Origin of the sequence: Azospirillum sp. 11R-A (assembly GCF_049472615.1) — a bacterium.
Classification (GTDB): Bacteria; Pseudomonadota; Alphaproteobacteria; order Azospirillales; family Azospirillaceae; genus Azospirillum; species Azospirillum palustre.
Genome location: NZ_JBCEBL010000020.1, coordinates 1 through 110,907 on the forward strand (window position 1 = coordinate 1; position 110,907 = coordinate 110,907).

Annotated in this window: 106 protein-coding genes, 2 tRNA genes, 1 pseudogene and 1 riboswitch (1 of these 110 only partly in view); of the genes and pseudogenes, 59 read left to right on the forward strand and 50 right to left on the reverse strand. The window is 67.9% G+C overall.

All coding sequences use genetic code 11. The features are described 5' to 3' along the window. On the forward strand, positions 1-644 hold a 644-nt coding region (locus tag VH569_RS23460), incomplete at its 5' end, for an NAD(P)(+) transhydrogenase (Re/Si-specific) subunit beta (protein ID WP_423318380.1). A 69-nt stretch (positions 645-713) separates the two neighbouring features. On the opposite strand, the gene uraD is transcribed toward VH569_RS23460, so the two are convergent. Together uraD and puuE are read right to left on the reverse strand one after the other, a co-directional pair. After that, entirely contained in the window at positions 714-1,226 is a 513-nt protein-coding gene (uraD, locus tag VH569_RS23465; protein ID WP_423318382.1) for a 2-oxo-4-hydroxy-4-carboxy-5-ureidoimidazoline decarboxylase, read from the reverse strand. A gap of 8 nt (positions 1,227-1,234) precedes the next feature. Then, positions 1,235-2,152: an allantoinase PuuE gene (gene puuE / locus VH569_RS23470; RefSeq protein ID WP_423318383.1), complete on the reverse strand. Its 918-nt coding sequence runs from the start codon at positions 2,150-2,152 to the stop codon at positions 1,235-1,237. A 188-nt stretch (positions 2,153-2,340) separates the two neighbouring features. Between puuE and uraH the strand changes: the two genes are divergently transcribed. From uraH to VH569_RS23490, 4 genes are all read left to right on the forward strand, one after another. Next, positions 2,341-2,691, forward strand: coding sequence for a hydroxyisourate hydrolase (uraH, locus tag VH569_RS23475; RefSeq protein WP_423318384.1), 351 nt, complete (start codon positions 2,341-2,343; stop codon positions 2,689-2,691). Positions 2,692-2,814: 123 nt separating this feature from the next. Continuing rightward, on the forward strand, positions 2,815-4,584 hold the full coding sequence (gene gcl / locus VH569_RS23480; RefSeq protein ID WP_109048359.1) for a glyoxylate carboligase: 1,770 nt from the start codon (positions 2,815-2,817) through the stop codon (positions 4,582-4,584). A 191-nt stretch (positions 4,585-4,775) separates the two neighbouring features. Further along, entirely contained in the window at positions 4,776-5,696 is a 921-nt protein-coding gene (locus VH569_RS23485) for a LysR family transcriptional regulator (RefSeq protein ID WP_423318386.1), read from the forward strand. Between the two features lie 215 nt (positions 5,697-5,911). Next, on the forward strand, positions 5,912-7,627 hold the full coding sequence (locus VH569_RS23490; protein ID WP_423318388.1) for a methyl-accepting chemotaxis protein: 1,716 nt from the start codon (positions 5,912-5,914) through the stop codon (positions 7,625-7,627). A gap of 40 nt (positions 7,628-7,667) precedes the next feature. Here the strand turns inward: VH569_RS23490 and VH569_RS23495 are convergent, their stop codons facing one another. Continuing rightward, positions 7,668-8,501 carry an IclR family transcriptional regulator gene (locus VH569_RS23495; protein WP_376960873.1) on the reverse strand — a complete coding sequence of 278 codons (834 nt, stop codon included), beginning with the start codon at positions 8,499-8,501 and terminating at the stop codon, positions 7,668-7,670. A gap of 293 nt (positions 8,502-8,794) precedes the next feature. Between VH569_RS23495 and VH569_RS23500 the strand changes: the two genes are divergently transcribed. The 7 genes and pseudogenes from VH569_RS23500 (at position 8,795) to VH569_RS23530 (ending at position 17,448) form a co-directional block, all read left to right on the forward strand. Beyond that, positions 8,795-9,484, forward strand: a complete 690-nt coding sequence (locus tag VH569_RS23500; protein ID WP_423318390.1) for a GntR family transcriptional regulator — start codon at positions 8,795-8,797, stop codon at positions 9,482-9,484. Between the two features lie 43 nt (positions 9,485-9,527). Next, positions 9,528-11,291 carry an oxalyl-CoA decarboxylase gene (oxc, locus tag VH569_RS23505; protein ID WP_391346873.1) on the forward strand — a complete coding sequence of 588 codons (1,764 nt, stop codon included), beginning with the start codon at positions 9,528-9,530 and terminating at the stop codon, positions 11,289-11,291. A gap of 63 nt (positions 11,292-11,354) precedes the next feature. Then, positions 11,355-12,629 carry a formyl-CoA transferase gene (frc, locus tag VH569_RS23510; RefSeq protein ID WP_109048363.1) on the forward strand — a complete coding sequence of 425 codons (1,275 nt, stop codon included), beginning with the start codon at positions 11,355-11,357 and terminating at the stop codon, positions 12,627-12,629. A gap of 260 nt (positions 12,630-12,889) precedes the next feature. Continuing rightward, positions 12,890-14,089 (forward strand): annotated as a pseudogene (gene sucC, locus VH569_RS23515) (ADP-forming succinate--CoA ligase subunit beta). Position 14,090: 1 nt separating this feature from the next. Then, positions 14,091-14,966 carry a succinate--CoA ligase subunit alpha gene (gene sucD / locus VH569_RS23520; RefSeq protein WP_423318392.1) on the forward strand — a complete coding sequence of 292 codons (876 nt, stop codon included), beginning with the start codon at positions 14,091-14,093 and terminating at the stop codon, positions 14,964-14,966. Positions 14,967-15,107: 141 nt separating this feature from the next. Beyond that, the gene (locus VH569_RS23525; RefSeq protein ID WP_109050104.1) at positions 15,108-16,025 is read left to right on the forward strand and encodes an IclR family transcriptional regulator; all 918 of its coding nucleotides are present in this window, start codon (positions 15,108-15,110) and stop codon (positions 16,023-16,025) included. A 424-nt stretch (positions 16,026-16,449) separates the two neighbouring features. Next, positions 16,450-17,448, forward strand: coding sequence for an NAD(P)H-quinone oxidoreductase (locus VH569_RS23530; protein ID WP_423318394.1), 999 nt, complete (start codon positions 16,450-16,452; stop codon positions 17,446-17,448). An 18-nt stretch (positions 17,449-17,466) separates the two neighbouring features. On the opposite strand, the gene VH569_RS23535 is transcribed toward VH569_RS23530, so the two are convergent. The 3 genes from VH569_RS23535 to VH569_RS23545 all read right to left on the reverse strand — a co-directional run bounded on the left by VH569_RS23535 (position 17,467) and on the right by VH569_RS23545 (position 20,628). Then, positions 17,467-18,945 (reverse strand): hypothetical protein, encoded by a 1,479-nt coding sequence (locus VH569_RS23535; RefSeq protein ID WP_423318396.1) that lies wholly within the window; start codon positions 18,943-18,945, stop codon positions 17,467-17,469. 12 nt (positions 18,946-18,957) lie between these two features. Next, positions 18,958-19,563 carry a BON domain-containing protein gene (locus VH569_RS23540; protein WP_423318398.1) on the reverse strand — a complete coding sequence of 202 codons (606 nt, stop codon included), beginning with the start codon at positions 19,561-19,563 and terminating at the stop codon, positions 18,958-18,960. 222 nt (positions 19,564-19,785) lie between these two features. Then, the gene (locus VH569_RS23545; RefSeq protein ID WP_423318400.1) at positions 19,786-20,628 is read right to left on the reverse strand and encodes an N-acetylmuramoyl-L-alanine amidase family protein; all 843 of its coding nucleotides are present in this window, start codon (positions 20,626-20,628) and stop codon (positions 19,786-19,788) included. A gap of 257 nt (positions 20,629-20,885) precedes the next feature. On the opposite strand from VH569_RS23545, the gene VH569_RS23550 reads away from it, so the two are divergent. Continuing rightward, on the forward strand, positions 20,886-21,053 hold the full coding sequence (locus VH569_RS23550) for a hypothetical protein (RefSeq protein WP_199235334.1): 168 nt from the start codon (positions 20,886-20,888) through the stop codon (positions 21,051-21,053). A 197-nt stretch (positions 21,054-21,250) separates the two neighbouring features. Here VH569_RS23550 and VH569_RS23555 read toward each other — a convergent pair whose 3' ends face one another. Both VH569_RS23555 and VH569_RS23560 read right to left on the reverse strand, forming a co-directional pair. Next, positions 21,251-22,081, reverse strand: a complete 831-nt coding sequence (locus VH569_RS23555) for a class I SAM-dependent methyltransferase (RefSeq protein ID WP_423318402.1) — start codon at positions 22,079-22,081, stop codon at positions 21,251-21,253. 168 nt (positions 22,082-22,249) lie between these two features. Beyond that, on the reverse strand, positions 22,250-22,636 hold the full coding sequence (locus VH569_RS23560; protein WP_109449699.1) for a hypothetical protein: 387 nt from the start codon (positions 22,634-22,636) through the stop codon (positions 22,250-22,252). Positions 22,637-22,859: 223 nt separating this feature from the next. On the opposite strand from VH569_RS23560, the gene purU reads away from it, so the two are divergent. Beyond that, positions 22,860-23,726 (forward strand): formyltetrahydrofolate deformylase, encoded by an 867-nt coding sequence (gene purU, locus VH569_RS23565; protein WP_423318404.1) that lies wholly within the window; start codon positions 22,860-22,862, stop codon positions 23,724-23,726. Positions 23,727-23,754: 28 nt separating this feature from the next. Here purU and VH569_RS23570 read toward each other — a convergent pair whose 3' ends face one another. Then, positions 23,755-24,558 carry a response regulator gene (locus VH569_RS23570; protein WP_109050112.1) on the reverse strand — a complete coding sequence of 268 codons (804 nt, stop codon included), beginning with the start codon at positions 24,556-24,558 and terminating at the stop codon, positions 23,755-23,757. Between the two features lie 947 nt (positions 24,559-25,505). On the opposite strand from VH569_RS23570, the gene VH569_RS23575 reads away from it, so the two are divergent. Next, positions 25,506-26,009, forward strand: coding sequence for a hypothetical protein (locus VH569_RS23575; protein ID WP_423318548.1), 504 nt, complete (start codon positions 25,506-25,508; stop codon positions 26,007-26,009). Between the two features lie 355 nt (positions 26,010-26,364). Further along, positions 26,365-27,999 carry an AMP-binding protein gene (locus tag VH569_RS23580; RefSeq protein WP_109490956.1) on the forward strand — a complete coding sequence of 545 codons (1,635 nt, stop codon included), beginning with the start codon at positions 26,365-26,367 and terminating at the stop codon, positions 27,997-27,999. A gap of 7 nt (positions 28,000-28,006) precedes the next feature. Here the strand turns inward: VH569_RS23580 and VH569_RS23585 are convergent, their stop codons facing one another. Both VH569_RS23585 and VH569_RS23590 read right to left on the reverse strand, forming a co-directional pair. Beyond that, positions 28,007-28,882 carry a ChbG/HpnK family deacetylase gene (locus tag VH569_RS23585; protein ID WP_423318407.1) on the reverse strand — a complete coding sequence of 292 codons (876 nt, stop codon included), beginning with the start codon at positions 28,880-28,882 and terminating at the stop codon, positions 28,007-28,009. Positions 28,883-28,966: 84 nt separating this feature from the next. Continuing rightward, positions 28,967-29,917, reverse strand: coding sequence for a DMT family transporter (locus VH569_RS23590; RefSeq protein WP_423318408.1), 951 nt, complete (start codon positions 29,915-29,917; stop codon positions 28,967-28,969). Positions 29,918-30,316: 399 nt separating this feature from the next. Here VH569_RS23590 and VH569_RS23595 point away from each other — a divergent pair, with 399 nt between their 5' ends. The 8 genes from VH569_RS23595 to VH569_RS23630 all read left to right on the forward strand — a co-directional run bounded on the left by VH569_RS23595 (position 30,317) and on the right by VH569_RS23630 (position 38,186). After that, positions 30,317-31,915: an ABC transporter substrate-binding protein gene (locus tag VH569_RS23595; protein ID WP_423318410.1), complete on the forward strand. Its 1,599-nt coding sequence runs from the start codon at positions 30,317-30,319 to the stop codon at positions 31,913-31,915. Between the two features lie 239 nt (positions 31,916-32,154). Next, entirely contained in the window at positions 32,155-33,165 is a 1,011-nt protein-coding gene (locus VH569_RS23600) for an ABC transporter permease subunit (RefSeq protein WP_423318411.1), read from the forward strand. A 9-nt stretch (positions 33,166-33,174) separates the two neighbouring features. Beyond that, positions 33,175-34,098 carry an ABC transporter permease subunit gene (locus VH569_RS23605; protein ID WP_423318413.1) on the forward strand — a complete coding sequence of 308 codons (924 nt, stop codon included), beginning with the start codon at positions 33,175-33,177 and terminating at the stop codon, positions 34,096-34,098. 4 nt (positions 34,099-34,102) lie between these two features. Further along, positions 34,103-35,092, forward strand: coding sequence for an ABC transporter ATP-binding protein (locus VH569_RS23610; protein ID WP_377810947.1), 990 nt, complete (start codon positions 34,103-34,105; stop codon positions 35,090-35,092). Continuing rightward, entirely contained in the window at positions 35,092-36,117 is a 1,026-nt protein-coding gene (locus VH569_RS23615) for a peptide ABC transporter ATP-binding protein (RefSeq protein WP_423318415.1), read from the forward strand. Before VH569_RS23610 ends, VH569_RS23615 begins: the two co-directional genes overlap by 1 nt. A 129-nt stretch (positions 36,118-36,246) precedes the next feature. Then, entirely contained in the window at positions 36,247-36,969 is a 723-nt protein-coding gene (locus VH569_RS23620; protein WP_423318416.1) for a hypothetical protein, read from the forward strand. Positions 36,970-37,095: 126 nt separating this feature from the next. Beyond that, positions 37,096-37,584 (forward strand): YajQ family cyclic di-GMP-binding protein, encoded by a 489-nt coding sequence (locus VH569_RS23625; RefSeq protein ID WP_098737515.1) that lies wholly within the window; start codon positions 37,096-37,098, stop codon positions 37,582-37,584. Between the two features lie 194 nt (positions 37,585-37,778). Beyond that, a complete protein-coding gene (locus tag VH569_RS23630; protein ID WP_423318418.1) occupies positions 37,779-38,186 on the forward strand; it encodes a hypothetical protein in 408 nt (135 codons plus the stop codon). A gap of 38 nt (positions 38,187-38,224) precedes the next feature. Here VH569_RS23630 and VH569_RS23635 read toward each other — a convergent pair whose 3' ends face one another. Then, complete coding sequence (locus VH569_RS23635) at positions 38,225-38,440, reverse strand: hypothetical protein (RefSeq protein WP_423318419.1); 216 nt, start codon at positions 38,438-38,440, stop codon at positions 38,225-38,227. A 385-nt stretch (positions 38,441-38,825) separates the two neighbouring features. Between VH569_RS23635 and oxlT the strand changes: the two genes are divergently transcribed. Further along, the gene (gene oxlT / locus VH569_RS23640) at positions 38,826-40,121 is read left to right on the forward strand and encodes an oxalate/formate MFS antiporter (RefSeq protein WP_109050123.1); all 1,296 of its coding nucleotides are present in this window, start codon (positions 38,826-38,828) and stop codon (positions 40,119-40,121) included. Positions 40,122-40,134: 13 nt separating this feature from the next. Here the strand turns inward: oxlT and VH569_RS23645 are convergent, their stop codons facing one another. From VH569_RS23645 to VH569_RS23655, 3 genes are read right to left on the reverse strand one after another with little or no spacing between them, the layout of a single operon-like run. After that, positions 40,135-41,025, reverse strand: a complete 891-nt coding sequence (locus VH569_RS23645; protein WP_423318422.1) for a S49 family peptidase — start codon at positions 41,023-41,025, stop codon at positions 40,135-40,137. Between the two features lie 60 nt (positions 41,026-41,085). Then, entirely contained in the window at positions 41,086-41,856 is a 771-nt protein-coding gene (locus VH569_RS23650; protein WP_423318424.1) for a tRNA1(Val) (adenine(37)-N6)-methyltransferase, read from the reverse strand. Next, on the reverse strand, positions 41,853-42,059 hold the full coding sequence (locus VH569_RS23655; protein ID WP_109449728.1) for a DUF2007 domain-containing protein: 207 nt from the start codon (positions 42,057-42,059) through the stop codon (positions 41,853-41,855). Before VH569_RS23655 ends, VH569_RS23650 begins: the two co-directional genes overlap by 4 nt. A gap of 117 nt (positions 42,060-42,176) precedes the next feature. Here VH569_RS23655 and VH569_RS23660 point away from each other — a divergent pair, with 117 nt between their 5' ends. The 3 genes from VH569_RS23660 to VH569_RS23670 all read left to right on the forward strand — a co-directional run bounded on the left by VH569_RS23660 (position 42,177) and on the right by VH569_RS23670 (position 43,714). Beyond that, positions 42,177-43,193, forward strand: a complete 1,017-nt coding sequence (locus VH569_RS23660) for a polyprenyl synthetase family protein (RefSeq protein WP_423318426.1) — start codon at positions 42,177-42,179, stop codon at positions 43,191-43,193. A 146-nt stretch (positions 43,194-43,339) separates the two neighbouring features. After that, positions 43,340-43,416 (forward strand) — tRNA-Pro (locus VH569_RS23665). Positions 43,417-43,637: 221 nt separating this feature from the next. Next, a tRNA-Pro gene (locus VH569_RS23670) sits at positions 43,638-43,714 on the forward strand. 73 nt (positions 43,715-43,787) lie between these two features. On the opposite strand, the gene VH569_RS23675 is transcribed toward VH569_RS23670, so the two are convergent. The 3 genes from VH569_RS23675 to VH569_RS23685 form a co-directional block, all read right to left on the reverse strand. Then, positions 43,788-44,192: a carboxymuconolactone decarboxylase family protein gene (locus VH569_RS23675; RefSeq protein ID WP_423318428.1), complete on the reverse strand. Its 405-nt coding sequence runs from the start codon at positions 44,190-44,192 to the stop codon at positions 43,788-43,790. 172 nt (positions 44,193-44,364) lie between these two features. Continuing rightward, positions 44,365-45,153, reverse strand: coding sequence for a metallophosphoesterase family protein (locus VH569_RS23680; protein WP_423318430.1), 789 nt, complete (start codon positions 45,151-45,153; stop codon positions 44,365-44,367). A 98-nt stretch (positions 45,154-45,251) separates the two neighbouring features. Then, positions 45,252-46,706, reverse strand: coding sequence for a tetratricopeptide repeat protein (locus VH569_RS23685; RefSeq protein ID WP_423318431.1), 1,455 nt, complete (start codon positions 46,704-46,706; stop codon positions 45,252-45,254). A gap of 171 nt (positions 46,707-46,877) precedes the next feature. Between VH569_RS23685 and VH569_RS23690 the strand changes: the two genes are divergently transcribed. Continuing rightward, a complete protein-coding gene (locus VH569_RS23690) occupies positions 46,878-48,140 on the forward strand; it encodes an ABC transporter substrate-binding protein (RefSeq protein WP_423318433.1) in 1,263 nt (420 codons plus the stop codon). A gap of 92 nt (positions 48,141-48,232) precedes the next feature. On the opposite strand, the gene VH569_RS23695 is transcribed toward VH569_RS23690, so the two are convergent. Together VH569_RS23695 and VH569_RS23700 are read right to left on the reverse strand one after the other, a co-directional pair. Then, a complete protein-coding gene (locus tag VH569_RS23695) occupies positions 48,233-48,877 on the reverse strand; it encodes a trimeric intracellular cation channel family protein (protein ID WP_423318435.1) in 645 nt (214 codons plus the stop codon). A 101-nt stretch (positions 48,878-48,978) separates the two neighbouring features. Then, positions 48,979-49,539: a hypothetical protein gene (locus VH569_RS23700; protein WP_423318437.1), complete on the reverse strand. Its 561-nt coding sequence runs from the start codon at positions 49,537-49,539 to the stop codon at positions 48,979-48,981. A gap of 178 nt (positions 49,540-49,717) precedes the next feature. On the opposite strand from VH569_RS23700, the gene VH569_RS23705 reads away from it, so the two are divergent. From VH569_RS23705 to VH569_RS23715, 3 genes are all read left to right on the forward strand, one after another. Beyond that, complete coding sequence (locus VH569_RS23705) at positions 49,718-52,171, forward strand: heavy metal translocating P-type ATPase (protein ID WP_423318439.1); 2,454 nt, start codon at positions 49,718-49,720, stop codon at positions 52,169-52,171. An 8-nt stretch (positions 52,172-52,179) separates the two neighbouring features. Continuing rightward, on the forward strand, positions 52,180-52,566 hold the full coding sequence (gene cueR / locus VH569_RS23710; RefSeq protein WP_098737890.1) for a Cu(I)-responsive transcriptional regulator: 387 nt from the start codon (positions 52,180-52,182) through the stop codon (positions 52,564-52,566). A gap of 136 nt (positions 52,567-52,702) precedes the next feature. After that, positions 52,703-54,118 carry an MFS transporter gene (locus VH569_RS23715; protein ID WP_423318441.1) on the forward strand — a complete coding sequence of 472 codons (1,416 nt, stop codon included), beginning with the start codon at positions 52,703-52,705 and terminating at the stop codon, positions 54,116-54,118. 4 nt (positions 54,119-54,122) lie between these two features. On the opposite strand, the gene VH569_RS23720 is transcribed toward VH569_RS23715, so the two are convergent. The 4 genes from VH569_RS23720 to metX form a co-directional block, all read right to left on the reverse strand. Continuing rightward, a complete protein-coding gene (locus VH569_RS23720) occupies positions 54,123-54,695 on the reverse strand; it encodes a PRC-barrel domain-containing protein (protein ID WP_423318442.1) in 573 nt (190 codons plus the stop codon). Between the two features lie 265 nt (positions 54,696-54,960). Further along, entirely contained in the window at positions 54,961-55,230 is a 270-nt protein-coding gene (locus VH569_RS23725) for a DUF3072 domain-containing protein (RefSeq protein ID WP_423318444.1), read from the reverse strand. Between the two features lie 75 nt (positions 55,231-55,305). Beyond that, positions 55,306-55,914 carry a methionine biosynthesis protein MetW gene (metW, locus tag VH569_RS23730; protein WP_423318446.1) on the reverse strand — a complete coding sequence of 203 codons (609 nt, stop codon included), beginning with the start codon at positions 55,912-55,914 and terminating at the stop codon, positions 55,306-55,308. Positions 55,915-55,946: 32 nt separating this feature from the next. Then, the gene (gene metX / locus VH569_RS23735; protein WP_423318447.1) at positions 55,947-57,164 is read right to left on the reverse strand and encodes a homoserine O-acetyltransferase MetX; all 1,218 of its coding nucleotides are present in this window, start codon (positions 57,162-57,164) and stop codon (positions 55,947-55,949) included. A gap of 222 nt (positions 57,165-57,386) precedes the next feature. Between metX and pheA the strand changes: the two genes are divergently transcribed. After that, on the forward strand, positions 57,387-58,283 hold the full coding sequence (gene pheA, locus VH569_RS23740; RefSeq protein ID WP_098737531.1) for a chorismate mutase: 897 nt from the start codon (positions 57,387-57,389) through the stop codon (positions 58,281-58,283). A gap of 151 nt (positions 58,284-58,434) precedes the next feature. Continuing rightward, positions 58,435-59,526 carry a histidinol-phosphate transaminase gene (hisC, locus tag VH569_RS23745; protein ID WP_423318449.1) on the forward strand — a complete coding sequence of 364 codons (1,092 nt, stop codon included), beginning with the start codon at positions 58,435-58,437 and terminating at the stop codon, positions 59,524-59,526. 62 nt (positions 59,527-59,588) lie between these two features. On the opposite strand, the gene VH569_RS23750 is transcribed toward hisC, so the two are convergent. From VH569_RS23750 to VH569_RS23790, 9 genes are all read right to left on the reverse strand, one after another. Next, positions 59,589-59,780, reverse strand: a complete 192-nt coding sequence (locus tag VH569_RS23750; RefSeq protein ID WP_423318451.1) for a DUF2283 domain-containing protein — start codon at positions 59,778-59,780, stop codon at positions 59,589-59,591. Beyond that, positions 59,777-60,022: a DUF4258 domain-containing protein gene (locus tag VH569_RS23755; protein ID WP_423318452.1), complete on the reverse strand. Its 246-nt coding sequence runs from the start codon at positions 60,020-60,022 to the stop codon at positions 59,777-59,779. The genes VH569_RS23750 and VH569_RS23755 overlap by 4 nt, the downstream gene beginning before the upstream one ends. Positions 60,023-60,038: 16 nt before the next feature. Further along, positions 60,039-61,319 carry an amidohydrolase family protein gene (locus tag VH569_RS23760; protein WP_423318454.1) on the reverse strand — a complete coding sequence of 427 codons (1,281 nt, stop codon included), beginning with the start codon at positions 61,317-61,319 and terminating at the stop codon, positions 60,039-60,041. After that, positions 61,319-62,242: an ABC transporter permease gene (locus VH569_RS23765; RefSeq protein ID WP_109449759.1), complete on the reverse strand. Its 924-nt coding sequence runs from the start codon at positions 62,240-62,242 to the stop codon at positions 61,319-61,321. Before VH569_RS23765 ends, VH569_RS23760 begins: the two co-directional genes overlap by 1 nt. 6 nt (positions 62,243-62,248) lie before the next feature. Next, positions 62,249-63,298, reverse strand: a complete 1,050-nt coding sequence (locus VH569_RS23770; RefSeq protein ID WP_395454557.1) for an ABC transporter permease — start codon at positions 63,296-63,298, stop codon at positions 62,249-62,251. Beyond that, positions 63,288-64,856 (reverse strand): ABC transporter ATP-binding protein, encoded by a 1,569-nt coding sequence (locus VH569_RS23775; protein ID WP_423318455.1) that lies wholly within the window; start codon positions 64,854-64,856, stop codon positions 63,288-63,290. Before VH569_RS23775 ends, VH569_RS23770 begins: the two co-directional genes overlap by 11 nt. Positions 64,857-64,873: 17 nt before the next feature. Then, complete coding sequence (locus VH569_RS23780) at positions 64,874-65,869, reverse strand: BMP family protein (RefSeq protein WP_423318456.1); 996 nt, start codon at positions 65,867-65,869, stop codon at positions 64,874-64,876. A 323-nt stretch (positions 65,870-66,192) separates the two neighbouring features. Further along, positions 66,193-66,366 (reverse strand): DUF2256 domain-containing protein, encoded by a 174-nt coding sequence (locus tag VH569_RS23785; RefSeq protein ID WP_423318458.1) that lies wholly within the window; start codon positions 66,364-66,366, stop codon positions 66,193-66,195. Beyond that, on the reverse strand, positions 66,363-67,235 hold the full coding sequence (locus tag VH569_RS23790; RefSeq protein ID WP_376960961.1) for an IclR family transcriptional regulator: 873 nt from the start codon (positions 67,233-67,235) through the stop codon (positions 66,363-66,365). Before VH569_RS23790 ends, VH569_RS23785 begins: the two co-directional genes overlap by 4 nt. 189 nt (positions 67,236-67,424) lie before the next feature. On the opposite strand from VH569_RS23790, the gene VH569_RS23795 reads away from it, so the two are divergent. From VH569_RS23795 to VH569_RS23825, 7 genes are read left to right on the forward strand one after another with little or no spacing between them, the layout of a single operon-like run. Next, positions 67,425-68,519: an ABC transporter ATP-binding protein gene (locus VH569_RS23795; protein ID WP_423318459.1), complete on the forward strand. Its 1,095-nt coding sequence runs from the start codon at positions 67,425-67,427 to the stop codon at positions 68,517-68,519. Continuing rightward, on the forward strand, positions 68,516-69,421 hold the full coding sequence (locus VH569_RS23800) for an ABC transporter permease (protein ID WP_423318461.1): 906 nt from the start codon (positions 68,516-68,518) through the stop codon (positions 69,419-69,421). The genes VH569_RS23795 and VH569_RS23800 overlap by 4 nt, the downstream gene beginning before the upstream one ends. 7 nt (positions 69,422-69,428) lie before the next feature. After that, complete coding sequence (locus VH569_RS23805) at positions 69,429-70,223, forward strand: ABC transporter permease (protein WP_098737541.1); 795 nt, start codon at positions 69,429-69,431, stop codon at positions 70,221-70,223. 40 nt (positions 70,224-70,263) lie between these two features. Then, a complete protein-coding gene (locus tag VH569_RS23810; protein WP_423318463.1) occupies positions 70,264-70,554 on the forward strand; it encodes a (2Fe-2S)-binding protein in 291 nt (96 codons plus the stop codon). After that, on the forward strand, positions 70,551-71,936 hold the full coding sequence (locus tag VH569_RS23815; protein ID WP_423318465.1) for an FAD-dependent oxidoreductase: 1,386 nt from the start codon (positions 70,551-70,553) through the stop codon (positions 71,934-71,936). The genes VH569_RS23810 and VH569_RS23815 overlap by 4 nt, the downstream gene beginning before the upstream one ends. Beyond that, positions 71,936-73,054: an NAD(P)/FAD-dependent oxidoreductase gene (locus VH569_RS23820; RefSeq protein WP_423318467.1), complete on the forward strand. Its 1,119-nt coding sequence runs from the start codon at positions 71,936-71,938 to the stop codon at positions 73,052-73,054. Before VH569_RS23815 ends, VH569_RS23820 begins: the two co-directional genes overlap by 1 nt. A 44-nt stretch (positions 73,055-73,098) precedes the next feature. Next, positions 73,099-74,160 carry an ABC transporter substrate-binding protein gene (locus VH569_RS23825; protein ID WP_377810915.1) on the forward strand — a complete coding sequence of 354 codons (1,062 nt, stop codon included), beginning with the start codon at positions 73,099-73,101 and terminating at the stop codon, positions 74,158-74,160. Between the two features lie 78 nt (positions 74,161-74,238). On the opposite strand, the gene VH569_RS23830 is transcribed toward VH569_RS23825, so the two are convergent. Continuing rightward, entirely contained in the window at positions 74,239-75,630 is a 1,392-nt protein-coding gene (locus VH569_RS23830; protein ID WP_377810914.1) for a class II 3-deoxy-7-phosphoheptulonate synthase, read from the reverse strand. Between the two features lie 319 nt (positions 75,631-75,949). Here VH569_RS23830 and VH569_RS23835 point away from each other — a divergent pair, with 319 nt between their 5' ends. Beyond that, on the forward strand, positions 75,950-77,314 hold the full coding sequence (locus VH569_RS23835) for an AmpG family muropeptide MFS transporter (RefSeq protein ID WP_423318469.1): 1,365 nt from the start codon (positions 75,950-75,952) through the stop codon (positions 77,312-77,314). A gap of 30 nt (positions 77,315-77,344) precedes the next feature. On the opposite strand, the gene VH569_RS23840 is transcribed toward VH569_RS23835, so the two are convergent. From VH569_RS23840 to VH569_RS23855, 4 genes are all read right to left on the reverse strand, one after another. Beyond that, positions 77,345-78,247, reverse strand: a complete 903-nt coding sequence (locus tag VH569_RS23840; protein ID WP_423318471.1) for a manganese catalase family protein — start codon at positions 78,245-78,247, stop codon at positions 77,345-77,347. Between the two features lie 278 nt (positions 78,248-78,525). Continuing rightward, positions 78,526-79,008 (reverse strand): hypothetical protein, encoded by a 483-nt coding sequence (locus VH569_RS23845; RefSeq protein ID WP_376960981.1) that lies wholly within the window; start codon positions 79,006-79,008, stop codon positions 78,526-78,528. Positions 79,009-79,181: 173 nt separating this feature from the next. Beyond that, positions 79,182-80,549, reverse strand: coding sequence for a glutathione-disulfide reductase (gene gor / locus VH569_RS23850; protein WP_423318474.1), 1,368 nt, complete (start codon positions 80,547-80,549; stop codon positions 79,182-79,184). A gap of 134 nt (positions 80,550-80,683) precedes the next feature. Beyond that, complete coding sequence (locus VH569_RS23855; protein ID WP_423318475.1) at positions 80,684-81,178, reverse strand: flagellar basal body-associated FliL family protein; 495 nt, start codon at positions 81,176-81,178, stop codon at positions 80,684-80,686. Positions 81,179-81,611: 433 nt separating this feature from the next. Between VH569_RS23855 and VH569_RS23860 the strand changes: the two genes are divergently transcribed. After that, positions 81,612-82,805 (forward strand): nicotinate phosphoribosyltransferase, encoded by a 1,194-nt coding sequence (locus VH569_RS23860; RefSeq protein WP_423318477.1) that lies wholly within the window; start codon positions 81,612-81,614, stop codon positions 82,803-82,805. Between the two features lie 51 nt (positions 82,806-82,856). Here VH569_RS23860 and deoA read toward each other — a convergent pair whose 3' ends face one another. From deoA to VH569_RS23890, 6 genes are read right to left on the reverse strand one after another with little or no spacing between them, the layout of a single operon-like run. Beyond that, a complete protein-coding gene (gene deoA / locus VH569_RS23865) occupies positions 82,857-84,176 on the reverse strand; it encodes a thymidine phosphorylase (RefSeq protein ID WP_423318479.1) in 1,320 nt (439 codons plus the stop codon). Positions 84,177-84,179: 3 nt separating this feature from the next. Further along, on the reverse strand, positions 84,180-85,019 hold the full coding sequence (gene deoC, locus VH569_RS23870; RefSeq protein WP_423318481.1) for a deoxyribose-phosphate aldolase: 840 nt from the start codon (positions 85,017-85,019) through the stop codon (positions 84,180-84,182). Further along, a complete protein-coding gene (locus VH569_RS23875) occupies positions 85,016-85,849 on the reverse strand; it encodes a purine-nucleoside phosphorylase (RefSeq protein WP_423318483.1) in 834 nt (277 codons plus the stop codon). Before VH569_RS23875 ends, deoC begins: the two co-directional genes overlap by 4 nt. Positions 85,850-85,864: 15 nt before the next feature. Continuing rightward, positions 85,865-86,284 (reverse strand): cytidine deaminase, encoded by a 420-nt coding sequence (gene cdd / locus VH569_RS23880; RefSeq protein WP_174471799.1) that lies wholly within the window; start codon positions 86,282-86,284, stop codon positions 85,865-85,867. Between the two features lie 4 nt (positions 86,285-86,288). Beyond that, on the reverse strand, positions 86,289-87,263 hold the full coding sequence (locus VH569_RS23885) for an ABC transporter permease (protein ID WP_423318485.1): 975 nt from the start codon (positions 87,261-87,263) through the stop codon (positions 86,289-86,291). A gap of 3 nt (positions 87,264-87,266) precedes the next feature. Next, positions 87,267-88,418 carry an ABC transporter permease gene (locus VH569_RS23890; RefSeq protein ID WP_423318487.1) on the reverse strand — a complete coding sequence of 384 codons (1,152 nt, stop codon included), beginning with the start codon at positions 88,416-88,418 and terminating at the stop codon, positions 87,267-87,269. A 186-nt stretch (positions 88,419-88,604) separates the two neighbouring features. Between VH569_RS23890 and VH569_RS23895 the strand changes: the two genes are divergently transcribed. The 8 genes from VH569_RS23895 (at position 88,605) to VH569_RS23930 (ending at position 98,068) form a co-directional block, all read left to right on the forward strand. Further along, positions 88,605-88,937: a (2Fe-2S) ferredoxin domain-containing protein gene (locus VH569_RS23895; protein WP_423318489.1), complete on the forward strand. Its 333-nt coding sequence runs from the start codon at positions 88,605-88,607 to the stop codon at positions 88,935-88,937. A gap of 133 nt (positions 88,938-89,070) precedes the next feature. Beyond that, positions 89,071-89,985, forward strand: coding sequence for a DMT family transporter (locus VH569_RS23900; RefSeq protein ID WP_423318490.1), 915 nt, complete (start codon positions 89,071-89,073; stop codon positions 89,983-89,985). Positions 89,986-90,018: 33 nt separating this feature from the next. Further along, a riboswitch (TPP riboswitch) is annotated at positions 90,019-90,133 on the forward strand. A gap of 82 nt (positions 90,134-90,215) precedes the next feature. Beyond that, positions 90,216-91,367 (forward strand): ABC transporter substrate-binding protein, encoded by a 1,152-nt coding sequence (locus VH569_RS23905; protein ID WP_423318491.1) that lies wholly within the window; start codon positions 90,216-90,218, stop codon positions 91,365-91,367. 4 nt (positions 91,368-91,371) lie between these two features. Then, entirely contained in the window at positions 91,372-92,244 is an 873-nt protein-coding gene (locus VH569_RS23910; RefSeq protein ID WP_109449802.1) for a branched-chain amino acid ABC transporter permease, read from the forward strand. Beyond that, a complete protein-coding gene (locus VH569_RS23915; RefSeq protein WP_423318493.1) occupies positions 92,237-93,952 on the forward strand; it encodes an ABC transporter permease subunit in 1,716 nt (571 codons plus the stop codon). The genes VH569_RS23910 and VH569_RS23915 overlap by 8 nt, the downstream gene beginning before the upstream one ends. Beyond that, a complete protein-coding gene (locus tag VH569_RS23920; RefSeq protein ID WP_423318495.1) occupies positions 93,949-94,650 on the forward strand; it encodes an ABC transporter ATP-binding protein in 702 nt (233 codons plus the stop codon). Before VH569_RS23915 ends, VH569_RS23920 begins: the two co-directional genes overlap by 4 nt. 126 nt (positions 94,651-94,776) lie before the next feature. Continuing rightward, positions 94,777-96,165: a hypothetical protein gene (locus VH569_RS23925; RefSeq protein WP_423318497.1), complete on the forward strand. Its 1,389-nt coding sequence runs from the start codon at positions 94,777-94,779 to the stop codon at positions 96,163-96,165. A gap of 61 nt (positions 96,166-96,226) precedes the next feature. Continuing rightward, positions 96,227-98,068, forward strand: a complete 1,842-nt coding sequence (locus VH569_RS23930; protein ID WP_423318499.1) for a chloride channel protein — start codon at positions 96,227-96,229, stop codon at positions 98,066-98,068. 113 nt (positions 98,069-98,181) lie between these two features. Here the strand turns inward: VH569_RS23930 and VH569_RS23935 are convergent, their stop codons facing one another. Next, positions 98,182-98,835 (reverse strand): peptidoglycan-binding domain-containing protein, encoded by a 654-nt coding sequence (locus VH569_RS23935; protein ID WP_423318501.1) that lies wholly within the window; start codon positions 98,833-98,835, stop codon positions 98,182-98,184. A gap of 579 nt (positions 98,836-99,414) precedes the next feature. Between VH569_RS23935 and VH569_RS23940 the strand changes: the two genes are divergently transcribed. Continuing rightward, positions 99,415-100,593 carry an OpgC family protein gene (locus VH569_RS23940; RefSeq protein ID WP_423318502.1) on the forward strand — a complete coding sequence of 393 codons (1,179 nt, stop codon included), beginning with the start codon at positions 99,415-99,417 and terminating at the stop codon, positions 100,591-100,593. A 64-nt stretch (positions 100,594-100,657) separates the two neighbouring features. Beyond that, complete coding sequence (locus tag VH569_RS23945) at positions 100,658-100,954, forward strand: hypothetical protein (RefSeq protein ID WP_423318503.1); 297 nt, start codon at positions 100,658-100,660, stop codon at positions 100,952-100,954. A gap of 91 nt (positions 100,955-101,045) precedes the next feature. Here VH569_RS23945 and VH569_RS23950 read toward each other — a convergent pair whose 3' ends face one another. Further along, entirely contained in the window at positions 101,046-101,483 is a 438-nt protein-coding gene (locus VH569_RS23950) for a PRC-barrel domain-containing protein (RefSeq protein ID WP_423318504.1), read from the reverse strand. Between the two features lie 137 nt (positions 101,484-101,620). After that, positions 101,621-102,247: an ATP-dependent Clp protease proteolytic subunit gene (locus tag VH569_RS23955; RefSeq protein ID WP_423318506.1), complete on the reverse strand. Its 627-nt coding sequence runs from the start codon at positions 102,245-102,247 to the stop codon at positions 101,621-101,623. Positions 102,248-102,645: 398 nt separating this feature from the next. On the opposite strand from VH569_RS23955, the gene VH569_RS23960 reads away from it, so the two are divergent. The 5 genes from VH569_RS23960 (at position 102,646) to VH569_RS23980 (ending at position 108,744) form a co-directional block, all read left to right on the forward strand. Then, positions 102,646-103,509, forward strand: coding sequence for a glycosyltransferase (locus VH569_RS23960; protein WP_423318508.1), 864 nt, complete (start codon positions 102,646-102,648; stop codon positions 103,507-103,509). A 96-nt stretch (positions 103,510-103,605) separates the two neighbouring features. Then, the gene (locus VH569_RS23965; RefSeq protein ID WP_423318509.1) at positions 103,606-103,908 is read left to right on the forward strand and encodes a hypothetical protein; all 303 of its coding nucleotides are present in this window, start codon (positions 103,606-103,608) and stop codon (positions 103,906-103,908) included. A 154-nt stretch (positions 103,909-104,062) separates the two neighbouring features. Beyond that, positions 104,063-105,217: an efflux RND transporter periplasmic adaptor subunit gene (locus VH569_RS23970; RefSeq protein WP_423318511.1), complete on the forward strand. Its 1,155-nt coding sequence runs from the start codon at positions 104,063-104,065 to the stop codon at positions 105,215-105,217. Positions 105,218-105,221: 4 nt separating this feature from the next. Continuing rightward, the gene (locus VH569_RS23975; protein ID WP_423318513.1) at positions 105,222-108,350 is read left to right on the forward strand and encodes an efflux RND transporter permease subunit; all 3,129 of its coding nucleotides are present in this window, start codon (positions 105,222-105,224) and stop codon (positions 108,348-108,350) included. A 13-nt stretch (positions 108,351-108,363) separates the two neighbouring features. Next, a complete protein-coding gene (locus VH569_RS23980) occupies positions 108,364-108,744 on the forward strand; it encodes a response regulator (RefSeq protein WP_423318515.1) in 381 nt (126 codons plus the stop codon). Between the two features lie 171 nt (positions 108,745-108,915). Here VH569_RS23980 and VH569_RS23985 read toward each other — a convergent pair whose 3' ends face one another. The 3 genes from VH569_RS23985 to folK form a co-directional block, all read right to left on the reverse strand. Beyond that, positions 108,916-109,074 (reverse strand): hypothetical protein, encoded by a 159-nt coding sequence (locus tag VH569_RS23985; protein ID WP_167421726.1) that lies wholly within the window; start codon positions 109,072-109,074, stop codon positions 108,916-108,918. Positions 109,075-109,368: 294 nt separating this feature from the next. Next, a complete protein-coding gene (locus VH569_RS23990; RefSeq protein ID WP_423318517.1) occupies positions 109,369-109,776 on the reverse strand; it encodes a hypothetical protein in 408 nt (135 codons plus the stop codon). Between the two features lie 98 nt (positions 109,777-109,874). After that, positions 109,875-110,408 carry a 2-amino-4-hydroxy-6-hydroxymethyldihydropteridine diphosphokinase gene (gene folK / locus VH569_RS23995; protein WP_423318519.1) on the reverse strand — a complete coding sequence of 178 codons (534 nt, stop codon included), beginning with the start codon at positions 110,406-110,408 and terminating at the stop codon, positions 109,875-109,877. 218 nt (positions 110,409-110,626) lie between these two features. On the opposite strand from folK, the gene VH569_RS24000 reads away from it, so the two are divergent. Continuing rightward, positions 110,627-110,907, forward strand: partial view of a hypothetical protein gene (locus VH569_RS24000; RefSeq protein WP_395454622.1) — the 5' portion only. It continues 175 nt past the right edge of the window; only the first 281 of its 456 coding nucleotides appear in the window; it begins with the start codon at positions 110,627-110,629; its stop codon lies beyond the right edge, outside the window.

Genomic DNA, 110,907 nt, shown 5'->3' on the forward strand with positions numbered 1-110,907 from the left:
CCATCCTGTCCTACATCATGTGCAAGGGCATGAACCGCTCGATCTTCAACGTCATCCTCGGCGGCTTCGGCGGCGAGAGTGCCGCGGCCGGCGGTCCCGCCAAGGGTCCGCAGGGCTCGGTCAAGGCCGGCTCGGCGGAGGATGCCGCCTACATCATGAAGAACGCCCAGTCGGTGATCGTGGTGCCGGGCTACGGCATGGCGGTGGCCCAGGCCCAGCATGCGCTGCGTGAGATGGCCGACAGCCTGAAGCACGAGGGCGTGGACGTGAAGTACGCCATCCACCCGGTGGCGGGCCGCATGCCCGGTCACATGAACGTGCTGCTGGCCGAGGCCAACGTGCCCTACGACGAGGTGTTCGAGCTGGAGGACATCAACCGTGACTTCGGCACGGCGGATGTCGCCTTCGTCATCGGCGCCAACGACGTGACCAACCCGGCGGCCAAGACCGACCCGACGAGCGCCATCTACGGCATGCCGATCCTCGACGTGGAGAAGGCCAAGACGGTGTTCTTCATCAAGCGCGGCATGGCCGCCGGTTACGCCGGCGTCGAGAACGAGCTGTTCTTCCGCCCCAACACCATGATGCTGTTCGGCGACGCCAAGAAGGTCACCGAAGAGGTCGTCAAGGCGATGGAAGCGTAACGACTGCTGTTAAAAGAAAGCGCGCCGCTCCGGCTGGGGCGGCGCGCTTTTTCGTTTATGGATCTGGCGTTATCCCGTCACCAGATCGTCCAGCCGGAAACCGGCGATCTTGTAGATCTCCTCCAGCGCCCGGCCGAACTCCACCTCCGGCTCGTTCGCCACGCGCTCGCGCATCGCCGCCAGGATCTCCTGCTTGCTGCTGAAGCGCACCGCCATGATGAAGGGGAAGCCGAAGCGCTCGCGGTAGGCGCGGTTCAGCTCGCGCTGCTCCTGGGCCTCTGCCTCGGTCAGTTCGTTCAGGCCGGCCCTTGCCTGTTCGGTCTGGGAGAAGGCGGTCAGGTTGGCCGGGCGGCTGGCGCGGTCGGCAAGGTCGGGGTGGGACAGGATCAGCGCGCGCTGCCGCTCCGTCCCCGCCGCCCGCACGATGCCGGTCATCGCCGCGCGCAAGGCCGCGGCATCGGCGAACGGGCGCTTGTCCCAGGCGGCGTCGGCCACCCAGGGGCTGTCCTCGAACACGGCACCCAGCGCCGCGACGAATTCGGCGCGGTCCATCCGGTTCAAATCGTCCATGCTGTAGGGCATCTGCGCTCTCACTTCGCGGTGTAGGGGTGTTCGGCGATCCAGTGGCGGGCGATGTCGAGCCGCGTCGCCACCCACGCCTTGTCATGGCTGCGCACATAGTCGAGGAAACGCGCTAGCGCCGCTGCGCGGCCGGGACGCCCGACCAGACGGCAGTGCAGGCCGATGGACATCATCTTCGGCGCCGTCTCGCCTTCCGCATAAAGCGTGTCGAAGCTGTCCTTCAGGTAGGCGAAGAACTGGTCGCCGCTGTTGAAGCCCTGGTTCGTCGCGAAGCGCATGTCGTTGGCGTCGAGCGTGTAGGGCACGATCAGCTGCGGCCGGCCATGGCTGTCGTCCCAATAGGGCAGGTCGTCGGCGTAGGAATCGGCGTTGTAGAGGAAGCCGCCCTCCTCGGCGACCAACCGCCAAGTGTTGGGGCTGCACCGCCCGAGATACCAGCCGAGCGGCCGCTCGCCGGTCACGCGGGTGTGGACCTCGATGGCGCGCAGCATATGCTCGCGCTCCACCTCCGCCGGCAGATGCTGGTAGTCGATCCAGCGCCAGCCATGGGTGGCGATCTCCCACCCCGCGGCCTTCATGGCGGCGACGACTTCGGGGTTGCGCTCCAGCGCCATGGCGACGCCATAGACGGTGACCGGCAGGTTGCGCTCGGTGAACAGGCGGTGCAGCCGCCAGAAGCCGGCGCGGGAGCCGTATTCGTAGATCGACTCCATGTTCATGTGGCGGGCGCCGGGGATCGGCTGGGCGCCGACGATCTCCGACAGGAAGGCCTCCGACGCGGCGTCGCCATGGAGGACGCAGTTCTCGCCGCCCTCCTCGTAATTGATGACGAACTGCACCGCCACCCGGGCGCCGCCCGGCCAGTTGGCCTGCGGCGGGGTGGCGCCATAGCCGATCATGTCGCGGGGATAAGCGGTGCCGGTCATCGTCGTCTCGCCCTTTTCGCGCTGCGGTCGAAGCGGAACCTACGCTAAGCCATTGGCGGCAGGGGGTTCAACCGGCCGATTGCCTTCCGGCGGCCGAAGACAGTTTCCGGATCTGGACGGGTGGGCAGGGCAGGGCGGATGCGCTTAAGCTGTGGGTCCGAACTCGCACCGTCGCGGAGACCGCACCCATGGGCCGCCTGACCACCCACGTCCTCGACATCGCCGCCGGCCGTCCGGCGCCGGGCATGCGCATCCGCCTGACCTCGCTCGACAGCGGCGCCGTTCTCGGCGAGTTCACAACGAATGCCGACGGCCGGCTCGACGCTCCGGCGCTCCAGGGCGAGGACTTCAAGACCGGCCGCTACGAACTGCTGTTCATGGCCGGCGAGTATTTCCGCCGCATCGGCGTGATCTTGGGGGATGGCCCGGACTTCATCGACGAGGTGCCGCTGCGCTTCGGCATCAAGGACGCGTCCCAGCATTACCATGTGCCGCTGCTGGTTTCGCCTTGGGCCTATTCGACGTATCGCGGCAGCTGAGGCTCTTCCCCATTCGGCACCGCTTTCCAGCCTGTGGAAAAGGCAACCCGTTGATTTGCCGTACCCACCATCCGCGCGCTTAGCTGTCTTCAGCAACAATCGCGTTTGGTGAGGAGTCGAGCGATGGCGAGAATGACGGCGGCGGAAGCGGCGGTGCGGGTGCTGGAGCGGGAGGGCATCGACGTCTGCTTCGGCGTCCCGGGCGCCGCGATCAACCCCTTCTATGCGGCGATGCAGCGGCGCGGCACGATGCGCCATGTGCTGGCCCGCCATGTCGAGGGCGCCTCGCACATGGCCGAAGGCTACACGCGGGCCAATGCCGGCAACATCGGCGTGTGCATCGGCACCTCCGGCCCGGCCGGCACCGATATGATCACCGGCCTCTATTCGGCGATTGCGGACTCGATCCCGATCCTATGCATCACCGGCCAGGCGCCGCGCGCCCGCCTGCACAAGGAGGATTTCCAGGCGATCAACATCGCCGACATCGCCAAGCCCGTCGCCAAATGGGCAGTGACCGTGCTGGAGCCGGCGCAGGTGCCCTACGTCTTCCAGCAGGCCTTCCACCTGATGCGCAGCGGCCGTCCCGGCCCGGTGCTGATCGACCTGCCCATCGACGTCCAGATGGCCGAGATCGAGTTCGACGACGAGACCTACGAGCCGCTGGCGGTCTACAAGCCTGCGGCCACCCGTGCCCAGGTCGAGAAGGCGCTGGCGATGTTCGCGGCAGCGGAACGTCCGCTCGTCGTGGCCGGCGGCGGCATCGTCAACGCCGATGCCTCCGACAAGCTGGTGGAGTTCGCCGAGCTGCTCGGCGTGCCGGTGATCCCGACGCTGATGGGCTGGGGCACCATTGCCGACGACCATCCGCTGATGGCCGGCATGGTGGGCTTGCAGACCGCCCACCGCTACGGCAACGCGACGATGCTGAAGTCCGACTTCGTGCTGGGCATCGGCAACCGCTGGGCCAACCGCCACACCGGCTCGGTCGAGGTCTACACCAAGGGCCGCAAGTTCGTGCATGTCGACATCGAGCCGACCCAGATCGGCCGCGTCTTCATGCCCGACCTCGGCATCGTGTCGGACGCCGGGGCGGCGCTCGACCTGTTCATCGAGGTCGCCAAGGAGTGGAAGGCCGAGGGGCGCTTCAAGGATCTCGGCGGCTGGGTCAAGGACTGCCAGGGCCGCAAGCGGTCGATGCACCGCCGCAGCGACTTCGATCAGGTGCCGATGAAGCCGCAGCGCGTCTATCAGGAGATGAACAGCGCCTTCGGCCAGGACACCACCTACGTCACCACCATCGGCCTGTCGCAGATCGCCGGCGCGCAGTTCCTGCACGTCTACAAGCCGCGCCACTGGATCAACTGCGGCCAGGCCGGCCCGCTGGGCTGGACCCTGCCGGCGGCGCTCGGCGTCCGGGTGGCCGATCCGAAGCGTCGCATCGTGGCATTGTCCGGTGACTACGACTTCCAGTTCATGATCGAGGAGCTGGCGGTCGGCGCCCAACACAAGCTGCCCTACATTCATGTGCTGGTGAACAACGCCTATCTCGGCCTGATCCGGCAGGCGCAGCGCGCCTTCCAGATGGACTTCCAGGTGCAGTTGTCCTTCGAGAACATCAACGCGCCGGAGATCGGCGTCTATGGCGTCGATCACGTCGCGGTGGCCGAGGGGCTGGGCTGCAAGGCGATCCGCGTCACCGAGCCCGACCGCATCCAGGAGGCGTTCACCCAGGCCCAGGCCTGGATGGACCAGTATCAGGTGCCGGTCGTCGTCGAGCTGGTGCTGGAGCGGGTGACCAACATCTCCATGGGCGCCGACATCGACAGCGTCACCGAGTTCGAGGAGACGCTGGACCTGCCGGTGGACGAGAGCGAGACCGTTCTGGTCTGACGACCCGTTTCTGCCGGTTCCATCCCGTCCGATCAGAAACCGCCGGGGCGCCGTCGCGCTCCGGCGGTTTTCGTTTGGGCGGGCTTGCTGCGTCGCGGAAATTCCCTCTCCGCGACACCCGTGCTAGCGTCCGTGCCGATCCGTAAACCCATCGGTCCGGCCCAATCGTCCGGCAGGGAGCCCGCGCGAGCATGGCGTTGCTTGAGAACATGCGCATCTTCGTCCGCGTCGTCGAACTGGGCAGCCTGTCGGCCGCCGGGCGGAACCTGCGCATGTCGCCGGCCATGGTCAGCCACCGCATCCAGCAGCTGGAAACCCATCTCGGCGTCCGGCTGCTGAACCGCACGACGCGGCAGTTGCAGGCGACCGAGACCGGCATGGATTTCTACCAGAGCTGCCTTGAGGTGCTGGAAGCGGTGGAGCGGGCGCACAGCAGCATCGCCGCCGGCTCCGGCGTGCCGTCGGGCAGCGTGCGGGTGACGGCGCCGCTGGGCTTCGGCCGCCGCATCCTGGCGCCGCTGGTGCCGGACTTCTGCGCCGCCCACCCGCTGGTGGAGGTGCGGCTGCGCCTGTCCGACCATCTGCTCGACCTGCTGCGCGAGGCGGTCGACGTGGCGGTGCGGATGGCGGCGCTGAAGGATTCCAGCTTCGTCGTGCGCAAGATTGCCGACGTGCGCCGCGTGCTGGTGGCCGCCCCCTCCTACCTGTCGGAGCGCGGACGGCCGGAAAGGCCGGCGGACCTGTCCGGCCACAATTGCCTGCTTCTGCGCTTTCCCGGCACCCAGCAATATCAATGGAGCGTGCTAGAGGGCGGCGAGCCGGTGAAGCTGCCGGTGTCGGGCCGCTTCGATGCCGATGACGGCGACGTGCTGACCGGCTGGGCGCTTGACGGGCGCGGCATCGCCATGAAGCCGTTGTGGGAGGTGGCGGAGCATCTGGCCAGCGGCGCCCTGGTGCCGGTGCTGCCCGATTTTCCGCCGGAGCCGGTGACGCTGGCCGTGCTCTATCCCCATCGCGCGCTGGTTCCGGCAAAGGTGAGAGCCTTTGCCGATTGCATGGTTCCAAAGATTAAATCCGCCCTGATATCCATATCGGCAGACACCATTGTGTAATGTTTGGTGGTGGTCATTAGGGGTGGTCCCGACTGGTCGAATGTGGGTCTCCATCCTTTAAAATGAGGACTGCCGTATGTTGGTGTCGTATCGTTGGGTATCTTAGCTTCATTTCTCAGTTGTTTTTCTGCTGTGCACGAGAAATGAACTTATGAACCAGCGTTCCGTGAATCTCACACACCCGTCCGGCCCGACAAAAGGATGGGGAAATAGCTATGTTTCTGTTCACCAAGAGCACCAGCTACGATCGGGCCAAGCTGGATGCACTCGACAAATCTCAGGCCATCGTTGAATTCACGATGGACGGCGTGGTGGTCGACGCGAACAGGATCTTTCTGGACGCGATGGGCTATAGCCTTGAGGAGGTGAGAGGCCAGCATCACCGGAAGTTCGTGGATCCGGTCGAGGCCGGAGGTGCGGACTACCGGCGTTTTTGGGACGAGTTGCGGGCCGGCCGCTTCCAATCTGCGGAATACCGGCGCATCACCCGGTTTGGCGAAGAGATTTGGCTGCGCGCCACCTACAACCCGGTTCTGGGAGCCAGTGGGCGGGTGACCGGTGTCGTCAAGTTCGCCACCGTCGTTACCGACGAAAAGCTGAGGGCAGCCGATTCGAACGGCAAGCTCGCCGCCATCGACCGGTCGCAGGCGGTGATTGAGTTCGCGCTGGACGGTACCATCCAGACGGCCAACCAGCGTTTTCTCGATCTGACGGGGTATCGGTTGGAGGAACTGCAAGGGCGACATCACAGGATGTTTCTCGACAAGGCGGATGCCGCCGAACCGGCTTATGCAGCCTTCTGGGACAAGCTCGGCCGGGGCGAGCATCAGAGCGGCGAGTTCCGGCGCCTGACCAAGAGCGGCGCGCAGGTCTGGATTCAGGCGACCTATACGCCGATCCTCGACCCGACCGGAAAACCGTGGAAGATCGTGAAGTTCGCGACCGACGTGACCGAGCAGCGGCTTCGCAACGCCGACTTCCGCGCCCAGATCGAAGCGATCAACCGGTCGCAGGCGGTGATCCATTTCAAGCCGGACGGCACGATCCTCGACGCCAACGACAACTTCCTCAAGGCGATGGGATACCGGCTGGACGAGGTGGTCGGGCAGAACCATCGCCTGTTCGTATCGCCGGAACAGCAGGCCAGCGCCGAATACAGCCAGTTCTGGGAGATCCTGCGCAGCGGGAAATTCCACACCTCTCTCTACCGCCGCCGGGCCAGGAACGGGTCCGACGTCTGGATCAACGCCAGTTACAATCCGGTGCTGTCCGAGACCGGAGAGGTGCTGAAGGTGGTGAAGTTCGCCACCGATGTGACCGGCATGATCAAGTCACGTCTGGAAGCCATCGAGTTTTCCAAGCGGACGGTTCAGAAGGTGATTGAAGTCGGCGATTCGGTCGAACGGATGTGCGGCTCCGCGACTCAGATCTCCACCGACATCCTGGCATCGCGCAAGGTGGTGGACGAGATCGACCGCCGGACCTCCGCGGCGGACAGTGCCACCGGCCGGCTGAACGAGGCCGCGGCGGCGATGGACGGTGTGGCGAAGTTCATCGACGCCATCGCCTCGCAGATCAAGCTGCTGTCGCTGAACGCCACCATCGAGGCGGCGCGGGCGGGCGAGGCCGGCCGCGGCTTCGCAGTCGTGGCGACCGAGGTGAAATCGCTGGCCGAACAGACCTCCGGCGCCACCGAGCGGATCGGCGTCGAGATCGTCGCCATGCAGGAGGTCGTCCGTCAGGTGGTGGAGGCGCTGGGCGGCATCGCCCGGTCAGTCGACAGCGTGAAATCGACCGTCCATGGGGTTGCCGCCGGTGCCGAGGAACAGATGTCGCTCAGCGACGGCGTCGCGGCGAACATGCGGGAAGCCCGGAACGGCGTTGAGGCGATCAACCGCAATCTGCAGGAGATGCTGATCAAAGCACAGTGACGGGGCGCAGCGGCGGGCGGGCCGGTCGGGAAGGCTGGCCTCACACCCCGCGCGAGCGCACCAGAAGCACGCGCGCCTCCTCCGACGCGCGGTGCAGGTGGGGCAGGAACTGCACCTCCATCTCCGGGCAGGTGACGCGGGCGGCCTGGGCGCTGATGTTCATCGCCGCCACCACCCCGCCGGCGGCGGTGCTGATCGGCACGGCGATGGAGCGCAGCCCCAGCTCCAGCTCCTGGTCGACCAGCGAGAAGCCGCGGTCGCGCACCCGTTCCAGCTCGCGCTTCAGCGCGTCGGGCGCGGTGATCGTCCGTTCGGTGAAGGGCTTCAGCGGCACCCGCGCCAGATAGGCGTTCAGCTCCGCCTCCGGCAGCGCCGCCAGCAGGACCCGCCCCATCGAGGTGCAGTAGGCCGGCAGGCGGCTGCCGACATTCAGCCCGACCGACATGATCCGCTTGGTCGCCGCACGGGCGATATAGACCACGTCGTCCTCGTCCAGCACGGCGGCGGAGCAGGATTCCTGCACTGCCCCGCTGACCTGCTCGATCAGCGGGTCGAGGATCGTCGCCAGCGGGGCTGACGACAGGAAGGAATAGCCGAGCGCCAGGATCTTCGGCTTGAGATGGAAGGTCCGTCCGTCCGACCCGGCATAGCCCAGCTGCATCAACGTCAGCAGGCAGCGCCGCGCCGCCGCCCGCGGCAGGCCGGTGATCTTGGCGATGTCGGCGATGGTCAGGTTCGGTTCGCGCTCGGTGAAGGCGCGAATCACCGACAATCCACGCGCCAGCGAGGTCATGAAGTTCGGATCCGACGCCTCTTCCGCCGCGCCGGAGGGTGTCTTGTCTGCGGCCCCGGCCAGTTGCTGGGTTTCGGCCATGCGCGGGTTCCTTCGCTATGAGCGATCCTGAGCGGCCAAATTAGGGCGATTACCGCGCAATAGCCAGAAAAATCGAACAGAATCAGACGTAACTCCGTCGGCAGCAGAAATAGTTCGAGGTGCCCGCAATTGGCCTTGCGGGTGTCTGGCATCTGGTATACCGTATCGATAATTCAAAAACGACGCGCCACTCAGTACCAAGGGCCAGGGCGATCGTCCGAACGCTCGCACGAACAACGCTCACGACAACAAGCGGCGCCGATGGCGTCGGCGCGCAAAGGGTCGGAAACGTGATGAACCGGGAAAGATTCAGTGTCGAACCCCTCGAACAGGGGATGAGCTTCAAGGCCAAGGCCTACCAATCGCTGCGACAGGCCATCACGCAGATGAACATCTACGGCCAGAGCAACGAGATCAGGTTGGACGAACGCCGTCTGTGCGAGGCGTTGGGTGTCAGCCGCACCCCGGTGCGCGAGGCGATGGCGCTGCTGGAACAGGAGGGGTTCATCCGCTCCCAACCACGGCGCGGGATCTTCGTGGTGCGCAAGACGAAGGCCGAACTGGTGGAGATGATCACGGTGTGTGCCGCCCTGGAAGGCATGGCGGCACGCCTGTTCGTCGAAAACGCCACCACGGAGAAGCTGGAACTCCTGCACGCCGCGTTCGACAAATATACGAAGGCCGAACTGGCGGAGCATGTCGCCGAGTATTCGGACGCCAACATCGTCTTCCATCAAAGCATCGTCCAGGCTTCGGGCTCCACCCTGATCTCGGACCTGACCGACCGCTTCTTCATCCATATGCGTGCGATCCGCCGCGCGACGATGGGCCTCGGCGACCGTGCCGACCAGTCCATCCACGAGCATCGGGACATCATCGAGGCGCTTGCCGCCCGCGATGCCGATCTCGCGGAACGCCGCGTCCGGGAACACACGCTCGGTCTCGCACAGTACGTGGAACGGCATTGCGCCTTCCTCGACTAACCAACTTTGAACCTTTTTGGAGCCTCGGGGAGGAGTCACCCATATGTCTACTGCGGCTGCAACGATCACTAAGAACCAGGCCACGGAAGCATCTGTTGTCGAAGACGCGCCGGCGCTGACCGACGGCTTCCAGCTCGTCATCGACGCGCTCAAGCTCAACGACATCAACAACCTGTATGTCGTCCCCGGTATTCCGATCTCCGACCTGCTGCGCATGGCGCAGGCCGAGGGCATGCGGGTCGTCTCGTTCCGCCACGAACAGAATGCCGGCAACGCCGCCGCCATCGCCGGTTTCATGACGAAGAAGCCGGGCGTCTGCATGACGGTGTCGGCGCCGGGCTTCCTGAACGGCCTGACCGCGCTGGCGAACGCCACCACCAACTGCTTCCCGATGATCCTGATCAGCGGCTCGTCGGAGCGTGAGGTCGTCGATCTCCAGCAGGGCGACTACGAGGAGATGGACCAGCTGGCCATCGCCAAGCCGCTGTGCAAGGCCGCCTTCCGCATCCTGCACGCCCAGGACATCGGCATCGGCGTGGCGCGCGCCATCCGCGCCGCCGTGTCGGGCCGTCCGGGCGGCGTCTATCTCGACCTGCCGGCCAAGCTGTTCTCGCAGGTGATGGACGCCGCGGAAGGCGCCAAGTCGCTGGTCAAGGTGGTCGATCCGACCCCGGCGCAGTATCCGTCGGCCGAGGCGGTCAACCGCGCGCTCGACCTGCTGAAGGGCGCCAAGCGTCCGCTGGTGATCTTCGGCAAGGGCGCCGCCTATGCCCAGGCCGACGAGACGATCCGCTCCTTCGTCGAGAAGAGCGGCATCCCCTTCCTGCAGATGAGCATGGCCAAGGGCCTGCTGCCCGACACCCATCCGCAGTCGGCCGGTGCCGCCCGCTCGCTGGTGCTTCAGGAAGCCGACGTTGTCATGCTGGTCGGCGCGCGGCTGAACTGGCTGCTGTCGCACGGCAAGGGCAAGACCTGGGGCAAGCCCGGCTCCAAGAAGTTCATCCAGGTCGACATCGAGCCGCGGGAGATGGACAGCAACGTCGAAATCCATGCCCCGCTGGTCGGCGACATCGCGTCGGTCATGGAAGTGATGCTGAAGGGCATCGACGGCGGCCTGACCCCGCCGACCGACTGGATGGCCACCGTCGCCGCCAAGCGTGAGCAGAACGTCGCCAAGATGGCGCCGAAGCTGATGAGCAACGCGTCGCCGATGAACTTCCACGGTGCGCTGGGCGCTCTGCGCCGCATCATCAAGGAGCGTCCGGACGCCCTGCTGGTCAACGAGGGCGCCAACACCCTCGATCTGGCCCGCGGCATCATCGACATGTACGAGCCGCGCAAGCGCCTCGACGTCGGCACCTGGGGCGTGATGGGCGTCGGCATGGGCTACGCCGTCGCCGCGGCGGTGGAGAGCGGCAAGCCGGTTCTGGCCGTCGAGGGCGACAGCGCCTTCGGCTTCTCCGGCATGGAGGTGGAGACGATCTGCCGCTACAACCTGCCGGTCTGCATCGTCATCTTCAACAACAACGGCATCTATCGCGGGACCGACGTCAACCCGACCGGCGGGAACGACCCGTCGCCGATGGTCTTCGTCCCCGGCTCGCGTTACGACAAGATGATGGAAGCCTTCGGCGGCGTCGGCGTCCATGTCACCAACCCGGACGAGCTGTACCGCGCGGTCAACGAGGCGATGGACAGCGGCCGTCCGACCCTGATCAACGCCGTCATCGACCCGGCCGCCGGCACCGAAAGCGGCAACATCGGCAGCCTGAACCCGACCAGCTCGGTCCGCAAGATGCCGTCCTAAGGGACGGCATCGGGGAAGCGGCCGGGCCGACCAACACGACTTAAGAAGCAGGGGGAGAAATACATGGGCAAGGCACTTCAGGGCGTGCGGATTCTCGACTTCACACATGTTCAGTCGGGACCGACCTGCACCCAGTTGCTCGCCTGGTTCGGCGCCGACGTCATCAAGGTCGAACGGCCGGGCGAGGGTGACATCACCCGCAGCCAGCTGCGCGACCTGCCGGACGCCGACAGCCTGTATTTCACCATGCTGAACCACAACAAGCGGTCCATCACCCTCGACACCAAGACGCCCAAGGGCAAGGAGGTGCTGGAGGCGCTGATCAAGACCTGCGACGTGATGGTCGAAAACTTCGCCCCCGGCGTGCTCGATCGCATGGGGTTCACCTGGGAGCGTATCCAGGAACTGAACCCCGCGATGATCGTCGCGTCGGTGAAGGGCTTCGGGCCCGGGCCGTTCGAGAACTGCAAGGTGTACGAGAACGTCGCCCAATGTGCGGGCGGTGCGGCCTCGACCACCGGTTTCGACGACGGTCCGCCCATGGTCACCGGCGCCCAGATCGGCGACAGCGGCACCGGCCTGCATCTGGCGCTCGGCATCGTCACCGCACTCTACCAGCGCCGTGAGACCGGCCGTGGCCAGAAGGTGCTGGCCGCCATGCAGGACGCCGTGCTGAACCTGTGCCGCGTCAAGCTGCGCGACCAGCAGCGTCTGGCCAACGGTCCGATGAAGGAATACCCGCAATACCCGAACGGCGAGTTCGGCGACACCGTGCCGCGCGCCGGCAACGCGTCGGGCGGCGGCCAGCCGGGCTGGATCCTGAAATGCAAGGGCTGGGAGACCGATCCCAACGCCTACATCTACTTCATCGCCCAGGCTCCCGTCTGGAAGTCGATCTGCAAGGTCATCGGCAAGGAAGAGTGGATCACCGATCCCGACTACGCCACCCCGGTGGCCCGCCTGCCGCGCCTGATGCAGATCTTCGCCACCGTCGAGGAGTGGACCAAGACCCTGACCAAGTTCGAGGTCATGGACCTTCTCAACAAGTACGACATCCCCTGCGGCCCGATCCTGTCGATGAAGGAAATCGCCGAGGACAAGTCGCTCTACGAGACCGGCACGCTGGTCGAGGTGGAGCATCCGACCCGCGGCAGCTACCTGACGGTCGGCAACCCGATCAAGCTGTCCGACAGCCCGACGGAGGTCACCCGCTCCCCCCTGCTGGGCGAGCACACCGACGAAATCCTGCGCGACGTGCTGGGTTTTGGCGAGCGTGAAATCGTTGAAATCCGTGACAGCGGCGCCATCGGCGTCGTGGAGCGGCTGGCGGCGGAGTAACAGTCTCCGCCTCCTTCCCCAACCCTCCCCGCTTCGGCGGGAGAGGGTGGAGGAGGGGCCAGCACCCGTTGTTTGAAAAGCCTGCCGATTTTTAAAATCCCCGCTTCCGCTCTCCCCGACCGTCCCCTTCCCGGTCGCCTGAAAGCCGAAGCGGGAGCCGAAGCCCGGACTTTTAAAAATCCGCCGCCCGTCAGCCGAAGAATTCCCGGCTCCCCGCGGTCTCCAAAAGACAATTCCCGACTGGGACAGAGACGAAAACCATGAACATTCACGAATATCAGGCCAAGGATCTGCTGCGGGGGTACGGCGTCGCCGTTCCGCGCGGCGGCGTGGCTTTCACCCCGGAAGAGGCTGCATCGGTCGCCCGCGAACTCGGCGGTCCGGTCTGGGTGGTGAAGTCGCAGATCCATGCCGGTGGCCGCGGCGCCGGCCGGTTCCAGGACAATCCGGGCGGCAAGGGCGGCGTCCGCGTCGTCAAGTCGGTCGAGGAGGTCGCCTCCAACGCCGCCGAGATGCTGAACCACGTTCTCGTGACCAAGCAGACCGGCCCGGCGGGCAAGGAGGTCAAGCGCCTCTATGTCGAGGAAGGCGCCGACATCAAGCGCGAGCTGTATCTCGGCCTGCTGATCGACCGCGCCACCGGCCGCGTCACCATCATCGCCTCGACCGAAGGCGGCATGGAGATCGAAGAGGTCGCCCACAACACGCCCGAGAAGATCATCAAGGTCGCGGTCGACCCGGCCACCGGCATCCAGGGCTACCACACCCGCAAGGTCGCCTTCGCGCTCGGGCTGGAAGGCAAGCAGGTCGGTGCCGCCGCCAAGTTCATCCAGGCCGCCTACAAGGCCTTTGTGGATCTGGACTGCGCCATCGTCGAGATCAACCCGCTGATCGTCACCGGCTCGGGCGACATCCTGGCGCTCGACGCCAAGATGAGCTTCGACGACAACGCGCTGTTCCGCCACAAGGATGTCGCCGCCTTGCGCGACGAGGCGGAAGAGGATCCGGCGGAGATCGAAGCCGCCAAGCACGAGCTGAACTACGTCAAGCTCGACGGCAACATCGGCTGCATGGTCAACGGCGCCGGCCTCGCCATGGCGACGATGGACATCATCAAGCTGTACGGCGCCGAGCCGGCCAACTTCCTCGACGTCGGCGGCGGCGCCACCAAGGAGCGCGTCACCGCGGCCTTCAAGCTGATCCTGTCCGACAGCGCGGTCGAAGGCATCCTGGTCAACATCTTCGGCGGCATCATGCGCTGCGACGTGATCGCCGAGGGCGTKGTCGCCGCGGCSCGCGAMGTGMASCTGCAYGTKCCGCTGGTKGTSCGYCTGGARGGCACCAACGTCGATCTGGGCAAGAAGATCCTGGCCGARTCCGGCCTGCCGATCCTSTCSGCCGACAANCTNSWCGMCGMWGCCRMSRARAWSGTSGYCRMSGYSRWGAAGGAGGCCGCGTAACATGGCTGTTCTCGTCGACAAGAACACGAAGGTGATCTGCCAGGGCTTCACCGGAGCCCAGGGCACCTTCCACTCCGAGCAGGCCATCGCCTACGGCACCARGATGGTCGGCGGCGTCACGCCSGGTAAGGGCGGSGCCAAGCACCTCGACCTGCCGATCTTCGACACCGTCGCCGAGGCGGTCGAGAAGACSGGCGCCAACGCCTCCGTGATCTACGTGCCGCCGCCCTTCGCSGCSGACGCGATCCTGGAAGCCATCGAYGCCGAGATCCCGCTGGTGGTCTGCATCACCGAAGGCATCCCGGTGCTCGACATGGTCCGCGTCAAGCGYGCCCTGAACGGCTCRGCCACCCGCCTGATCGGCCCGAACTGCCCCGGCATCATCACGCCGGACGAGTGCAAGATCGGCATCATGCCGGGCCACATCCACAAGCGCGGCAAGATCGGCATCGTCTCGCGTTCCGGCACGCTGACCTATGAGGCGGTGGCGCAGACCACGGCGGCCGGCCTCGGCCAGACCACCTGCATCGGCATCGGCGGCGACCCGGTCAACGGCACCAACTTCGTCGACAGCCTGGAGCTGTTCGTGAAGGACCCGGAGACCGAGGGCATCATCATGATCGGCGAGATCGGCGGCGACGCCGAAGTCCGCGGCGCCGAGTTCATCAAGGCCTCGGGCACCAAGAAGCCGGTCGTCGGCTTCATCGCCGGCCGCACGGCTCCTCCGGGACGCCGCATGGGCCATGCCGGCGCGGTGATCTCCGGCGGCAACGACACCGCCGACTTCAAGATCGACTTCATGAAGTCGGTCGGCATCGCCGTCGCCGACAGCCCCGCCAGCCTGGGCTCTACCATGCAGGCGATCTTCAAAGGTTGACCGGCTTCAAAGGGTAACCGTTCCCCCGCGGGACCGCCGTCCGTGACGGTCCCGCGGTTTTAGCCAAGCCTTCTGTCACTCACGCCATCAGCCGCAACAGACAGGCGCAACCAACGCGCCGGACCCCGAGGGAGATGGGACATGAAAGCGCAAGCCCAAAACAGCATCCTGGCCCGCCGCATCATCCATGACGACCCCAGCGAGGGCGCCGCGGCCATCATCAAGACCGCGATCATCGAGACGCCGCGGGTGAAGAACGACAACGGCAAGGAGGCCAAGGCCGAGCGCGGCCAAGTGGTGCAGTCGCTGTGCCGCGCGCTGAACATCCTGACGATCCTCGGCTCCAACGACGGTCCGATGACGCTGACCGAGCTGTCGGAGGCCGCGAACCTGTCGCCCTCCACCACCCACCGCCTGCTGACGACCCTGCAGTACGAGCGCTATGTCCGCTTCGACCAGAGCGCGCGGGGCTGGGTGGTCGGCGTCCAGGCCTACATGACCGGCGCCAATTTCCTGAAGACCCGCAATCTGGTCGACGTCGCCCGTCCCCGCATGCGCCGCCTGATGGAGGAGAGCAGCGAGATCGTCAATCTGGCGGTCGAGGAGAATGGCGAGGCGCTCTATCTGGCCCGCGTCGGCGGCCCCCGCGCCGCCCAGGTCGCGGTGCCGCAGACCGACCGCACGCTGCTGCACTGCTCGGCCGTCGGCAAGGCGCTCTTGGCCGGCATGCCCGAGACCAAGGTGCAGACCATCGTGACCCAGCGCGGCATGCGCCAGTTCACCCGCAGCACCCTCTCGTCGCTGCCGGCGCTGTACCGCGACCTGACGCTGGTCCGCACCCGCGGCTATGCCCTTGACCAGGAGGAGCGGGTGTCCGGCCTGCGCTGTGTCGCCGCTCCGATCTTCGACGAGAATTCCCGTGTGATGGGTGCTCTGTCGCTGTCCGGCTCCAGCCGGCGCATCGAGGACGCGCGGCTGCGCGCGCTCGGCGAAATGGTCAAGCGCGCCGCCGCGGCGGTGACGCAGGAGCTGGGTGGCCGCGTGCCGGTTCCCAACTGATCCGTCCCTCACACGGGACAAAGAGACGCATCAAGCAAGAGAACGCCAAGAGCTGACGGCAGGTGGTGCACGTTGGCATTCCTCCCTGGCGCACTTCGGGCCGCATTCTTTACGGAATGCGGCCCTTTTTCTTGAGAAAAGAGCCGTTTCCACGGAATGGAAAAGCGTCTTTTTTCTCGGGAAAATGGACGTTGTCCGTGCGATTGTCTGTCTCGGGAAAGGCGTTCCTTTCTCATCGGGCGGATGTGTTGTTTTGCATGTTCGCGCTTCTCTCGGAGACTGGCCGTGCTGTGTGCAGCACGGCCATTTTTTTGACTTTTCCGCAGGGCGAAATCGGATCCATCGCCGCGTGGACTGGCCGTCCGCCGCGACGACACAGTGCCCCCCAGACCTTTCATGAGAATAGGGCAGGGGAGCAATTCGAATGGCAGAATCCAGACTGATGACGGCAATCGAGGTGAGCCAGCCCGGCAAGCCGGAGGTGCTGGTCCCGGCGCGCCGCCCGGTTCCCGATCCGGCGCCCGGCGAGATCCGCATCGCCGTCCAGGCCGCCGGCGTCAACCGGCCGGACGTGCTCCAGCGGCTCGGCAAGTACAACCCGCCGCCGGGCATCACCGACATCCCCGGCCTGGAGGTCGCCGGCACCGTCGATGCGCTGGGCGAGGGAGTCGAGGGCTGGCGCATCGGCGATCCGGTCTGCGCCCTGCTGGCCGGCGGCGGCTATGCCGAGTTCTGCGTCGTGCCGGCGGCGCAGTGCCTGCCGATCCCCGACGGCCTGTCGATGGCCGAGGCGGCAGCCCTGCCGGAGACCTTCTTCACCGTCTGGTCGAACGTGTTCGAGCGCGGCGCGCTTCAGCCCGGCGAGGCGCTGCTGGTCCATGGCGGCACGTCGGGCATCGGCACCACGGCGATCCAGCTGGGGGCCGCCTTCGGCGCGCGGGTCTTCGCCACCGCCCGCGGCGCCGAGAAATGCGCCGCCTGTGTCCGGCTCGGCGCCGAACGCGCCATCGACTATGCCGAGGAGGATTTCGTCGCGGCGGTCAAGGAGGCGACCGGCGGGGCCGGCGTGAATGTGGTGCTGGACATCGTCGGCGGCGATTACGTCGCCCGCAGCATCGACGCGCTGGCGGTCGAGGGCCGCTATGTCTGCATCGGCTTCGTCCGCGGCGCGACGGCCAACGTGAACTTCTTCCCGGTGATGACCAAGCGGCTGGTGCTGACCGGCTCGACCCTGCGCGCGCGGCCCATGGCCTACAAGCAGGCGGTGGCGGAGCAGCTGAAGGCGCGCGTCTGGCCGCTGGTGGCCGCCGGCACGGTCAAACCGGTCGTCCATGAGGTCTTCCCGCTTGCCAACGCCGCCGACGCCCACCGGCTGATGGAGAGCAACCAGCATGTCGGCAAGCTGGTGCTGGCGGTGGGGTGAACCGAAACTCTCTTCAGCTCAATCCAGCATCGGCAGCCCGGTCTCGATGCGGACCAGGGCTGCCAGCAGCGGGGCGCCGATGTCGCGGCGGACGAAGTTGCTGGCCTTTTCCGCCGCGTTGATCGCCAGCTGGAAGCTCCGGCGCCAGCGGTCGTCGTTGTAGAAGACCTTCTCCGCCTTGGCCCGCTGCGCCAGCAGGCCGGGGCGGCGGCCGGCGGCCTCGTCCACCAGCTTGTTCAGGCGGTTCATCAGATCGTTGGCGATGGCCGGCTCGCCGCGCTTCATCGCCGCTTCGATCAGCTCGGCAAAAGCCTCGCCGCGGGTGTCGATGTCCGCCACCTGATCGGCGTAGGCGACAGCCATGCCCGCCTCGCCGCGCTTGGCGAGCCGTCCCAGCACCGCCGGGATCGTCCAGGGATTCTCGTCCTGCACGGTGCTGAGCAGGCCCAGCGCCAGCTTCGGCTCGCCGATGTCGGCCGCCGCCACCGCCAGTTCCGGCGGGCAGCAGTCGCCGCGGGTTTCCTTGAACTTGGAGAACTGCGTCTCGACCGTGTTGAGGAACAGGGTGCGGGCCTGCGCCTCCTTGCCGGCGCGCAGCAGCGTCTGGGCGACCAGCCCCAGCTCCCAGGCGCAATTGTGGCTGGAGGCATAGCTCTTGGCCTCGTCGGCCAGCGCGTTGGTCAGGCCGCCGTCGCCGCGCCACGCCGCCGCCTTGGCGATGTCGGCGAGGTTGTAGATGCGGGTCGAGCAGTCGTTGATCTGCCGGGTGATGTCGAGCGCCAGCGGCGTCTGCCCCATCAGCGACAGGGCGCGGGCGACGAACAGGTCCTGACCGGAGCTGTCGGCGACGCCGCCGCGGCGGACCGCGCTGACGAAGGGCGCCATGATCTCCTTGGCGCGGCCGGTGTCGCCCAGCTGCTGGTAGGCGACGGCCAGCGACAGCCAGTCCCAGCGCGCCGCGTTGATCGGCGTTTCCACCGGCGGCAGCATCTCGCCGATGCGGTGGAGGAAGCACAGGCTGTTCAGCTGGTCGTTGCAGACCAGCGCACGGATGCGCGAGCGGAATTCGTAGAAATCGAAATCGCCGACGAACTGGTTGGTGACGAGCTGAACCGCCAGCGGGCTGTCGGGATATTTCGTCACGATGTCGTTGAACAGCTTGTCCGCCTCCTTCAGAAGGCGGCCCTCTTCGGCGACGTCATAGGTGTTGTCGGCTTGCCGGATCAGCTGCAAGGCCTGGACGAACAGGCGGTTGGCCGGGCCGGGAGTGCCGGAAGCCGGGTTGTCCGCCCCGCCGCCGTCCTGGTCCTGCGCCAGCACGGTCTGCTTCGCCTCATCCTGCCCAACTATACCCTGCACAGCCATATCCTGTGCCGCCTTCACCGCCGCGTCCTGCGCCGATGCGGGACCGGCCGCGAACGCCGCCGGCAGGCTCAAGGCTGCGGCGACGGCGGCGGTGCGGAGAACGGCGAGGACACGGGATAGGGCGGAGGCCATGGCGGTCGGGGTTCAACCCTGGATGTTTGGGTTCGGGAGCAGACGGACGTAGCTGACGACGCGTTGGACGTTGGGCACCGAGCGGGCCTGCTGGAGCGCGCGGTCCAGCTCGTCCTGCGAGCTGGCGACACCCATCAGATAGACAACGCCATCGACGGTATCGATGCTGTAGTTCTGGCTATGAATATCCGCATCGAACGTGATGCGGCTGCGGATCTGGGTCGAAATCCAGGTGTCGCGCGCGGTGTCCACGATGCTGGACCCGTTGTCGATCTGGATTTCGTTGATGACTTCCTTGACGCCCTGGGCCTGCCAGGCGAGGCGCACCGCGTCGAGCCGCATCTGCGCGTCGGCGGCGCGGCCGGTCAGCAGGACGCGGCCCTGATCGACGGTCAGCCCGATGCGGTTGGTCAGGTCGATGGAATGCTGCAGCCACAGCGAATTGATGCGGGCGCGGATTTCGGTGTCGCTGACGAAGCCGCCGAAGCCGCGTTCCTGCGTCGCCACGACGGCGGTTCCGCCCGCGGCGCCCAGCACCAGCGGCCCGCAGCCGGCCAGCGAAACACCGGCGGTGCAGGCGAGTGCGAAGACTGTCCAAAGGCGGCTCGAACCCGTCACAGTGTGCCTCCTTTCGCCTGCATGGCCAGCGCCGGGCGGAATCGGCGCGCGGCCGGAAAAAGTCACGGCGGAACAGTCTTTGCAATGGGGAAATTCGAGGCTTTCACCAGTCATCGTCACTTTGTCCCGAGGTGATGCACGGATGTTGCAGTCGCTGCGAGTGCGAAGGGATGTCCGCGAAGCACAAGTCGCCGCGACGCCTTCGCCAGTCTCACGGCGAAATCAGGCGAAAGCTGGGCTGGAAAGCACGCCGGCGATTTCACGGGCCAGGACGCGGGAAACCACCCGCCGGGCGGTCGCGTCGCGCAGGATTTCCTCGTCCCTGGGGTTGGAGAGGAAACCGGTTTCCACCAGCACCGACGGCACGTCCGGGGCCTTCAGCACCGCGAAATTGGCCGCGCGCATCGGGTTTTCGAGCAGGCGCAGCTCCTTGCCCGCCCCCTCCACCAGAATCTGGCGGGCGGCCAGCGAGGCATGGCGGGTGTGGCGCGCCGTCAGGTCCATCAGGATGTCCTTGACGATCCGGCCGCCGCCGACCGCCCCCGGCTTGCCGAAGCGGTCGGCCTGGTTCTCCTGCTGGGCGAGGCGGGAGGCGAAGGAGTCCGATGCCTTGTCCGACAGGATGTAGGCGGACAGGCCGCGGGCATCGGCATTGGGGGCGCTGTCGGCGTGGATCGACACGAACAGGTCGGCCCCGGCCTCGCGCGTCAGCGCAACCCGGTCGTCCAGCGCCAGGAAACGGTCGTCGCGCCGCGTCAGCCTGACGGCGACGCCATGCCGCTCGGCCAGGATGCGCGCCACGTCGCGCGCGATGTCCAGCGTCACCTCCTTCTCGAAAGTGCCGCGGGTGCCGATGGCGCCGGGATCGTTGCCGCCATGGCCGGGATCGAGCATCACCAGCCGCGACCGCGACGAAGTGCCGCTGGCCGGTTTGCGGTCGGGCCGCCGGCCCGACGCCTGGGCGCTGCCCGAACCCAGAGGCTGGGCCAGCGCCAGACCGGCGGCGCCGAAGGCGGTTAACCAAAGCTTGCTGAGCCCGAGCCCAAGCAGCTGTCGTCGATCCATGGCCAAAAATACCGTGCTGCAAAGGAGGGAAGGCATCGGCACCAAGCCGTGCCATCCGTTCATCTAGCCTGAATCATTAACCAATGCGGCGGCGCAAAAGTATTGTCAAGGCCGGCCAGATTACCGTTTCTGAATATTTGTGGGCATTCGGTAACCGGGGCAGACTTGACGTGCCGAGGATTCGACAGAGGTCATTGGTTGCTTGATGGCGAATTGAAAAAGCGCTAAAATTTTAGCGATCAGCTCGGGAGGTGTCGATGTTGAGGAAAGCACTGTTCAACATCATCCGGCAAGAGCAGCGCGATATCGAGGACAAGCTCGAACGCGAGGAACAGCAGCAGAGTCCTGACGTCCGCCGGATCGTCGGCCTGCAACAGGAGGCCACCAGCCTGCGTCGTGAGTTGGAACATTTCCACGACGTTTGACCCCGGCCATCGGCTTTGGCCGACCGGGGTCTTTTGGGTGGGTCGCCACTGAATTCTGTGACCGATCGGTCGCGCCCCCTTCTCCGCAGGATCGCGGGGAAGGGGATTTTTGTTTCCGGGTCCATCGTTCCCGCAGTCAGGCAGGGGACTCAAGCGCCAGCCTTGAAACGCCAGCTCCGAGTGTCGGCCCTTTCCAGTCAGACTGCCCGCCCGATGATCTCCGTTGGTGCGATCAATCCCCGTTCCAAGATGTCGCTCATGTTCGCGGCCTTCCGCTGCGCGGAATCACCCATCAGGATGTGCAGGCCAAGCGGCGGCGGACCTCCGCTTTGTGCGGCCTGGGCACGCATCCGGCGAAAGAATTCGATGGCGGACTCGCGGCGGCTGCGCTCCTTCTCGACAGCGAACCCGGCGCCTTTCAGCATTGCCCGGTAGGCGTCGGCGCTCTCGACGAAACTCGTCCCGGCGCTCGATGCCCACGGCAGCGGAAAAGTCAGGTCGCCTTCGCCCTGGCGCATCACGTCGTAGATCCCGATGACGCCGCCGGGCCGGAGCACCCGCCGGATTTCGGCGAACAGCCTCTCCTTGTCCGGGATGTTCATGCCGACATGAAGCATATACGCACCGTCGAACGTGCCGGCCTCAAATGGCAGGGCAAGTGCGCTTCCTTGCCGGTAGGCCACCCGGCTCTCCAGCCCAACGCGCCTCGCCAGGGCTTCGGCCACCCGGACATACTCGTCCGTCAGGTCGATGCCGTTGATTCGGCAGCCGCGTTCGGAGGCGAAATAGCGCGATGCTCCGCCCAGCCCGGAGCCGATATAGAGCAGATTGAGGCCCGGAGCCAGCCCCATCTGTTCCGCGAATTCGATGGTTGCCTGCCGTCCGCCAATGTGAAACTCATCCACCGGCGCGAGGTCGGCGAGGGTGAGGTGTTCGATGTCCTTTCCCGAGGCGGCCAGCGCGGCAAGGATCGTCCGCTCCAGCGATCCATGACTGTAATGCTGTGCCACGGACTGTTCGATCTTCATTGCGCCGCCTCCGGACAATGCAATGTGTGCGGCCAACATACCGTTGATGCCGGATGGCTGACCATCGGCTATTCGGTGCGGGGGTCAGTTGAAATGGACAGTCCGGAGGGCAGGAGCCATCCGTTTGTAAAGAACCTCCGCTTCGTGTCGGCCCATTAACCCGGCCCCTTAACCCAGCTTGGCGTATCCGCGTTCGATCACGCGCTCCGCGGCCTCGTACACCGCCAGCATCTGCTCGTAGGCTGCGCGCAGGCGGGCGAGGTCCGCGACGGCGGCAGCGTCCGGGTGCCGGGACTCCGACATCTTCAGGCCGGCACGGATATAGTCGGCGCGCAGTTCCGCCACCCGCACCGCCATCCGCAGGAAGGAGTCGCGGTTGAGATTCGGCAATTCGCGTCCGATGACCTCGCAGTTGGCCTCCAGGATCGCGGCGTCCATGTTTTCCAGGAAATGGCGGATGCGCTGGCTGCGGCTGCTGTCGGCGGCGTCCGCCGTCATCAGCTTGTCGACCTTGCCCTTGGTGTATTCACCGATGATCTTGCCGCCGGATGCCATGGGTGACTCCGTCTTCCTCCGCCGGCCGGTCCGGCCGCCGTCGCCGATTGTCGCACCGCCGGCCGGCCGATGCCAGAGCGGCGTGGACCGCCCGGCATCGGGGACAATCGCGTTGGACGGCACAGCCATGTGCACACCCGTTCATGAAGCGGGTGCAACATCGTGGCGTTCGTGCTAGGGAAGCTTCCCCCTTTTCTTGCTGTTACGTCATGGTGGACGCGCGATGTCTGAGACCGGCTCCGACTATATCCTCACCGTTTCCTGCCCCGACACCGTCGGCATCGTCTTCGCGGTGTCCGGCTTCCTGGCGGAGCGGAGCTGCAACATCATCGACAGCGCGCAGTTCGGCGACCGCATCTCCGGCCTGTTCTTCATGCGCGTCAGCTTCAACGGCAACCCGGCCGGGCAGACCAAGGCGCAACTGGAGGCCGACTTCGCGGCGCAGGTGGCGGACCGCTTCGGCATGACCTGGAAGATTCACGACGCCCGGCGCCGCCCGCGCGTGCTGATCATGGTGTCGAAGTTCGGCCATTGCCTGAACGACCTGCTGTACCGCTACCGCACCGGCTATCTGCCGATCGAGATCCCGGCCATCGTCTCCAACCACCGCGATTTCTATCAGCTGGCGGCGTGGCACAACATCCCGTTCCACCATCTGCCGGTCGCGTCCGACAACAAGGCGCAGCAGGAAGCCCGCCTGCTGGAGATCGTCGACGAGGAAAAAATCGACCTCGTGGTGCTCGCCCGCTACATGCAGGTGCTGTCCGGCGCGCTGTGCGAGCGGATGGCCGGCCGGGTGATCAACATCCACCACAGCTTCCTGCCCAGCTTCAAGGGCGCCAAGCCCTACCATCAGGCCCATGCGAGAGGCGTGAAGCTGATCGGCGCCACCGCGCACTATGTCACCTCCAACCTCGACGAAGGCCCGATCATCGAGCAGGAGGCGGAGCGTGTCGACCATACGATGACGCCCGACGACCTGGTGGCCATCGGGCGTGACATCGAGAACATCGTGCTGGCCCGTGCCGTCCGCTACCACGTGGAGCATCGTGTACTGCTGAACGGCAACAAGACGGTGGTCTTCCGCTAAAACCTCCCGAGTGAAGCGGCGCCGCCCCTCAATGGGGCTGCGCCGTCTCGCGGGCATCTTCCGGCTGCGGCATGAACACGGCCCGCGTGATCGCCTGTTCGATCTGGTCGCGGGTGAAGGGCTTCGGAATCACCGGGCCCAGATGCTCCAGCCCGTGCTTGGCCAGATCGTCCGGGAAGGCGGTGACGAAGATCACCGGCAGGAACCGGCGGGCCCGCAGCTCGCGCGCCACTTCCAGCCCGTTGTCGCCGTCGGCCAGCCGGATGTCCATCAGGGCCAGCGTCGGCCGGTGCTCGGCCGCCAGCGACAGCGCCTCGTCCATCGTCGCCGCGTTGCCGCAGACGATGTGGCCCATGCCGCGCACCGTCTCCGCCAGATCGTAGGCGATGATAGCGTCATCCTCGACGATCAGGATGGTGGCGGTCAGCCGGGCACGGACGCGCTCGCGGGCGTGGGTCAGCCGTTCCACCGCGTCTTCCGGGGCAAGGCCCAGCACGGCGGCGGCCTCGCCGACCGGCAGGTCCTCCAGGTTGACCAGCAGGTAGAGCCGGCGGTCGGTCTCCGCCAGCGTCATCAGCGCCGATTCCACCGGATGATAGGGCGCGACCGCCGGGGGCGAGCCGTCTTCATCCTGCAGTTTGTGCAGATGGCGATAGAGCGTGCCGCGCGACGTGTCGTCGCCGCGGCCGCTCTCCGCCTCGTCCGCCTCCAGGTACCATTCCAGGGTGCGGGTCACCAAGGCGTCCCCCCGCCCGTTCGTCCCGGTCAGCGCGCGGGCGTAGCGGCGCAGGTAGGGCAAATGCTGCATGAAGTGACCGGTGTACTGCTCCATCTCTCTCCCCGTGCCTTTCTGCGGCGCGTGTTCCTGGCATCCACCCGATGTGCCGTTTCCGGGACCCCGGATACGGCCGGTGCAACTCGATCTCTCCCGGGCGCCTGTTCCCGGTCCGCATGTCCGGCGCTGAAATCCGGCGACCGGACCGCCTGGGCGGCCCTGCCGAAAATCACTGCGCCGTCGCCGCTGCTTCGATCAGCAGACTGACTCATCCCGAGCTGCAGCGGTGGAGTTCATATGGCGCAGTCCGCGGCCTAACGGGAGTGAACCCGAAAGATTTATTCGAGATACCGACAACGGATTACTCAGCCTGAATACTATGAAGCAAGGCCGGCTACGGCCCGCCGGGCCTTGCGTGCGGCCTATGACCGGCAGGCATAGGGGATGCCGGAGGGGCGGACTTAACCGTTCGGAAAGGCTTACAAGCCTACTCTGTCTTTGCCCTCCGGCATCGGTCTTTCCGCTGCCGTGCGAGGGCGAGGCGAGTGTTCCCGATCCTCGTGCGCGCCGGCCAACCCCCAGGCCGGCGCGTTTTTCTTTTCGGCCAAGGCAGCGATTCGAATCGCCGACTGTCCCGCTCGGGAACCAACCGTCAGCGGCGGTGTTGGACTTGGCATGGTGTGATTCCTCCCTGAACCGCCGATCCTAATCGCCGCCGGGCGCCGCCGCGACATCACGCGGGTGGCGCCGGCGGCGAACTTTTATCTGTCAAGATAATGGCCATGTCGCCGCTTCGCTTCCGTCAATCGGGGACTTTCACAAGCCGGCACTTGCAACGCGTTTAATCCAACGTTAAGGACATCGGCACACGGTTGGGGTACGGCGTCTTTGGGCGCGCCCTGCCGTTTCAAGGCCGGCGGACCTGTGCCGGCCGGGGTATCGCGTGGGCTGCCGCATCGGGTCCGGGTTTGTGCATGGAAGACCAAGAGTTGGATCGGTCCCTGATGGACGGCATTCCGCCGGATGAGCTGGCCGACTTCGCCCGGTGGCGGGAGCGCGTGCGCGGCACGAACATTTCCGAGAAGACGCTGCTGGCGACCGACTATCTCAATCACTTCAACGAAATCGTGATGCTGATCGAGATGATCCCGGACATGCCGGACATGCTGGAGGAATGCCGCATCTGGCAGCCCAAGAGCTATGCCGAGCATTTCCGCGACAGCGGCTTCTCCGACAAGGAACTGGCGATCGAAGCCTACGGCCATGTGCCGTCCAAGTTCCTCCGTCCTTTCGAGGACACCATCGCCCAGGCCCATCAGGTGATCGCCCACACGCTGGAACGGATCGGCACCGACATCGACAGCGGCGATCCCGTCAAGCTGCGGATGGACTGCCAGACCTCCGTCGCGATGATCCACCGCATCATCCAGATCGCCAACGGCATCATCCACGGCACCGCCCACGTGATGGAGCAGGGCGAGATCGATCTTTACCTGCAGAACGGCTGACGATCGGTACGCCGACCCGTACTTTCGTTCCAAATCATGCGTCTTACCAACGAAAAACTGGCCTTTTCAGTCACTTGTCCCGGCACGAATGGCGATTGATGGTGCACCCACCATTCGTTCGTTGCATGGCTCACTTGCTCCCCCTGGCACTATAGTCGGATCATAAAAGACAAGACGGAGGCGTGTTCATGCGTCCTCTGCGGGGGGAGATGGAGCATTGCCCATGAAGGGATGCGCATTCGCGCCGGCCGACGGTATGGCCGTGTCTGAACCGCGCGTGTGGCGGCCGGGTCCGCCCACCGATCACGCCGGCCCCGTTCTTCCCGTCCTGCAACGGGGGGAGATGACGCAGCGCATGATGCCATCCGGACATTTGGACAGCTTCACCCGTGACCGGCTGCCGGCGCCGTCGCAGCGCCCCGACCTGATCCTCGACCGTCCCGAACTCCAGTACCCGCAGCGCCTCAACGCCGTGTCCGTCCTGATCGACGGCTGGCGCGAGCGCGGCTGGGACGGACGTCCCTGCCTGATCGGCGGCGATGGCGAGGTATGGAGCTATGGCCGGATGCGCGACACCGTCGACCGCATCGCCCGCGTCCTGACCGAGGATTACGGGATGGTCACCGGCAACCGCGTCCTGCTGCGCGGCCCCAACACGCCGATGCTGGCCGCCTGCTGGCTGGCGGTGATCAAGGCCGGCGGGGTGCTGGTGCCGACCATGCCGCTGCTGCGCGCGCCCGAGCTGGCCGACGTGCTGAAGCGTGCCTCCATCGACATGGCGCTGTGCGACACGCATTTCCTCGACGATCTGGAAGAGGCGGCGCTGCCGTCGCTGCGCATCGTCGGTTTCCGCGACGGCGAGCTGGAACACCGCATCGCCACCAAGCCGCCGGGCTTCGAGGCCGCCGACACGGCGCAGGACGATGTCGCACTGATCGCCTTCACCTCCGGCACCACCGGCACGCCGAAGGCCGCCGCCCATCTGCACCGCCATCTGCTGGCGATCTCCGACCTGTCGCCGCGCTCGGTGCTGGGGACGACGGCCGAGGATGTCTTCTGCGGCTCGCCGACGCTGGCCTTCGCCTACGGGCTGGGCGGGCTGCTGCTGTTCCCGCTGCGCATCGGCGCCTCGGTGATCCTGCTGGAGCGCGGGACCGCCGACCGGCTGATCGAGGCCGCCACCCGCCACAAGGCGACGGTGATGTTCACCGTGCCGACCGTCTATCGCGGCATGATCGGCCGCATGGCCGCCGACCCGGCGCTGGCGAAGGGGCTGTCCGGCCTGCGCCTGTGCATCTCGGCCGGAGAGCCGCTGCCGCAGCAGACCTTCGAGGGCTGGCGCGACGCCACCGGCCTGGAAATCCTCGACAGCCTGGGCACCACCGAACTGCTGAACGCGGTGCTGCATGCTGTGCCCGGCAATGTGCGGCCGGGCTCCACCGGAAAGCCGGTGCCGGGCTATGAGGCGATGGTGGTGGACGACCAGTTCCGCCGGCTTCCCCCCGGTCAGGTCGGCCGGCTGGCGGTGCGCGGGGCGACGGGGTGCCTGTATCTCGACGATCCGCGTCAGGAAAGCTATGTCCAGCAGGGCTGGAACCTGACCGGCGACGCCTTCCACGTCGATGAGGACGGCTTCTTCTGGTACCACGCCCGCACCGACGACCTGATCGTCTCGGCCGGCTACAAGATCTCCGGGCTGGAGGTCGAGAACATCCTGCTGAGCCACGATGCGGTGCAGGAGTGCGCGGTGATCGCCGCGCCCGACCCCGTGCGCGGAACCATTCCCAAGGCCTTCGTCGTCCTGCGCGACGATGTCCGTCCCGACGAGCGTCTGGCCGAGGAGCTGCAAAGCTTCGTCAAGGAGCACATCGCGCCCTACAAATACCCCCGCGCGGTGGAGTTCCTCGACGCCCTGCCGCGGACGGAAACCGGCAAGGTCCAGCGCTTCAAGCTGCGCCGCCGCGCCTGGCAGCCGGACGAGGCGGAGTAAAGCGTCCCTACCGGGAGAAGCCGGCGTAGCGGGTCAGCCGGATGTTGCGCGCCTCCAGCAGGGCGGCGAACTCCGGCCCGCGCAGATAGTCGTATTCGGCGCGCCGCGGCTCGACCAGCGTGTCGACGCGGCGCAATTCCTCGTCGGGCAGGCCAGGGTGGACCATCACCAGGGTCCGGCCGCCGATCCCGTCGCCAATTCCGTCGAGAAAACGGGACATCAGGTCGGCGAAGGGCCGGCTGCCGGCAAAGTCGTAGACTCCGGCGAAGCGGTCGTTGGCCGGGATGCCACGGTCCCGCACCATGCGCCTCAGCCCGCCGCCCAGCCCGCCGATCAGCAGCGTCTTCGGCACCGCCACGCCCCGGCGCAGCACCGCAGCCACTGGCTCGCCGCACAGGCGGACATAGGCGCCGGGCAGGGAAGCCAGCGCCTCCGCCACCGCATCGCGGACGACCGGCAGTTGGTGGATGTGCTGGTGGCCGTCGATATAGTCGGGCGGGGCACCCCAGGCGTCGGCGAAGGCGGCGATCTGGCGCGACAGTTCGTCACGGATTTCCGCCTTTGCCGCCGGGCTGTTCAGCCTCCCGCGATAGGCCCAGCCCATCAGCCGTCCCAGCGGCGGCAGCCGGCCGTCCGGCGCCAGCGTCGGCATCGAGCCCAGCGGCGGCTGGTCGGTCAGGGTGAAATGCAGCCCGACGTCGGCCTTGCCCTTCAGCTCGCGCAACGCATCCGCGCCGCTGCGCCAGTGCGGGCAGAGGCTCATGACCGAGGTGGCGGTCAGCCGGCCCCGGGCGATCAGGTCGCGGATGGCGGCGTTGACGCCGGGCGCCAGCCCGTAATCGTCGGCGCAGAGCAGCAAGGGGGTGGATGCGGTATCGGTCATGGCCGGACGGATGCGGGTGGCGAAGGTCCGGCCAAGATGGGAGGGCCGCCCTTGCCGATCAAGCGATACCGGTTGGCATGCCGCTCAGGCCGCTTTGCCTGCCGGTTCCGCCGCCGGCTTGCGGGCTTGCAGGGTGGCGAGCATCACGCCGGGCAGCACCAGAAGCACGCCCATCAGGTGGAAGCCCTGCAACGGTTCGGACAGCATCGCCCACGAGGCCAAGGCCGCCCACAACGGCGACACGTACAGCGCGGTGGAGGCGCGGGCCGCACCCATCATCAGGATGGTCTTCTGATAGGCGAGCAGCGCCAGCACCGAGGCGAACAGCGCCACGGCGACGATCGACAGGACGGTGGAGACGGAAAAGGGGACCGGCCGCACCGCCACCGTCTCCCACGCATAGAAGGGCGCCAGCACCAGCACGCCGGCCAGCGCATTGGCGGCGAAAGCGGTGACCACCGGCAGGGGTGTGCCCGATTGCCGCAGCAGGATGGTGTAGACCGACCAGGACACCGCCCCGGTCAGCACCAGGAGGTCGCCGCCATTGAAGGACAGGTGCCGCAAAGCCTCCAGGTCGCCGCGGGTCAGGATCACCAGCACCCCGGCCATCGCCAGCAGGATGCCGAGGATCTGCCGCGGGCGGATGGCGTCGCCCAGCCAGACCGCGCCCAGCGCCAGGATCATCGCCGGGCTGGTGGCATAGATCAGGCTGGCGTTGGTGGCGCTGGTCCGCTCCAGCCCGTAATAGACGATGGCCCCTGAAATCCCCTGGCCCAGCACGCCCAGCAGCAGATAGCGCCGCCATTGCGCCTTCAACTGGCCGCGGTGGGCCAGCAGGCCCGACAGGGCGAAGGGCAGCACGATCAGGAAGGCGATCAGCCAGCGCCAGAAGGCCAGCCCGATCGGCGGCACCACATGCGCCGCCGCCCGCCCGACCACGGGGTTGGAGGCCAGCAGCGCGGACCCGACGATGTAGAGGCTGTAGGCAGCCAGCGGCCCGGACCGCAGAAAGGACGGCAGAAACGGAAAGGGCATGCCGGACCGGTATCCGAAAAATGGTTTCATAACAGGTGCAACCCAGCCTAGCATGGGGTTGGTCGCCGGACTTCACGGCGGGTGCGCATGGCAGCCGACCGCCTCCATCGGCTGCGCGTATTTCCCCGGCGACACACCCGGAAGGCCTGATTCGCCGGGGTAGGAAGCTGCCGGTTCGGTCAACCGGATGGTTGGCTTTGCAACTGTTTCGTTTTCGGGGGCGAAAATGTATCCATACGGACGTATTGGCGCCACGAATTGTGCCCTGCGCCACGGTATAGCCACGTATGCATGTAGGCGTTGACAGGCGCCTTGGGCTCGCGCCAAATGGCGACGCTATTTCCAAAGGCGTTCTGGCAAATTTCCATACGCTCCAATCGGAATCGGGAGGCAAGACGAATGAAGCGCATCCTGCTGGGTGCCGGGCTTGGTATGGCCGCGGCGCTGGCGCTGTCGGCGCCGGCCCAGGCGGCGAAGACCCTTGTTTATTGCTCCGAGGGTAGCCCCGAAAACTTCAACCCCATGTTGAACACGACCGGCACCAGCTTCGACGTTGCTCTTCCGGTCTACAACAACCTCGTCCAGTTCGAGCATGGCGGCACCAAGGTCGTTCCCGGCCTGGCGGAATCCTGGACCATCTCCGACGACGGGCTGGTCTACACCTTCAAGCTGCGTGCCGGTGCCAAGTGGCACAGCGTCGGCGATTTCAAGCCGACCCGCGACGCCAACGCCGACGACGTGATCTTCTCGTTCGAGCGCCAGTGGAAGCCGGAGCATCCCTTCCACAAGATCTCCGGCGGCGCCTACGATTACTTCAACGACATGGCGATGCCCAAGTTGTTGAAGTCGATCGAGAAGGTCGACGACCTGACGGTCAAGTTCACGCTGAACGCGGTCGAGGCGCCGTTCCTGGCCAACCTCGCCATGCCGTTCGCCCCGATCATGTCGGCCGAATACGGTGCGATGCTGCTGAAGAAGGGCACGCCGGAGAAGCTGGACCAGGTTCCGGTCGGCACCGGTCCCTTCCAGTTCGTCGCCTACCAGAAGGACGCCGTCATCCGGTACAAGGCGTTCGAGCAGTATTGGGGCGGCAAGCAGCCGCTCGACAACCTCGTCTTCGCGATCACGCCCGATGCGGCGGTTCGTCTGGCCAAGCTGAAGGCCAACGAATGCCAGATCATGCCGTATCCGAATCCGGCCGACATCGACGGCATGAAGAAGGACACCTCCATCGTCGTTCAGGAGCAGGAAGGCCTGAACGTCGGTTACGTCTCCTTCAACGTGACGAAGAAGCCGTTCGACGACGTGCGCGTCCGCCGCGCCGTCAGCATGGCGCTCGACAAGAAGGCGACCGTCGCCGCGGTCTATCAGGCCGCCGGCGTCCCGGCCAAGAACCCGATTCCGCCGACCATGTGGTCGTACAACGACGCCATCGAGGATTATCCCTACGACGTCGAGCGCGCCAAGAAGCTGCTCGCCGACGCAGGCTATCCCAACGGCTTCGAGACCGACCTGTGGGCGATGCCGGTGCAGCGCCCGTACAACCCCAACGCCAAGCGCGTCGCCGAGATGATGCAGGCCGATCTGGCCAAGGTCGGCATCAAGGCGAAGATCGTGCAGTACGAGTGGGGTGAGTACCGCAAGCGGATGCAGCAGGGCGAGCACCAGATGGGCATGCTCGGCTGGACCGGCGACAACGGCGATCCGGACAACTTCCTCTACACCCTGCTGGGTTGCGAGGCTGCGCGTCCGGGCGGCAACAACCTGTCGAAGTGGTGCAACAAGGAGTTCGACGACCTCGTCGTCCAGGCCAAGCGCACCACCGACATCGCCGCGCGCACCAAGCTGTACGAGCAGGCGCAGGTCATCTTCAAGGAAGAGGCCCCGTGGTACACCATCGCCCATTCGGTGGTTTACACGGGCCTCGCCAAGAACGTCGTCGGCTACAAGATGGACCCGTTCGGCGTCCATCGCTTCGAAGGCGTCGACCTGAAGTAATGCGCGACGCGCCCCTGCAAAAAGGGGGTGCGGCGCCGGGTGTACCGGGTTGGAGGCGTGGGGTTCCACGCCTCCAACCCTTTGAACAGAGTGGCATTCCCAACCCTGCGCAAGCGGGGAAGGGCCGGAGTGGGGGCAGGTGCCCCTGATGGAACGGGGCGTCGGCCCAAACGGTTTTTGTACCGGTTCGGCGCTCCGTTCCAGTTTTCACCGTAGTTTTAAAAAACGAGTACCCGTCGATGCTTCGCTTCATCCTGACGCGGGTAAGCTTGGTGATTCCGACTTTTCTCGGCATCACCTTTCTGACCTTCATCCTGATCCGGCTGGTTCCCGGCGACCCCATCGAGGTGCGCGTCGGCGAACGGGGTATCGCGCCCGATCGGCTGGCCGCCCTCCGCCATGAACTGGGTCTCGACCAATCGCTCTGGCAACAGTTCCTCGATTATGTCGGCAACGTGCTGTCCGGCGATTTCGGTCTCTCGCTGGTCACCCACAATTCGGTGCTGAGCGAATTCGTCACCCTGTTCCCGGCGACGCTCGAACTGGCGCTGTGCGCCATGCTGTTCGCGACGCTGGTGGGCCTGCCGGCCGGCATCCTGGCGGCGGTCAAGCGCGGATCGCTGTTCGACCACGGCGTGATGGGCGCCAGCCTGACCGGCTATTCCATGCCGATCTTCTGGTGGGGCCTGCTGCTGATCCTGTTCTTCTCGGTCGCACTGGGCTGGACCCCGGTTTCGGGGCGCCTGGATCTGGTCTATTACGTGGAGCCGGTGACCGGCTTCATGCTGATCGACACGCTGATGGCCGGCGATTACGAGGCGTTCCGCTCGGCGCTGTCGCATCTGATCCTGCCGACCATCGTGCTCGGCACCGTGCCGCTGGCCGTGGTGGCGCGCATGACGCGCTCGGCCATGCTGGAGGTGCTGGGCGAGGATTACATCCGCACCGCCCGCGCCAAGGGTCTGGCCAGCGGCCGGGTCATCGGCATGCATGCGCTGCGCAACGCGCTGATCCCGGTGGTGACCGTCATCGGCTTGCAGGTCGGCACGCTGCTGGGCGGCGCCATCCTGACCGAGACCATCTTCTCCTGGCCGGGCGTCGGCAAATGGCTGATCGAATCGATCAACCGCCGCGACTATCCGGCCCTGCAGGGCGGCGTCCTGCTGATCGCCACCTCGGTGATCCTGGTCAATCTGCTGGTGGACGTGCTTTACGGCGTCCTCAACCCCCGCATCCGTCACGCGCGGTGAGGCCAATCCATGTCCGCTGAAACCTCGACCAATCCAAAGCCCGCCGTCCCGGAACCGATCGCCGTGTCGTGCCCGCCGCACCCGCTGACCGAGTTCTGGTATCACTTCAAGCAGAACAAGGGCGCGCTCGGCGGTCTGGTGGTGATCGCGCTGATCGCGCTGATCGCCATCTTCGCCGGCGTCATCGCCCCGCACAATCCCGACATCCAGTACCGCGACGCCATCCTGACCCCGCCGGTCTGGCAGGAGGGCGGAAGCTGGAGCTACATCCTGGGCACCGACGACATCGGCCGCGACATGATGTCCCGCCTGATGTACGGCGCGCGGCTGTCGATGATGATCGGCCTGATCGTCGTCACCCTGTCGCTGGCCGTCGGGCTGGGGCTGGGGCTGGTCGCCGGCTTCTTCGGCGGCATGGCCGACGTGCTGATCATGCGCGCCATGGACATCCTGCTGGCGCTGCCGTCGCTGCTGCTGGCGGTGGTGGTGGCCGCCATCCTCGGGCCGGGGCTGGTGAACGCCATGCTGGCGGTGTCGGTGGTGGTGATCCCGCACTATGCCCGCCTGACCCGCGCCGCCGTGCTGGCCGAGGTGAACAAGGACTATGTCGTCGCCTCGCGCGTTGCCGGGGCCGGGCCGCTGCGCCTGATGCTGATCGTGGTTCTGCCCAACTGCGTCGCCCCGCTGATCGTGCAGGCGACGCTGGGCTTCTCCACCGCCATCCTCGACGCCGCGGCGCTGGGCTTCCTCGGCCTCGGCGCGCAGCCGCCGACGCCGGAATGGGGCACCATGCTGGCCTCCTCGCTCCAGTTCCTCCAGCGCGCCCCCTGGGTCGTGACCTGGCCCGGCATCGCCATCCTGGTGACGGTGCTGGCCTTCAATCTGTTGGGCGACGGTCTTCGCGACGCGCTCGACCCCAAGCTGAAGCGTTGACCTCATGCCTCTTCTCGACATCAAGAACCTGTCGGTCGAGTTCACCACCCGCGCCGGCACCTTCCGCGCGGTGGATGGCATCGACCTGACCGTGGACGAAGGCGAGGTCGTCGGCATCGTCGGCGAATCCGGCTCCGGCAAGTCCGTCACCTCGCTGGCGGTGATGGGGCTTCTCGGCTCCAACGGCCGCGTCGTCGCCGACCGGATGATGTTTGGCGGCCGGGACCTGCTGACCATGTCCGCCGCCCAGCGCCGGAAGATCACCGGCAAGGACGTCGCCATGGTCTTCCAGGAGCCGATGACCAGCCTGAACCCCTGCTTCACCGTCGGTTTCCAGATCATGGAGACCCTGCGCGTGCATGAGGGGCTGTCCGGCAAGGCGCTGCGCAACCGCGCCATCGCCCTGCTGGAGCAGGTCGGCATCCCCGCGCCGGAAACCCGCCTGTCGGCCTTCCCGCACCAGTTGTCGGGCGGCATGAACCAGCGCGTGATGATCGCCATCGCCATCGCCTGCAACCCGCGCCTGCTGGTGGCGGACGAGCCGACGACAGCGCTGGACGTCACCATCCAGAAGCAGATCCTCGACCTGCTGGTCCAGTTGCAGCGCGAGCGCGGCATGGCGCTGATCCTGATCACCCACGACATGGGCGTGGTGGCGGAGACGGCCCAGCGCGTCGTCGTCATGTATGCCGGCCAGGTGGCGGAAACGCGCCCGGTCCAGTCCCTGTTCGAACGGCCGCGCCACCCCTACACCGGCGCCCTGCTCGACGCGCTGCCGGAGCGGGCGCTCGGCAAGCGCCGGCTGCCGACCATTCCCGGCATGGTGCCGGGCATCGCCGACCGGCCGGCCGGCTGCCTGTTCAGCCCGCGCTGCCGCTTCGCCGACGCGCGTTGCCGTGCCGAACGCCCGGCGCTGTTCGATGTGGACGACGGGCGCGCGCGCTGTTTCTACCCGCTGCCGGACGGCCATCCCGCCGCCGGGGAGGCGCTGTGATGAGCATCGAGACCGAACCCCAGAACGGACCGCACATCTTCGAGGCCTCGGCCGGCAATTCGGTCGTGCTGGAAGCCCGCGACCTGCGCAAGCACTATGCGGTCAAGCGCGGCGCCTTCAAGCCGATGGCGACGGTGAAGGCGCTGGACGGCGTGTCCTTCCGTCTTCAGGCCGGCAAGACGCTGGCGGTGGTCGGCGAGTCGGGCTGCGGCAAGTCGACGCTGGCCCGTTCCGTCACCATGATCGAGCCGCCCAGCTCGGGCGAGCTGCTCTATGACGGCCGCGAGGTCGTCGGGCGCAGTGCCGCGGAGATGAAGGAGCTGCGCCGCACGGTGCAGATGGTCTTCCAGAATCCCTACGGCTCGCTGAACCCGCGCAAGACGGTCGGCTCCATCCTGACCGAGCCGCTGGTCATCAACACCGCCATGGACAAGCACGAGCGGCGCGACCGCGCGGTTGCCATGATGGGGAAGGTGGGCCTGCGCCCCGATCAGGTCGACCGCTATCCGCACATGTTCTCCGGCGGCCAGCGCCAGCGCATCGCCATCGCCCGCGCGCTGATGCTCAGTCCTCGCGTCGTCGTCGCGGACGAGCCGGTGTCGGCGCTCGACGTGTCGATCCAGGCGCAGGTGCTGAACCTGATGATGGATTTGCAGGAAGAGCTGAACCTCGCCTACCTGTTCATCTCCCACGATCTCAGCGTGGTGCGCCACATCGCTGATTCGCTGATGGTGATGTATCTGGGCAAGCCGGTGGAACATGGCGCCAAGGACGTGGTGTTCACCCGTCCGCGCCATCCCTACACCCGCATCCTGCTGGCGGCGACGCCGCGGGTGAACCCGGATCTCCGCCTCGACCGTGTGGTGCCGAAGGGCGAGCTGCCGTCGCCGCTGAACCCGCCGCCCGGTTGCTCCTTCCACAAGCGCTGCCCCTTCGCCACCGAGCGCTGCTCGGCGGAGGTTCCGCCGCTGCGCACCGTCGACGAGCGGCTGGTGGCCTGTCACTACGCCGAACAGATGGACTGACCGGCGGCAGGACACTCGCCCTGACGGATTGCCCCGACGGATTGCGTTGACGATGAGCCCGGCCCCCCTTGCGGCGGCCGGGCTATCTTTGCTCCACTGGTGCGGCCTCCCTGCGATGGAGTCCGCACCATGGCCCTCCGCCGCCTTGCCGCCTTCTGCCTGCCGGTCCTGCTCGGCCTTGCCGCTCCGGCCGCGGGGGCCAGCTTCGATTGCACTCAGGCCCGCGCCGGAGCAGAGACTGCGGAGGAAGAGCCGATCTGTTCGACACCGGCGCTCGGTGCCGCCGACCCGGCGCTCGGCGCACGGCTGCGCACGGTTCCGCAGATCGAAGGGAAGCCGGGCGGCCGCCTCTATATCCGGGCCGAGCGGCCGGAGATCGCCGATCCGGCCACGCCCGGAGCCGCCTTCTTCAACGAGACGGTGCGCCGTTTCGTCGAGGGCGAAACCGGCTCGTTCCGTGAAAGCTCGGTCGACCTGCCGGAGGGGATCGAAGCGGAACTGGCGCTGAGCGCGGATGTTTATGTCACCGCCCCCGGTCTGCTGTCGGTCCAGTTCCTCGGCGAGGGGGTGCAGGGCAACGGCTTTCGCTATGCGGCGGCGCTGACGGTCGATCTTGCGCGCGGGCAGGTGCCGACACCGGCGCAGATGTTCGGCACCGGCTCCTGGCTGGCGGCTGCGATCTCCGCCTGCCGGACGGCGCTGGGCCCCGATCTGGCGGCGGAGTGCGATGGCCCCGACCTGAAGGACACCCGCAGCTGGCGGTTCGAGCCGGAGCGGGCGGTGGCGACCCTGTTGCTGCCGGGCAAGGAGCTGCGGGAAATCGCCCTGCCGTTCCATCCGCCCGTCCGATGAAATGCCCAGCGCTGAAACGCCCAGCACTGAAACACAGGCGGTAAAGCGGCTGTTGAGTGTGGCGGCCGTCTTCTTTACGGTTGGCCCGATTCGTTTCTCAGCAGTCCTATCAGGGAGAGTGCCGCCATGCCGTCGTTCGACATCGTGTCCGAGACGGACGTCCACGAGATCGACAACGCCCTCGCCGGTGTCCGCCGCGAGATCGAAACCCGGTTCGACTTCAAGGGCTCCAAATGCACGGTGGAGCGGACCGAGAACGAGATCGTTCTGCTGGCCGACGACGCGCCGAAGCTGGCGCAGATGCAGGAACTGCTGCGCGTCTATGTGACCCGCCGCAAGCTCGACGCCGCGGCGCTGGACTTCACCGCGCAGCCGCAGCGCGCCGCGGGCGATGCCCTGCGCCACACCGTGACGATCAAGCAGGGAATCGCGCAGGATTTGGCGAAGACCATCGTCAAAGGGATCAAGGACAGCAAGATGAAGGTCCAGGTCTCGATCCAGGGCGACGAGCTGCGGGTGACGGGCAAGAAGCGCGACGACCTGCAAGACGCCATCGCCGTGGTCAAGCGGATGGGCATCGAGCAGCCGTTGCAGTACCAGAACTTCCGCGACTGAGGGAGCCGTCAGACCAGCCCTGGCCCGGCAAGCCTTGCCGGGCGGCTGGGAATCTTCTGCCGGGCGGCTGGGAAATTTTTGCCGGTCAAATCGTCGCAGGGGCGATGCCGGCCCTTGTGAATCGCCGGTTGTGTTGATGGCGTGATTTTTGCGTGTGCTCCTGCGGTTCGCCACAAACCGCCGGGGATGGTCCCATGTCGATGATGGCCAACAGCGAGGCCACGCAAGCCATGCGCATCAGGGCGGAAGACGTCCTGGAGCGCAAAGGGACTCCTGCGTCCCGGCAGGCCGGGGCGCTGGCCGGCCAGTTCGCGGCGATGCTGGAAACCCTGAACGGGGTCGGGGAGGGCGACGCCTCCGGTGCCGGCGGCACGGGAGTGGTGCCGAACGCCCAGCCCGCCGTGCGCCTCGGCGTCGGCGCCGTCACCCTGTTCGCGCAGGAGGACGGGCAGGGCGGAGCCGGCATGGACCCCGCATCCCCGGTGCCCGACCCGCAGGACCCCGCCACCGCCATGCAGGTGGTGGAAAGCGCCATCCAGACCGGCAACGGGGCCAATTTCCGCTGGCTGACCACCCTGCTGACGCAGAACTCCGCGGCCTGATCCCGGCTGCGTTCAGAAAACCGTTCAGAATCCACCCATCAGAATCCTCGGCCGAACTCGGCCCAGGACAGCGCGACGTCCGGCGACTCCGGCTTGCGCTTGCCGCCGCCATGGCGGGTGCGGAAACCGGCGAACAGATCCGGCAGGGCGATGTGCGGGAACGAAGCGGAGAGGTCGACTCCCGCAGGGGCGAAGCCGGCGGGGGCCAGAGCGGCGGAACCGGCGAACAGGCGGGTCAGGATGCTGGACATCATGCGATTTCCCCTGGCTGCGGCGCGGCTCGTCAGCGCCGTTGAACATGAGCGGATCATGCGCCTGCCACCGCACCGCAACAAGATATTATGTATACCAGATACGGTATTTCAAATATGTGTGCGCCGCATGGCTCTGCCTTGACAGTTCTGTTCGCAAGACAAGCAATCGGTGCATGCCAGCCAACGTGAAAAAGCGAGACTTTTCAAAGCATTCCACGATGTGGAAAAGAATAACGCATTCGGTATCCGGTATTTGGAATACGGATTGTTGAGGCGCACAGTCATGTCCGAACGGCGCTCGACGCGGTGCGATGGGGTGGCCCGCCACAGCGGACAGCCACACCCCGCCGATCCTGCGCCCCCACGCTCAATGGGACTTTGGGGCATGACCACAGAGACGACCGAAGACCGCGGTCTTCTGCACAACAAATGGTTCCAGCTCAGCGTCGGCCTGCTGTGCATGGCGATGATCGCGAACCTGCAATATGGCTGGACGCTGTTCGTCGATCCCATCGATGCCAAGCATGGCTGGGGACGCGCGGCCATCCAGATCGCCTTTTCCATCTTCGTCTTCACCGAAACCTGGCTGGTCCCGGTCGAGGGCTGGTTCGTCGACCGCTACGGCCCGCAGGTGGTGGTGCTGGTCGGCAGCCTGCTGGTCGGCGGCTCCTGGGTGATCGACAGCCAGGCCACCTCGCTGCCGATGCTCTACACCGCGGCGGTGATCTCCGGCATCGGTGCCGGCTGCGTCTATGGCACCTGCGTCGGCAACGCGCTGAAATGGTTCCCGCAGCAGCGCGGCCTCGCCGCGGGCGTCACCGCTGCCGGCTTCGGCGCCGGGGCCGGCGCCACGGTCATTCCCATCGCCAACATGATCGCCTCCCAAGGCTACGAGCAGGCCTTCCTGGTCTTCGGCATCGGGCAGGGCGTGGTGATCTTCGTGCTGTCCTTCTTCCTGCGCAAGGCGCCGAAGTCGAGCGGCCCGGTGCGCAAGAGCGGGCTTGCCCAGACCAAAATCGACCATCCGCCGTCCCGCGTCATCCGCACTCCGGTCTTCTGGCTGCTCTACGTCATGTTCGTGATGGTGGCGTCCGGCGGCCTGATGGCGGCGGCCCAGATCGCGCCCATCGCCCATGACTTCCACGTCGCCGATTCGCCGATCAACATGTTCGGCCTCGTCCTGCCGGCGCTGACGCTGGCGATCTCCATCGACCGGATTCTCGACGGTGCCGGCCGGCCCTTCTTCGGCTGGGTGTCGGACCGCATCGGCCGCGAGAACACCATGTTCATCGCCTTCGGCATCGCGGCGCTCGCCATCGTCCTGGTGACGCAGCTCGGCCGCAACCCGGTGATGTTCGTCATCTTCACCGCGATGTTCTTCTGCGTCTTCGGCGAGATCTACAGCCTGTTCCCGGCCACCGCCGGCGACACCTTCGGCTCGAAGTTCGCGGCGACCAACGCCGGCATGCTCTACACCGCCAAGGGCACGGCGGCGCTGCTGGTCCCGCTCAGCAGCATCATCGCCAGCCATTTCGGGTGGCACGCCGTGTTCTACATCGCCGCCAGCTTCAATCTGGTGGCCGCGGTGCTGGCATTGTTCGTCCTGAAGCCGCTGCGCGCGGCCTTCATCCAGGCCGACGATTACGGGCTTCAGGCGGCACCGGTCACCGCCGAGCGCTGACGGCGGGTTCTCCTCAACGCCCCAGCTTCGCCCAGGCCGCCCAATCGTCGAGAGAGGTGCGGGCGGCCGCGACCAGGGCATCGGCGAAGGCCTCATGCGCCCCGGCTTCCAAGGCCGGGGCGTTGCCGTATCCGGCGCGCAGCCGCAGCCGCCGCAGCATGCCGCCTTCCTGCTGCACCACGCGCAGCCGGACCTTCTCGCCGAAGCGCCCGCGCATGACCGAGCGGAGATCGCCCAGCCCGTCGATCAGCCCGAGCGCCAGCGCCCGCCGGCCGGCCCAGAAGGCGCCGGAGAACAGTTCCTCCTCCGGACCGGTCAGCCGGCTGCCACGCCGGCTGCGCACCATCGCCTTGAACGCCTCGTGCACGTCGGCCTGGAGGGCCTTCAGATGGGCGACGCCGTCCTCCCGCTCCGGCGAGAAGGGGTCGAGCAGCACCTTCTTGTCGCCGGCGGTGTAGAGGCGCCGTTCGATGCCGTGACGCTCGATCAGCCCATGCAGCCCGAAGCCGGACGACACCACGCCGATGGAGCCGACGATGGAGCTTTCATCGGCCCAGATCTCGTCCGCCGCGCAGGCCAGCCAGTAGCCGCCCGAGGCCGCGGCATCCTCGCAGAAGGCGAAGACCGGCAGCTTCTTCTCTTCCGCCAGATCGCGGATCCGCTTGGCGATCAGCGCCGACTGCACCGGCGACCCGCCCGGCGAGTTGACGATCAGCGCCACCGCCTTCTGGTCCTTGGGCGCGAAGGCGCGCTCCAGCAGCGGGGCGACGCCGGCCAGCGTCAGGCCGGAGCGGAGCGGACCGCCCTGGCCGATGACCCCGGTCAGGCGGACGACGGACACCAGCGGCCCGGCCTTGCGCCAGGGGCCGAAGGGGAGTTTGGCGAGGAGGGATTTCAGGCTCATGCCGGCAGAGATGGGATTGAAGTCTCCCGATTGAAAGGCTCCGCCCCCGCTAAAAATCGGCTAGAACGCCAATGCTTCCGCGTCGCGCAGCACCCGCTCCGCCTCCGGGCTGTAGCCGCCTTCGGCCTTGTGCACCGTCAGGCCGGCGGTCAGCCGGGCCGGCGCCCTGCCGCCCTTGCGGGCGACCAGCAGCAGACGCTTGGCCTCCACCCCCGGCTTGGGCCACAGCGGCATCAGGACCAGGCTGCCGAAGCGGCCGCGCAGCGCGTGCAGGATGTCCTCGATCCGGTCGGCGCGGTGGACCATGGTCAGGGTGCCGCGCGGCTTCAGCATGCGGCCGGCGAAGCGCACCCAGTCCGCCAGCTGCGCCGCCCCTTCCACATTCGCGGCGGCCTTCCAGCCGTCGGGCGGGACGCTGGCGGCCCCCGCCTTCAGATAGGGCGGATTCATCATCACCCGGTCGAATCCGACGCCGCGGAGCGCGCCCGGCGGGGCCAGCAGGTCGCCCTCCACCACCGTCACCCGCTCCGCGACACCGCTGAGCGCGGCATTGCGGCGGGCGAAGGCGCAGGCGTCGGGCCGCTGCTCCAGCCCGACCACCGCCGCTCCCGGCACCCGGACGGCGAGGCACAGTGCCGCAGCCCCGGTGCCGGTGCCGACATCCAGCACCCGCTCGCCGTCGCCGGCGGCGGTGATCGCGGCGAGGAAGACCGGATCGATGGCGGCGCGATAGCCGCCCTCGGGCTGGAGCAGCCTGACCCGGCCGTTCAGCAAAAAATCCGCGGGTGCTTCGGTGCTTCGTTCCGAAGCCGGAATGATCGTGCCGGTCACGCCTCGCCGGCCTCGCGCAGGATGCGGACGGCCTGTGCGGCATCGTCCGTATCGACCATCAGCCGCCGGGGAATGGCACCGATGGACCCCTCCAGGATGCTGGTGTAGCTGTCCAGCACGATGGCCTCGATCCCGGCATCGGCCAGCAGGGCGACCAGCCAGGACAGGCGGACGGGATCGGTGGTGCGCAGCAGTTCGGTCATGGTTTCTCGAAAGGACGGGCGTCTCGAAATAACGGCCCCCTGCGGACTTGACCGAAGAGCCTAGGCCGTTATGCTCCCTAGCGCAAATTCTGGCGTCAATCATCTGTGGAGTCGACCTTGGCGGTCGTGACCAACTTCGAGCCGAAACGGCGCAAGTCTACCCCGCTCGACGACCTGACCGCTTTGGTGGCCGAGGACCTCAGCGCCGTCAACCAGATCATCCTCGACCGCATGCAGTCTCAGGTCGAGATGATTCCCCAGCTGGCGGGCTATCTGATCGCCGCCGGCGGCAAGCGCCTGCGTCCGGTGCTGACCCTGGCAGCCGCCAACCTGTGCGGCTACCAGGGCGAGCATCACCGGCTGCTGGCCGCGGTGGTGGAGTTCATCCACAGCGCGACCCTGCTGCACGACGACGTGGTCGACGAGAGCGACCTGCGCCGCGGCATGGCCTCGGCCAACGCGGTGTTCGGCAACAAGGCCAGCGTGCTGGTCGGCGATTTCCTGTTCTCCCGCGCCTTCGAGATGATGGTGGAGGTGCAGTCGCTCGACGTGCTGCGCATCCTGTCCGGCGCGTCCGCCATCATCGCCGAAGGCGAGGTGCTGCAGCTGCGCACCACCAACGACACCGAGACCAGCGAGCAGGCCTATCTCGAGGTCATCAAGGGCAAGACCGCCGAGCTGTTCGCCGCCGCCTGCCGTGTCGGCGCCGTCGTCGCCAACCGCCCGCAGGCGGAGGAGATGGCGCTCTACGACTACGGCATGAATCTCGGCATCGCCTTCCAGCTGGTCGACGACGTGCTGGACTATTCGGCCTTGCAGGCGAAGCTGGGCAAGACGGTCGGCGACGATTTCCGCGAGGGCAAGATCACCCTGCCGGTCGTGCTGGCCTTCCGCCGCGGCAACGACGAGGAACGCGCCTTCTGGCGCCGGGTGATGGAGGAGCTGGACCAGAAGGACGGCGACCTGGAGCATGCCCAGGCGCTGATGGCCCGCCACAGCGCCCTGAAGGACACGGTGGAGCGTGCGCGCCATTACGGCTCCATCGCCCGCGACAGCCTGGGCCTGTTCGCCGACGGGCCGGTCAAGCAGGCGCTGCTGGAAGTCATTGATTTCGTGATCGATCGCGATTTCTGACGAGGCGGCCGAGAGGGTGGATCGACGGTCCGGATCTTTTTGACGATGACGCATTTTTTGCGTTGCGCCCCTGGTCCGGACCGTTTATACACCCCCTCCACCGGCGGACGGCGCACTTAAGAGTGACCGGCCGACGGTGACAGGACCGGAGAGTAGCTCAGCCTGGTAGAGCACTGCTTTCGGGAGGCAGGGGCCGGAGGTTCGAATCCTCTCTCTCCGACCATAAAGACAAGGGCTTCCGGAGAAATCCGGGAGCCCTTCGTCGTTTCGGGGCTGCCGTCCGGCACGGTGGAACAGCCGGATAAAATGCCCCTACAAAATGGCATGGCAAAAATGCAGCGGGCGGGCTGTGACTTTGCATTGCGTCGCCGGCCGGAACCGTTTATACACCCGCTCCACCGACGGACGGCGCACTTAAGAGTGACCGGCCGGCGGTGACAGGACCGGAGAGTAGCTCAGCCTGGTAGAGCACTGCTTTCGGGAGGCAGGGGCCGGAGGTTCGAATCCTCTCTCTCCGACCATAAGGACAAAGGCTTCCGGAGTGATCCGGAAGCCTTTCGTCGTTTCAGGGCCGGTGCCGTATTGGCTGCCTCGTCAGGCGGCGCGCTGCTGTTGCGACATCTGGCTCCGCACATGGTCGCAGGCCTGATCGACCTCCCGTGTGAAGGTGTCGTAATCCACCTGCATGCCATTCAGATAGGCGCTCCAACCTGCGCTGGACTTCGCGTAATGGACAGCGGCCTCGATCTCGTCGCTGGTCGCGCCGAACAGCCTGGCGAGTGCGGTATGGTAAAAGACGCAGTACCGGCACTTTGTGATGGCGGCGATCCCGAGGCCGATCAGTTCGCGATATTTCTGTGGGATTGGCCCGTCATCGACCTGCACGACTTTGAACAGGCGCCATTCGGCTTCGATAGTGGTGTCGGGCAATTCCTTGAAGAAGGATGGAACCAGTCCGAAGACGTCGGTGATCTCTCGGTATACGGCTTGACGATCCATGTGCCCCTCCCTGAGGTGAGGCGTGGGCGTACTGCGGCATGCGCAGGCACACCCGCGTCGAAGGCGGTCATTATGCGCCGTGAGACGTTGGCTGGACGTTTCCATCGGTACAGATGTGCTTTTTAGTTCTTGTCCCGGAATCGGCTTTCCCGGTTTCAGCCGGACGATCCCCTCACACCGTGCACAGGAAGCGCCGCTCCGTCCCTTCCAGCACCAGGGCGGTCAGGCGGTTGGTGGCGTAGGCGCCGGTGTCGATGCCGATGCGGTTGGGCAGCAGTTCCGGTTCCGGCGCGATGGTGTGGCCATGGACGACCATTTTGCCATGGTCGGCGCGCGACGCCAGGAAGGCCTCGCGGATCCACAGCCGGTCCTGGTCCTCCTGCCGGTCGAGCGGCACGCCGGGGCGGACGCCGGCATGGACGAAGTGGTAGTCGCCGATGGTCAGATGGTTGCGCAGGCCCGTCAGGAAGGCGCGGTGATGGGCGGGCAGCAGGCTGTTCAGCATCAGCTGCGCCTGTTGCAGATGCTCCACCGGCGCATCGGGGCCGGGGGCCGGGATGCCGTAGCTCTCCAGGGTCGCGTCGCCGCCATAGGTCAGCCAGCCGGGGGCGACGCGCAGGTCCGACAGGAAGCCCAGCATCGTGTCCTCGTGGTTGCCGCGCAGGAACACGGCGCCGAAGGCCGGCGGCAGCCCGCAGGCCAGCCGTTCGATCACCAGCCGCGAATCCGGGCCGCGGTCGACGTAATCGCCGAGGAAGACGAGGTATTTCAGCAGGTTCGGCGCCTGATCGGCATCGCGGGCGATCTGCCCCAGCATCTGGTCGAGCAGGTCGAGCCGGCCATGGATGTCGCCGACCGCATAGACGCGCATGCCGCGCGGCACCGTTGCCGGTCCCGGCCGCCCGGCCGGGGAAGCGCCCGACGTGGCATCAGCCCACAGTTTCCGTGCCAAGCTCAACACGCGGCAATTCTCGTTTTTATCACAGTGTACCCACTCAGCTGTGTCCGGGCCGCCGGCTCTTCAAGGGGGCGAAGGGGGCTTCTTCTGTTGCACCGCATTCACGCCATTCGAGGGGATGGCGGAGGGGTGGCAAGGTCGCGCGACGACAGCAGCGGCCTGCGCAACCGTCCGGCGGCGATGTCGGCCCGCAGAGCACCACTGTCGGCGGCACACACGCGGTCCAGCTCCGCCCGGTTCGATGCGAAGAACGGATTCTGCTCCGACGAATTCGCCGGCCGCGCATGTTCCAGGTGATAGAGCGGACCGGGCACCCGCTCCACGCTCAGGCCCAGCCGGACGAAGCGTTCGACGATCTCGTCATCCTCGTATCCCCAGGACAGGAAGGCTTCGTTGTAGCCGCCATTGGCCAGCAGCCGTTTCCGGTCGAAAAAGGCGCTGCCGCCGGGAGAGTTGCGGTGGATCAGCGAAAAACGCGGACAGACGACATTCAGCGGGGCAACCGACAGCGTATAGCCGAAGCGCTGAACCTCCTGCCCCATGATCCGGAAGAACAGCCCATTGTAGGGAAACACCAGCCCGCCCCCCTGCCGCACCCGGTCGCGCGCCAGCGCATATTGAACCGGGTCCACCACGATGTCGGTGTCGTGCAGGGCGACGATGGGGGTTTCCGCCGCCTCGACCATGCGGTTGATCAGGTGGGCCTTGTGGGTGAAGGGCGTGTCGTTGCCGCACAGGTGCAGATGGCGGTAGCGGGCGGCGAGATCGGGGCCGAGCGCGTCGGGCACGTCGCTCGGCCCGTCCTTGTCCTCGCCGATCAGCAGGGTGGCGTCGACATGCTTCAGCAGGAAACCGGCGATCCAGCGCAGGTTGCGCTTGCGGTCGTCGCTGTCGGCGCGGAAGGGGATCAGGATTGTGGTGTCGCGCAGGTCGTGCCGCCCGTCCGGCAGCCGCGCCGCCATCGCCGCCTGCCGGGTGCGGAAGGCGGCCTCCTGCACCGCCACCCTCTCCTGCGACTGCTCGTCGGCGGGGTTCAGCGCCAGCGCCATCTCATAGAAATGCACCGCGGCGCCGGGACGGCCCAGATCGGCCGCGATGTCGCCATGCTGGCGCCAGCCGGCGGGAAAATGGGGGTGGCGGCCCAGCAATATGTCCAGCGCCGCCAGCGCCTCCTCCAGCCGTCCGGCACCTTGCAGGGCTTCGCTCAGATGATATTCGCAGTCGGGAAAATCGGGGCGCAGCGCCAGGGACCGGCGGTAGGTGACGATGGCCTCCTCCGTCCTCAGCGCGCGGTGATGGACGGTGCCGAGGTTGAACAGCGCGTCGGCATCGGGCGCCCGCTCCACCGAGCGGGTCAGCAAATCCAGCGCGCGGTCCATGTCGCCCCGGCGGCCGGCGATGAAGCCCATCCGGTGCAGCGCCTCGGCATTGCCGGGGTCGGCATCGAGGATGAGGGCGTACAGGTCTTCGCCCTCGGCAAGCCGGCCGGATTTGAGGTGGTCGAGCGCGATGGCGAGCGCTTCGTCGAGGGTGACGGTCCGGCCGCTGGCGGGCATGTGGTTTCAATCCATTGCGGAACGAGGGCCATTGCGAAACGAAAGCCATTGCGAAACGAAGGGCTTCGGCGATTCCACTTTGACACGGAGGGGGGACGCGGTGAACTCTTCGGTCGATCAGAGCGGACCCGATCCGCAGTGCGTCCAGCCAAAAAAGGCCCCCGCAGCATCATGACCAACGACCATAAGAACCGTTCCACCGGAGGACTCGCCCTTACCCGCCGCACGCTGGGGCAGGCTGCCATCGCCGGCGGCGTGCTAGCCGGCTTCGGCCGTGCGCCGGTCTTCGCGCAGGACACCACGCTGAAGGTCGGCGTGCTGCTGCCGCGTTCCGGCCTGCTGGCCCAGGCGGGTCAGGCCTGCCAGCGCGGAGCCGACATCGCGCCGGCGGTGCTGTCCGAACTCGGCTACAAGGTCGAGGTGTTGTCGGCCGACACCGAATCGAACGCCGACGTCGCCCGTTCGCGCACGGAAAAGCTGATCAACGACGGCGCCCATGTCATCGTCGGCGCCTTCGACAGCGGCCAGACCGCCGCCGCCGCCCAGGTCTGCGAACAGCGCGGCGTGCCGCTGGTGATGAACATCGCCGCCGCCGACAAGCTGACCGAGCAGGGCTACAAGACCGTCTTCCGCAACTTCCCGACCTCGACCATGCTGGTGTCGAACGGGATGTCGCTGATGAAGGAGCTGTTCACCGCCACCGGCACCACCCCGAAGACGGCCGTGTTCCTGCACGCCAACGACACCTTCGGCATGGCGAACAAGGCCGCCATCGACGCGCTGTTCCCCAAGCTGGACATGCCGTTCCAGATCGTGGAGTCGATCTCCTACGATCCCAAGGCACAGGATCTGGCGGTCGAGGTGGCGAAGGCCAAGGGCACCGGGGCCGAGCTCGCCATCGTCACCACCCGCGCCAACGACGCCATCATGATGGTGCGCGAGATGGTGAAGCAGCGCTGGGAGCCCAAGGGCATCGTCTCCCCCGGCTCGCCCGGCCTCTATGACGAGCAGTTCTACAAGGTGCTGGGCAAGTACGCCGACTACGCCATCACCAACCTGCCCTGGTACGACCCCAAGGCGGCGATGACCAAGCGGGTCGAGGCGGCCTTCAGGAAGCAGTTCCCGAACGACCGGTTCGAGGGCTATGCCTTCAACGTCGCCTTCACCTTCGAGGCGATCCTGATCGCCGCCGACGCCTTCAAGCGCGCCGGCACGGCGGAAGCGTCGGCGATGCTGGCGGCCCTGCGCCAGACCAACCTGTCGGACAAGCTGATGGTCGGCCCGGCGATCACCTTCGACGACAAGGGCCAGAACACCAACCTGATCTCCGCCTGCATCCAGAACCACAAGCTGCGCCCGACCGTGGTGCTGCCCAAGGCGTCGGCGGAAGCCGACCCGGTGTTCCCGATGCCGGGCTGGGGCAAGCGGGCTTAAGGTGATTATCCCTTCTCCCCCCTGGGGAGAAGGTTAGGATGAGGGGGTTCGGCGTAGCCGAAGAGAATTCTCGGAGCGGATCCCCCTCACCCTCAACTCCCCGGCGCCCGCGGGGCGCTCCAGTTGCGCAGCACGCTGACCACGCGCAGCGCGAAGACGGCGAGCGCGCCGACCACCGCGACCGGCACCGGCGGCAGGTCCAGGCGGTTGCCGGCGATCACCACCGCGGCCCCCAGCAGCGAGGCCATGGCGTAGATCTCCTCGCGCAGCACCCGCGGCACCTCCGCCACCAGCAGGTCGCGCATCGCTCCGCCGCCGCAGGCGGTCATCACCCCCAGGAGGGCGGCCGGCAGCGGGCTCAGCCCAAAGGCCAGCGCCTTGCCGCAGCCGGCGACGGTGAACAGCCCGAGACCGGCGGCGTCCAGCACCATCACCGGCTTGCCCAGCCGGTTGATCGGGCCATGGAACAGGAAGGCGGTCAGCCCGGCGGCCAGCGCCACCATCAGATAGCTGTCGTCGCGCAGGCTGGCCGGCGGCAGAGCGCCGATCAGCAGGTCGCGCACCACGCCGCCCGCCAGCGCCGCGGCCAGCGACAGCACCATCACCCCGAACAGGTCCAGCCGCTTGCGCACCGCCAGCGTGCCGCCGCTGAGGCCGAAGACGAACACGCCGATGAAATCCATCACCGTCAGCAGGGTGGAGAGGTCGGTCGGCATCGGAATGGGAAGCGGCGGCATGGACGGGCTCTTGGTCAGGCTTTGCGGAGGATGTTTTGCATAGCGATTGAGCACAGCCGCCCCGGCCGCGCCAAGCGAAACCTCCGGTCTCGCAACCTCCGCTACACGGTGTCGGGTGCCGACAGCCGGATGCCCATCCGCCGCGCCTCCAGCATGAAGGCGCGGGTCATCTGCAACAGGTCGGTGCGCCAGTAGAGCTGGGTCAGCGGCTCGTCGAGGAAGTCTTCCGGCAGCATGGCGTAGCAATAGGTCTCCACCACCCGCAGATCCGGGTTCCAGGGATCGACGCCGTCGCGCCAGCCGATGGTCCAGCCGGCATGGCCGGCGCCGATGGCCCAGCGTTCGAAATGCGGTGCGATGGTGTTGCTGTCGATGGGATCCGTCACCGGCACCTGATAGAGCGCGACGAAGCGCCGGACATTCAGCTGAAGCCGCATCAGCAGAGAATCGCCGAAGGCGCCGATGCGATAGAGGCAGTCGGGGGAGCCCGGCGCATGGCTGAAGGTCACCTCGGCCCGCCGCAGCTCGCTCAATGGCGTGGCGGACGGGGCATCGGCCAGCGGTGGCGTCTCATACTCGACGGCCCGCAGATCCTCGACCACGTCATGGGTCAGCATGTGGGAAACGCGGCTCTGCGCCTCGGCGATGGTCAGGCGGGTCAAGGGGCTGGTCCCTTCGGGCAAATTGCAAAGCGGTCAGGAGACGAACGCCCTCTCCGGCGATTTGTTCAGGAGCGTTTTGTTCAGGGAATGGCCGATCTGCGGCGATCCGCCCCTTGACCTTCCAATTGCTGGAAGCCCCATATCCCGTCATGCCGAGCGGAATCGAAGGAGAACCGGCATGACCACGACCCAGCACGACAGCAGCCCTGCGACGACCGCCGATCTCGATCTCGGCGTGTCGGGCATGACCTGCGCCTCCTGCGTCCGCCGGGTGGAGAAGGCGCTGGGCCGGGTGCCGGGCGTCACCGCCGTATCGGTCAATCTGGCGACGGAGCGGGCGCGGCTGAGCTTCGCCGGTCCGCCCGACGCCAAGGCCGCGGCGCAAGCCGTCGAGGCCGCCGGCTTCCATCCCGAGCGGCGGGAGTTCGACCTGTCGGTCACCGGCATGACCTGCGCCTCCTGTTCCGGCCGGGTGGAGAAGGCGCTGACCCGGCTGCCCGGCGTCGACTCGGCGTCGGTCAATCTGGCGACCGAGCGCGCCCATGTCGTCGCCTTTGCCGGCAGCCTCGACATCGCCGATCTGGTCGCCGCGGTGGAGAAGGTCGGCTATGGCGCGGCCCCTCTCACCCAGGGCGGCGAGCAGCGGGAGGAGGAGGCGCGGGCCGACCGCAGCCGTCGCGAGCTGCACCATGTGCTGATCGCCGCAGCGCTGTCGCTGCCGCTGCTGGCCGGCATGGCCGGCGACCTGTTCGGGGCCGACTGGATGCTGGCGGGTCCGGTCCAACTGGTGCTGGCCAGCGTCGTGCAGTTCTGGCTCGGCGCCCGCTTCTACCGCGCCGGCTGGAACGCGCTGCGGGCGGGGGCCGGCAACATGGATCTGCTGGTGGCGCTCGGCACCTCGGCGGCCTGGGGGCTCAGCCTCTATCTGATGCTGACCGCGCATGCGGGCCACGAACCGCATCTCTATTTCGAAGCCTCGTCGGTGCTGATCACCTTCGTGCTGTTCGGCAAATGGCTGGAGGCCCGCGCCAAGGGCCAGACCGCGGCGGCGATCCGCGCCTTGATGGATTTGCGCCCGGCGACCGCCCGTCTGCGCCGCGACGGCGTCGAGACCGAGGTGCCGGTGGAGCGCGTCCGTGTCGGCGACCATGTGGTGGTCCGCCCCGGCGAGCGCATGCCGGTCGACGGCCGGGTGGTCGAGGGTTCCGGCGGTGTCGACGAATCGATGCTGACCGGCGAGAGCCTGCCGGTCGACAAGGAGCCGGGTGCCCGCGTCACCGGCGGCTCGATCAACGGCGACGGCCTGCTGGTGGTGGAAACGACGGCGGTCGGCACCGAGACCATGCTGGCGCAGATCGTCCGCATGGTGGAGGGCGCCCAGGCGTCGAAGGCGCCGATCCAGCGGCTGGTCGACCGGGTCAGCGCCGTGTTCGTCCCGGCGGTTCTGGCGGTGGCGGCGCTGACGCTCGCCGGCTGGTGGATCGTCGGCGGCGATCTGGAAACCGCCATCGTCACCGCCGTCTCGGTGCTGGTCATCGCCTGTCCCTGCGCGCTCGGTCTGGCGACGCCGACCGCGATCATGGTCGGCACCGGCGTCGCCGCCCGCCACGGCATTCTCATCAAGGACGCCGAGGCGCTGGAGCGCGCCCATGCCCTGACCGCCGTCGCCTTCGACAAGACCGGCACGCTGACCGAAGGCAAGCCGCGCGTCACCGACCTGATCCCCGCAGACGGCACCGACGGCGAAACCCTGCTGCGCCTTGCCGCCGCCCTCCAGGCCGGCAGCGAGCATCCGCTCGCCCATGCGCTGCGCGACCGCGCCGCCGCCGCCGGCATGGCGCCGGGATCGGCGAGCGGTTTCCGTGCGCTGGCCGGCCGCGGCGTCGCCGGCACCGTGGCGGGACGGCGCCTGCAACTCGGCAATGCCCGCGCGGTGGCGGAGGCCGGCTTGCAGCCGGGTGCTCTCGCCGCGCAGGCGGAGGAGCTGTCGGCGAGCGGACGCACCCTGTCCTGGCTGATCGAGGTCGGCGAGGCGCCGCGCCTGCTCGGCCTCGTCGCCTTCGGCGACACGGTGAAGGAGAGTGCCGTCACCGCCATCGCCTCGCTGAAGGCACAGGGGGTGGAGCCGGTGATGGTGACCGGCGACGGCCAGGGTGCCGCCCGCTCCGTCGCCGCGGCGCTCGGCATCGAACGGGTGTTCGCCGAGGTGCTGCCGGGCGACAAGGCCGCCGTGGTCGCCACCCTGAAGGGGGAGGGCAAAATTGTCGGCATGGTCGGGGACGGCATCAACGACGCCCCGGCGCTGGCCGCCGCCGATGTCGGCATCGCCATGGCGACCGGCACCGACGTGGCGATGCACAGTGCCGGCGTCACCCTGATGCGCGGCGACCCGCGTCTGGTCGCCGGCGCCATCGACGTGTCGCGCCGGACCTATGCGAAGATCCGCCAGGGGCTGTTCTGGGCCTTCGCCTACAATGTGATCGGTATCCCGCTGGCGGCATCGGGCAACCTCAGCCCGGTGCTGGCGGGAGCGGCGATGGCGCTGAGTTCGGTCAGCGTGGTGGTGAACGCCCTGACCCTGCGTGGCTGGACGCCGCCCCAAAGCGAGCCGAAGAATGGGGATTTGCAATGAGAGACGGCATGACCATCGGCGACGCCGCCAAGGCGTCGGGCGTCAACGCCAAGCTGATCCGCTATTACGAATCCATCGGCCTGATCCCGGAGGCCGGGCGGACGGCATCGGGCTATCGCGTCTACAACGACCGCGACGTGAATGTGCTGCGTTTCGTCAAGCGGGCGCGCACGCTGGGCTTCGGGATCGAGCGCATCCAGAAGCTGGTCGGGCTGTGGCAGGACCGCTCGCGCTGCAGTTCGGAGGTCAAGCGGATCGCGCTCCAGCACATCGACGAACTGGAGGCGAAGATCGCCGAGTTGCAGGCGATGCGTGACACGCTGCACGAACTTGCCGACGCCTGCCACGGCGACGAGCGGCCGGACTGCCCGATCTTGAAGGATCTGGCGTCGTGAGAAACTTCCCTCTCCCAGGGCGGGGGCAGGGGGCCGGCCGGGCATAGACCCAGCCCTGCGCTCGGCGTCCGCAATGCTTTCATGCGAAATTGCTGCGGCCGCGCAGAGTGGATCGGACTCTATGCTGATCCCCACCATGCCAGATCTCCCCGTCCAGCCTCTCGCCCCCGCCCAATCCGCAACCCGCAAGCCGCCGGCGACGGCGTCCGACGGACTGCCGATCCCGCAGCGCTATTGGGCGATGACGGCGATGACCGTCGCGCTGATCATGGCGGTGCTGGACGGTGTGGTCGCCAACATCGCCCTGCCCACCATCCAGCGCGAGTTCGCGGTCGATGCCGCCAGCGCAATCTGGGTGGTCAACGCCTATCAGCTGGCGGTCACCGTCTCGCTGTTCCCGTTCGCGTCGCTGGGCGACATCATCGGTTACCGCAAGGTCTACTGGTTCGGGCTCGCGCTCTTCACCGTGGCGTCGCTGGCCTGCGCGCTGTCGCCGAACCTGCCGGTGCTGACCGCCGCCCGCGTGGTGCAGGGCATCGGCGGCGCCGGGATCATGAGCGTCAATCTGGCGCTGGTCCGCCATATCTACCCGTCCACCCATCTCGGCCGCGGCGTCGGCTACAATGCGATGATCGTCGCGGTGTCCTCCGCGGCGGGGCCCAGCCTCGCGGCGCTGATCCTGTCGGTGGCCTCCTGGCCCTGGCTGTTCGCCGTCAATGTGCCGCTGGGGCTGGCGGCGCTGGCGGTGGCGGCGCGGGCGATGCCGGCGTCGAACCCGGCCGGTCACCGCTTCGACTGGCTGAGCGCCGCGCTGAACGCCGGCATGCTCGGCCTGCTGATCGTCGGCTTCAAGGGGGTGGACGGCAGCCAGCCCTATTGGCTGGTGGCGGCGGAACTGCTGGCGGCCCTGGCGCTCGGTGCGACGCTGGTGCGGCGCGAGCTGGCGCAGGCGGCCCCCCTGCTGCCGGTGGATCTGCTGCGCCGCCCGGTCTTCGCCCTGACGGTGGTGACCTCGGTCTGCTCCTTCGCCGCGCAGAACATCGTCTTCGTCGCGATGCCCTTCTTCTTCGAGGACGTGCTGAACCGGTCGCTGACCGAATCCGGCCTGCTGATGACGCCCTGGCCGCTGGTGGTGGCGCTGGTCGCCCCGATCTCCGGCCGGCTGGCCGACCGTTACGAGCCGACGCGGCTGGCGGCGGCGGGCCTGCTGGCCTTCGCCGCCGGCCTCGCCCTGATGGCGCTGCTGCCGTCCGACCCGTCGACGCTGGATGTGGTCTGGCGGATGGCGCTGGCCGGCTTCGGCTTCGGCCTGTTCCAGACGCCGAACAACAAGGTGCTGGTCAGCAGCGCGCCGAAGGAGCGCAGCGGCGGCGCCAGCGGCATCCAGGCGACCGGCCGTCTGCTCGGCCAGACGCTGGGCGCCGCCACGGTGGGACTGGTCTTCACCGCCATCGGCAAGGCGGACGGCAGTGTCGTGGTGCTGTGGCTGGGCGCCGGGCTGTGCCTTGTCGCCTGCCTGACCGGCATCTTCCGCCGCCGCCCGGCCGCCTGACGGCTTACTGGTTGGCGGGCTGCTGGCTTTCCGGCCGGGTCAGCGTCGGCTCACTGCCATAGGCGAAGGTCGGCGCCTTGTCGAGGTCGGCCTGACCGATGTCCAGCATCGGCCCGTCGGGACCGTTGGCGAGCGCGCCGGCCGGCAGCGCCACCAGCTTCTCGCCCAGCCCCAGCACCTCGTTCGGCGCCACCACGATGCGGTCGACCCGGTCGCCGCTCCGGTCCATGGTGAAGTCGAGGATGCGGCCGGCCATCTGCCCGTCGCGGGTGCGCAGCTCCGTCCCCACCATCGCCCGCGCCTGCTCGGGGTTGAGTGCGGCGGAAGGCAGTGCCGCCACCGGCGGCGAAGAGCCCTGTGCGCCCGTCACCGGTGGGGCGGGATTCTGCACCTCATGCGACGGCGCTTCGCCGCTGACCCCCGGCGGGGAGGCGATCTGCCCGGTTGCCGGCTGGTCGTCCGGCCGCGGCGCGGTCATCAGCGGCGGCGAGGTGGCGACGCCCGGCGCGGTCTGGGCAAAGGCGGTGCCGGTCAGCAGCAGCGCCGCCGCCGGAACAAGCATGAGGGGGCGGAGCATGAGGGCGACCCTTCCGTTCGGATTCGGTATCGCCCTGGTTAACAGCGGAACATGCCATTGGGTTGCCGACAGCGGCGTCGCATATGCTCCCTCTCCCGCCCCGGGAGAGGGAAGGGGCCCAAGCGCAGCTTGGGAAGGGTGAGGGGGAGTGCAAGGAACCATGCGGTTCGGGATTCTCGGGTCGCCCCTCACCCTCCCCACGCCTTCGGCGCGGGGCCCCTCCCTCTCCCGGGGCGAGAGAGGGCGATTATCGCCTCCCCCTTACTCACTTCCCGCGCCCGGTCTTGTCCTGAAGCGCGTCGATGCGCTTGGACGCTTCCGCCTTGGTCAGCCCGTCATCGAAGGAGTCGCCGGCCTCTTCGCTCAGCGTCTTCAGGTACGAGGCCTGGGCGCCGGTCATCGGCTCGTCGCCGGTGGTCCAGTCGTCGGGGTTCTTATCGCGGTTGGACGTGTCTTCGCCGGTCTTCGGATTGTCGTGGCCGGCATGGTCGCGCCGGTCGGCGGCGTGATGATCGGCGGTGTGCTTGGTCGTCATGATCCGTACCTCTCAAAAAGGAACGTACCATGAACAGTCCTGAAGGCGGGAGGTTCCCGCCCCGGCCCGAAAACCTCAGCCGTTGCGCCGCAACAGGAAGACGCCCTGTTCGCCCAGCAGGTTGGCGAAGCCGGAATGGGCGTGGCTGGTCACCCGGCCGGCGCGGTTGATGATCCGCGTCTGCTCGATGATGATGCCCATCTCCTCCGTCAGCACGACGAAGTCGCGCAGCGTACAGAAATGGATGTTGGGCGTTTCCCACCACTGGTAGCCCAGCTTTTCCGTCACCGGCATCCGGCCGGTCAGCATCAGCTGCATGCGGACGCGCCAATAGCCGAAATTCGGCACCGACACGATGGCGCGCCGGCCGATGCGGCACAGCATCTCCAGCACGTCGCGCGGCTGCTTCATCGCCTGTAGGGTCTGGCCCAGGATGACGTAATCGAAGGCTTCCGCCGGATAGTCCTTCAGGTCGGTCTCGGCATCGCCCTGGATCACCGACAGGCCGTGCGCCACGCACTGGCGCACGCCGTCCATGCTGAGTTCGATGCCGCGCCCGTCGACATTCTTGGTGTGGGCCAGATGGTCCAGCAGGGCGCCGTCGCCGCAGCCGACGTCCAGCACGCGGCTGTTCGGCTCCACCATCTCGGCGATCAGCTTCAGGTCGTCGCGAATGTCCACCATGGTCGGTCGTCCAGTCCCAGTCCTAATCCCACTCAGCGCGCGCGGCGGCGGACGGACAGGCCGCGATGCTCGGCGCAGCCCTCCAGGAAGCCGTGGATGACCTGATGGAACTCCGGCTCGTCCAGCAGGAAGGCGTCGTGGCCCTTGTCGGTCTCGATCTCGACGAAGCTGACATTCCCGGCGACGGCGTTCAGCGCATGCACGATGGCCCGCGATTCCGAGGTCGGGAACAGCCAGTCGCTGGAGAAGCTGGCAAGGCAGAAGCGCACCGGCGTGGTCTTGCCCCCCGGCCGGAAGGCGTTGGCCAGCGTGCCCCCGGCATCGGCGGCGAGGTCGAAATAATCCATCGCGCGGGTGATGTAGAGGTAGGAGTTGGCGTCGAACCGCTCGACGAAGGCCGCCCCCTGGTAGCGCAGGTAGCTCTCCACCTGGAAATCGGCGTCGAAGCCGTAGGTGATCGCCTTGCGGTCCTGCAAATTGCGGCCGAACTTGCGGTGCAGGGCCGTTTCCGACAGGTAGGTGATGTGCGCCGCCATGCGGGCGACGGCCAGACCGGCCTCCGGCTTGGTGCCTTCCAGCAGATAGTTGCCGCCGCGCCATTCCGGGTCGGCCATGATCGCTTGGCGCCCGACCTCGTGGAAGGCGATGTTCTGCGCCGAATGGCGGGCGGCGGTGGCGATGGGCACCGCGGCGAACACCGATTCGGGATAGGCGACCGCCCATTGCAGCACCTGCATGCCGCCCATCGAGCCGCCGATGACGCAGAACAGCTTCTCGATGCCGAGATGCTCGACCAGCAGCTTCTGCGCCCGCACCATGTCGCCGATGGTCACCACCGGGAAGGACAGGCCATAGGGCTGGCCGGTGGCGGGATCGTCATCCTTCGGCCCGGTGCTGCCCAGGCAGCCGCCCAGCACGTTGGAGCAGATGACGAAATAGCGGTCGGTGTCCACCGGCTTGCCGGGGCCGACCAGCATCTCCCACCAGCCGGGCTTGCCGGTGACCGGATGCCTCTCCACCACGAAATGATCGCCGGTCAGGGCGTGGCAGATGAAGATCGCGTTGGACTTGTCGGCGTTCAGCGTGCCGTAGGTCTGGTAGGCGATCTGGAAGCCGCCGATCTCCACCCCGCTGTCCAGCCGCATCGGCCGGTCGACCGCCAGACGCACGCGCTTGCCCGGCATGGCGGAGCCGTCGGCGACCGTGGCGGGGACCAGGGGAGGCTGCTGCGCGGTGGGAGGCGCGGACATGTCGTTTCTTGCCTTGGACGCTGTTCTGGGCGAGCGGTTTGGCCTTCGGGATTTTCCTGCTGCGGAAGCCTTGCGGCGCCTTGGCGGAGACCGTCGACGAGCTGTGGCGGAACGGGAGCGTATAGCTACGAAGCCGGCCTTCGGAGTGTCAATGTTTTCTTTGATTTCAGGGCGCATGCGGACTACTACTAACCGGCTCTGCATTCGATGGTTTCTTGACCCATGGCTTCCGCCCGGACCCCGCTCGACGATTTGCGCCGCGAAATCGACCAGATCGACGACGCGATCCATGACCTGCTGATGCGCCGCGCCGCCGTGGTGGAACGCATCGGGGCGGCCAAGGGCAATGGCGCGGCCGAAACCGGCGCCCAGCCCGTCTTCCTCCGCCCGGCGCGCGAGGCGACGATTCTTCGGCGCCTGATGGCCCGCCATGCCGGCACCTTCCCCGCCCAGGTCGTCGTCCGCATCTGGCGGGAGATGATCACCGCCTTCACCCGCATGCAGGGTCCCTTCGCCGTCGCCGTCTATGCGCCGGAGGACCGCCGCGGCTTCTGGGACGTGGCGCGCGACCATTTCGGCGGCTTCGTGCCGATGACTGCCGTCAACACCCCAGCCGCAGCGCTCCGCGCCGTGTCGGAGGGGACGGCGACCGTCGCCGTGGTGCCCTATCCGGCCGAGGACGATTCGGATCCCTGGTGGCGCTTCCTGGTGTCGGCCGACGCCGGCCGGCCGCAGGTGGTGGCGCGTCTGCCCTTCGGCGGGCGCGGCAATGCCCGCGGCGAGAACCGCGACGCGCTCGCCATCGCCGCCGTCCCGCACGAGCCGACCGGCGACGACCGCACCCTGCTCAGCATCGAGATCGGCGGCGACCTCAGCCGCGGCCGTCTGAAGGATTCGCTGGAGGCCTGCGGCCTGCCGCCGGTCGGCTTCTGCACTTGGCATCCGGCCGGCCATGCCACCGGGATGAGCGGCGGCGGCCCGTCGGTCCATCTGGTCGAGATCGCCGACTTCGTCGGGCAGGGCGACCCGCGCCTCGCCAAGCTGCTGGAACGCTCCGGCGACATCCCGGTGCGGGTCAATGTCGTCGGTGGCTATGCCGTGCCGCTCGCTCTGGGCTGATGTGCGCGAATGAGGCGAGCCGCCGGGGCGGCTCCTGCCTTATCCTGCCGGCCCTCCGTGAAACGATGGAACAGTGCCGCCGGCACTGTTCCATCCTGTTCCACCCCATCCATGAACCGCCCATCCACCATCGTCGGAAGGTAAGCAGACCATGACCCAGCCGAACGGCCCGCAGCCGCGTCCGGGGATTCTCGACATCGCCGCCTATGTCGGCGGCGAGCATCAGGGTCATATCCGCCTCGCCTCCAACGAAGGGGCGCTGGGGCCGAGCCCGAAGGCGATGGAGGCCTATGGGGCGGCGGCCGGGACCCTGCACCGCTATCCGGACGGCGGCTCGGCGGCGCTGCGCGGCGCCATCGCCAAGCGCTTCAACCTGGATGCCGACCGCATCGTCTGCGGCGCCGGGTCGGACGAGATCATCAGCCTGCTGATCCGCTCCTATGCCGGGCCGGGCGACGAGGTGCTGTATTCGCAGTACGGCTTCCTGATGTACCCGATCGGCGCCAAGTCGGTCGGCGCCACCCCGGTGACGGCGCCCGAGGACGGGCTGACCGCCAGCGTCGACAACCTGCTGGCCCGCGTCACCCCGCGCACTCGTCTGGTCTTCCTCGCCAACCCGAACAACCCGACCGGCACCTATCTGCCGGCGTCGGAGGTGGCGCGGCTCCATGCCGGCCTGCCGCCGGACGTCATCCTGGTCATCGATGCGGCCTATGCCGAATACATGAACAAGGACGACTACACCGCCGGCGAGGAGCTGGTGGAGCGGTTCCCCAACGTGGTGATGACCCGCACCTTCTCGAAGATCTTCGCGCTGGGTTCGCTCCGCATCGGCTGGTGCTACGGGCCGGCCGGGATCGTCGACGTGCTGAACCGGGTGCGCGGTCCCTTCAACGTGTCGAACGCCGCCCATGTCGCCGGCGTCGCCGCGGTGGAGGACGCCGAGTTCCTCGACCGCTCCCGCCGCCACAATGAGCAGTGGCGCGAGTGGTTTTCCGCCACCGTGCGGGAGCTGGGCCTGACGGTGCACCCCAGCGTGACCAACTTCGTGCTGGTCGATTTCAAGGGCCAGCCCGCCGGCAAGGACGATGCCGAGGCCGCCCGCCAGTTCCTGAAGGCCCGCGGCATCCTGGTCCGCCAGATGCCGTCCTACGGCCTGCCGAGCTGCCTGCGCGTCACCATCGGCACCGAGCAGGAGATGCACGTGGTGGCCGACGCGCTGCGGGACTTCCTGAAGGCGTAACGGCTTTCAGATTAAGAAAAGCCCGCCGGAACGGCTGTTCCGGCGGGCTTTTTGCTGGGCGCTCACTCCGCGGCGATGGGTATCGCGCCGGCCGCCATCTTCTCTTTGGCATTGAGCACTTCGAGGGCGACAATCCGGTTCTGATCGTCAAAATCCAGAATGATGCCGGGGGCAACCTCCTGGGAGTCGATGATGGTGCCCTCCGAGAAGCGCACGAACAGCGCATCGGCTTCGGCATCGTATCGCGAGTTCATAGCTTGGCTCCCCGGTCGAGAAAGGCCGTGATGACCAGTATATCCGCACCGTCCCGCCGATGAACAACCCGGATGATCCGGTTGCCGGCTTCCGGGATGAGCTTGAACGACCGCCATACGTCCGGCCCGCTGGGATCGGCTTCGATCCGGTCGGGGGATTCAATGGCGCGCTCGACCCATTCCAGAGCCAACCCTCGCTCTTGGATCGTCAGGCGGGCGTGGGCGGTCAGGCTGAGCGTCATCGGCGGGGGCTCGCTCTCACCCCCGGTTCAGCAGGAAATCGACCGTTTCCGGCCGGCCCGGCAGGTCGAGCCTGGCCTGCACCGGCTCGCAGCGGCTGACGATCCGGCCGCGGCGCAGCACGAACAGGCGGGCGGCGCGGGTGCGGATCGCCTCCACCGGGTTGCCGGCCTGGAGTACCACCAGATCGGCGTTGCAGCCCGGCTCCAGCCCATAGCCGTCCAGATGCAGCAGCCTGGCCGGGTTCACCGTCACCGCGTCGAAGGCGGCCTTGATGCCGTCCTGGCCGGTCATCTGGCCGACATGCAGGCCCATATGCGCAACCTCCAGCATGTCGCCGGAGCCCAGCGGATACCAGGGATCCATCACGCAGTCGTGGCCGAAGGCGACCGTCAGCCCGGCGGCCATCAGCTCCGGCACGCGGGTCATGCCGCGGCGCTTGGGGTAGGTGTCGTGGCGGCCCTGGAGGACGATGTTGATCAGCGGGTTGGCGATCACCCCCAGCCGCGCCTCCGCCATCAGCGGGATCAGCTTGGAGACATAGTAATTGTCCATCGAGTGCATGGAGGTCAGGTGCGACCCCGTTACCCTACCGTGCAGGCCCAGCCGCTGCGTCTCATAGGCCAGCGTCTCGACATGGCGGGACAGCGGGTCGTCGCTCTCGTCGCAATGCATGTCGACCAGCAGCCCGCGCTCCGCCGCGATCTCGCAGAGCAGCCGGACCGAAGCCGCGCCATCGGCCATGGTGCGCTCGAAATGCGGGATGCCGCCGACCACGTCGACGCCCATGTCGAGCGCCCGGATCAGCAGTTCCTTCGCACCCGGCGCACGGAGAACGCCGTCCTGCGGGAAGGCGACCAGCTGCAAATCGAGATAGGGGGCGACGCGCTTCCTGACGTCCAGCAGCGCTTCCACCGCCAGCAGGCGCGGATCGCAGATGTCGACATGGCTGCGGATCGCCAGCAGCCCGCGCCCGACCGCCCAGTCGCAGTAGGCGAGCGCACGCTCGACGATGGCGTCCTGGGTCAGCTGCGGCTTCAGCTCGCCCCACAGCGCGATGCCTTCCAGCAGGGTGCCGCTCTGGTTCACGCGCGGCAGGCCGTAGCTCAGCGTGCTGTCCATATGGAAATGGGCATCGACGAAGGGCGGGCTGACCAGCCGGCCGCTGGCGTCGATCTCGCTGGCCGCCTCGCCGGCCAGATCGGCCTCGACTGCGGCAATGCGACCGTCCTTGATGCCGATGTCGATACCAGTGCGGCCATCCGGCAGGGTGGCGCGGCGCAGGATCAGGTCGAACATCAGCGTTCTCCTTTGCGGTACGGGATCATCAGGGCGCGCGGGTAGGAGGCCCGGCGGGCCACCAGCACCAAAGCCAGGATGCTCAGCAGATAGGGCATCATCAGGAACAGCTGGTAGGGCAGGACGCCGCCGCTCGCCTGCTGCAACCGCAGTTGCAGCGCGTCGAACACCGCGAACAGCAGGGCGCCCAGCAGAGCCTTGCCCGGCCGCCAGGAGGCGAAGACCACCAGTGCGATGCAGATCCAGCCGCGCCCGTTGACCATGTTGAAGAAGAAGGCGTTGAAGGCCGACAGGGTCAGGAAAGCACCGGCCAGCGCCATCAGCGCGCTGCCCGCCACCACGGCGCCGATGCGGATGGCGGTGACGTTCAGCCCCTGCGCCTCAGCGGCTGCCGGATTCTCGCCGACCATCCGCACCGCCAGCCCGACCGGCGTGCGGTAGAGGACATAGGCGACGACCGCGACCAGCAGGAAGGCGAGGTAGGTCAGCGGCGTCTGGGCCAGGGCACCCGGCAGGGCCAGCGGCTGGAACGGCTCGACGGTCGGCGGGGTGCTGGCCTGCGGCAGGACGAGGCGGTAAACGAAATAGGACAGGCTGGTGCCGAGCAGGGTGACGCCGATGCCGGTCACATGCTGCGACAGGCCGAGCGGCACGGTCAGCGCCGCATGCAGCAGGCCGAGCAGCGCGCCGCAGGCAGCGGCGGCCAGCACGCCGGTCCACAGGTCGGCCCCCTGGTAGACCGCCATCCAGCCGGCCATGGCGCCCAGCGTCATGATGCCTTCGATGCCGAGGTTCAGCACGCCGGCCCGCTCGCACACCAGCTCGCCCAGCGTGCCCAGCACATAGGGGGTGGCGATGCGCAGCACCGCGGTCCAGAAGGCGGCCGACAGCAGGATGTCGAGGATGGTCGACAGGAAATCCATAACCCCTTACCCCCGCCGCAGCCGGTAGCGCGCCAGCAGCCCGGCAACCAGCATGCAGAGCAGGCTGGTGGCGACCAGGACGTCGGCGATGTAGTTGGGAACCGGCATGGCCCGGCTCATGGCGTCGGCACCGACGAAGATGCCGGCGATGAACAGCGCGGCCCCGACCACCCCGATGGGGTGCAGCTGCGCCAGCATGGCGACGACGATGCCGCTGTAGCCGAAGCCCGGCGACAGGTCGAGCGTCAGGTAGCCTTTCAGCCCGCAGACCTCCGCCGCACCGGCCAGCCCGGCCAGCCCGCCCGACAGCAGGGCGGTGCGCAGCATCACCCGCGTCACCGGCATGCCGGCGAAGGCGGCGGCGCGCGGGTTGGCGCCGACCGCCCGGTTCTCGTAGCCCCAGATGGTGCGGGTGTCGATCAGCCACAGCAGCACCGACAGGCCGAGCGCGATGGCCAGCCCGGCATGCAGGCGGGTGCGCGCCACCAGCTTGGGCAGCTCCGCCGCCTCGGCGACCGGCGCCGACTGCGGCCAGCCCATGCCCATCGGATCCTTCAGGGCGCCTTCCAGCAGCAGCGACACCAGCAGCAGCACGACGAAGTTCAGCAGCAGGGTGGTCACCACCTCGTCGACGCCGAAGCGGACCTTCAGCACGGCGGGGCCGAGCAGGGTGACGCCGCCCGCCGCCATGCCGGCGATCATCACCACCGGGATCAGCGCCCAGGCCGGCAGGTCGAGCATGCCGCCGCCCACCACCACGGCGGCCAGCGCCCCCATGTAGAGCTGGCCCTCCGCCCCGATGTTCCACAGCTTGGCGCGGAAGGCGACGGCGGCGGCCAGCCCGGTCAGGATCAGCGGGGTGGCGCGGGTCAGCGTCTCGGTCAGGGCGAAGCGGGAGCCGACGGCGCCTTCGAACAGCAGGCCGTAGGCGCGCAGCACCGGGGCGCCGGTCCAGGCGACCAGCAGGGCGCAGAGCGCCAGCGCCGCCACGACGGCGCCAATCGGCGCCAGCAGCCGCAGGGCGAGCGGGGTATCGGTGCGCGGTTCAAGCCGCATCAACAGTCTCCGGCAGGATGTCGCGCAAAACGTCCCAATGCCCGGCCATCAGCAGGCCGAGCTGGCTGACCGACACCCGGTCGTGCGGCAGAAGCGGGGTGAGGCGCCCGTGATAGGCGACGGTGACGCAGTCGGCCAGCGCCAGGATCTCGTCCAGATCCTCGGAGATCAGCAGGACGCCGGCTCCGGCGGCGCGGGCGTCGAGCAGCCGGCTGTGGACGTAGGACACCGCCCCGATATCGAGTCCGCGCGTCGGCTGGCTCGCCAGGATCAGGTCCGGCCCATGGGCCAGCGTGCGGCCCAGGATCAGCTTCTGCATGTTGCCGCCCGACAGCAGCTGCGTGCGGGCATCGGGACCGGGGCAACGCACGTCGAACTCCTCGATCACCTCGCGGGCATAGGCCCGTGCCGCCCCGCGCCGCAGCACCCCGAAGCGGGAGAAGGATGAGTCGTGGTAGCGCTCGGCGATCAGGTTCTCCCACACCGCCATGGCGCCGACCAGACCGGCGCTGTGCCGGTCCTCCGGGATGCGGGCGACGCCGCGCCGGACCATGTCGGCCGGGTGGCCCCGCTCGACCACGCTGCCCTTCAAGGACAGCCGGCCGGAATCGGGATGGATCAGGCCGCTGACCAGCTCGGCCAGCGCCGTCTGGCCGTTGCCGGACACGCCGGCGATGCCGACCACCTGATGGCGGCGCACCGTCAGGTCGACCCCGTCCAGCAGTGGGCGGCCATGGCCGGACGCCACCGTGACGCCCGCCAGCTCCAGCACCGGCTCGCCGGGGCTGAGCGGGGTGGGGGCCGGCGGCTTGACGCTGCGGCCGACCATCAGTTCGGCCAGTTTGGCGCGGTCGGTGGAGGCGGTGGCGTGGGTGGCGACCAGCTTGCCGGCGCGCAGAACGGCGACGGTGTCGCTGGCGGCGAAGACCTCGTTCATTTTATGGCTGATGAAGACGACGGCCAGCCCGTCGGCGGTCAGCCGGCGCAGCGTTTCGAACAGCCCGGCCGATTCCTGCGGCGTCAGCACCGCGGTCGGCTCGTCGAGGATCAGGATGCGGGCGTCGCGGTAGAGCGCCTTGAGGATCTCCGCCCGCTGGCGCTCGCCGACCGACAGCTCGCCGACCGGCGCGTCCGGCCGCACCTCCAGCCCGAAGCGCTGGGACAGATCGAGCAGCCGGCGGCGGGCGGCGCCCCGGTCGGAGCGCCAGCGCCACAGCGATTCGGTGCCGACGGCGATGTTGTCCAGCACCGACAGATTGTCCGCCAGCGTGAAATGCTGGTGGACCATGCCGATGCCAGCCTCCAGCGCCGCGCGGGGTGAGCCCGGCGGCAGCGGGCGGCCGAACGCCTCGATGGTCCCCTCGTCGGCGACGTAATGGCCGAAGAGGATGTTCATCAGGGTGGTCTTGCCGGCGCCGTTCTCGCCAAGCAGAGCCAGCACCTCGCCGGCGCGGAGCGTCAGCGAGATGTTGTCGTTGGCGAGCAGCGGGCCGAACCGCTTGGAGATGCCGGCGAGCCGGAGGACGACCTCCGGCCCAACTGTCACGGGTGATGACATTGCGGATACGCCGGGCGTCACATCGTCGACTTCGGCTCGGCGTCGTTGACCTTCACGGTGAACTTGCCGTCGCGGATCTGCTGCTCGCGCTCCTTCACCTTCGCCTTGACGGCGTCGGGGACCTTTGCCTCGAAGGTGCCGAGCGGCGCTAGGCTGGAGCCCTTGTGCGCCATCATGCTGTAGGGACCGTAATCCTCGGCCTTGTAGCTGCCGGCCTTCACCGCGGCGATGGCGCGCTCCACCGACGGCTCCATGTGCCAGAGCGCGCTGGCGACGACGGTGTCGGGATATTGCGGCTGGGTGTCGATGACGTTGCCGATGGCGAGCACCTTGCGCTCCTTGGCCGCGTCGGACACGCCGAAGCGCTCGGCGTACATCACGTCGGCGCCGCGGTCGATCATGGCGAAGGCGGCTTCCTTGGCCTTGGGCGGGTCGAACCAGGAGCCGATGAAGCTGACCGAGAACTTGACCTGCGGGTTGACCTCCTTGGCGCCTTCCATGAAGGCGTTCATCAGGCGGTTCACCTCGGGGATCGGGTAGCCGCCGACCATGCCGATGACGTTCGACTTGGTCATGCCGCCCGCGACCATGCCGGAGAGATAGGCCGGCTCCTGGATGTAGTTGTCGAAGACCGAGAAGTTGGGTTCCTGCGGCTTGAAGCTGGAGCCCATGACGAAGGCGGTCTTCGGATAGTCCTTGGCGACGGCGCGGGCGGCGCGCTCCACCCCGAACACCTCGCCGAAGACCAACTGCTGGCCGGCCTCGGCATACTGGCGCATCACGCGCTCATAATCGGTGTTGGCGACCGACTCGGCCCAGACATACTCGATGTCGCCGCGGTCGGCGGCGGCCTTCAGCGCGACATGGATGCGGCTGACCCACTGCTGCTCGATCGGCACGGTGTAGATGCCGGCGACCTTCACCTTGCCTTGTGCGAATGCCGGCAGGGAACCGCCGGCCGCCACCGCGAAGGCCACTGCGGCGACGCCACACAGCACCGCGCGGCGCGTCATACCCCCGGCCGCCTTCCCAAAGACGTTCATCGCCCGATCCCCCATCCCCCGAACCGACATCATGAGTCCCCTTCGTCGCTGAGTATCGTTGGTCGCGTATCGTTGGCCGCCGTCACCGGCGGCGGTATGGCCGAGCCGCCGGAGTCATGAATACTCGGGAATGTGCCCGTAAATCCATGGACCCGTGCGGCCGCAATTTCGAATGCAACGGAAATGCCATCCGCCGGGAGCGCTGCCCATCTCGCAGGCAGACGCCCCCGGCTGTTCAGAATGCTGGCATGTGATTGAATAAAGGGCAATTCTTCCTGACGATCCGGTCAGGATCACGGCACGTCGCCCTCCCGCTTCCCCTCGCTCTTGCGGGCGTCGCCGCGGCAGCGGTCGGAGCAGTATTTCACCTCGTCCCACACCCGCTCCCATTTCTTTCGCCAGGTGAAAGGGCGGTTGCAGACCGGGCAGGTCTTGGCTGGCAGGTCGGCCTTCTTCACGCCCTTCATGCCGGGCCGCCGCCCAGAATCGCGGCGGGACGGCGCAGGACGGGGTCGAAGGGGTTTAACTGGCGGCTGATCGCGGTGGATTCGCGTTTCAGGATGTCGACCACCACCGGCAGCCGTTCCTCGTTCAGCCGCTCGCTGATCGTACCGACGCTGAGCGCCGCCACGGCATAGCCGTCGCGGTCCAGCACCGGAACCGCCACGCCCGACATGCCCGGCAAGAGGCCGGTGGACCGGCTGGCATAGCCGAGATCGCGCACCCGCGCGATTTCCGTGCGCAGATAGACCTCGTCGATGATGCCGACGCCCTGCATGCGCGGCAGGTTGAAACGGATGACCTCCTCGCGCTCCTCCGCATGGAGGAAGGCCATGATGGCGAGGCTGCCCTGGCCGACGCCGAGCGTTACCCGGCCACCGATGTCGCCGGTGAAGGAGCGGATGGGGAAGGGGCCTTCGCTGCGGTCCAGGCACACCGCGTCGAAGCCGCTGCGCACCAGCAGGAAGATGGTGTCGCGCAGCGTCGCCGACAGGCGCAGCAGGATCGGCCGGCAGATGTCGCGCAGGTTGTTCGGATTGCCGGCCTGCGCCGCCAGCCCGAACAGGTCGATGCCCAGCCGGTAGCGCTTGGTCGCCTTGTCCGCTTCCGCCATCCCCTCTTCGACCAGGATCTTCAGCAGGCGGTGGACGGTCGGCGGGGTGAGGTCGAGCGCGCGGGAGATGTCGGTCAGCCGGGCCCCCGCCTCGTTGGAGGACGCCAGCAGGCGCAGGATCGCCAGCCCGCGCTGCAGGCTGGATTTGCTGCCCGCCTCGTCTGAACCGGAACTCTCGACACCCGCACTGTCTTTTGCCCTGCGGCGGAGGTCGGCGCTCATGTTGGGCTCCGTTCTGAAAATCGGTGATGTTGGCTGCCCCATCTATTCCGTATATCGGAAGCTTTTGCAAAATCTTTTCTGTTGGTGGAAAAAGCGGATTGACGCGACCGGGGGTGCGGCGGAACCATCGGGGCAACAGGTGAGGCCCGGAGACCGAGGCCAATTGTCGCAAGAGGGAGAATTCCCCCCGTGTCGTTCCTCGAATTGAAAAACATCACCAAGCGTTACGGCCCGATGACCGCGGTCGGCGACGTCTCGCTGTCGGTGGAGAAGGGCGAGTTCGTCTCCCTGCTCGGGCCTTCGGGCTGCGGCAAGACCACGACCCTTCAGATGATCGCCGGTTTCGTCGAACCGTCGGCCGGCACCATCCGGCTGGACGGACGCGACATCACGCGGGCCAAGGCGAACAGCCGCGGGCTGGGCATCGTGTTTCAGAGCTACGCGCTGTTCCCGCACATGACCGTGTTCGACAATGTCAGCTTCGGCCTGGAGATGCAGCGCGTGCCCAAGGGTGAGCGCAAGCCGCGGGTGGAAGAGGCGCTGTCGCTGGTCCACCTCTCCCCCTATGCCAAGCGCTACCCGCGCGAGCTGTCGGGCGGCCAGCGGCAGCGCGTGGCGCTTGCCCGCGCGCTCGTCATCCGCCCGCCGGTCCTGCTGCTGGACGAGCCGCTGTCGAACCTGGACGCCAAGCTGCGCGAGGCGATGCAGTTCGAGTTGCGCGAGATTCAGCGCAAGGTCGGCACCACCACGGTCATGGTCACCCACGATCAGGCGGAAGCCTTCTCGATCAGCGACCGCGTCGTGGTGATGGAGGCCGGGCGCATCACCCAGATCGACCAGCCCTACCGCATCTACGAGCATCCGGAGACGGAGTTCATCTCCCGCTTCGTCGGCAAGACCAACCTGCTGCCGGGCAAGGTCGTCACCGCGACCGGTGCCGGCGCCACGGTGTCGCTGGCCGGCATCGCCGTGCCGGTGGAAACCGCCGGCCTGTCGGTGGGCGAAACGGTGACCCTGTGCATCCGGCCGGAGAAGCTGCACCTGACCGCGCCGTCGGGCGGGCTGCTGACCGGCCGTGTCGCCGACCGCTTCTTCCTGGGCAGCCAGTGGCTCTACCACATCGACGGGCCGCTCGGCACGCTGATGGTGGTGACGCCGAACGACGGCTCCACCCCGGCGGAGCAGGGCGCCCCGGTCGGGCTGGAATGGTCGCCGTCGGTCGTGCGCGTCCATCGCGGCGCCATGGCGGAGGCGCCGGACGTGACCCTTGAGGTGACGGGATGAGCACCACCCTTCCCGACACCGCCCCGGCCGCACCGGGCGGGGAGACGCCGGAGCGGCGCTTTTCCACCGCTCCGCTGTTCCTGTCGGGGCCGGCCGCGCTGCTGTTCGCGGCGCTGGTGCTGACCCCGCTGTTCCTGACGGCGCTCCTGTCCTTCAACCAGTTCGACTATGCGACCGGTCGCACCGACGGCTTCACGCTGGAGCATTATCTGGCGGTGGTGACCGACGAGTATTACCTGGAAATCTTCCTGCGCACCTTCCGCATCTCGGCGCTGGCGACCGCCATCTGCGTGGTGATCGGCGTGCCGGAGGCCTACATCCTCAGCCGGATGAGCAACCCCTGGCGGTCGATCTTCCTGCTGGTGATCCTGGCGCCACTGCTGGTGTCGGTCGTCGTCCGCGCCTTCGGCTGGAGCATGCTGCTGGGGCCGGAAGGGCCGGTCAACGGAGCGCTGATCGCGCTCGGCATCGGCCGGATGAAGCTGCTCTACAGCGAGGGCACGGTGGTCGTGGCGCTGGTCCACGTCATGCTGCCCTTCATGGTCATCCCGGTCTGGACCTCCTTGCAGAAGCTGGACCCGGCGGTGGAGCAGGCGGCACTCTCCTTCGGCGCCTCGCGCGCCACGGCCATCGTCCGCGTGGTGGCGCCGCAGATCCTGCCCGGCATCCTGTCGGGAAGCCTGATCGTCTTCGGCCTCAGCGCCAGCGCCTTCGCCATCCCCGGCCTGCTCGGCGGGCGGCGGTTGAAGATGGTCGCGACCGTGGTCTACGACCAGTATCTGAGCGACCTGAACTGGCCAATGGGGGCGGCGGTCGCCGTCATCCTGCTCGCCGCCAACCTGATCATCATGCTGACCTACCACCGCATGGTGGAAGGCCACTACCGCCGCCGGCTGGGGTGAAGACGCCATGACCCGCAACGGACCCGTCGCCCTGTTCTTCCACGCATTGGTCGTCATCTTCATGCTGGCGCCGCTGGCGATCGTCTGCCTCGTCGCCTTCACGCCGGAAAACACGCTGTCGCTGCCGACCAGGGGTTTTTCGCTGCGCTGGTTCGAGGCGGTGTTCCATCACCCGGACTTCGTCCAGTCCTTCTGGAACAGCCTGTGGCTCGCCGTGCTGTCGGCGACGCTGGCGGTGGCGCTGGCGGTTCCCGCCTCGCTCGCCATCACGCGCTATGAATTTCCCGGCCGCGGCTTCCTCAATGCGCTGTTCCTGTCGCCGCTGATCATCCCGCATCTGGTGCTGGGCGTCGCCATGCTGCGGCTGTTCGCCGTCGTCGGCGCCGCGGGCAGCTTCGGCTGGCTGGTGGCGGCGCACATGGTGATCGTCACGCCCTATGTGATGCGCCTGCTGATCGCCGCCATCTCCGGCTTCGACCGCAGCGTGGAACAGGCGGCCTTCTCGCTGGGCGCCAGCGAGGCCACCGTGTTCCGCCGCGTCACCCTGCCGATGATCCTGCCCGGCGTCACCGGCGGCTGGCTGATCGCCTTCATCAACAGCTTCGACGAGCTGACCATGTCCATCTTCATCACCTCGCCGTCCACGGTGACGCTGCCGGTGCGGATGTACATGTACGCCACCGAATCCATCGACCCGATGATGGCGGCGGTGTCGGCGCTGATCATCGGCATCACCGCGGTCGCCGTGCTTCTGCTCGACCGTGTCTATGGGTTGGACCGCATCCTGGTCGGCCAGCACTGAGCGTCCGCTCCGGCCGTCCTCTCTTCGGAGACCAGTCATCATGGCTTTGCTGCAGCGTGTGGCCGAACAGGGCCGGCGCGTGGTCCGCTTCACGCTCGACGGGCGTCCGGTGGAGGCGCTCGAGGGCGACACCATCCTGACGGCCATGCTCACCAACGGCGACCGGCTGCGCCGGACGGAATTCGCCGACAGCCCGCGCGCCGGCTTCTGCATGATGGGCGCCTGCCAGGATTGCTGGGTGCGGACGGAGGAGGGCGAGCGGCTGCGCGCCTGCGGCACCTTCATCGCCGACGGCATGCGCCTTGTGAGCGGCGGGGAGTGGACGTCGTGAGCGAAGTTCTCCCTCCCGTTATCGTCGGTGCCGGTCCTGCCGGCATCCGCGCGGCGGAACGGCTGGTCGCCGCCGGCCTGCGTCCGGTGGTGGTGGACGAGGCGGCACGCTGGGGCGGCCAGATCTACCGCCAGCCTCCCGATGGAGGCTTCACCCGGCCGAAAGGCGCGCTTTACGGGTTCGAGGCCGGCAAGGCCGACGCGGTCCACCGCGCCATGGCGGCGATCTGCGACCGGGTCGACTACCGGCCGCGCACGCTGGTGTGGAACTGCGAGGCCGGGGCGCTCGACCTGCTGAGCGACGGGGCGAGCGACACCTTGCCCTTCAGCCATCTGATCCTGGCGACGGGTGCCACCGATCGCGTGCTGCCCTTCTCTGGCTGGACATTGCCCGGCGTCTTCACGCTCGGCGGGTCGCAGGTGGCGCTGAAGTTCCAGGGCTGCGCCGTCGGCCGGCGGGTGGCCTTCCTCGGCACCGGGCCGCTGCTCTATCTGGTCGCCTACCAGTATCTGAAGGCCGGCGTCGAGGTGGCGGGTGTGTTCGACACCACGCCCTTCGCCGCCCAGGCCCGTGCCACCGCTGGCATGCTGCGCGACCCGGCGACGCTGGCAAAGGGGCTGCTGTTCGTCGGCTGGCTGCGCGCCCATGGCGTGCCGATCCACAACGGCGTCCGTCCGGTGCGCGCCGAGGGCGCGGAGCGGGTCGATGCGCTGGTCTGGCGCGATGCCCGCGGGCAGGAACGGCGCACCGCGTGCGACGCCGTCGCCTTCGGGCTGGGCCTGCGGTCCGAGACGCAACTGGCCGACCTCGCCGGCTGCCGCTTCCGCTTCGACGAGGCCGACCGGGCCTGGCTGCCGGAACGGGACGGGGCGGGGCGCAGCTCGGTTCCCGGCCTCTATCTCGCCGGCGACGGCAGCGGCATTTCCGGTGCCGATGCGGCTGAACTGGCGGGCGAACGCGCGGCGCTGGCCCTGCTGGAGGATCTCGGCCGGCCGGTCGACGCCGCGCGGGTCAAGGAGCTGGACGGGCGGCTTGCCCGCATCGCCGCCTTCCGCCGCAGTCTGTCGGCCGCCTTCCCCTTCCCGGCGGACTGGGCCGACGCGATTGCCGACGACACGATGATCTGCCGCTGCGAAGGCATCACCGCCGGTGCGGTGCGCGAGGTCGCCCGCAGCGGGCAGGCCCGCGAGATGAACCGCGCCAAGGCGCTGACCCGCGCCGGCATGGGCCGCTGCCAGGGCCGCATGTGCAGCGCCACCACGGCGGAGCTGCTGTCGCGTACGCTCGGCACCGGCCCCGACGGGGTGGGGCGCCTGAGGGCGCAGCCGCCGATCAAGCCGCTGCCGATCTCCGCCGGTGCCGAGCGGCGGGAGGTCGCGTGATGCGGGAACGGATCGAGTGCGATGTCGCCATCGTCGGCGGCGGGATCGTCGGCGGGTCGGCGGCGCTGTTCCTGCGGCAGGCCGGCCTGTCGGTGACGCTGCTGGAGCGCGACTGGTGCGGCGCCAAGGCGAGCGGCGTCAATTTCGGCGGCGTGCGCCGGCAGGGCCGCCCGCTGGAGCAACTGCCGCTCTCCCAGCGCGCCCACGCCATCTGGGGCCGGCTGCCGGAGCTGCTGGGCACCGACGCCGAATACATCCGCTCCGGCCATCTGAAGCTGGCGCGCAGCGAACCCGACCTTGCGTCCCTGATCGACTACCGCGAGCGCACCCAGGGCTTTGGCCTCGGGCTGGAGATCGTCACCGGCGAGGAGTTCCGCCGGCGCTGGCCGGCGCTTGGCGACCGGGCCATCGGCGGATCGCTCTGCCCGGAGGACGGCCATGCCAACCCGCGCCTCGTCTCCCCCGCCTTCGTCCGCGCCGCGGCCAGGCTGGGCGCTGTGGTGCGCGAACAGACGCCGGTCGACCGGGTGGAGAAGGATGGCGACCGCTTCGTCCTGCTGAGCGGCGACGCCCTGGAGGTGCGTGCCCGCTTCCTGCTGAACACCGCCGGTGCCTGGTCCTGGCGGGTGGCGGAAGCCTTCGGCGAGCCGGTGCCGCTGGAATCGCTCCATCCCAACATGGCGGTGACCGAGCCGCTGCCCCGCTTCCTCGACGTCAACATCGGGGTGGAGGGCGGCGGCGTCTATGGCCGTCAGGTGCCGCGCGGCAACATGGTGGTCGGCGGCGGGCGCGGCTTCGCGCTGGACGCCGACCGCGCCCGGCCGCAGCGCGACGCCGTGCTGACCCTGATGCGCGACGCGGCGGAGCTGTTTCCCCAGCTGCGCCACGCCCATGTCATCCGCTGCTGGACCGGGGTGGAGGGCTATACGCCCGACCGCAACCCGATCATCGGACCCAGCCGCACCACGCCCGGCCTGTTCCATGCCTTCGGCTTCTCCGGCGCCGGGTTCCAGATCGGCCCCGGCGTCGGCCAGACGCTGGCCGAACTGGTCACGACCGGCGAGACGCCGATGCCGCTGGAGCCCTTCCGCATCGACCGCTTCACACCGACCGCTTAAGATCCCACCCCAGTCTTCTCCCCTTGGCCCATTGGAGGACGTGCATGCCCACCTTGCGTTCCCTGTCGCTCACCGGTCTCGCCACGGTTGCCATCACGGCCGCCGCCGCCCTCTCCACCCCCGCCGCCGCCCAGACCAAGACGGTCTACATCGGCATGAATGGCGGCACGATGGAGAAGACCTACACCGAGAACGTCTTCCCCGCCTTCGAGAAGGCGACCGGCATCAAGGTGGTGGTGGTTCCCGGCACCTCGTCCGACATCCTGGCTAAGCTGCAGGCCCAGAAGGACAACCCGCAGATGCACGTCGTCTTCCTCGACGACGGGCTGATGTACCGCGCCATCGGCATGGGCCTATGCCAGAAGATGGACAGCTCGCCGGTGCTGAACGACGTCTACCAGTCCGCGCGCCTGAAGGGCGACATGGCGGTCGGCGTCAACATGGGTATGACCGGCCTCGCCTATAACAAGGCGATGTTCGACGAGAAGGGCTGGGCGCCGCCGACCAGCTGGATGGATCTGGCCGATCCCAAGTACAAGGGCAAAATCGTCGTCCAGTCGGCCGCCAGCAGCTCCTTCGGCCTGCACGCCTTCCTGATGTACAACCGCATCAAGGGCGGCACCGAGGGCAACGTCGATCCGGGCTTCACCACCTGGCGCAAGACCATCGGCCCGAACGTGCTGGAGTACATCCCCAGCTCCGCCAAGATTGCCGAGATGGTGCAGACCAACGAGGCGGCTATCTTCCCGCTGACCCCGACCGGCGTCGGCAGCCTGAAGGCCAAGGGCATTCCGGTGGAATACGCCCAGCCCAAGGAAGGCTCGGTCGTGCTGATGGTCGGCGAGTGCGTCGTCGCCAAGAACCCGGACAACGAGGCCGCGCAGAAGCTGGCCGCCTATCTGCTCGGGCCGGAGGCGCAGCTCGCCGCCCTGCAGTACGGCGCGCAGATCCCGTCCAACACCAAGGTCACCCCGCCGGCCGATGTCGCCGACGAGATGAACAAGTTCCAGGGCTACATGAAGAACGCCGTCACGGTGGACTGGGACGTCATCAACGAGAAGCGCCCGGACTGGAACCAGCGCTGGAACAAGGAAATCGAACGGTAACCTGGGCAATAACCGGGACATGGAAAAGGGGGCGGAAACGCCCCCTTTTCTTTTGGCCGGACCTTTTCGGCGGATGCCTTATTCGGCAGCCACCGCGGCGCGGCGCCGGGCCTCGCGGGACTGGCGGCCTTCCTTCAGCTTTTCCGACAGCAGGAACGCCAGTTCCAGAGACTGGCTGGCGTTCAGGCGCGGATCGCAGGCGGTGTGGTAGCGCAGAGCCAGATTGTGATCGGTGATCGCCTGGGCGCCGCCCGTGCACTCCGTCACGTCCTGGCCGGTCAGCTCGAAATGCACGCCGCCGGCATGGGTGCCTTCGGCCTGATGCACCTCGAAGAAGCCTCTGGCCTCGGCCAGCACCCGCTCGACGGGGCGGGTCTTGTAGCCGGTGGTCGACTTGATCGTGTTGCCGTGCATCGGGTCGCAGGACCACACCACCGTGCGGCCTTCGCGCTGGACCTTGCGCAGCAGCGGCGGGAACTTCTCCGCGACCTTGTCGGAGCCCATGCGCACGATCAGCGTCAGGCGCCCGGCCTCGTTGGTCGGGTTCAGGATGTCGATCAGGCGGATCAGCTCGTCCGGGTCGGTGGTCGGGCCGCACTTCAGGCCGATGGGGTTCTTCACCCCGCGCAGGAACTCGACATGGGCGCCGTCGGGCTGGCGGGTGCGGTCGCCGATCCACAGCATGTGGGCCGACACGTCGTACCAGTCGCCGGTGGTACTGTCGACGCGGGTCAGCGCCTGCTCGAACGGCAGCAGCAGCGCCTCATGGCTGGTGAAGAAGTCGGTCTCGCGGATCTGCGGGGTGGTCTCCGCGGTGATGCCGCAGGCCGCCATGAAGGCCAGCGTCTCGTCGAGCCGGGTGGCCAGCTCCTGGAAATGCTCGCCGGCCGGGGACTTCTCGACGAAGCTCAGCGTCCACTGATGGACCTTGTGCAGGTCGGCATAGCCGCCCTGGGCGAAGGCGCGCAGCAGGTTCAGCGTCGCGGCGGCCTGGGTGTAGGCCTGCATCATGCGCTCCGGATCGGGAACGCGGGCGTCGCTGGTGAAGTCGAAGCCGTTGACGATGTCGCCGCGGTAGGACGGCAGCTCCACCCCGTCGATGGCCTCCATGTCGGCCGAGCGCGGCTTGGCGAACTGGCCGGCCATGCGGCCCACCTTGATGACCGGGATCGAGGCGCCGAAGGTCAGCACCACGGCCATCTGCAGCAGGACGCGGAAGGTGTCGCGGATGTTGTTGGGATGGAACTCGGCGAAGCTCTCGGCGCAGTCGCCGCCCTGCAACAGGAAGGCCTGGCCGGCGGCGGCCTCGGCCAGCTTGGCCTTCAACCGGCGGGCCTCGCCGGCGAAGACGAGCGGCGGATAGGAGGACAGGCGCTGTTCGACCGCCTCGACCTTGGACAGGTCGGGATAAGTCGGCAACTGCTTCGCCGGTTTCGTCCTCCAACTGGCGGGTGTCCAACGCTCGACCATGACGCGCCTGCTCTTCCTTGACGATTGCGGAACGGGGGCCGGGCGGGCGGCGAACGACCGGCGGCAAACCCCGTGGAAGCTACTCTATAGCGCGACTCGCGGAAACTTTTCCATAGTTTCGGCTCCCTTGCCGGCAATGCTGTGCCGCGGGGATAGACCGCCTGCCACCGGGGGTGATTTCAGATGAAAGGAAATTCGCGTCGGGCCCTCGCGCTTTCCGTCGATGAGCAGGGGGCGATAAGCAGGGTCCGCTGGCGGCGGATGCCCGCGGCCTTTATACATCGGGGGCGATGGACCACCCCCTAGAGGAGCCCTCCCGGTGAAACCGACATCCTGGCGGACAACGCGCCTGTCCTCCTGGGGGCAGGCCCTGGCGGTCTACCGCGACCCGCGCGTGCTGGCGATCCTGTTCCTCGGTTTCTCCGAAGGACTGCCGCTGGCGCTGACCGGCGCCACGCTGAATGTCTGGCTGACCGAACAGGGCGTCAGCCGGACCAACATCGGCCTGTTCGCGCTGGTCACCATGCCCTATGCGCTGAAATTCCTGTGGGCGCCGCTGATCGACCGGCTGCGCCTGCCGGTGATGACGCGGCTGTTCGGGCGGCGGCGCGGCTGGGCGCTGACGGCGCAGGCGGCGCTGATCGCAGCTTTGCTCGGGCTGGGCGGCACCGATCCGGGGCAGGATCTGTGGTGGACCGCCATGTGCGCGGTGCTGGTCGCCTTCTGCTCCGCCAGCCAGGACATCGTGGTCGATGCCTATCGCGTCGAGGTGCTGGAGGAAAACCAGCAGGCCGCCGGTGCGGCGGTGCTGGTGCTGGGCTATCGCTTCGGCATGATGGCGGCGGGGGCGGGCGCTCTCTACATCGCCGAGTTCCATGGCTGGCGCACGGCCTACGAGGTGATGGCCGGGCTGGTCCTGGTCGGCATGGCGACCGTCCTGCTGTGCCGCGAACCGAAGGAGCCGCCTCCGAACGCCCGCGAAAAACTGATCGCCGAATGGCTGGGCCACCGGCCGCATCTGTCGGGCCGCAGCGCCGTGTTTCTCGCCTGGATCTACGGTGCGGTGGTGGCGCCCTTCGCCCAGTTCATGGAGCGGCGCGGCTGGGTGGTCGTCCTGGCCTTCATCGCCAGCTACAAGCTGGGGGAGGTGCTGGCCGGCCAGATGTCCTCGACCTTCTACATCAGCCTTGGCTTCACCAAGGTCGAGATCGCCAACGTCAGCAAGCTGTTCGGCCTGTGGGCGACCATCGCCGGCGGCCTGCTGGGCGGCCTGCTGGTGGGAAAGGTCGGCGTCCTGCGTGGCCTGATGATCGGCGGCATCCTGCAGATGGTGTCGAACTTCGGCTATGTCGTTCTGGCCTGGAGCGGCAACGACGTGTCGATGCTGGCGGTCACCGTGGCGGTGGAGAATGTCTGCGGCGGCATCGCGACCTCGGCCTTCGTGGCCTACCTGTCCAGCCTGTGCAACGTCGCCTACACGGCGACCCAGTATGCGCTGCTGTCCAGCCTGTACAAACTGGGCGGCGACCTGTTCGGCGCGTCGTCGGGCTGGCTGGCGGAGCGGATGGACTGGGTCAGCTTCTTCCTGCTGTCGATGGCCGGCGCCATTCCGGCCCTGTGCCTGCTGATCTGGCTGATGGGCCTGCACAGGCGCGAGGAGGAGGCCGCCGTCCCTGCCCAATGACGGGGACGGCGATGCCGCAGGAGCCTGTTATCAGCTCCCGGTGGTCGACTTGGTCTTGCCGGCGCCCGGCCCGGCGCCCAGGTCGGCGCCGGTCAGCGGATCGGCGTCAGGCTTCGACATGGTGCGGGCCGCCACCGCGTTGACCGCCGCCAGTTCCGACGCGGCGAGCTTGACCGTCGGGTTGCCGTCGCCGCCGTTGACCGGGGCGTCGCCCATCTTGACGTCCACAAACTCCCACTGGGCGCCCTGGTTCCAGGGGCCGCGCATGTCGCCCTCGCCCTGGCTGGTGTTGTAATACTTGTCGGTGTATTCCGGCTTGCCCGGCAGCTTGCCCGGTGGGAAGTTGTTGTCGATGGCGTACAGCGCCTTCTCGAAGCTCTTCTGGTGGGCGATCTCGCGGGTCATCAGGAAGCCCAGCGCATCCTTCACGCCCGGATCGTCGGTGACGTTGATCAGGCGCTCGTAGATGATCTTCGCACGCGCTTCCGCTGCGACGTTGGAGCGCAGATCGGCAGTCGGTTCGCCGATGCTGTCGATGTAGCCGCCGGTCCACAGCTGTCCGGCCGAATTCACCAGGGCCGGACCGCCGCCATACAGCAGCGACAGGGTGTGGCTGCCGTTGCCCTGGGTGATGTTGGCGTACAGGTCGGCGGTCGACTCCGCCCCCTCGGCCAGCTTGCCCTTGGCGCCCTTGGTCAGCATCGCCACGATGGAGCCGATGATTTCGAGGTGGCTCAGTTCCTCGGTCGCGATGTCGATCAGCAGGTCCTTGCGGCCCGGATCCTCATCGGCCAGACCCTGGGTGAAGTAGCGCATGGCCGCGGCCAGCTCGCCCTGCGGGCCGCCGAACTGTTCAAGCATCAGGCTGGCGAGCACCGGATTCGGCTCGGACACGCGGACCGTGTACATGAGCTTTTTGTTGTGCATGAACATGCGAGGAATTCCTCCTGGGTCAGATGGCCCGCCTTGCAGGGGCCGCGGATCGGCGCGACCGGGTCCGGACCGGATCGCTTCATGTCCTCAACCGAGAAATTTTAGAAGCGTTCCAGGAAGAATGCCTGTTTCGGAGTGCTATGCCGGATGGATCGCAACGGCAGCGGAAACAATTGCCTTCCGTATAGAAGCTGGTTCTGGAACAAAAACGCCCACCCGGTTTTTCACAGCCGGGTGGGCGTTTTTGGCCGACAAGTACCGATAAGTGCCGGGGAGGCTTATTGCGCCTGGGCGCGGCAGGCTTCCAGGGCGGAGATCGCCTTGCGGGTGTCGTCGAGGTAATAGGTGTAGGCGTAATCGTCGCCCTTGCCGTCGATCTCCATGTAAAGCTCGCGGCCGTTCATCAGGGCGTCGATCGCCTTGGAGGTCGCCGGGATGCCGACGACGGCCATCGTCTTGTCGATGGCGGCGCCCGGAACCTTGTCGCTCCACTTCTTATCGACCGACAGGGAGATCGAGAGATCTTCCTTCTCCTTCAGCTTCCAGGCGGAATCGCCGAAGATCAGAACCATCGCCTGGCCCTTGTTGGTATAGGCCAGGGCAATGGTCGCGGTGTCCTTCGAATCCGTCTTCCACTCCTGCGTGATGGCGCAGTCCTTGTCGATCTTGACGTCCCACACGCCGATCTTGGTCTGAGCATGAGCCGCGCCGACCGAGGCGAACGCCGCAACGCAGGCAGCCGCTGCAAAAATTCCACGCATGTTTGGAGCCATTCCCTGGGAAAATTGTTCGTGCCGCCATGGTAGGTACCACAATCGGCCAAGGTCCAGGGATTTCCGGTCCTTATTGGCATGCAACGGGGCCATGAGCGGAGGATTCCACACATGGCCCCGTTGCGGACGGCCCACCGCCGCCTTGCGGTGGGGCTATCCACTCAGATCTTCTTTTCCGGCTCCGCCTTTTCGCGCATCAGCACGAATTCCTCCGCGGTGGAGGGATGGAGCGCGATGGTGCGGTCGAAATCGCGCTTGGTGGCACCGCAGTTCATCGCGATTGCCAGAGCCTGCATCATCTCGGGCGCGTCCATGCCCATCATGTGGCAGCCCAGCACGCGCTGGCTTTCACCGTCCACCACCAGCTTCATCAGCACCCGCTCGTCCCGGCCGGACAGGGTGTGCTTCATCGGGCGGAAGCCGGCCTTGTAGATGTCGACCTTCGGATAGTTCGCCCGCGCCTGCATCTCGGTCAGGCCGACGGTGCCCAGCGGCGGCAGGGAGAACACGCCGGTCGGCACATTGTCGTAACCGATGTGCATCGGGTTGTCGTTGAACAGCGTCTCGGCCAGGGCGCGGCCCTCGGCGATGGCGATGGGGGTGAGCGCCATGCGGTCGGTGACGTCGCCGATGGCGTAGATGTTGTCGACGGAGGTGCGCGACCACTCGTCGACCGGGATCGCGCCGGCCTCGTCCAGGGCGATGCCGACCTCTTCCAGGCCAAGGTTCTTGGTGTTCGGGCGGCGGCCGGTGGCGGCCATCACCAGACCGGCGGAATGCTCGCGGCCCATATGGTCGGTCAGGGTATAGCCGCCGGCACCCTTTTCCAGCTTCGCCGGCTTGCAGCGCGAGATGATATTGATGCCGCGCTTGCGCATTTCCTGCGCCAGGGCGATGCGGATGTCGTCGTCGAAGCCGTTCAGCAGATCGTCGCCGCGGATCATCAGCGTCACTTCGGCGCCCAGCCCGCGGAAGATGCTGGCGAACTCCACCGCGATGTAGCCGCCGCCGACGATCAGAACGGAGTGGGGAAGCGTTTCCAGATGCAGCGCCTCGTTGGAGGTCACGGCATGCTCCATCCCCTCCACCTGCGGCAGCGTCGGCCAGCCGCCGGTGGCGATCAGGATGTTGCGGGCGGTGTAGCGCTTGCCGTCCACCTCCACGGTATGGCGGTCGACGATCCGGCCGAACCCCTCATACAGGGTGACGCCGGAGTTCTTCAGCATGTTGATGTAGATGCCGTTCAGCCGGTCGATCTCGCTGTCCTTGCGAGCGATCAGCGTTTCCCAGTCGAAGGACGGCATGGGCGCGCTCCAGCCATAACCGGCGGAGTCCTCGAAACCGTCGCGGAACTGGGCGGCGTAGACCAGCAGCTTCTTCGGCACGCAGCCGCGGATCACGCAGGTGCCGCCGACGCGGCTGCCCTCGCAGATCGCCACCTTGGCGCCATAGGACGCAGCGCGCCGGCTGGCGGCGACGCCGCCGGACCCCGCCCCGATGGTGAAGAGGTCGAAATCGAACTCGGCCACGGCCGTCTCCTTCCGCAACTGGACCCTGATCCTACAAACAATTCCCCCGAACGGCTTTAATGCGAACGGTCGGGAGCCTGTTCACTGTGGACCGGCAGCATATGGGGAGGTGCGGGGCGTTGGGAAGCGCGCCCTCAGCGCAGCAGCATGTCCTGGATCAGGACTTGTCGAAGCTTCAGCGGGCGCATGGTCTTGTTGGCGACGTAGCGCAACGCGTCCTTGATGTAGACCTGCCCGTCGGCCCCGCGCAGTTCGGCCGGATCGACCTCCAGCAGGCGTCGGCCCATGGCGTCGGCGATGCGCGGCAGGTGGGGTGTCACCGCCTCCATCGGGGTTGCCGGATCGAACTCCAGCACGGCGCGCAGCCGCAGTTCCTGCAGGCGGCGGCCGTCGTTCAGCGTGATTGTCAGGGTGGGCAGGGCGGCATAGACGGCCGGCGAAACCTCGACCCGTGCCGGGGGATGGGCGCCCTGGGCTGGGGCCGGACGCAGCAGCAGCACGCCGCCGACCCCGGCGCCGGCAAAGGCAAGCATCAGCCCCAGCAAGGCCAGGACGATCCGGTTTCCGGTGCCATCGAAGGAGGGCAGGCCGTTCCTATCGGGTTCGGCGAATTCCAATTCCGCGGACATTGCTGCCTTGCTCATTCCGCTCTGCCTGGATGTTGCCGACGAACCGGTGCGTGAAACCTTAAAAGCGCGGAAGTGGTAGGTCAAATAAAGGTATTTTATTGGATTTTTTCTTTGATTGTCGATGGGCGGCCGGAATTCGACTGCGGACTTGGGACGTGGCCTTTGGCGGCAGTCGATGTATTCCGTGATGGCCGCAATCCGGTTTCCCGCGGAAAACGCAACGCAGCCATCCGCCGGGGGTTGGGCGGACGGGAAGCCTCTTCCCCCGTCCGGCCGGGACGTATAATGCTGGGATTCCAACACAACCGGCCGGCTGCCCTGTCCGAGGGGCCGGGCCATCGACGACGAAGCACTGAACACCATGCGCAGACCGATGCGTGGACTCATGTGCAGACGCATATGCAGACTGGGGCGAAAGGCGAGGGTGACGGGTATGAGCGACACCGACAACCGTTCAGCTGGCAACCAAGCGGCCGGCAGCCGGAAGGCCGGACAGGGGCCGACGGCTCTTCTCCCGTCCTCCGCCGCGGTTCCCGACTGGACGGACACCTATTTCCGCCGCACCAAGGAAGCGGTCGGCAAGTTCGGCGACAAGACCGTCACCTACGCCATCTTTATGCGACGTCCCGTGGTCTGCGCCCCGCGCCTTGCGGTGGAGTGGCTGGAGTCGGTGGCGCGTGAACGCAACACCAGCTTCCAGATCGAGCTGAACTACCCCGAAGGCAAATGGGTCGGCGCCGGCGAGCCGATCATGTACATCACCGGCTCTTTCTACCATCTGGTCGATTGCGAGACGATCCTGCTGCAGAAGCTGGGTCCGGCCAGCGTCGCCGCCTACAACGCCTTCACCATGTGCGCCGACCTGCCGAAGGTCGCCTTCCTCGCCATGGATGCCCGCCACTGCGCCGGGACGGAGATGGCGGAGATGATGGCCTATGCCGCCTCCGTCGGGTCAGACCGGGCCAAGCGCAAGGTCGGGGCCAAGGGCTTCATCGGCAACGCCACCGACGCCACCGCCCCCTATTTCGGTCAGGAGAAGGGCATGGGCACCATGCCGCACGCCCTGATCGGATATGCCGGATCGACCGTGCGCGCGGCGGAGATGTTTCACGAGACCTTCCCTGAGCTCGGCCTGACCGTCCTGGTCGATTATTTCGGCCGCGAGATCACCGACGGGCTGGAGGTCTGCCGCCGCTTCCCGCAACTGGCCGCCCAGGGCAAGCTGTCGCTGCGGCTCGACACCCCCGGCGGCCGGTTCGTCGAGGGGCTGGACCCGCCCGGTTCCTACGCCGTGCTGGAGCGCCATGCGCCGCACGCCATCCGCGGCTATCGCGACGAAACGCAGCTGCGCTACCTGATCGGCACCGGCGTGTCGGCGGCGGCGATCCACTATGTTCGCGAAAGGCTGGACGATGCCGGCTTCCCGGCGGTGAAGATCGTCGCCAGCAGCGGCTTCGGCCCGGCCAAGTGCCGGCTGATGGCGGAAGCCAACGCGCCGGTGGACATCATCGGCACCGGCAGCTACCTGCCCGAACGCTGGACCGAGACCTACGCGACCGCCGACATCATCGAGTATGACGGCGAGCGCCGCGTGAAGGTCGGCCGCGAGTTCCTGTTCCGGCGGTAAAGTTCCGACCGGGAATTCGCCCTCTCCCGTTCCGGGAGAGGGCGTTATCTCTCACCCCAGACGCTTCGCGATCAGCGGCCCGCGGACCGGCGCGGTGTCCGTCAGTGTGACCGACGCGCGCAGGCGGCGTTCCGCCTCGCCGGCCTGGGCCTCGCTGCGGGCGTGCAGGATCGCCAGCGGACGGTCGCCCGGTCCCACCGCGTCGCCCAGCCCGGCCACCCCGTCGAAGCCGACGGCGAAGTCGATGGCATCGGTCGTTCTGGTCCGGCCGCCGCCCAGCGCCACCACCGCCATGCCGACACCGCGGGTGTCGATGGCGCCGACGAAGCCGGCCCGTTCGGCGAACAGCGGGCGGACGATGGGCGCGCTTTCCAGATGGCGGTCGGGCTGCTCCAGCAGGTCGGCCGGCCCGCCCAGCGCTTTCACCATGCGGGCAAAGCGTTCCGCCGCTTCACCGCTGGCGATGGAGCGGTCGGCCAGGACGCGGCCCGCCGCAGCGTCCGGTGCCAGCCCGGCCAGCGCCAGCAATTCGGCGGCCAGCGCCGCGGTCACTTCGTAGAGCCGCGGTTCGGCCGGCTCGCCGCGCAGGATGGCGAGGCATTCGCGCATCTCCAGCGCGTTGCCGGCGCTGCGGCCCAGCACCTCGTTCATGTCGGTCAGCAAGGCCACCGCCGGCAGGCCGGCGCCTTTCGACACCGTGACGATGCTCTCGGCCAGCGCTTCGGCATCTTCGAAGCGCTGCATGAAGGCACCGCTGCCGAACTTCACGTCCATCACCAGGGCGTCCAGCCCGGCCGCCAGCTTCTTCGACAGGATCGAGGCGGTGATGAGGTCGAGCGATTCCACCGTCGCCGTCACGTCGCGGATGGCGTAGAGCCGCTTGTCGGCCGGGGCGATGTCGTCGGTGGCGCCGATCACGGCGCAGCCGACCTCCTTCACCACCCGGCGCAGCAGCTCGTTGTCGGGCTTGGCGCGGTAGCCGGGGATGCTCTCGAACTTGTCGAGCGTGCCGCCGGTGTGGCCGAGACCGCGCCCCGACACCATCGGCACGAAGCCGCCGCAGGCGGCCAGCATCGGTGCCAGGATCAGGCTGACCTTGTCGCCGACGCCGCCTGTGGAATGCTTGTCGATCACCGGGCCGGGCAGGTCCAGCGATTTCCACTCCATCACCGTGCCCGAATCGCGCATGGCGCGGGTCAGCGCCACCCGTTCGTCCAGGCTCATGCCGCGGAAGAAGACGGCCATGGCGAAGGCCGATGCCTGGGCTTCCGACACGCGGCCGTCGGTGATGCCGCGGACGAAGTCCTGGATGGTGGCGGCGTCGAGCGGCTGGCCGTCGCGCTTGGCGCGGACGATTTCCTGCGGAAGCATGCCTCAGTATCCTCCCGCCGGGGCCGGCTCGCGTTCGCCTTCCCGTTCGCCGTCCCGCTCGCCATGGCCGGCGGCGGCCAGCAGCGCGTCGAGCAGGCTGGAGGCCCCGAAGCGGAAGGTCTGCGGCGTGGCCCAGCCATCCCCCAGGATGTGGTCGGCCAGCGCCAGATAGCGAGCCGCCTCCGCCGCGTCGCGGATGCCGCCGGACGCCTTGAAGCCGACCTTCTTGCCCGATTCATAGATGCTGTCGAGCATCACCGCCGCGGCCGGCAGGGTGGCGGCCGGCTGCGTCTTGCCGGTGGAGGTCTTCAGGAAATCGGCACCGGCGGCGATGGCGTCGCGCGACGCCCAGGCCAGCAGGTCGGCATCGGGGAAGGCGCCCGATTCCAAGATCACCTTCAGCAGCACCTTGTCGCCGCAGGCCTCGCGGCAGGCCTTCACGACATTCATCGGCTGGGTGCGGGCGCCGTCGATGAAGGCCTTGTAGGGCAGCACCACGTCGATCTCGTCGGCCCCGTCGGCGATGGCCCGCCGGGTTTCCGCCGCCACCGAGGCGGCGTCGGCCTCGCCGGTCGGGAAGTTGACCACGGTGGCGATCTTCACCGGCGTGCCGTCCAGCGACTTGCGGGCGGTGGGGACGAAGCGCGGCCAGACGCAGACCGCGGCGACCGGCCCCACGGGCGTGACGGCGCGGGCGCAGAGCTCCTGCACCACCCGGTCGCTGTCGTCGCCGTTCAGGCTGGTGAGGTCGAGCATGCCCACGGCACGGCGCGCCAGATCGGCGTCGGACGGGGCGTTGGCGCTGGCGTCCAGCGCGCTTTGCAGGTCGGCAGACAGTTTCATGACCGGGACCCGTCCTTCTCATGCAGGCGTTCGAGGAAGCCGACCAGCAGGCGCTCCAGGTCGGCGGCTGCCGCCGAGGCGGCGGTCAGGGTCTGGTGATGGTCGACCGGCCCGTCGCCGAGCCCGACGCCAAGATTGGTGACGACGGCGCAGCCGACGACCCGCAGGCCGCAATGGCGCGCGACGATGCATTCGGGAACGGTGGACATGCCGACGGCGTCGGCGCCCAGCAGTTTCATCATCCGCACCTCGGCCGGCGTCTCGAAGGACGGGCCGGGATAGGCGGCATAGACGCCCTCCGCCAGATCGATGGACAGGCCGGCCGCCACCTCCTTCAAGAGGCTGCGCAGCTCCGAATTCCAGGCGTCGGTCATGCTGGGGAAGCGCTCGCCGAAGGCCTCGTCGTTCGGGCCGGTCAGCGGGTTGCTGCCCAGCAGGTTCAGATGGTCGCTGATCGCCATCAGCCGGCCGGGTCCGACCTCCAGCCGGAGCGAGCCGACGGCGGCGGTCAGCACCAGCGTGTCGCAGCCGGCCAGCTTCAGCGCCCGCACCGCGGTCTTCAGCGCATCGAAGCCGTTGCCCTCATAGGCATGGACGCGGCCCTGCATGCAGGCGACCTCGACACCCCCGAGTTGCCCCACGACGAGCCGCCCGGCATGGCCGGACACGCTGGGGATCGGGAAACCGGCGATGTCGGTGTAGGGAATGGCGACCGCGTTGGCGATGCGGTCGGCGATGCCGCCCAGGCCGGAGCCCAGCACGATGCCGACCCGCGGCCGATGGCCGGAGGCACGGTGAAGGATGTCCGCGGCGGCGCGGGCTGCGGTCATGTCGGGAAACTCCGCTCAGAAGGCTAAATTGGTGGGGCCGAACGATTCGGGCAACAGGGTTTCCAGCGGAAAGCTCCGCCGCAGGCCGGCCGGGTCGCAGATGTGGATCGGCGTGTCCGGCGATGCAAATTCGCGGATGCGCTGGCGGCAGCCGCCGCAGGGGGTGCAGATCTCCTCCGCGCCTGCCTCGCCGCCCATCACGACGATGGCGCGGATGCGGCGGTCGCCGGCGGTGACCATGGCGCCGATGGCGCTCGATTCCGCGCATTGCCCCTGCGGGTAGGCCGCGTTCTCCACATTGCAGCCGGCAAAGATGCGGCCCGATTCGCCGAGGATCGCCGCACCCACCTTGAATTTGGAATAGGGGGCGTGGGCATTCTCGCGCGCGGCGCGGGCCGCTTCGATCAGCTGGGGCAGCTCTGCGGTGTCGGCCATCGGCTCAGCGTTCCTTCACATAGGGGATGCCGCTCGCCTTGGGGGCGATGGCCTTGCCGACGAAGCCGGCCAGCAGCAGGACGGTCAGCACATAAGGCAGCATCTGGATGAACTGCACCGGGATGACGCCGATGCCCGGCAGGACAACGCCCTGGAGGCGGACCTGCACCGCGTCGGTGAAGGCGAACAGCAGGCAGGCGAACAGGGTCGGGCCCGGCCGCCATTTGCCGAAGATCAGCGCCGCCAGTGCCAGATAGCCCTTGCCGGCGGTCATGTCGCGGACGAAGCCGGCGCCATGGCCGGTGGAGAGATACGAGCCGGCCATGCCGGTCAGCACGCCGGTGACCAGCAGCGCCTGATAGCGCAGCTTCGCCACCGACAGGCCGGCGGTGTCGACCGCCGCCGGATTCTCGCCCACCGCCCGCAGCCGCAGCCCGAAGCGGGAGCGGTAGAGCACCCAATGGGTGGCGATCACCAGGACCAGCGTCACCCAGATCAGGACATTGTTGCCGTTGAGCAGCTCGCGATAGACCGGCCCAAGGACAGGAACGCCGGACAGGGCCTCGACCCCCGGCAACTCCACCGCGGGGATGCGCGCCTGGTTGGGCAGCAGCGGGGTCTGTCCGCCCTGCTGGAACCAGGCATAGGCCAGCGTCGGCGCCAGCCCGGCGACCAGGATGTTGATCGCCATGCCCGACACCACCTGATTGCCGTTGTGGGTGATGCAGGCGAAGCCGTGGACTATCGCCAGCGCCACCCCGGCGGCGATGCCGGCCAGCAGCCCCAGCCACGGGTTCAGCGTGGCCGAGGCGACGGCGGCGGAGAAGAAGGCGCCGGCCAGCATCTTGCCTTCCAGCCCGATGTCGACCACGCCGGCCCGCTCGCAATACATGCCGGCGAAGGCGGCCAGCACCAGCGGGGTCGCCACGCGGATGGTGGCGCCCAGCAGCTGCAAGGCCAGAAGCAGCGCGTCTTCCATCGCTCAGCCCCTCCCCCCGGTTGCGGCATCCGCGGCGGCAGCACCGCCGCGGCGGCGGAACAGCGCCTCCACCTGCGGCTTGAACAAATTCTCCATCGCACCGGCGAACAGGATGACCAGACCCTGGATGACCATCACCAGCTCGCGGTTGATCGTCGGGTATTCGAAGGACAGCTGGCCGCCGCCCTGCGCCAGAACACCGAACAGCAGTGCCGCCAGAATGATCCCGACCGGATGGTTGCGCCCCATCAGCGCCACGGCGATGCCGACGAAGCCGACGCCGCCGGTGAAGTTCAGGATCACCCGGTGCTGCACGCCCAGAATCTCGTTCACGCCCACGAAGCCGGCGAGCGCGCCGGAGATCAGCATGGCGATGACGATGTTGCGCGCCGGCGAGATGCCGGCATAGACCGCCGCCCGCTCGTTCCGGCCGACCGTGCGCAGCTCGTAGCCCCAGCGGGTGCGGCGCAGGAAGATGTGGAACAGAACGCAGCAGGCCAGCGCCCACAGGAAGGACAGGTTCAGCGGCGAGGCCGGGATGGCGATGCCGAACCAGCCCAGCGCCCGGTCCATCGACGGCAGCCAGACGCCGGGATCGAACTCGCGCGTTTCCGGCGACTGGCTGCCGGGGCGGATCAGCACGTCCACCAGCAGCCAGGTCATGATCGACGCGGCGATGAAGTTGAACATGATCGTCGTGATGACGATGTGGCTGCCGCGCTTGGCCTGGAGCCAGGCCGGGATAAAGGCCCAGGCGGCCCCGAACAGGGCCGAGGCCAGCACCGCCAGCACCGCCACCACCGGCCAGGGCCAGCCGGTCAGCGCCAGCGCCACCAGCCCGGCGCCGAGCCCGCCCAGATAGGCCTGCCCCTCGCCGCCGATGTTGAACAGCCCGCAATGGAAGGCGATGGCGACCGCCAGCCCGGTGAAGATGTAGTCGGTGGTGTAATAGAGGGTGTAGCCGATGGCCTCCGGGTATCCCAGGGCCTCCGACAGCAGCAGCGACAGCACGTCCACCGGATTCTCGCCGATCACCAGGATCACCAGCCCCGACAGCACGAAGGCCGCGACGAGGTTGAAAACCGGCAGCAGCGCATACCCGACCCAGCCCGGCACTGCGCCCGGCTGGCCCTTCCCCGATCCGCTCAGCAGCACCGGCGTCTCCTGGATTGCCCCTTGCCGGGGATTCTTAACCGCCAACGCTCTGCCGACCAAGCATTTCATGGTGCGGGGAATCCAAGCATCGCCTGGAGTTGGAAGGATTACAAAAAGTCTTGCCGCAACGCAGCATTCTGGCATGCTTCTTACCCATAGAAATTTTATGGCTATGGAGCATGACCGATGCCGCTCGACATCCCGCAGACCTTTCGCCACCACGTCTTCTGCTGCGCCCAGCAACGTCCGCCCGGTCATCCGCGCGGCAGCTGCGCCGCCAAGGGGGCGCATTCGCTGTGGCAGCGGCTCGATCAGAAAATCCAGGGCAAGGGCGTGACCGACATCGGCATGGCGATGACCGGCTGCCTCGGCTTCTGCTCCGCCGGGCCGCTGATGGTGGTGTATCCGGAAGGCATCTGGTACCGGCCGGAAACGCCGGAGGACATCGACGAGATCGTCGACTCGCATCTGGTCAACGATGCGCCGGTCGAGCGGCTGGTGATGGTACTGACGCGTTGAGGCGAGAGGGGGGCGCACGAGCCGGCTCTTGACCTTGGCTGCGCCTACCAGACCTGCGGTTGCGGCATTGGGACGCGGGCGCATTTGCCCATAATGTGGGCAGACCCCGCCATTGCCGTTCCGAACCGAGTCCATGACCGACGCCGAAACCGCCGACCTGCTGCCCGCCGAGGCCGATTCGGTTCCCTATGCCGTCGGCTGCTTCCTGGGCGCGATCCTGCTGTTCGCGGCGATGGACACGCTCATCAAATTCCTGACCGCCGATTACCCGGTGCCGCAGCTGATGTTCGTGCGCTCGCTGGTCGCCTTTCTGCTGGTGGGCGGCTACACCCTGACGTGCGGCGGCGGGATCGCGGCGATGCGGACGCGGCGGCCCCTGGGGCATGTCTGGCGCGCCTTCGCCGGGCTGATCTCGATGGGATGCTTCTTCTATGCCTTCCGCGAACTGCCTTTGGCCGACGTCTATGTGCTGAGCTTCGCCGGTCCGCTGTTCATCACCGCGCTGTCGGCGCCGCTGCTGGGCGAGCCGGTGGGCTGGCGCCGCTGGGCCGCCGTGGTGGTCGGGTTCGGCGGCGTGGTGGTGATGGCGCAGCCGTCGGCCGGGGCGCCGCTGGTGCCGGTGCTGGTCGGGCTGTGCGCCGCCCTGTTCTATGCGCTGGCCGCACTGGCCGTGCGCGGCCTGTCGCGGACGGAAACCAGCGCGTCCATCGTGCTCTACCTGCTGCTGACGACGACGGTGGTCAGCGGGGCGCTGGCCGTGCCGGTCTGGACGGCGCCCACCGCTTTCGCGCTGGGGCTGATGGCGCTGGTCGGGGCCATCGGCGCCGGGGCGCAGGTCCTGCTGACCCAGGCCTTCCGCCGCGCGCCGCCGGCGGTGGTGGCACCCTTCGAATATACCGGCATGGTCTGGGCCAGCCTGTTCGGCTGGCTGGTGTTCGGCGACCTGCCGACGGAGCCGGTCCTGGCCGGCGCTATGGTGATCATCGGCAGCGGGCTCTACATCCTGCATCGTGAAACCATGGTGGCGCGCCGCCGGTTGGGTTCTTGACAGGACAGGGCCGGCGGCGACACTCTCGCCGCCTGTTCACGGCTGGGGTGCCCGTGCGGATGCCGGTTCGGTGGTCGCACGGGCTGAGACAACACCCATCGAACCTGATCCGGGTCATGCCGGCGAAGGGAGCCGACCGGAACCCGACGGACCCGCTGAAAGCTGCTGCAAAGCGCCCCGTCCCCTCCGCGTCGCCCCAACCGCCGGCGCGTGTCGAGGAGTTTTCGGTCATGCGGCGCACGCTTCCCCTCCTGATCGGCCTGCTGGCCGCATCCTCCTGCCTGTCGTCCGTCTGTCTGTCGTCCGCCGCCCGTGCCGACGACACGCTGTCCTTCCCGGTGCTGGTGCCGCTGACCGGCTTCCTGTCGCTGGAGGGCACCAGCCAGCGCAATGGCGCCGTCCTGGCGCTGAAGCAGACGCCGGCCGGCGTCGCCATCGCCTCGGAGGTCGTCGACACCGGCACCTCGCCCGAAGCGGCGGTGACGGCGCTGGAGCGCGCGGCCGGCCGCGGCACGGTGGGCGCGGTCGCCGCCAGCATGCTCGGCACCCAGATGCTGGCGATGCTGCCGCTGGCTGGCGAGCTGAAGCTGCCGCTGGTCACCGTGTCGGGCACCGCCTCGATCACCGAGCAGGGCAATCCCTGGGTCTTCCGCTTCTTCCCCGGCGACGCGGTGACCAAGGCCGCCCATGCCCGCTATGTGGTGGAGGAGCTGGGCAAGCGGCAGCCGGCCGTCATCTACCAGACCACCGCCTACGGCCAGAGCGGCAAGGCCCATCTCGACGCCGCCTTCAAGGCGCTGGGCGTCACGCCCGTCTTCGAGGAGGGGGTGGACCCGGCGGCCAAGGATCTGCTGCCGGTGCTGACCAAGGCGCTCGCCGCCAAGCCGGACGTGCTGGTCCTGCACCTGCATTCCGGACCGACCGCGCTGCTGCTGCGGCAGGCGGCGTCCAGCGGCGTGACCCTGCCCATCGTCGCCGGCTCCGCCATGCATCAGCCGAGCACCGCCGCCCTGCTGGAACCGGCGGAGCTGAAGGGCGTCTGCGCCGAGACAGCGGCCTCGCCGATTTCCGGCGGCACGCCGGAGGTCAAGGCCTTCACCGACGCCTACCGCGCCGCCTTCGGCAAGGAGCCGGACGCCTTCGCGCTCGGCCAGTATGACGGCATGACCATGGTGCTGGAGGCGGTGAAGGCCGGCGCCCGGTCGCCGGACGCGATCCGCAAGGCGCTGTCCGCCGAGAGCTTCAAGGGCCTCGCCATGACCTACAAGTCCGACGGCAAGGGCAACATGGCCCATTCCGCCGTCATCGTCTGCTATGACGGGGCCAGCCGCGTGCCGGTGCTGGTGAAGCGGTACGACGACCCGACGCTTGCGGCGAAGTGAGCGGATGGCGGCGCTTCAACTGCTGGTCAACGGGGTGGCGCTGGGGGCGGCCTATGCCCTGGTGGCGCTGGGCTTCGTGCTGGTGCTGAACGCCACCTCGGCGGTGAATTTCGCCCAGGGCGATCTCGTGATGGCCGGCGGGTTGCTGGCGGTGGCGGCGGCGCCGCTGATCCCGCTGCCGGGCATCGTCCTGCTGCCGGTCGTTCTGGTGCTGATGGCGGCGCTGGGGCTGCTGCTGGCACTGGCGGCTTATCTGCCGCTGCGCCGCCGGCCGCCGGTCTCGGTCTTCATCAGCACCATCGCGGTTGGCATCATCCTGCAGAACGGTGCCGCCATTCTGTTCGGGCCGGAGCCGCGCGCCGCGCCGCCTTTGTTCGGCGACGACACGCTGCACATCGCCGGGCTGGCGGTGCCCGAGCAATCGCTCGCCATCGTCGCGGTGGCGGGGCTGCTGATCGGCGCGCAGCAATGGGTGTTCGCCCGCACCCAGCTCGGCCGCCGGCTGCGCGCCACGGCGCAGGATCCGGAGATGGCGCGGGCCTGCGGCGTGCCGGTGACCGCGATGATCCTGGTGACCTTCGCCATCGGGGCCGCCTGCGCCGGGGCGGCCGGGCTGCTGCTGGCCAACCGCTATTTCGTCACGCCGACCTCGGGCGGCGACCTGATCCTGAAGGCCTACATCGCGGTGACGGTGGGGGGCTGGGGCTCCGTGCCGGGTGCGGTGGTGGGGGCGCTGCTGATCGCGTTGTTCGAGGTGGGGGTGTCGTCGGTGCTCTCATATCCGGCGGCGCTGGGGGCCTTGTACCTGACGCTGCTGGCGATTCTGGTGCTGCGCCCGCAAGGGCTGTTCGGCGAAGCGGTGCGGCGCCGTGGGTGAACGTCGGCCGGCAGTCATTCTCATCGCTGGCGCGCTTGCCCTTCTGGTTTATGCGCTGGCCTTCGCGTCCCCCTATGGCCTGCGCGTCCTGACCGTCGCCGGGGTCTATGCGCTGGCGACCTTCGGATTCCAGATCGTCTTCGGGCTCGGCGGTGCGCTGTCGCTGGCGCAGGGCGCCTTCTTCGGCGTCGGCGGCTATGTGACGGGCATCCTCGGCAGCCGCTACGGGCTCGGTTTCGAAGCGACCTTCCCGCTGTCGATGCTGGTACCGCTGCTGCTGGCCCTGCCGGTCGGGCTGGCGGTGCTGCGGTTGGAGTCGCATTACTTCGCCCTGGCGACTCTCGGCATCGCCCAGGTCCTCCATCTGCTGGCGGTCAACCTGCCGGAGCTGACCGGCGGCTCCAACGGGCTGGCCGGAGTGCCGGCGGTGGTGCTGTTCGGCTGGGCGGTGCCGCGCGGACTGCCGATGGCCGGGCTGGTCTGGGGGCTGGTCGCTCTCGGCGGCCTGATCGGCTGGCGGCTGGCGCGGGGAAGGCTCGGCCGGTCGCTGGCGATGCTACGCGACGACCCGCTGGCGGTGGCAACGCTGGGGCTCGACGTCGGGCGGCTGCGGCTGATCGGCTTCGGCATCAGCGCCCTGTTCGGCGGGGCCGCCGGGGCGCTGGCCGTCCACACCCAGCGCGTCGTCTCCCCGGAGGTGCTGGAGTTCCCGGTCATGGTCTCCATCCTCACCATCGCCATCGTCGGCGGTCGGGGGCGGATGGCCGGGGCGGTGCTCGGCGCCGTGCTGCTGCTGCATCTGCCGGAATGGTTCCGCTTTCTGGAGCGCGGCTATCTGGTCGTCTATGGCGTGGCGCTGTTGGCGACCGTGGTACTGGCGCCTGACGGGCTGACCGGCCTGCTCGACCGCATCGCGGCCTGCCTGTTCGGCCGCAAGCCGCGGGCTTCGGTCGAGGCCAAGGAGCCGCCGCGTCCGCAAAACCCGGTGGACGGACTGGCAGTCGACGATCTGCGCAAGTCCTTCGGCGGTGTGCGGGCGGTGGACGGCGTGTCGCTGGAGCTGCGGCCGGGAACCATCACCGGACTGATCGGCCCGAACGGCTCCGGCAAATCCACGGTGATCAACCTGTTGTCGGGGCTGGAGCGGCCGGACGGCGGGCGGGTGCGGCTCGGCGGGCGCGACGTCACCGGGCTGCGCGCCGACCGGCTGGCCCGCGCCGGACTGGCCCGCAGCTTCCAGGCGGCGGTTCTGCCGATTGGGGCCGGCGTGCTGGAGGCGGTTGCCGCCGCGCGCCTTGCCGTCGATCCCGACGCCCGGACGGCGGAGGCGCATGCCCGCTGGGCGCTCGACCGGCTGGGCGTCGGCGACCTTGCCGGCCAGGGCTGCGACGGGCTGCCGGCGGCGCTGCGGCGGCGGGTGGAGCTGGCCCGGTCGCTGGTCCGCCGGCCGGCGGTTCTGCTGCTGGACGAACCCGCCGCCGGTCTGACCGATGGCGAAAAGGCGGAGCTGGCGACCCTGCTGCGCGAACTGGCGCAGGAGGGCGTGGCCATCCTGCTGGTGGAGCATGACATGGGCTTCCTGCTGCCGCTCGCCGGCCGGGTGCTGTGCCTCGACCGCGGCCGGGTCATCTATGACGGGCCGGCCGGCGGCGTGCGCCGGGACCCGGCGGTGGCCGCCGCCTATCTGGGCCGGGCGGTGCCGGCATGAGCGCGCTGCTGTCCATCCGCGGCCTGACCGCAGGCTATGGCGGGGCGAGCGCGCTCGACGACGTGTCGCTGAGCCTTGCGGCAGGGGAAACGGTGGCGCTGCTCGGCGCCAACGGGGCGGGCAAGTCGACGCTGCTGAAGGCTCTGCTCGGCCTCGTGCCGGCGCGGGGCGCGCTTCGCTTCGACGGGGCGGACATCGGCGGCCTTGCCACTGAGGCACGGGTTCGGCGCGGCATCGGCTATGTGCCGGAAGGGCGGCGGGTCTTCGCGGGCATGAGCGTGCGCGACAATCTGGAGGTTGCCGGCCTGCCCGCCGCCCGCGACCGCGCACAGGATGTCGAGCGCGTCTTCGCCCTGTTCCCCGACCTTGCCCTGAAGAGCCGCGAGAGCGCCTGGCGCCTGTCCGGCGGCCAGCAGCAGATGCTGAGCCTGGGGCGCGCGCTGATGGGCCGGCCGCGCCTGCTTCTGCTGGACGAGCCGTCGCTCGGCCTGTCGCCCAAGCTGGCCAACGAGCTGTTCGCCGCCGTCCGCCGCATCGCCGGCACGGGCACGGCCGTGCTGCTGGCCGAGCAGAGCGCCGCCCGCGCCCTGGCGGTCGCGCCGCGCGCCGTGCTGTTGCGGCTGGGGCGGGTCGTCGGCGACGGGCCGGTGGCGGCGCTGTCGGACGAGAGGCTGCGCGAGACCTTCTTCGGCGGCTAGGCGCCTTCCTATGCGTGTCCTGTGCAACAGGTGTCTGCTCCGTGCAACAGCATGGGCGGTTGGGCTTGCGGACGGGGGCAGGCGCGGATAGCTTCGCCGCCACAACCATCCACGGATTACCTCGTCATGACCGCCCGCTTCGCCGCATCGCTGTCCGCGCTTCTCCTGCTGGGGGTGGCGTCGGCTCCGGCGATGGCCGAACTGGTGCCGGTGCAGCCGACGATTCCTCCCGCCGCCTATTACGGACTGCCCGAGCCGGAGGCCGAGATTGTCGTTCCCGGCGGTCCGGTGCAGGACGCCAAACCGGGCAATGCACCGAACAGTGCTCCGGGCAAGCCGGCCGCCAACCCGTCCGCTTCGGTTCCCGCCAAACCCGACGGACCGGGCGAGCTGATCGAAAGCTGGGACGGCGGGGCCGCCAAGAAGAAGGACGGCAGCTTCGCCTATTGCGTGGCGGAGGGGGAATTCACCTCCGGCCATGTGCTGATGTTCGCGCGCAGCCCGAAGGGCGAGACCAACATCGGCATCGGCATCCCCGGCGCCGACCTGCCCAAGGGCGGCGAGTGGCCGGTGACCATCGAGGTCGACAAGAAGCTGAAGCGGGAGCGGACCGCCGTCGCCTCCCAGCCGGACATGCTGGTGGTTTCCAATGGCAAGGACGACGAGCTGATCAACGCCCTGATGGGCGGCAACGAGCTGGTGGTGTCGTCGGCCAGCGACCGCATCGTCTTCAAGCTGGCCGGCACCAAGAAGGTGCTGGGCGACCTGAAGACCTGCGTCGACAAGGGCGGCAACGTTCCGCCGATCAAGGTCGCCGCCGGCCGCCCGGCGGACAAGGAGCGGAAGAACCGCCTGCCGGAAGGGCTGGACAGCCTGCTGACCGCCGCCGGGGTCCATGACGCCGAACTGGTGCCGATGGACAAGATCCCGCAGGACCGCCGCCCGGCCGACGTCGCCTGGCGCTTCGGTCCCATCGTCGGTGGCATCCGCGAGCGTGCGGTGGGCGAAGGCGCCAGGATCGACGAGCTGTCCGACAGCTTCGCCGAGGCGATGAAGCAGCGTTGCGAGGGCACGCCGACCGTCGTCCTGAACCAGTCCGAGCAGGCGGGGGCGGTCTGGCTGCGCACCGGATCGGTCGAGTGCGCGATGCCGCAGGGCAAGCTGCACGTTACGCTGAACTTCCTGCTGTCGCAGCGCCGCCTGTTCACCGTCATCTTCCACGAGGCCGGCGAGCCCGACGTACAGCTGGCCGACAAGGTGCGCGACAACCTGGCCCAGGTGCTGCGCCGTGCCGGTGTCGCCCCGGCGCCCGTTCCGACAGCCGACGCGCCGCCTGCTCAGCCGGCGCCCGCTCAATCGGCACCGGCACCGGCACCGGCACCGGCCGTCCAGTCTCCGGCTCCTGCTCCGGCAGCGGCTCCCGCACCGGCTCCCGCTGCTCCTGCGGCCACCCCCGCGGCCCCCGTTCCGCCGACGGTGAAGCCGCAATCGAAACCGCAGCCGTCGAAGCCCTGACGGAACTCAAGCCCTTCCGGCCCATTGACCCTATACGGAAGGGCCATCGATCAGCGTGACCATGCCTGACAACTCCGCATCCATCGACGGCGTGGGCGACAACGCCCGCGCCGGAAGCGATCCCTATGCGTCGCTCGATGCCTCAGCCACCACCACCGTGTCCGAGCGCTGGAGCGTGCGCAACAGCGCGCTCGCCGTGGTCGTGCTGGCAGCACTTATCGGCGGCGCGGTCGGGCTGGCGGTCGGCCTCCTGCATGAGGCGGTGCTGCTGATGCAGACGCTGGCCTTCGACGTGCCCGATGGCGAGCGGTTGGGGCAGGGCGCGCCGGACCTGCTGCGCACCCTCGGCGTGCCGGCGGTGGGCGGGCTGCTGCTGGGCATCCTGTCGCTGCTGGTGCGGCGCTGGCGTCCCAACGCCATCGTCGACGCGGTGGAGGCGAACGCGCTCTATGGCGGCAAGATGTCCCTGATCGACAGCCTGCGCCTGACGGTGACCACCGCCCTGTCCAACGCGTCGGGTGCGTCGGTCGGCATGGAGGCGGCCTATACACAGGCCGGCGCCGGACTGGCCTCGTCGCTGGGCCAGCGGCTGCGGCTGCGCCGGGCCGATCTGCGCACGATGGTCGGCTGCGGGGCGGCGGCAGCCATCGCCGCGGCCTACCATGCGCCGCTGGCGGGGGCTTTCTACGCCTTCGAGCTGGTGCTGGGCGGCTACACGCTGGCGGTGCTGGCTCCGGTCGGGGCGGCGGCGGCGCTGGGGGTGGCGGCGTCGGCCCTGCTGACCGGCGGCGAGGTGCCGCTGGCGCTCGGCCGGCCGGTGGAGATCGCCGGCTGGGATTATGCCGCCTGCGGCGTCGTCGGCTTCCTGGCCGGCTGGCTCAGCATCCTCGCCATGCAGGCGGTGACGATGGCCGAACGCGGCTTCAACCGCCTGCCGGTTCCGCGCTGGATGCGCCCGGCCATCGGCGGGCTGATGGTGGGCGCGCTGGCGCTGGCGGTTCCGGCGGTGATGGGCAGCGGCCCCGGCGCGGTGCCGCCGGAACTGGCGGGCGGCGCGCTGGCGCTGGCCCTGACGCTGGCGGCGAAGATCCTGGCCTCGGCGGTGTCGCTGGGTTCGGGCTTCCGCGGCGGCCTGTTCAGCGCCTCGCTGTTCATCGGCGGGCTGTTCGGCGGCCTGCTGGGACAGGCCATAGCGACCTTCCTGCCCGGGTTGGGGATCGACGGCGGCCTGCTGCTGCTGGTCGGCATGGGCTCGGTCGCCGCCGGCGTCGTCGGCGCACCGGTCACCATGGTGCTGCTGGTGTTGGAGACGACGCAGGATCTGTGGGCGGCGTCGGGCGTGCTGATCGGGGTGGTGCTGTCGACCACCGTGGTGCGGCAGGCCTTCGGCTACTCCTTCGCCACCTGGCGCTTTCACCTGCGCGGCGTGCCGATCCGCGGGGCCTACGATGTCGGCTGGCTGTCGGAGCTGACGGCCTTCCGGCTGATGCGCCGGGATGCCAAGACGGTGCCGGCCACCCTGACGGTGGAGGCGCTGCGCCGCCTTTACCCGCTGGGTTCCACCAAGGCGGTCTTCGCGGTGGATGAGATGGGCCGTTATGCCGGGATGGTCGACATGTCGGTCGTCCACGATCCCGACCAGGACACCGCCGCCACCGAAACCCGGGTCGGCTCGCTCGCCAGCAAGGCCGACGCCGTCCTGATGCCCGGCGACGATGCCCGCACCGTGCTGAGCCGCTTCGGCAGCGAGGAGGTGGAGGCCCTGCCGGTGCTGTCCTCCCCCACCGACCGGCGGATCATCGGCTATGTGACGGAGTCCTTCGCGCTGCGCCGCTATTCCCAGGCGCTGGAACGCCAGCGCGGCGAGGATCTGGGCGAACGGGGTCTCTGGGGAAGGGACTGACCGGAAAGCGACAGCGCCGGTAAAACGACATCGCCGGTTCCGAGACGCCGCGGCGGCTGCCTGCCGTCGCGATGCCCCGGAACCGGCGATGCGGTTACGGCTGTGAGGTGATGTTACTGCTTGGTGCCGGTCGTGCCGGTGGCACCCGGGGTGGTGGTGTCGCCCGGCATCGTGTTGTTCGTCGTGCCGGTCGTCCCGGTGGTGTTGCCCGTGGTGGTGCCGGTCGTGCTGCCCGAGGTGGCCTGACCGGTGCTGCCCATGTTCAGGGCGGACATCGTCTGCTGGTCGGCGCGGCCGGTGACGCGCAGGCCGTTGTCACGCTGGAACTTCATCAGGGCGCTGCGGGTGCCGGCGCCCCAGACGCCGTCGACGGCGATGTCGCGGCCGTCGTTGCGGTCGTTCAGCGCCTGCTGGAGTTCACGGACCTGATCGTGGCTCAGCCGGGTGCTGGAGGCCATGCTGCCGGAATGGTTGGCCGACGACCGGCGCGTGGAGCTGCCCGAGGTCTCGTCCTTCACTTCGGCCGTGGCGCGGTCGGTCACGCGGTCGGTCTTCTTGCTCAGGCTCTCGTCCATGGTGTTGCCGGCCACCGCGCCGCCGACACCGCCGACCACCGCACCGACCGGACCGCCGACGACGGCACCGGCCACAGCGCCCGTGCCGGCGCCGGTGGCCGTCCGCGAGGTTTCGGTGCTGCCGCAGGCGCTGAGCGCGAACAGGGCGCCGGCCGCAGTGGCGGTCATGACGATCTTCGAAATCCCACGCATGGTTGCCATCCTTCTCGATTACGCTTCGATGTTGGCGACCCGCCGCCCGGTGCGGCCTGTACTGTCCTGCCGCACGGCAAGCGACAGCTGGGTCATGTGAAGAACAATCAACAGCGGGCCTTCTTGTTCCCTGACGTCGCATCACGATTTTCCGCATACGCCGTTCACCATGGCGCAAACGGAGCCTCGGCCGGAGTAATACTCCGCCACGGCCTCGCTCTGCTCGTCCGGCATGTGCAGGGAAATGGCTTGTCCGGCACGATGAAAATGAGAGAGGTGCGGCGATGTGCTTCGCCCTCCTCATCCGCCCGCTATCCCTGCCTCCCCCGATAACGGGTTGGTTTCCACACCCCTCCCGAGAAGGGCTTAACGCTTTTCCCCTCCGGCGCCGCGTTGGAAGGATTCCCCCATCGCGTTGGACATCCCGCCGGCGAAATTGACCATGGTTGGGCTACATCCGTCGTGGCGGTGCCGGACCCAAGGTAGTCGGGCACCGTAGCGATTCGTCTGCTGACCCCCACCGGGGCCGCTTCCACACGGGGCGCAGAGGCCCGCGACAGCAGGAGAGGCGAGGGCTGCATGCAGCAACGTCAGACACGCGACGCCCGGCTCGATCTTTTCAAGGGCGTGGCCCTTCTGATCATCTTCATCAACCATGTCGGCGGGAATCCGCTGGCGAAGGTAATGCCCGCCCGCTTCGGACCGTCGGATTCGGCCGAGATCTTCGTCTTCATCTCCGGCTATGCCATCGCGCTGGCCTATGGCCCGGTGCTGGCGGAGCGCGGGTTCGCGGCCTGCCAGCGCAAGGCGCTCGACCGCTGCCGTCAGCTTTGGGTCGCCAACATCCTGACCATGCTGGTCAGCGCGCTGGTGGTGGCCTTCGCCGTGTATATCGGCGATCTGCCGATGGAGGCATCGAACCGGCTGGAAAGCTTCGCGCCGCTGTTCGACACCCCGGTCACGGCGATGGCGTGGACGCTGGTGCTGATGTATCTGCCCTTCGCCTTCGACATCCTGGCGCTCTACATCCTGCTGGTGGCGGTGGCGCCGCTGTTCCTGTGGAGCTATGCCCGCTTCGGCTATGCGGCGGTCGCGCTGTCGGTCCTGCTCTATCTGGTTGCGCAGGCGGCCCCCGGGCTGGTGCCGCCCAACCTGTGGGACGAGGACTGGAACTTCAGCCCGCTGGCCTGGCAATGCGTGTTTTTCCTCGGCACCGCCCTGGCGCTGGTGGTGCGCAGCGGGCGGGTCCGGCTGCCGCAGTCGCGCTGGCTGCTGACGGCTGTGCTGGCGCTGCTCGCCGGCATGGCGGTGTGGAAGTTCGCCGCTTCCGACATCGGCCACGCCGTGACGCCGGCGGCACTCCGGGGCTGGCTGCCGGAGGAGACGATCCCCTGGGCTGACAAGGACACCCTGGGGCCGATGCGGCTCCTGCATTTCCTGGCGCTGGCCTGCGCGGCGGCCCTGCTGGTGCCGCGGGATGCGGGATGGCTGCGCTCCGCCCCCGCCCGCTTGCTGGTCGCCTGCGGCCGGCATTCGCTGCCGGTCTTCTGCGCCGGCGTGGTGCTGTCCATCGCCGGCTCCGCCCTGCTGGTGGCGGAGGACGGTGCCCTGATGGTGCTGGCAGTCAATCTGGTCGGGGTCGCCGCGCTGCTGGCTCTGGCGCTTGTGCTGGAGCGGCGGCGGACCCGCCGGCAGCCGGCGAAGCCGGCGGTGCCGTCCGCGGCCTCGACGCCGTCCGCGGTGCCCGAAACGCCGTGAATTCGTAGAGTAAGCTACGGCTGGGCGTCTTGAATCCTGCGCCGGGTGAGCGCATAATTCGACCATGCAAGTCAACCCGGCCATACCGTCCTTCCAGACGCTGAAGCCAACCCCGCAGCTGACGCCCGCGGCGCAGGTCGCCATGTCCCCAGCGGTCCAGGCGGCGCAGCAGACCGCGCCTGCGGTGCGGACGCAGACCGTCGCGGCTCCCCAGGCGGCCGGCAAGTCGGACCAGACCCGCGACGCCCGCACCGCGACCCAGGGCAATCAGGCCGTCGACACCACCGCGGGAACGCTCGCCGCCCGGGTGAATGCGCAGGGCTACCAGCCGCGCGGTTCTTTGCTGAACCTGTCGGTCTAGGGCTGAACCTGTCGGTCCAGGGCAGGCATCCCTCCAAAAAGGAAAAGGCGGCGGAGGGCGTTCCCTCCGCCGCCTTTTTCCATGGGCAGACTCAGCGCGACAGTTCGCTCAGCGGACCCTTGCCCTTCACGGTCTCGTAACGGCCCTTCTGCCATTTCTCCAGGCCCTGGAGCTGCTGCTCGGTCATGTCGAGGGTGAGCTTGTCGCCCTTCATGTGCAGCTTGTTCAGCGGCAGGATCACGTCCTTGTCGCTGACGTCGATGGTGTGGTCGACGTCGATCACGGCATAGAGCTTGTTGTTGTAGCGGACGACGTCTTCGACCTCCGCCATGTTCTCGCCCTTGGCGCCGTAGATGTCCTTGCCCTTCAGCTGGTCGACATGCAGCTTCATCAGAGCCGGGTCGACGCTGTCGTCGATTGCCGCAACCGACGGGTTGGTCGACTTGGTCACGCTGTGGTCCGAGGCGGCGAGCGCGGGTGTGGCGGCGAGCAGCGCGGCGGTGCAGCCCAGAACGAGATAGCGTTTCATCGGTTGGCTCCATCTTTCGTGGATGTTGTGGCGGATCAACGCCGCTGCCGACCGATAAGTTTCACATTTTCCAAAAGAAAAAGGGCCTTCCTCCCATCGGGAGAAAGGCCCGGTTTCTTCCGGCTGAGGCGGAACTTTTACTTCAGCTCGTCCATCGTGTCGATGACGTGGCTGACGATGCCGTATTCCTTGGCCTCGTCGGCCAGCATCCAATAGTTGCGGTCCGTATCCTTGGCGACCTTCTCGAACGTCTGCCCGGTCTCACGCGCGATGATCTTGTTCAGACGCTCGCGCATGCGGATGATTTCCTTCGCCTCGATGGCGATGTCCGTCGCCCGGCCGCCCGTTCCGCCCAGCGGCTGGTGGATCAGGAAGCGGGTGTTGGGCAGGCAGAAGCGGTCTTCCTTCTTCGCCGCCAGATAGATGTGGCAGCCGGCGCTGGCGACCCAGCCCGTGCCCAGCATCTTCACCCGCGGCTTGATGAAGCGGATCATGTCGTGGATGGTGTCGCCCGCCTCGACATGGCCGCCCGGCGAGTTGACCACGACGGTGATGTCGTCGTCGTTCTCATGCGCGAGCGCCAGCAGCTGGGCCGACACGACCTGCGCCAGCTTCATGTCGATCTGACCGAAGATCAGGACCGTGCGCGCCTTGAACAGGCTCTGCTGCACGGCGGCGAACTGCGGCTGGGCGCTTTCCTTCGACTTCTCGTCCGGTTCCTTTTCGGGTTCATCGTCGAACCGGGTGTATCCGACCTGCGCCATTGATGTTCTTCTCCCTGGTATCGGAAGCGGGGTATCGGGACCGGGATTCGCCGCCGGAGGAATGCCCCGACCGCTGTCCCGCTGCCGCATGCGCCTTGCCTGCTTCACCACATAGCCCGTCCGGGCTTCATGTTCAACGTCCGCCGGGCCAAAATCGATGGGTCGGGCCGCCTCCGGATGGGACGTTTGAAACGCCGTGCAACAGTTTCCCGGCGATGTTCCACCGTTCCACCCGTCCGACAAAAGGCTGTCCTCTCCGACATCGCAGGCACGACCACCCTTCCTACCATGCGGCAACGCCGCCGGTAAGGGGAGGCGCGAAATCCTGTTCAGGCCATTGACGACCTTTGCGTAGCGACGCCAAACTCTGCCGGCGGACGGGCCTGGAGTGCAGTGCTATGGGCGGGACTGGAACAGGGCAGGACCCCTCCTTCGGCGTTTCCGTCATCATCGCGGCCCACCGCGCCCACGACACCATCGCCCGCGCGGTGCGGAGCCTGCTGGAGCAGGACTGGACGGCATGGGAGGCGGTGATCGTCAGCGACGATGGCACCGACTACCGTCCGACCCTGCGGGCCGCCGGGATCGACGATCCGCGGCTGGTCTTCACCGGCACCGGCCGGGTGGGCGCCGGGGCGCCCGCGGCGCGCAACGCCGGGCTGGCAGCGGCGCGGCTGGAGCTGCTGGCGCCGCTGGATGCCGACGACCGTTTCCGCCCCGGCCGGCTGTCCGCGCTGGTGCCGCTGGCGCTCGGCAACGGCGCCGCCTTCGACAATGTCGCCGTGGTCCGCGACGAGGACGATTCGCCGCTGCAGCACCTGTATGAGGACGGGCAGGCGCCGGCCCTGCTGGATGGCGACGGCTTCCTGGCGACCTCCGTGCCGATGTTCCCGGTGGTGCGGCGCGATCTGGTGCCGGGCTGGGACGACGACGTGGATTTCTGCGACGATGTGGTCTTCAACGTCCGGCTTCTCGACGCCGCCGGGCCGGTGCCGCTGGTGGCGACGCCCTTCTATGAATACCGCCAGCGCGCCGGCTCCATCACCTTTTCCGCCGACAGCGGCGCGCGGGCGGAGCGCTGCTACCGCCATGTGCTGGACCGGTTGGACGGCGACGGGCTGGGCATCCGGGACGACGGGCTTCGCCGGCGCTTCACCCAGGCCATCGCCGCCAAGCGCGCCCGCAATGCCGCCTATGAGGCTGCGTTCAAGGCCGGCCGCTGCGCCAATTTCCAGGAATTCCTGGTGCTGGAGTGGGGGTAAAGACCTGAACCGCCAAGCTCCCGCTGGCTTTGCTTTACCATTCTGTGTCAGCTTTGTTGCGTCGCACATCGCCGGACCGGACACGGGTAAACTCCCATGAATGCCCCGACCTGCTGCCTCGCCCGCATCCCCGCCAATGGAAAATTCTGGCTGAAGAACGCGCGCGTTCACGACGGGTTGCGCGATATCCGGATCGAGAACGGCCGGGTCCGCGCCCTGGTGCCGGCCGGCGAGTCGCCCTGCTGCGCGCCGGGACTCGACCTCGACGGCGGCGAGGTGCGGCGTATGGACGCAGATATTCCGCCGATGGCCGGCGATCCGGCCGACCTGTGGGTGACGCTGTGCGGCGGCCGGACGGTGCCGATGCGGGCGGGAAAGCTCGAAACCGCAAAGACCTAAGGGATAGGCGGTCATAAAGATGCGGTGCATAGAGACGGTTCGGATCGCTGAACCTTCTCGACTCCGGATGTGAACTGAACGATATAGTTCAGTTTGCCCGGTGCCCCCGTCGGTTGCGCTGCGGCAAAGCGAAACCCGTCCGGATCCCGGCCCCATGCGCCACACGCTTCGCATCGCTGCACTCCTCGTCCTGGCGGCACTCGCCGGCGGGGCCTACTGGTATTTCGTGAAGCAGGGCGGGACCGTTGCCGGTCTGACGGCGATGGTGAACGGTGCCATTTCCGGCGGCGCACCGGCCCAGGGCGGCGCCTCCGGTGGCGCCGCCGGGGCAGCCAAGCCGCCGGGGGGCGCCCCGCCGATGCCGGTGGAGGCCGCTCAGGTCCGCGTCGGCACGGTCGAGCGGACGGTGACCGCCGTCGGCTCGCTGCTGTCCAACGAATCGGTGGTCGTCCGGCCCGAGATCGCCGGCCGCATCAGCGAGATCGCCTTCAAGGAGGGGCAGCGCGTCGCCAAGGGCACGGTGCTGGTCCGGCTGGACGACGCCATCGCCCGCGCCACCCTGGCCCAGGCGCAGGCGAGCATCGCCTTCTCCCGCGCCGAGCTGTCACGCGCCGACCAGCTGGTCCGCCAGAACACCGGCCCCCTGCGCAACCGGGAGCAGGCCTCGGCCAAGCTGCTGGCCGACGAGGCGGCGGTGCAGCTGGCCAGGGCGCAGCTCGACAAGCAGGTGATCGCCGCTCCCTTCGACGGGGTTCTCGGCCTGCGCAAGGCGTCGGTCGGCGACTTCGTCCAGGCCGGCAAGGACATCGTCAATCTGGAGGACATCGACACCCTCAAGCTGGACTTCCGCGTGCCGGAGATGTTCCTGCCGGCGGTGAAGGTCGGCCAGACGGTGAGGGTGGCGGTGGACGCCTTCGGCGGGCGCAGCTTCGATGGCACGGTGTACGCCATCGACCCGCTGGTCGATGTGAACGGCCGCGCCCTGGCGATCCGCGCCCGCGTGCCGAATCCCGACGGCTCGCTGCGCCCCGGCCTGTTCGCCCGCGTGTCGCTGACGCTGACCACGGTGCCCGACGCCGTGCTGATCCCCGAACAGGCCATCGTCGCCTTCGGCAAGGACCAGTTCGTCTTCAAGGTGGTGGACGGCAAGGTGGTCCAGACCCGCGTCGTGCTGGGCGAACGCCGCAACGCCGAGGTGGAGATCGCCAAGGGCCTCGCTCCCGGCGACATGGTGGTCACCGCCGGCCAGCTGAAGATCCGCGACGGCGTGCCGGTGACGGTTCTGCCGGCCAAGCCGGCCGGGAGCTAAGTCGATGGTCCTCTCCGACATTTCCATCCGCCGTCCCGTCCTGGCGACGGTGATGAGCCTCGCTTTGATGCTGATCGGCATCGTGTCGTACCAGCGCCTGTCGGTGCGCGAATATCCCAAGATCGACGAGCCGGTCGTCACGGTGGAGACGACCTACAAGGGTGCCTCGGCCCAGATCATCGAAAGCCAGGTCACCCAGACGCTGGAGGACAGCCTTGCCGGCATCGAGGGCATCGACGTGATGTCCTCGATCAGCCGGGCGGAGAAGTCGCAGATCACCCTGCGTTTCCGGCTGGACCGCAACGTCGATGTCGCCGCCAGCGACGTGCGCGACCGGGTGGGCCGCGTCCGCGCCCAGTTGCCCAGCGAGATCGACGAGCCGGTGATCGCCAAGGTCGAGGCTGACGCCCAGCCGATCATCTATCTCGCCTTCTCCTCCGACCGGCATTCGCCGCTGGAGGTGACCGATTTCGCCGACCGCTACGTCAAGGACCGGTTGCAGAACCTGCCCGGCGTGGCGCAGGTGCGCATCTTCGGCGAGCGCCGCTTCGCCATGCGGCTGTGGCTCGACCCGCAGCGGATGGCCGCCTACCGGGTGACGCCGCAGGATGTCGAGAACGCGCTGCGCCGGCAGAATGTCGAGATTCCGGCCGGCCGCGTCGAAAGCGTGGCGCGCGAGTTCACCGTGGTGTCGGAAACCGATCTGCGCAGCCCGGCGGAGTTCGAGGCCATCATCCTGCGCGATGATTCAGGCTATCTGGTCCGTCTGCGCGATGTCGGCCGGGCGGAGCTGGGTGCGCTGGACGAGCGGGTCAGCGCCCGCTTCAACGGCCGCGGCGCCGTCGCCATCGGCGTGGTGAAGCAATCCACCGCCAACCCGCTGGACGTGTCGAAGGCGGTCAACGACGCGCTGCCCAAGATCCGCGCGGCGGTGCCGGACGGCATGGGGGTGGATGTCGGGTACGACAGTTCCGTCTTCATCGCCAAGTCGATCGACGCGGTGTTCCACACCATCTTCGAAGCGATCATCCTCGTCGTTCTGGTCATCTTCTTCTTCCTGCGCTCGCTGCGGGCGACGCTGGTGCCGCTGGTGACTATCCCGGTGTCGCTGATCGGCGGCTTCGCCCTGATGTACGCGCTGGGCTTCTCGATCAACACGCTGACCCTGCTGTCGATGGTGCTGGCCATCGGCCTCGTCGTCGACGACGCCATCGTCATGCTGGAGAACATCTTCCGCTATGTCGAAGAGGGGATGAACCCCTTCCAGGCGGCGCTGAAGGGATCGCGCGAGATCGGCTTCGCCGTCATCGCCATGACCATCACGCTGGCGGCGGTGTACGCCCCCATCGGCTTCATGACCGGGCGTACAGGGCGGCTGTTCACCGAGTTCGCCCTGACGCTGGCCGGCGCGGTGATCGTGTCCGGCTTCGTCGCGCTGACCCTGTCGCCGATGATGTGCTCCAAACTGCTGAAGCACGAGACCAAGCATGGGCTGCTCTACCGCGCCATCGAACGCTTCCTGGAGGGGATGACCAACGGCTACCGCAGGCTGCTGCGCCTGTCCCTGCGGGCACGGCCGCTGGTGCTGCTGATCGGGCTGGGCGTCGCCGCCGCCAGCTATTTTCTGTTCACCGGCCTGAAATCGGAGCTGTCGCCGGTCGAAGACCGCGGCACCATCGTCGGCATCGCCATCGCGCCGGAAGGCTCCACGCTCGACTACACCATGGGCTATGCCCAGCGGATGGAGGCGCTGTTCCGCCAGATCCCGGTGCTGGAGAAGTTCTTCGTCGTCGTCGGCTTCCCGGTGGTCAACCAGGGCATCGCCTTCGTCCGCCTGATCGACTGGGACGAGCGTGAGGTGAAGCAGCAGGCGATCACTGCCCAGCTGTTCCCCAAGATGTTCGGCATCCCCGGCATCCTGGGATTCGTCACCAACCCGCCGTCGCTGGGGCAGAGCCCGATCGACAAGCCGGTCAATTTCGTCATCCAGACCTCGCTGCCCTTCGAGGAGTTGCAGGCGATGGTCAACGCCATGATGGCGGAGGCGCGCAACTTCCCCGGCCTGACCAATCTCGACACCGATCTGAAGCTGAACAAGCCTGAACTGCGGGTGTCGCTGGACCGCGACAAGGCGGCCGACCTGGGGGTGGATGTCGACACCGTCGGCCGCACGCTGGAAACCCTGCTGGGCGGCCGGCAGGTGACGCGCTTCAAGAAGGACGGCAAGCAGTATGACGTGATCGTCCAGGTGGCCAACGTCGACCGCCGCAACCCGGACGACATCGCCGGCATCTATGTGCGCGGCGGCACCAGTGCGACCGGGGGAGCGGGGCAGATGATCTCGCTCGCCAATCTGGTGAAGGTCGAGGAGCGGGTGGCGCCGAAGGAACTGAACCACTTCAACAAGCTGCGCTCCGCCACCATCACCGCGACGCTGGCACCGGGGACCTCGCTGGGCGAGGCGCTGGCCGTCATGCAGGCGGCGGCGAACAAGGTGCTGCCGGCAACCGCCCAGACCGACTATGCCGGCCAGAGCCGCGAGTTCCGCGAATCGGCGACCGGGCTCTACTTCGTCTTCATCCTGGCGCTGGCCTTCATCTATCTGGTGCTGGCGGCGCAGTTCGAGAGCTTCGTCGACCCCTTCGTCATCATGCTGACGGTGCCGCTGTCGATGACCGGCGCGCTGGCGGCCTTGCAGATGAGCGGCGGGACGATGAACGTCTACAGCCAGATCGGCCTCGTCACGCTGGTCGGGCTGATCACCAAGCACGGCATCCTGATCGTGGAGTTTGCCAACCAGCTCCAGCGCGCCGGGACCGATATCCGCAAGGCGGTGGAGGAGGCGGCCGTGCTGCGCCTGCGCCCGATCCTGATGACCACCGGCGCCATGGTGCTGGGGGCGGTGCCGCTGGCCTATGCCAAGGGGGCCGGTGCCGAAAGCCGGCAGGCCATCGGCGCCGTCATCGTCGGCGGCATGACGCTCGGCACGCTGCTGACCCTGTTCGTCGTGCCGACCGTTTACAGCTATCTTGCCCGCAAGAAGCCGATGCAGGATGACACCGGCGAGGCGGAGCAGGCGGCCAGTGGACATGGCGGTGGGCAGGGCCACGGTGCGCCCCATCCGGCCGAATGACGGGAGCGGTGTGGTGGCGAATGTTCTGATCATCGATGACGACAACGTTGCGCGTGCGGTTCTGCTGCGCACGCTGACGATGGCCGGCCATGAGGCGGTCGGTGCCAGCGACGGGGTGGAGGGAATGGAGCGGTTCCGCAACCGTCCCCCCGACAGCCCGCTCGACCTCGTCATCACCGACATCTTCATGCCGAACCAGGAGGGGCTGGCGACGATCATGGAGCTGCGGCGCGGCGCGCCGTCGCTGAAGATCATTGCGATTTCCGGCGGCGGCGCCCGTGCGTCGCTGGACGTGCTGCCGGTGGCGGAGGCGCTGGGCGCGCACCGCACCCTGCGCAAGCCCTTCACCCCGGCCGAGGTGATGGAGGTGGTGCGCGCGGTTCTAGAGGGGTGAAGCGCCTGTCCCGGGAAATGCGAAACGCCGCTCTCCAGGGGAGGGCGGCGTTTCGCTGTCGTGGATTCCAGCCGATTTGCCTGACCGGGCCTTATCCGGCACCTATGTCGGGGCGTCCGTGACGCATCTATCTCGGGGCGTCTGCGACGCCCGGATCAAGAGTCCCGCAGGTCAGGCGGCGAGCCGCTCTTCCTGTACTCGACGGCTCCGGCGGAGGCGCTCGAAAAGCTGCTGGACACTGTCGGGGCTGATCCCATCGCGCACCATAACGGCGATCACGATCGGATCTTCGAGCAGTTCGGAAAGGGTCGGCGTCGTGTTTCGGTCCATGCGTCCCTCCCTTAGTGTCCGGCCTCCGGGTGCCGCAGCCGTCCCTGAAGGGGGATCGGCGGACGGACGAAGCCGGCAATGGCGATTGGCCTAATCCCTGCTGCGCGCTCGTCTCGGCTTTCGGTGTCCGGATTGCCTCCAGGGATATACCCCCTTCGGTCCGGATTGTGGGTCTGAAATACAATATGGCGACCATAACTCAGACGGAGTGGTATTGTCACCCGTCCTTTTGTCAACAGCCGCTATATCTTTGTGTATTCCAGTATTAGGGCGCGCGGCCGGGGGGTCGGCCGCTCAACCCTGCCCCGGCCGTGCCCGCGTCAGGCTGGCGCCGGCGGTCGGACCGCCCGAGTCGGCCGCAGGAATGGCGACATCGACCTGCACCCGCCTCACCTTGGCATGAGACAGGCACAAATCCGCGGCGCGGTCCGCCAAATAATCGGCGCCGGGTACATTGGATTCGCCACAAAGACGACGCAAGTCTTCGACAATATCCTCGTAAGACATCACCGCGGCGATGTCGTCGGGAAAGCCGGGGCCGGGATGGGTGACGGTCAACGTCAGGTCGAAACCGACCTCCGGCCGGTCGGTGCGGCCGGCGAGCGCCACCGCGGCGGCGAAGCCGCGCACCAGGATGGTGTAGGTGAGCGGCGCACCGCCCGGTTGGACCAGCAGGGTCCGTTTCACGCTATCGTCCGACAACACACTCTCCCGGCCGGCGAGCGGGCGCCGGCGTTGCGTTCAGGCCGGCACTATAAGCGGTGCGGAGGCCGCTTGCCACCGCGCTCCGGCCGCCCGAATCACAGCGCTTCGGCGATGCGGACGACGGTTTCGCGACCGGGCACCTCGTCGCACAGCGCGTCGATCCGCCGGTTCAGCAGCGGGTGGACGATGTCGGCGGCGATGTCGGCCAGCGGGCAGAGAACGAAGGCGCGTTCCGCCATGCGGGGATGGGGGATCTCCAGATCCGGCGCCGCCACCACCCGGTCGGCGTAGAGCAGGATGTCGACGTCGATGGGCCGCGGGCCGAAGCGCAGGCCGCCCAGGTCGCGGCCCAGCGAGGCCTCGATCTCCTTCAGGACGCGCAGCAAGGCCGCCGGCTCCAGCTCGGTGGTGCCGCGCACCGCCATGTTCAGGAAGGCCGGCTGGTCCGTCACATACATCGGCGCCGTCTCGTAGAGGGCGGACTGCGCGTCGATCCGCACCGCACCGCCCAGCCGCCGGATCGCCTCGGCGAGGTTGGCGGCGCGGTCGCCCATATTGCCGCCGAGCGCGAGATACACCGTCGCGGCGGAGGTCGATGAGGAGGGGGAGGGGGGCGTAAGCTCGGCCATGGCGTCGGCGGTCCCGATATGCTGGTATGGGCAGGGAGCGGGACTCCTAGCAAATCCGGACCCGCCCGTCACTTCCGGGCCGCAAGTCCGCATCGCCCGGCGCCGTCCGGGAACGGACGGGCAGCGGCGGGGTTTCAGCACTGTATCAACCGGTTGAGAAGAACCCGGCGATGACACGATATTCTGGTGGAGGACGAGAGATGGGCCGAGACAAGGGTATGGCAAGGACCGTGGGCGCTGCGATGATCCTTCTCGGCGGCACGGCCGTCCTCCTTGCCGGCTGCGCCACCGGTCCCGACCCGGAGATCGCGCGCCGCGCCCAGACCGCCATGGTCGGCATGCCCAAGGCCGACCTGCTGGCCTGCGCCGGCGTGCCGGACCGGCAGGCGACCGCGTCGGGGCGCGAATATTACACCTATGTCGCCCATCCGGCGGTGGCCTACAGCCCCGGCAGCAGCATCGGCATCGGGGCCGGCAGCTTCGGCGGTAGCGGCGGCGT

What these genes read in the sequence shown, in the direction of transcription:
- VH569_RS23935 (WP_423318501.1), bottom strand. Translation starts at nt 98,835, where the DNA reads ATGCGTGGGATTTCGAAGATCGTCATGACCGCCACTGCGGCCGGCGCC.
- VH569_RS23750 (WP_423318451.1), bottom strand. Translation starts at nt 59,780, where the DNA reads ATGAACTCGCGATACGATGCCGAAGCCGATGCGCTGTTCGTGCGCTTC.
- VH569_RS23955 (WP_423318506.1), bottom strand. Translation starts at nt 102,247, where the DNA reads ATGGCGCAGGTCGGATACACCCGGTTCGACGATGAACCCGAAAAGGAA.
- VH569_RS23550 (WP_199235334.1), top strand. Translation starts at nt 20,886, where the DNA reads ATGTTGAGGAAAGCACTGTTCAACATCATCCGGCAAGAGCAGCGCGAT.
- VH569_RS23910 (WP_109449802.1), top strand. Translation starts at nt 91,372, where the DNA reads ATGGCGGCGCTTCAACTGCTGGTCAACGGGGTGGCGCTGGGGGCGGCC.
- VH569_RS23685 (WP_423318431.1), bottom strand. Translation starts at nt 46,706, where the DNA reads ATGCCCGCCAGCGGCCGGACCGTCACCCTCGACGAAGCGCTCGCCATC.
- VH569_RS23820 (WP_423318467.1), top strand. Translation starts at nt 71,936, where the DNA reads ATGCGGGAACGGATCGAGTGCGATGTCGCCATCGTCGGCGGCGGGATC.
- uraD (WP_423318382.1), bottom strand. Translation starts at nt 1,226, where the DNA reads ATGCCCTACAGCATGGACGATTTGAACCGGATGGACCGCGCCGAATTC.
- VH569_RS23560 (WP_109449699.1), bottom strand. Translation starts at nt 22,636, where the DNA reads ATGGCATCCGGCGGCAAGATCATCGGTGAATACACCAAGGGCAAGGTC.
- VH569_RS23620 (WP_423318416.1), top strand. Translation starts at nt 36,247, where the DNA reads ATGGCCCTCCGCCGCCTTGCCGCCTTCTGCCTGCCGGTCCTGCTCGGC.
- VH569_RS23545 (WP_423318400.1), bottom strand. Translation starts at nt 20,628, where the DNA reads ATGGATCGACGACAGCTGCTTGGGCTCGGGCTCAGCAAGCTTTGGTTA.
- pheA (WP_098737531.1), top strand. Translation starts at nt 57,387, where the DNA reads ATGGCTTCCGCCCGGACCCCGCTCGACGATTTGCGCCGCGAAATCGAC.
- VH569_RS23780 (WP_423318456.1), bottom strand. Translation starts at nt 65,869, where the DNA reads ATGACGCGCCGCGCGGTGCTGTGTGGCGTCGCCGCAGTGGCCTTCGCG.
- VH569_RS23805 (WP_098737541.1), top strand. Translation starts at nt 69,429, where the DNA reads ATGACCCGCAACGGACCCGTCGCCCTGTTCTTCCACGCATTGGTCGTC.
- VH569_RS23570 (WP_109050112.1), bottom strand. Translation starts at nt 24,558, where the DNA reads ATGGAGCAGTACACCGGTCACTTCATGCAGCATTTGCCCTACCTGCGC.
- VH569_RS23855 (WP_423318475.1), bottom strand. Translation starts at nt 81,178, where the DNA reads ATGTCCGCGGAATTGGAATTCGCCGAACCCGATAGGAACGGCCTGCCC.
- VH569_RS23630 (WP_423318418.1), top strand. Translation starts at nt 37,779, where the DNA reads ATGTCGATGATGGCCAACAGCGAGGCCACGCAAGCCATGCGCATCAGG.
- VH569_RS23705 (WP_423318439.1), top strand. Translation starts at nt 49,718, where the DNA reads ATGACCACGACCCAGCACGACAGCAGCCCTGCGACGACCGCCGATCTC.
- VH569_RS23615 (WP_423318415.1), top strand. Translation starts at nt 35,092, where the DNA reads ATGAGCATCGAGACCGAACCCCAGAACGGACCGCACATCTTCGAGGCC.
- cueR (WP_098737890.1), top strand. Translation starts at nt 52,180, where the DNA reads ATGACCATCGGCGACGCCGCCAAGGCGTCGGGCGTCAACGCCAAGCTG.
- VH569_RS23495 (WP_376960873.1), bottom strand. Translation starts at nt 8,501, where the DNA reads ATGGCCGAAACCCAGCAACTGGCCGGGGCCGCAGACAAGACACCCTCC.
- VH569_RS23500 (WP_423318390.1), top strand. Translation starts at nt 8,795, where the DNA reads ATGAACCGGGAAAGATTCAGTGTCGAACCCCTCGAACAGGGGATGAGC.
- VH569_RS23840 (WP_423318471.1), bottom strand. Translation starts at nt 78,247, where the DNA reads ATGTTCATGCACAACAAAAAGCTCATGTACACGGTCCGCGTGTCCGAG.
- deoC (WP_423318481.1), bottom strand. Translation starts at nt 85,019, where the DNA reads ATGAAACTGTCTGCCGACCTGCAAAGCGCGCTGGACGCCAGCGCCAAC.
- VH569_RS23985 (WP_167421726.1), bottom strand. Translation starts at nt 109,074, where the DNA reads ATGGACCGAAACACGACGCCGACCCTTTCCGAACTGCTCGAAGATCCG.
- hisC (WP_423318449.1), top strand. Translation starts at nt 58,435, where the DNA reads ATGACCCAGCCGAACGGCCCGCAGCCGCGTCCGGGGATTCTCGACATC.
- VH569_RS23895 (WP_423318489.1), top strand. Translation starts at nt 88,605, where the DNA reads ATGCCGCTCGACATCCCGCAGACCTTTCGCCACCACGTCTTCTGCTGC.
- VH569_RS23580 (WP_109490956.1), top strand. Translation starts at nt 26,365, where the DNA reads ATGATGCCATCCGGACATTTGGACAGCTTCACCCGTGACCGGCTGCCG.
- frc (WP_109048363.1), top strand. Translation starts at nt 11,355, where the DNA reads ATGGGCAAGGCACTTCAGGGCGTGCGGATTCTCGACTTCACACATGTT.
- cdd (WP_174471799.1), bottom strand. Translation starts at nt 86,284, where the DNA reads ATGGCCGACACCGCAGAGCTGCCCCAGCTGATCGAAGCGGCCCGCGCC.
- VH569_RS23720 (WP_423318442.1), bottom strand. Translation starts at nt 54,695, where the DNA reads ATGCTCCGCCCCCTCATGCTTGTTCCGGCGGCGGCGCTGCTGCTGACC.
- VH569_RS23645 (WP_423318422.1), bottom strand. Translation starts at nt 41,025, where the DNA reads ATGAGCCTGAAATCCCTCCTCGCCAAACTCCCCTTCGGCCCCTGGCGC.
- VH569_RS23900 (WP_423318490.1), top strand. Translation starts at nt 89,071, where the DNA reads ATGACCGACGCCGAAACCGCCGACCTGCTGCCCGCCGAGGCCGATTCG.
- VH569_RS23975 (WP_423318513.1), top strand. Translation starts at nt 105,222, where the DNA reads ATGGTCCTCTCCGACATTTCCATCCGCCGTCCCGTCCTGGCGACGGTG.
- deoA (WP_423318479.1), bottom strand. Translation starts at nt 84,176, where the DNA reads ATGCTTCCGCAGGAAATCGTCCGCGCCAAGCGCGACGGCCAGCCGCTC.
- VH569_RS23590 (WP_423318408.1), bottom strand. Translation starts at nt 29,917, where the DNA reads ATGCCCTTTCCGTTTCTGCCGTCCTTTCTGCGGTCCGGGCCGCTGGCT.
- VH569_RS23860 (WP_423318477.1), top strand. Translation starts at nt 81,612, where the DNA reads ATGAGCGACACCGACAACCGTTCAGCTGGCAACCAAGCGGCCGGCAGC.
- VH569_RS23785 (WP_423318458.1), bottom strand. Translation starts at nt 66,366, where the DNA reads ATGAAGGGCGTGAAGAAGGCCGACCTGCCAGCCAAGACCTGCCCGGTC.
- VH569_RS23575 (WP_423318548.1), top strand. Translation starts at nt 25,506, where the DNA reads ATGGACGGCATTCCGCCGGATGAGCTGGCCGACTTCGCCCGGTGGCGG.
- VH569_RS23655 (WP_109449728.1), bottom strand. Translation starts at nt 42,059, where the DNA reads ATGACCGAACTGCTGCGCACCACCGATCCCGTCCGCCTGTCCTGGCTG.
- VH569_RS23635 (WP_423318419.1), bottom strand. Translation starts at nt 38,440, where the DNA reads ATGATGTCCAGCATCCTGACCCGCCTGTTCGCCGGTTCCGCCGCTCTG.
- VH569_RS23485 (WP_423318386.1), top strand. Translation starts at nt 4,776, where the DNA reads ATGGCGTTGCTTGAGAACATGCGCATCTTCGTCCGCGTCGTCGAACTG.
- VH569_RS23905 (WP_423318491.1), top strand. Translation starts at nt 90,216, where the DNA reads ATGCGGCGCACGCTTCCCCTCCTGATCGGCCTGCTGGCCGCATCCTCC.
- VH569_RS23825 (WP_377810915.1), top strand. Translation starts at nt 73,099, where the DNA reads ATGCCCACCTTGCGTTCCCTGTCGCTCACCGGTCTCGCCACGGTTGCC.
- folK (WP_423318519.1), bottom strand. Translation starts at nt 110,408, where the DNA reads ATGGCCGAGCTTACGCCCCCCTCCCCCTCCTCATCGACCTCCGCCGCG.
- VH569_RS23675 (WP_423318428.1), bottom strand. Translation starts at nt 44,192, where the DNA reads ATGGATCGTCAAGCCGTATACCGAGAGATCACCGACGTCTTCGGACTG.
- VH569_RS23945 (WP_423318503.1), top strand. Translation starts at nt 100,658, where the DNA reads ATGCAAGTCAACCCGGCCATACCGTCCTTCCAGACGCTGAAGCCAACC.
- VH569_RS23525 (WP_109050104.1), top strand. Translation starts at nt 15,108, where the DNA reads ATGAAAGCGCAAGCCCAAAACAGCATCCTGGCCCGCCGCATCATCCAT.
- VH569_RS23690 (WP_423318433.1), top strand. Translation starts at nt 46,878, where the DNA reads ATGACCAACGACCATAAGAACCGTTCCACCGGAGGACTCGCCCTTACC.
- VH569_RS23885 (WP_423318485.1), bottom strand. Translation starts at nt 87,263, where the DNA reads ATGGAAGACGCGCTGCTTCTGGCCTTGCAGCTGCTGGGCGCCACCATC.
- VH569_RS23965 (WP_423318509.1), top strand. Translation starts at nt 103,606, where the DNA reads ATGAATGCCCCGACCTGCTGCCTCGCCCGCATCCCCGCCAATGGAAAA.
- oxlT (WP_109050123.1), top strand. Translation starts at nt 38,826, where the DNA reads ATGACCACAGAGACGACCGAAGACCGCGGTCTTCTGCACAACAAATGG.
- VH569_RS23960 (WP_423318508.1), top strand. Translation starts at nt 102,646, where the DNA reads ATGGGCGGGACTGGAACAGGGCAGGACCCCTCCTTCGGCGTTTCCGTC.
- oxc (WP_391346873.1), top strand. Translation starts at nt 9,528, where the DNA reads ATGTCTACTGCGGCTGCAACGATCACTAAGAACCAGGCCACGGAAGCA.
- VH569_RS23925 (WP_423318497.1), top strand. Translation starts at nt 94,777, where the DNA reads ATGACCGCCCGCTTCGCCGCATCGCTGTCCGCGCTTCTCCTGCTGGGG.
- VH569_RS23610 (WP_377810947.1), top strand. Translation starts at nt 34,103, where the DNA reads ATGCCTCTTCTCGACATCAAGAACCTGTCGGTCGAGTTCACCACCCGC.
- VH569_RS23595 (WP_423318410.1), top strand. Translation starts at nt 30,317, where the DNA reads ATGAAGCGCATCCTGCTGGGTGCCGGGCTTGGTATGGCCGCGGCGCTG.
- VH569_RS23760 (WP_423318454.1), bottom strand. Translation starts at nt 61,319, where the DNA reads ATGTTCGACCTGATCCTGCGCCGCGCCACCCTGCCGGATGGCCGCACT.
- VH569_RS23950 (WP_423318504.1), bottom strand. Translation starts at nt 101,483, where the DNA reads ATGAAACGCTATCTCGTTCTGGGCTGCACCGCCGCGCTGCTCGCCGCC.
- VH569_RS23605 (WP_423318413.1), top strand. Translation starts at nt 33,175, where the DNA reads ATGTCCGCTGAAACCTCGACCAATCCAAAGCCCGCCGTCCCGGAACCG.
- purU (WP_423318404.1), top strand. Translation starts at nt 22,860, where the DNA reads ATGTCTGAGACCGGCTCCGACTATATCCTCACCGTTTCCTGCCCCGAC.
- VH569_RS23875 (WP_423318483.1), bottom strand. Translation starts at nt 85,849, where the DNA reads ATGACCGCAGCCCGCGCCGCCGCGGACATCCTTCACCGTGCCTCCGGC.
- VH569_RS23725 (WP_423318444.1), bottom strand. Translation starts at nt 55,230, where the DNA reads ATGACGACCAAGCACACCGCCGATCATCACGCCGCCGACCGGCGCGAC.
- VH569_RS23585 (WP_423318407.1), bottom strand. Translation starts at nt 28,882, where the DNA reads ATGACCGATACCGCATCCACCCCCTTGCTGCTCTGCGCCGACGATTAC.
- puuE (WP_423318383.1), bottom strand. Translation starts at nt 2,152, where the DNA reads ATGACCGGCACCGCTTATCCCCGCGACATGATCGGCTATGGCGCCACC.
- VH569_RS23790 (WP_376960961.1), bottom strand. Translation starts at nt 67,235, where the DNA reads ATGAGCGCCGACCTCCGCCGCAGGGCAAAAGACAGTGCGGGTGTCGAG.
- VH569_RS23830 (WP_377810914.1), bottom strand. Translation starts at nt 75,630, where the DNA reads ATGGTCGAGCGTTGGACACCCGCCAGTTGGAGGACGAAACCGGCGAAG.
- VH569_RS23535 (WP_423318396.1), bottom strand. Translation starts at nt 18,945, where the DNA reads ATGGCCTCCGCCCTATCCCGTGTCCTCGCCGTTCTCCGCACCGCCGCC.
- VH569_RS23800 (WP_423318461.1), top strand. Translation starts at nt 68,516, where the DNA reads ATGAGCACCACCCTTCCCGACACCGCCCCGGCCGCACCGGGCGGGGAG.
- VH569_RS23715 (WP_423318441.1), top strand. Translation starts at nt 52,703, where the DNA reads ATGCCAGATCTCCCCGTCCAGCCTCTCGCCCCCGCCCAATCCGCAACC.
- VH569_RS23775 (WP_423318455.1), bottom strand. Translation starts at nt 64,856, where the DNA reads ATGTCATCACCCGTGACAGTTGGGCCGGAGGTCGTCCTCCGGCTCGCC.
- VH569_RS23970 (WP_423318511.1), top strand. Translation starts at nt 104,063, where the DNA reads ATGCGCCACACGCTTCGCATCGCTGCACTCCTCGTCCTGGCGGCACTC.
- VH569_RS23490 (WP_423318388.1), top strand. Translation starts at nt 5,912, where the DNA reads ATGTTTCTGTTCACCAAGAGCACCAGCTACGATCGGGCCAAGCTGGAT.
- metW (WP_423318446.1), bottom strand. Translation starts at nt 55,914, where the DNA reads ATGGTGGACATTCGCGACGACCTGAAGCTGATCGCCGAGATGGTGGAG.
- VH569_RS23625 (WP_098737515.1), top strand. Translation starts at nt 37,096, where the DNA reads ATGCCGTCGTTCGACATCGTGTCCGAGACGGACGTCCACGAGATCGAC.
- VH569_RS23930 (WP_423318499.1), top strand. Translation starts at nt 96,227, where the DNA reads ATGCCTGACAACTCCGCATCCATCGACGGCGTGGGCGACAACGCCCGC.
- VH569_RS23765 (WP_109449759.1), bottom strand. Translation starts at nt 62,242, where the DNA reads ATGGATTTCCTGTCGACCATCCTCGACATCCTGCTGTCGGCCGCCTTC.
- VH569_RS23920 (WP_423318495.1), top strand. Translation starts at nt 93,949, where the DNA reads ATGAGCGCGCTGCTGTCCATCCGCGGCCTGACCGCAGGCTATGGCGGG.
- VH569_RS23555 (WP_423318402.1), bottom strand. Translation starts at nt 22,081, where the DNA reads ATGAAGATCGAACAGTCCGTGGCACAGCATTACAGTCATGGATCGCTG.
- VH569_RS23600 (WP_423318411.1), top strand. Translation starts at nt 32,155, where the DNA reads ATGCTTCGCTTCATCCTGACGCGGGTAAGCTTGGTGATTCCGACTTTT.
- VH569_RS23810 (WP_423318463.1), top strand. Translation starts at nt 70,264, where the DNA reads ATGGCTTTGCTGCAGCGTGTGGCCGAACAGGGCCGGCGCGTGGTCCGC.
- VH569_RS23695 (WP_423318435.1), bottom strand. Translation starts at nt 48,877, where the DNA reads ATGCCGCCGCTTCCCATTCCGATGCCGACCGACCTCTCCACCCTGCTG.
- gcl (WP_109048359.1), top strand. Translation starts at nt 2,815, where the DNA reads ATGGCGAGAATGACGGCGGCGGAAGCGGCGGTGCGGGTGCTGGAGCGG.
- VH569_RS23755 (WP_423318452.1), bottom strand. Translation starts at nt 60,022, where the DNA reads ATGACGCTCAGCCTGACCGCCCACGCCCGCCTGACGATCCAAGAGCGA.
- uraH (WP_423318384.1), top strand. Translation starts at nt 2,341, where the DNA reads ATGGGCCGCCTGACCACCCACGTCCTCGACATCGCCGCCGGCCGTCCG.
- VH569_RS23940 (WP_423318502.1), top strand. Translation starts at nt 99,415, where the DNA reads ATGCAGCAACGTCAGACACGCGACGCCCGGCTCGATCTTTTCAAGGGC.
- VH569_RS23845 (WP_376960981.1), bottom strand. Translation starts at nt 79,008, where the DNA reads ATGCGTGGAATTTTTGCAGCGGCTGCCTGCGTTGCGGCGTTCGCCTCG.
- VH569_RS23770 (WP_395454557.1), bottom strand. Translation starts at nt 63,298, where the DNA reads ATGCGGCTTGAACCGCGCACCGATACCCCGCTCGCCCTGCGGCTGCTG.
- metX (WP_423318447.1), bottom strand. Translation starts at nt 57,164, where the DNA reads ATGTCCGCGCCTCCCACCGCGCAGCAGCCTCCCCTGGTCCCCGCCACG.
- VH569_RS23530 (WP_423318394.1), top strand. Translation starts at nt 16,450, where the DNA reads ATGGCAGAATCCAGACTGATGACGGCAATCGAGGTGAGCCAGCCCGGC.